The sequence below is a fragment of the Flavobacterium sp. 22659 genome (assembly GCF_052044235.1).
Classification (GTDB): Bacteria; Bacteroidota; Bacteroidia; order Flavobacteriales; family Flavobacteriaceae; genus Flavobacterium; species Flavobacterium johnsoniae.
On the sequence record NZ_JBQEMU010000016.1, the window covers coordinates 1 to 115,343 of the forward strand.

General features: G+C 33.0%; 103 protein-coding genes and 2 pseudogenes (1 of these 105 running past the window's edge). 42 read left to right on the forward strand and 63 right to left on the reverse strand.

Annotated elements, in window-relative coordinates; translation table 11 throughout:
• Positions 1-360: 360 nt before the first annotated feature.
• The 9 genes and pseudogenes from ACTJIW_RS15670 to gltB form a co-directional block, all read right to left on the reverse strand.
• The gene (locus ACTJIW_RS15670; RefSeq protein WP_073409869.1) at positions 361-810 is read right to left on the reverse strand and encodes a hypothetical protein; all 450 of its coding nucleotides are present in this window, start codon (positions 808-810) and stop codon (positions 361-363) included.
• 38 nt (positions 811-848) lie between these two features.
• Complete coding sequence (locus ACTJIW_RS15675) at positions 849-1,211, reverse strand: hypothetical protein (RefSeq protein ID WP_121361931.1); 363 nt, start codon at positions 1,209-1,211, stop codon at positions 849-851.
• Between the two features lie 94 nt (positions 1,212-1,305).
• Positions 1,306-1,698 carry a helix-turn-helix domain-containing protein gene (locus ACTJIW_RS15680; protein WP_149208165.1) on the reverse strand — a complete coding sequence of 131 codons (393 nt, stop codon included), beginning with the start codon at positions 1,696-1,698 and terminating at the stop codon, positions 1,306-1,308.
• Between the two features lie 167 nt (positions 1,699-1,865).
• Positions 1,866-2,180 (reverse strand): GIY-YIG nuclease family protein, encoded by a 315-nt coding sequence (locus tag ACTJIW_RS15685; protein WP_440714829.1) that lies wholly within the window; start codon positions 2,178-2,180, stop codon positions 1,866-1,868.
• 249 nt (positions 2,181-2,429) lie between these two features.
• Positions 2,430-2,966, reverse strand: a complete 537-nt coding sequence (locus ACTJIW_RS15690; RefSeq protein ID WP_440714830.1) for a hypothetical protein — start codon at positions 2,964-2,966, stop codon at positions 2,430-2,432.
• A gap of 279 nt (positions 2,967-3,245) precedes the next feature.
• The gene (locus tag ACTJIW_RS15695; RefSeq protein ID WP_440714831.1) at positions 3,246-3,821 is read right to left on the reverse strand and encodes a DUF7691 family protein; all 576 of its coding nucleotides are present in this window, start codon (positions 3,819-3,821) and stop codon (positions 3,246-3,248) included.
• 236 nt (positions 3,822-4,057) lie between these two features.
• Positions 4,058-5,284, reverse strand: a pseudogene (gene lysA / locus ACTJIW_RS15700) (diaminopimelate decarboxylase); the annotation flags it as partial.
• Positions 5,285-6,016: 732 nt separating this feature from the next.
• Positions 6,017-7,471 (reverse strand): glutamate synthase subunit beta, encoded by a 1,455-nt coding sequence (locus tag ACTJIW_RS15705; RefSeq protein ID WP_274255782.1) that lies wholly within the window; start codon positions 7,469-7,471, stop codon positions 6,017-6,019.
• 124 nt (positions 7,472-7,595) lie between these two features.
• A complete protein-coding gene (gene gltB / locus ACTJIW_RS15710; RefSeq protein WP_440714832.1) occupies positions 7,596-12,113 on the reverse strand; it encodes a glutamate synthase large subunit in 4,518 nt (1,505 codons plus the stop codon).
• 415 nt (positions 12,114-12,528) lie between these two features.
• On the opposite strand from gltB, the gene sucC reads away from it, so the two are divergent.
• Positions 12,529-13,722 (forward strand): ADP-forming succinate--CoA ligase subunit beta, encoded by a 1,194-nt coding sequence (sucC, locus tag ACTJIW_RS15715; RefSeq protein WP_012024229.1) that lies wholly within the window; start codon positions 12,529-12,531, stop codon positions 13,720-13,722.
• Positions 13,723-14,191: 469 nt separating this feature from the next.
• Here the strand turns inward: sucC and ACTJIW_RS15720 are convergent, their stop codons facing one another.
• The gene (locus ACTJIW_RS15720) at positions 14,192-14,989 is read right to left on the reverse strand and encodes a DUF5694 domain-containing protein (RefSeq protein WP_433815964.1); all 798 of its coding nucleotides are present in this window, start codon (positions 14,987-14,989) and stop codon (positions 14,192-14,194) included.
• A 221-nt stretch (positions 14,990-15,210) separates the two neighbouring features.
• On the opposite strand from ACTJIW_RS15720, the gene ACTJIW_RS15725 reads away from it, so the two are divergent.
• Positions 15,211-16,251, forward strand: coding sequence for a sensor histidine kinase (locus tag ACTJIW_RS15725; protein ID WP_012024231.1), 1,041 nt, complete (start codon positions 15,211-15,213; stop codon positions 16,249-16,251).
• A 3-nt stretch (positions 16,252-16,254) separates the two neighbouring features.
• A complete protein-coding gene (locus ACTJIW_RS15730; RefSeq protein WP_440714833.1) occupies positions 16,255-16,962 on the forward strand; it encodes a LytR/AlgR family response regulator transcription factor in 708 nt (235 codons plus the stop codon).
• Between the two features lie 146 nt (positions 16,963-17,108).
• Here the strand turns inward: ACTJIW_RS15730 and ACTJIW_RS15735 are convergent, their stop codons facing one another.
• From ACTJIW_RS15735 to rplS, 18 genes are all read right to left on the reverse strand, one after another.
• A complete protein-coding gene (locus ACTJIW_RS15735) occupies positions 17,109-17,573 on the reverse strand; it encodes a DUF1456 family protein (protein WP_012024233.1) in 465 nt (154 codons plus the stop codon).
• A gap of 97 nt (positions 17,574-17,670) precedes the next feature.
• Positions 17,671-18,705, reverse strand: coding sequence for an aminotransferase class I/II-fold pyridoxal phosphate-dependent enzyme (locus ACTJIW_RS15740; RefSeq protein ID WP_440714834.1), 1,035 nt, complete (start codon positions 18,703-18,705; stop codon positions 17,671-17,673).
• A gap of 1 nt (position 18,706) precedes the next feature.
• The gene (locus tag ACTJIW_RS15745; RefSeq protein WP_440714835.1) at positions 18,707-19,717 is read right to left on the reverse strand and encodes a dipeptide epimerase; all 1,011 of its coding nucleotides are present in this window, start codon (positions 19,715-19,717) and stop codon (positions 18,707-18,709) included.
• 40 nt (positions 19,718-19,757) lie between these two features.
• Entirely contained in the window at positions 19,758-20,987 is a 1,230-nt protein-coding gene (locus tag ACTJIW_RS15750; protein WP_149208158.1) for a hypothetical protein, read from the reverse strand.
• 102 nt (positions 20,988-21,089) lie between these two features.
• Positions 21,090-23,081: an excinuclease ABC subunit UvrB gene (uvrB, locus tag ACTJIW_RS15755; protein ID WP_012024237.1), complete on the reverse strand. Its 1,992-nt coding sequence runs from the start codon at positions 23,079-23,081 to the stop codon at positions 21,090-21,092.
• A gap of 47 nt (positions 23,082-23,128) precedes the next feature.
• Positions 23,129-24,067 (reverse strand): alpha/beta fold hydrolase, encoded by a 939-nt coding sequence (locus tag ACTJIW_RS15760; RefSeq protein WP_440714836.1) that lies wholly within the window; start codon positions 24,065-24,067, stop codon positions 23,129-23,131.
• Between the two features lie 86 nt (positions 24,068-24,153).
• Complete coding sequence (locus tag ACTJIW_RS15765) at positions 24,154-24,390, reverse strand: uroporphyrinogen decarboxylase (RefSeq protein ID WP_274252729.1); 237 nt, start codon at positions 24,388-24,390, stop codon at positions 24,154-24,156.
• Between the two features lie 107 nt (positions 24,391-24,497).
• Positions 24,498-24,800 carry a type II toxin-antitoxin system RelE/ParE family toxin gene (locus ACTJIW_RS15770; protein ID WP_012024240.1) on the reverse strand — a complete coding sequence of 101 codons (303 nt, stop codon included), beginning with the start codon at positions 24,798-24,800 and terminating at the stop codon, positions 24,498-24,500.
• A complete protein-coding gene (locus ACTJIW_RS15775) occupies positions 24,785-25,018 on the reverse strand; it encodes a hypothetical protein (protein WP_044047681.1) in 234 nt (77 codons plus the stop codon). The genes ACTJIW_RS15770 and ACTJIW_RS15775 overlap by 16 nt, the downstream gene beginning before the upstream one ends.
• Positions 25,019-25,076: 58 nt before the next feature.
• Positions 25,077-26,027, reverse strand: a complete 951-nt coding sequence (gene rlmF / locus ACTJIW_RS15780) for a 23S rRNA (adenine(1618)-N(6))-methyltransferase RlmF (RefSeq protein WP_440714837.1) — start codon at positions 26,025-26,027, stop codon at positions 25,077-25,079.
• 198 nt (positions 26,028-26,225) lie between these two features.
• Entirely contained in the window at positions 26,226-26,888 is a 663-nt protein-coding gene (locus ACTJIW_RS15785; RefSeq protein WP_149208154.1) for a thiamine diphosphokinase, read from the reverse strand.
• A gap of 66 nt (positions 26,889-26,954) precedes the next feature.
• Positions 26,955-27,410 carry a RidA family protein gene (locus tag ACTJIW_RS15790; RefSeq protein WP_440714838.1) on the reverse strand — a complete coding sequence of 152 codons (456 nt, stop codon included), beginning with the start codon at positions 27,408-27,410 and terminating at the stop codon, positions 26,955-26,957.
• A gap of 106 nt (positions 27,411-27,516) precedes the next feature.
• Positions 27,517-27,960 carry a DinB family protein gene (locus tag ACTJIW_RS15795; protein ID WP_433815991.1) on the reverse strand — a complete coding sequence of 148 codons (444 nt, stop codon included), beginning with the start codon at positions 27,958-27,960 and terminating at the stop codon, positions 27,517-27,519.
• Positions 27,961-28,005: 45 nt separating this feature from the next.
• Positions 28,006-28,488, reverse strand: coding sequence for a GyrI-like domain-containing protein (locus ACTJIW_RS15800; RefSeq protein ID WP_440714839.1), 483 nt, complete (start codon positions 28,486-28,488; stop codon positions 28,006-28,008).
• 4 nt (positions 28,489-28,492) lie between these two features.
• Positions 28,493-29,314 (reverse strand): DUF4249 domain-containing protein, encoded by an 822-nt coding sequence (locus ACTJIW_RS15805; RefSeq protein ID WP_440714840.1) that lies wholly within the window; start codon positions 29,312-29,314, stop codon positions 28,493-28,495.
• A gap of 33 nt (positions 29,315-29,347) precedes the next feature.
• The gene (locus ACTJIW_RS15810; RefSeq protein ID WP_440714841.1) at positions 29,348-31,729 is read right to left on the reverse strand and encodes a TonB-dependent receptor; all 2,382 of its coding nucleotides are present in this window, start codon (positions 31,727-31,729) and stop codon (positions 29,348-29,350) included.
• A 145-nt stretch (positions 31,730-31,874) separates the two neighbouring features.
• On the reverse strand, positions 31,875-34,097 hold the full coding sequence (locus ACTJIW_RS15815) for an NADP-dependent isocitrate dehydrogenase (protein ID WP_012024248.1): 2,223 nt from the start codon (positions 34,095-34,097) through the stop codon (positions 31,875-31,877).
• A 285-nt stretch (positions 34,098-34,382) separates the two neighbouring features.
• On the reverse strand, positions 34,383-34,733 hold the full coding sequence (gene rplS, locus ACTJIW_RS15820) for a 50S ribosomal protein L19 (protein ID WP_012024249.1): 351 nt from the start codon (positions 34,731-34,733) through the stop codon (positions 34,383-34,385).
• Positions 34,734-35,014: 281 nt separating this feature from the next.
• Between rplS and ACTJIW_RS15825 the strand changes: the two genes are divergently transcribed.
• On the forward strand, positions 35,015-35,752 hold the full coding sequence (locus tag ACTJIW_RS15825; RefSeq protein ID WP_440714842.1) for a hypothetical protein: 738 nt from the start codon (positions 35,015-35,017) through the stop codon (positions 35,750-35,752).
• Between the two features lie 64 nt (positions 35,753-35,816).
• On the opposite strand, the gene trmD is transcribed toward ACTJIW_RS15825, so the two are convergent.
• Positions 35,817-36,497 carry a tRNA (guanosine(37)-N1)-methyltransferase TrmD gene (trmD, locus tag ACTJIW_RS15830; RefSeq protein ID WP_012024251.1) on the reverse strand — a complete coding sequence of 227 codons (681 nt, stop codon included), beginning with the start codon at positions 36,495-36,497 and terminating at the stop codon, positions 35,817-35,819.
• A gap of 273 nt (positions 36,498-36,770) precedes the next feature.
• Between trmD and ACTJIW_RS15835 the strand changes: the two genes are divergently transcribed.
• From ACTJIW_RS15835 to ACTJIW_RS15870, 8 genes and pseudogenes are all read left to right on the forward strand, one after another.
• Complete coding sequence (locus tag ACTJIW_RS15835) at positions 36,771-37,136, forward strand: hypothetical protein (protein WP_149208148.1); 366 nt, start codon at positions 36,771-36,773, stop codon at positions 37,134-37,136.
• Between the two features lie 278 nt (positions 37,137-37,414).
• Positions 37,415-37,875 (forward strand): annotated as a pseudogene (gene tnpA, locus ACTJIW_RS15840) (IS200/IS605 family transposase).
• A gap of 8 nt (positions 37,876-37,883) precedes the next feature.
• Positions 37,884-38,423, forward strand: coding sequence for an NADPH-dependent FMN reductase (locus tag ACTJIW_RS15845; protein ID WP_440714843.1), 540 nt, complete (start codon positions 37,884-37,886; stop codon positions 38,421-38,423).
• A 26-nt stretch (positions 38,424-38,449) separates the two neighbouring features.
• A complete protein-coding gene (locus ACTJIW_RS15850) occupies positions 38,450-39,322 on the forward strand; it encodes a sugar phosphate isomerase/epimerase family protein (RefSeq protein WP_440714844.1) in 873 nt (290 codons plus the stop codon).
• Between the two features lie 50 nt (positions 39,323-39,372).
• The gene (locus tag ACTJIW_RS15855; RefSeq protein WP_073409842.1) at positions 39,373-39,723 is read left to right on the forward strand and encodes a cupin domain-containing protein; all 351 of its coding nucleotides are present in this window, start codon (positions 39,373-39,375) and stop codon (positions 39,721-39,723) included.
• A gap of 142 nt (positions 39,724-39,865) precedes the next feature.
• A complete protein-coding gene (locus ACTJIW_RS15860; protein WP_274252741.1) occupies positions 39,866-41,020 on the forward strand; it encodes an MFS transporter in 1,155 nt (384 codons plus the stop codon).
• A 43-nt stretch (positions 41,021-41,063) separates the two neighbouring features.
• Positions 41,064-41,996: a peptidylprolyl isomerase gene (locus ACTJIW_RS15865; RefSeq protein ID WP_440714845.1), complete on the forward strand. Its 933-nt coding sequence runs from the start codon at positions 41,064-41,066 to the stop codon at positions 41,994-41,996.
• 101 nt (positions 41,997-42,097) lie between these two features.
• Positions 42,098-42,406 (forward strand): cytochrome c, encoded by a 309-nt coding sequence (locus ACTJIW_RS15870; RefSeq protein WP_121361903.1) that lies wholly within the window; start codon positions 42,098-42,100, stop codon positions 42,404-42,406.
• A 107-nt stretch (positions 42,407-42,513) separates the two neighbouring features.
• Here ACTJIW_RS15870 and ACTJIW_RS15875 read toward each other — a convergent pair whose 3' ends face one another.
• From ACTJIW_RS15875 to ACTJIW_RS15885, 3 genes are all read right to left on the reverse strand, one after another.
• Positions 42,514-42,912, reverse strand: coding sequence for a GreA/GreB family elongation factor (locus ACTJIW_RS15875; RefSeq protein WP_121361902.1), 399 nt, complete (start codon positions 42,910-42,912; stop codon positions 42,514-42,516).
• Between the two features lie 391 nt (positions 42,913-43,303).
• Positions 43,304-43,858 (reverse strand): thioredoxin family protein, encoded by a 555-nt coding sequence (locus ACTJIW_RS15880; RefSeq protein ID WP_012024261.1) that lies wholly within the window; start codon positions 43,856-43,858, stop codon positions 43,304-43,306.
• 190 nt (positions 43,859-44,048) lie between these two features.
• Positions 44,049-44,942, reverse strand: a complete 894-nt coding sequence (locus ACTJIW_RS15885) for an alpha/beta fold hydrolase (RefSeq protein ID WP_012024262.1) — start codon at positions 44,940-44,942, stop codon at positions 44,049-44,051.
• Positions 44,943-45,067: 125 nt separating this feature from the next.
• Between ACTJIW_RS15885 and ACTJIW_RS15890 the strand changes: the two genes are divergently transcribed.
• Positions 45,068-45,403 (forward strand): tRNA-binding protein, encoded by a 336-nt coding sequence (locus ACTJIW_RS15890; RefSeq protein WP_012024263.1) that lies wholly within the window; start codon positions 45,068-45,070, stop codon positions 45,401-45,403.
• 72 nt (positions 45,404-45,475) lie between these two features.
• Here the strand turns inward: ACTJIW_RS15890 and ACTJIW_RS15895 are convergent, their stop codons facing one another.
• The 4 genes from ACTJIW_RS15895 to ACTJIW_RS15910 form a co-directional block, all read right to left on the reverse strand.
• Entirely contained in the window at positions 45,476-46,021 is a 546-nt protein-coding gene (locus ACTJIW_RS15895) for an RBBP9/YdeN family alpha/beta hydrolase (RefSeq protein ID WP_440714846.1), read from the reverse strand.
• A 19-nt stretch (positions 46,022-46,040) separates the two neighbouring features.
• Positions 46,041-46,871: an alpha/beta hydrolase gene (locus ACTJIW_RS15900; protein WP_012024265.1), complete on the reverse strand. Its 831-nt coding sequence runs from the start codon at positions 46,869-46,871 to the stop codon at positions 46,041-46,043.
• Positions 46,872-47,008: 137 nt separating this feature from the next.
• On the reverse strand, positions 47,009-47,377 hold the full coding sequence (locus ACTJIW_RS15905; RefSeq protein ID WP_044047683.1) for a PUR family DNA/RNA-binding protein: 369 nt from the start codon (positions 47,375-47,377) through the stop codon (positions 47,009-47,011).
• A gap of 68 nt (positions 47,378-47,445) precedes the next feature.
• Positions 47,446-49,224 carry an ABC transporter ATP-binding protein gene (locus ACTJIW_RS15910; protein ID WP_440714847.1) on the reverse strand — a complete coding sequence of 593 codons (1,779 nt, stop codon included), beginning with the start codon at positions 49,222-49,224 and terminating at the stop codon, positions 47,446-47,448.
• Positions 49,225-49,429: 205 nt separating this feature from the next.
• Here ACTJIW_RS15910 and ACTJIW_RS15915 point away from each other — a divergent pair, with 205 nt between their 5' ends.
• From ACTJIW_RS15915 to yajC, 3 genes are all read left to right on the forward strand, one after another.
• Entirely contained in the window at positions 49,430-50,536 is a 1,107-nt protein-coding gene (locus ACTJIW_RS15915; protein ID WP_274252750.1) for a Glu/Leu/Phe/Val family dehydrogenase, read from the forward strand.
• 291 nt (positions 50,537-50,827) lie between these two features.
• Entirely contained in the window at positions 50,828-51,739 is a 912-nt protein-coding gene (gene nusB, locus ACTJIW_RS15920) for a transcription antitermination factor NusB (protein WP_149208531.1), read from the forward strand.
• A 78-nt stretch (positions 51,740-51,817) separates the two neighbouring features.
• Entirely contained in the window at positions 51,818-52,093 is a 276-nt protein-coding gene (gene yajC, locus ACTJIW_RS15925) for a preprotein translocase subunit YajC (protein WP_012024270.1), read from the forward strand.
• Between the two features lie 250 nt (positions 52,094-52,343).
• Here the strand turns inward: yajC and ACTJIW_RS15930 are convergent, their stop codons facing one another.
• The 6 genes from ACTJIW_RS15930 to ACTJIW_RS15955 all read right to left on the reverse strand — a co-directional run bounded on the left by ACTJIW_RS15930 (position 52,344) and on the right by ACTJIW_RS15955 (position 58,452).
• Positions 52,344-52,931, reverse strand: a complete 588-nt coding sequence (locus ACTJIW_RS15930; RefSeq protein WP_440714848.1) for a YdeI/OmpD-associated family protein — start codon at positions 52,929-52,931, stop codon at positions 52,344-52,346.
• Position 52,932: 1 nt separating this feature from the next.
• Positions 52,933-54,210: a peptidase T gene (gene pepT / locus ACTJIW_RS15935; protein ID WP_440714849.1), complete on the reverse strand. Its 1,278-nt coding sequence runs from the start codon at positions 54,208-54,210 to the stop codon at positions 52,933-52,935.
• 120 nt (positions 54,211-54,330) lie between these two features.
• Complete coding sequence (locus ACTJIW_RS15940) at positions 54,331-55,473, reverse strand: formylglycine-generating enzyme family protein (protein ID WP_440714850.1); 1,143 nt, start codon at positions 55,471-55,473, stop codon at positions 54,331-54,333.
• 103 nt (positions 55,474-55,576) lie between these two features.
• Positions 55,577-56,542, reverse strand: a complete 966-nt coding sequence (locus tag ACTJIW_RS15945; protein ID WP_073409961.1) for a DUF6515 family protein — start codon at positions 56,540-56,542, stop codon at positions 55,577-55,579.
• Between the two features lie 68 nt (positions 56,543-56,610).
• Positions 56,611-57,831 carry an OprO/OprP family phosphate-selective porin gene (locus tag ACTJIW_RS15950; protein WP_440714851.1) on the reverse strand — a complete coding sequence of 407 codons (1,221 nt, stop codon included), beginning with the start codon at positions 57,829-57,831 and terminating at the stop codon, positions 56,611-56,613.
• A 24-nt stretch (positions 57,832-57,855) separates the two neighbouring features.
• Positions 57,856-58,452: a hypothetical protein gene (locus ACTJIW_RS15955; RefSeq protein WP_440714852.1), complete on the reverse strand. Its 597-nt coding sequence runs from the start codon at positions 58,450-58,452 to the stop codon at positions 57,856-57,858.
• Between the two features lie 212 nt (positions 58,453-58,664).
• Between ACTJIW_RS15955 and ACTJIW_RS15960 the strand changes: the two genes are divergently transcribed.
• Entirely contained in the window at positions 58,665-59,699 is a 1,035-nt protein-coding gene (locus ACTJIW_RS15960) for a quinone-dependent dihydroorotate dehydrogenase (RefSeq protein ID WP_440714853.1), read from the forward strand.
• On the opposite strand, the gene ACTJIW_RS15965 is transcribed toward ACTJIW_RS15960, so the two are convergent.
• Together ACTJIW_RS15965 and ACTJIW_RS15970 are read right to left on the reverse strand one after the other, a co-directional pair.
• The gene (locus tag ACTJIW_RS15965) at positions 59,685-60,401 is read right to left on the reverse strand and encodes a DUF3307 domain-containing protein (protein WP_440714854.1); all 717 of its coding nucleotides are present in this window, start codon (positions 60,399-60,401) and stop codon (positions 59,685-59,687) included. The genes ACTJIW_RS15960 and ACTJIW_RS15965 overlap by 15 nt on opposite strands.
• The gene (locus ACTJIW_RS15970; protein ID WP_440714855.1) at positions 60,398-61,012 is read right to left on the reverse strand and encodes a hypothetical protein; all 615 of its coding nucleotides are present in this window, start codon (positions 61,010-61,012) and stop codon (positions 60,398-60,400) included. Before ACTJIW_RS15970 ends, ACTJIW_RS15965 begins: the two co-directional genes overlap by 4 nt.
• A gap of 211 nt (positions 61,013-61,223) precedes the next feature.
• Between ACTJIW_RS15970 and ACTJIW_RS15975 the strand changes: the two genes are divergently transcribed.
• The 4 genes from ACTJIW_RS15975 (at position 61,224) to guaB (ending at position 65,922) form a co-directional block, all read left to right on the forward strand.
• Positions 61,224-62,090, forward strand: a complete 867-nt coding sequence (locus ACTJIW_RS15975; RefSeq protein ID WP_012024280.1) for a hydroxymethylglutaryl-CoA lyase — start codon at positions 61,224-61,226, stop codon at positions 62,088-62,090.
• A gap of 211 nt (positions 62,091-62,301) precedes the next feature.
• Complete coding sequence (locus ACTJIW_RS15980; protein WP_440714856.1) at positions 62,302-62,847, forward strand: hypothetical protein; 546 nt, start codon at positions 62,302-62,304, stop codon at positions 62,845-62,847.
• The gene (locus ACTJIW_RS15985) at positions 62,844-64,244 is read left to right on the forward strand and encodes a DUF5723 family protein (RefSeq protein WP_440714857.1); all 1,401 of its coding nucleotides are present in this window, start codon (positions 62,844-62,846) and stop codon (positions 64,242-64,244) included. Before ACTJIW_RS15980 ends, ACTJIW_RS15985 begins: the two co-directional genes overlap by 4 nt.
• 205 nt (positions 64,245-64,449) lie before the next feature.
• A complete protein-coding gene (gene guaB, locus ACTJIW_RS15990; protein WP_012024284.1) occupies positions 64,450-65,922 on the forward strand; it encodes an IMP dehydrogenase in 1,473 nt (490 codons plus the stop codon).
• 58 nt (positions 65,923-65,980) lie between these two features.
• Here the strand turns inward: guaB and ACTJIW_RS15995 are convergent, their stop codons facing one another.
• From ACTJIW_RS15995 to ACTJIW_RS16065, 15 genes are all read right to left on the reverse strand, one after another.
• Positions 65,981-66,484, reverse strand: coding sequence for a hypothetical protein (locus tag ACTJIW_RS15995; protein WP_012024285.1), 504 nt, complete (start codon positions 66,482-66,484; stop codon positions 65,981-65,983).
• Between the two features lie 82 nt (positions 66,485-66,566).
• Entirely contained in the window at positions 66,567-67,463 is an 897-nt protein-coding gene (locus ACTJIW_RS16000) for a L,D-transpeptidase (protein ID WP_012024286.1), read from the reverse strand.
• Between the two features lie 216 nt (positions 67,464-67,679).
• On the reverse strand, positions 67,680-68,264 hold the full coding sequence (locus ACTJIW_RS16005) for an NUDIX domain-containing protein (RefSeq protein ID WP_121361885.1): 585 nt from the start codon (positions 68,262-68,264) through the stop codon (positions 67,680-67,682).
• A 54-nt stretch (positions 68,265-68,318) separates the two neighbouring features.
• On the reverse strand, positions 68,319-69,590 hold the full coding sequence (locus ACTJIW_RS16010; RefSeq protein WP_440714858.1) for an adenylosuccinate synthase: 1,272 nt from the start codon (positions 69,588-69,590) through the stop codon (positions 68,319-68,321).
• 96 nt (positions 69,591-69,686) lie between these two features.
• Positions 69,687-70,145 (reverse strand): Fur family transcriptional regulator, encoded by a 459-nt coding sequence (locus ACTJIW_RS16015; RefSeq protein ID WP_012024289.1) that lies wholly within the window; start codon positions 70,143-70,145, stop codon positions 69,687-69,689.
• A gap of 88 nt (positions 70,146-70,233) precedes the next feature.
• Positions 70,234-72,456, reverse strand: a complete 2,223-nt coding sequence (locus tag ACTJIW_RS16020; RefSeq protein WP_012024290.1) for a RelA/SpoT family protein — start codon at positions 72,454-72,456, stop codon at positions 70,234-70,236.
• Positions 72,457-72,827: 371 nt separating this feature from the next.
• A complete protein-coding gene (locus ACTJIW_RS16025) occupies positions 72,828-73,616 on the reverse strand; it encodes a TrmH family RNA methyltransferase (RefSeq protein ID WP_012024291.1) in 789 nt (262 codons plus the stop codon).
• 173 nt (positions 73,617-73,789) lie between these two features.
• The gene (locus ACTJIW_RS16030) at positions 73,790-74,875 is read right to left on the reverse strand and encodes an alkaline phosphatase family protein (protein WP_440714859.1); all 1,086 of its coding nucleotides are present in this window, start codon (positions 74,873-74,875) and stop codon (positions 73,790-73,792) included.
• A 61-nt stretch (positions 74,876-74,936) separates the two neighbouring features.
• Entirely contained in the window at positions 74,937-76,007 is a 1,071-nt protein-coding gene (locus tag ACTJIW_RS16035; protein ID WP_440714860.1) for a hypothetical protein, read from the reverse strand.
• Positions 76,007-77,338, reverse strand: a complete 1,332-nt coding sequence (locus tag ACTJIW_RS16040) for a DUF58 domain-containing protein (protein ID WP_044047690.1) — start codon at positions 77,336-77,338, stop codon at positions 76,007-76,009. The genes ACTJIW_RS16035 and ACTJIW_RS16040 overlap by 1 nt, the downstream gene beginning before the upstream one ends.
• 22 nt (positions 77,339-77,360) lie before the next feature.
• The gene (locus tag ACTJIW_RS16045) at positions 77,361-77,972 is read right to left on the reverse strand and encodes a DUF3828 domain-containing protein (RefSeq protein ID WP_149208109.1); all 612 of its coding nucleotides are present in this window, start codon (positions 77,970-77,972) and stop codon (positions 77,361-77,363) included.
• A gap of 108 nt (positions 77,973-78,080) precedes the next feature.
• Positions 78,081-79,094 (reverse strand): AAA family ATPase, encoded by a 1,014-nt coding sequence (locus tag ACTJIW_RS16050; protein ID WP_012024296.1) that lies wholly within the window; start codon positions 79,092-79,094, stop codon positions 78,081-78,083.
• 35 nt (positions 79,095-79,129) lie between these two features.
• Positions 79,130-80,335 (reverse strand): DUF4350 domain-containing protein, encoded by a 1,206-nt coding sequence (locus ACTJIW_RS16055; RefSeq protein WP_440714861.1) that lies wholly within the window; start codon positions 80,333-80,335, stop codon positions 79,130-79,132.
• Positions 80,335-81,102: a DUF4129 domain-containing protein gene (locus tag ACTJIW_RS16060; RefSeq protein WP_121361878.1), complete on the reverse strand. Its 768-nt coding sequence runs from the start codon at positions 81,100-81,102 to the stop codon at positions 80,335-80,337. The genes ACTJIW_RS16055 and ACTJIW_RS16060 overlap by 1 nt, the downstream gene beginning before the upstream one ends.
• Before the next feature lie 18 nt (positions 81,103-81,120).
• Positions 81,121-82,095: a stage II sporulation protein M gene (locus ACTJIW_RS16065; protein WP_012024299.1), complete on the reverse strand. Its 975-nt coding sequence runs from the start codon at positions 82,093-82,095 to the stop codon at positions 81,121-81,123.
• A gap of 20 nt (positions 82,096-82,115) precedes the next feature.
• Between ACTJIW_RS16065 and ACTJIW_RS16070 the strand changes: the two genes are divergently transcribed.
• From ACTJIW_RS16070 to ACTJIW_RS16105, 8 genes are all read left to right on the forward strand, one after another.
• Complete coding sequence (locus ACTJIW_RS16070) at positions 82,116-82,859, forward strand: RDD family protein (RefSeq protein ID WP_440714862.1); 744 nt, start codon at positions 82,116-82,118, stop codon at positions 82,857-82,859.
• Between the two features lie 117 nt (positions 82,860-82,976).
• Positions 82,977-83,816: a hypothetical protein gene (locus tag ACTJIW_RS16075; protein ID WP_440714863.1), complete on the forward strand. Its 840-nt coding sequence runs from the start codon at positions 82,977-82,979 to the stop codon at positions 83,814-83,816.
• Between the two features lie 86 nt (positions 83,817-83,902).
• Entirely contained in the window at positions 83,903-84,505 is a 603-nt protein-coding gene (locus ACTJIW_RS16080) for a trimeric intracellular cation channel family protein (protein ID WP_012024302.1), read from the forward strand.
• 85 nt (positions 84,506-84,590) lie between these two features.
• Positions 84,591-85,568 carry a GNAT family N-acetyltransferase gene (locus tag ACTJIW_RS16085; RefSeq protein ID WP_440714864.1) on the forward strand — a complete coding sequence of 326 codons (978 nt, stop codon included), beginning with the start codon at positions 84,591-84,593 and terminating at the stop codon, positions 85,566-85,568.
• A 12-nt stretch (positions 85,569-85,580) separates the two neighbouring features.
• The gene (locus tag ACTJIW_RS16090; protein ID WP_440714865.1) at positions 85,581-86,681 is read left to right on the forward strand and encodes a DegT/DnrJ/EryC1/StrS family aminotransferase; all 1,101 of its coding nucleotides are present in this window, start codon (positions 85,581-85,583) and stop codon (positions 86,679-86,681) included.
• 16 nt (positions 86,682-86,697) lie between these two features.
• Positions 86,698-88,017, forward strand: a complete 1,320-nt coding sequence (locus ACTJIW_RS16095) for a CDP-glycerol glycerophosphotransferase family protein (protein WP_440714866.1) — start codon at positions 86,698-86,700, stop codon at positions 88,015-88,017.
• Positions 88,018-88,019: 2 nt separating this feature from the next.
• Positions 88,020-89,459 carry a lipopolysaccharide biosynthesis protein gene (locus ACTJIW_RS16100; RefSeq protein WP_440714867.1) on the forward strand — a complete coding sequence of 480 codons (1,440 nt, stop codon included), beginning with the start codon at positions 88,020-88,022 and terminating at the stop codon, positions 89,457-89,459.
• A 153-nt stretch (positions 89,460-89,612) separates the two neighbouring features.
• The gene (locus ACTJIW_RS16105) at positions 89,613-90,593 is read left to right on the forward strand and encodes a hypothetical protein (RefSeq protein ID WP_440714868.1); all 981 of its coding nucleotides are present in this window, start codon (positions 89,613-89,615) and stop codon (positions 90,591-90,593) included.
• A gap of 50 nt (positions 90,594-90,643) precedes the next feature.
• Here the strand turns inward: ACTJIW_RS16105 and ACTJIW_RS16110 are convergent, their stop codons facing one another.
• Positions 90,644-91,783, reverse strand: coding sequence for a glycosyltransferase family protein (locus tag ACTJIW_RS16110; RefSeq protein ID WP_440714869.1), 1,140 nt, complete (start codon positions 91,781-91,783; stop codon positions 90,644-90,646).
• 158 nt (positions 91,784-91,941) lie between these two features.
• On the opposite strand from ACTJIW_RS16110, the gene ACTJIW_RS16115 reads away from it, so the two are divergent.
• A complete protein-coding gene (locus ACTJIW_RS16115) occupies positions 91,942-92,727 on the forward strand; it encodes a glycosyltransferase family 2 protein (protein ID WP_440714870.1) in 786 nt (261 codons plus the stop codon).
• Positions 92,714-93,127 carry a sugar 3,4-ketoisomerase gene (locus ACTJIW_RS16120; protein ID WP_440718459.1) on the forward strand — a complete coding sequence of 138 codons (414 nt, stop codon included), beginning with the start codon at positions 92,714-92,716 and terminating at the stop codon, positions 93,125-93,127. The genes ACTJIW_RS16115 and ACTJIW_RS16120 overlap by 14 nt, the downstream gene beginning before the upstream one ends.
• Here ACTJIW_RS16120 and ACTJIW_RS16125 read toward each other — a convergent pair.
• The 3 genes from ACTJIW_RS16125 to ACTJIW_RS16135 are packed head-to-tail and all read right to left on the reverse strand — an operon-like array spanning position 93,114 to position 95,623.
• Positions 93,114-94,049 carry a glycosyltransferase family 2 protein gene (locus tag ACTJIW_RS16125; RefSeq protein ID WP_440714872.1) on the reverse strand — a complete coding sequence of 312 codons (936 nt, stop codon included), beginning with the start codon at positions 94,047-94,049 and terminating at the stop codon, positions 93,114-93,116. The genes ACTJIW_RS16120 and ACTJIW_RS16125 overlap by 14 nt on opposite strands.
• A 6-nt stretch (positions 94,050-94,055) precedes the next feature.
• Positions 94,056-94,940, reverse strand: a complete 885-nt coding sequence (locus tag ACTJIW_RS16130; RefSeq protein ID WP_440714873.1) for a glycosyltransferase — start codon at positions 94,938-94,940, stop codon at positions 94,056-94,058.
• The gene (locus tag ACTJIW_RS16135; RefSeq protein WP_044048293.1) at positions 94,940-95,623 is read right to left on the reverse strand and encodes a cell division ATP-binding protein FtsE; all 684 of its coding nucleotides are present in this window, start codon (positions 95,621-95,623) and stop codon (positions 94,940-94,942) included. Before ACTJIW_RS16135 ends, ACTJIW_RS16130 begins: the two co-directional genes overlap by 1 nt.
• 308 nt (positions 95,624-95,931) lie before the next feature.
• Between ACTJIW_RS16135 and ACTJIW_RS16140 the strand changes: the two genes are divergently transcribed.
• The 11 genes from ACTJIW_RS16140 to secDF form a co-directional block, all read left to right on the forward strand.
• Positions 95,932-98,946, forward strand: coding sequence for a tetratricopeptide repeat protein (locus ACTJIW_RS16140; protein WP_440714874.1), 3,015 nt, complete (start codon positions 95,932-95,934; stop codon positions 98,944-98,946).
• An 85-nt stretch (positions 98,947-99,031) separates the two neighbouring features.
• Entirely contained in the window at positions 99,032-99,895 is an 864-nt protein-coding gene (locus ACTJIW_RS16145; protein WP_440714875.1) for a PhzF family phenazine biosynthesis protein, read from the forward strand.
• 112 nt (positions 99,896-100,007) lie between these two features.
• A complete protein-coding gene (locus tag ACTJIW_RS16150) occupies positions 100,008-101,765 on the forward strand; it encodes a TonB-dependent receptor (RefSeq protein ID WP_440714876.1) in 1,758 nt (585 codons plus the stop codon).
• A gap of 130 nt (positions 101,766-101,895) precedes the next feature.
• Positions 101,896-102,426 carry a GNAT family N-acetyltransferase gene (locus ACTJIW_RS16155; protein WP_440714877.1) on the forward strand — a complete coding sequence of 177 codons (531 nt, stop codon included), beginning with the start codon at positions 101,896-101,898 and terminating at the stop codon, positions 102,424-102,426.
• A gap of 60 nt (positions 102,427-102,486) precedes the next feature.
• Complete coding sequence (locus tag ACTJIW_RS16160) at positions 102,487-102,936, forward strand: hypothetical protein (RefSeq protein WP_440714878.1); 450 nt, start codon at positions 102,487-102,489, stop codon at positions 102,934-102,936.
• A 404-nt stretch (positions 102,937-103,340) separates the two neighbouring features.
• The gene (asnB, locus tag ACTJIW_RS16165) at positions 103,341-105,017 is read left to right on the forward strand and encodes an asparagine synthase B (RefSeq protein WP_012024318.1); all 1,677 of its coding nucleotides are present in this window, start codon (positions 103,341-103,343) and stop codon (positions 105,015-105,017) included.
• Between the two features lie 314 nt (positions 105,018-105,331).
• Positions 105,332-106,945, forward strand: a complete 1,614-nt coding sequence (asnB, locus tag ACTJIW_RS16170) for an asparagine synthase B (protein WP_440714879.1) — start codon at positions 105,332-105,334, stop codon at positions 106,943-106,945.
• A gap of 201 nt (positions 106,946-107,146) precedes the next feature.
• Complete coding sequence (locus ACTJIW_RS16175) at positions 107,147-109,885, forward strand: M16 family metallopeptidase (protein WP_440714880.1); 2,739 nt, start codon at positions 107,147-107,149, stop codon at positions 109,883-109,885.
• 333 nt (positions 109,886-110,218) lie between these two features.
• Entirely contained in the window at positions 110,219-112,159 is a 1,941-nt protein-coding gene (gene gyrB, locus ACTJIW_RS16180; RefSeq protein ID WP_012024321.1) for a DNA topoisomerase (ATP-hydrolyzing) subunit B, read from the forward strand.
• A 108-nt stretch (positions 112,160-112,267) separates the two neighbouring features.
• Positions 112,268-113,203: a malate dehydrogenase gene (gene mdh / locus ACTJIW_RS16185; RefSeq protein ID WP_073409958.1), complete on the forward strand. Its 936-nt coding sequence runs from the start codon at positions 112,268-112,270 to the stop codon at positions 113,201-113,203.
• Positions 113,204-113,431: 228 nt separating this feature from the next.
• Positions 113,432-115,343, forward strand: partial view of a protein translocase subunit SecDF gene (gene secDF / locus ACTJIW_RS16190; RefSeq protein ID WP_440714881.1) — the 5' portion only. It continues 1,064 nt past the right edge of the window; the window shows 1,912 of its 2,976 coding nt (coding positions 1-1,912); the start codon lies at positions 113,432-113,434; its stop codon lies off the right edge, out of view.

The window sequence follows — 115,343 nt, forward strand, 5'->3', positions numbered from 1 at the left end:
ATATATTGTTTAAAAATGTGCCGCTCCTCTGGAGCTTTTTGTGTATTGACATGAATTGTGCTATAAATATTGCACTCCTCCGGAGCTTTCGCATTAAATAGAAAATGTATTGCTTATTGCAAAACAGCCTCAATTTTTGTTTCTGATTTATTCGTTGAAATTAACTGTCTAATAAAAAATGCTTCGGAGAAGCATAATATTTATAGCAATAATGTACACGCAGATTTCAAGCTCCAGCGGAGCGATATATATATTGTTTAAAAATGTGCCGCTCCTCTGGAGCTTTTTATGCATGGAAATAAATTGTGCTATAAATATTGTACTCCTCCGGAGCTCTCATGGTAAATAGAAATTTATTGCTTATTGCAAAATAGCTTCAATTTTTGTTTCTGATTTTTCTTTGACAGGGCTGTCTGGGCGGAAACTCCAAATAATTAGAAATTTTCCTTTTGCTAAATATTCTTCCGGACGTTCATCGGTTGGCTGGCCGGCTTTTCCCCATAATAATCCCTGCAGAAATCTGTCTCCTTTAAAAACGTGTTCAAATTCAAAATACATAATAGAACCGCTGTCGGCTCTGTTTTTAAAACTTTGAATCTGCTTGCTTTTTACGACTCCCACAATATTACTGTAGGTTTCGATATCTGTATAAAAATTGCAAGCCTGAGGCGTAACACAAATTTGACCGTCGTTTGCTGTATAGCCTTTTGGAATTTCTTTTGCTTTTAATTTTAAATCGGCTAGGGTCTGGCTGAAAACATTGGCAGTAAATAACAGGAATAATGCCGACAGGGAAATCGTAATTTTCATTGTTTTTGGTTTTAGATTTGGGGAGTTTTGATTTTAATTTATGATTTTCTAATTTTTATCTGATACACAATTTCCCAAAAAATAATTGAGAAAACAGCATTGGCAAATATGGCAGTTTTAACCTGATACGGATCGTAATCTATAAACAAATGCAGATTGGTAAATTTTAAAGCCAGAAATAGAGATAAAGCAGCAATACCAATAGCAGAGATTATATTTAGTAATACGTTCCACTTTAATCCAAAAAAGGCATAAATGAGATTGAAAACGGCAAATCCGCAGCCTAAAGTTATATAAGGATCGGTTTTTAATTTTTCGCCTACCGAAAGAAAAAAGGTTGTAGAAGTAAGGTATAAAAAGAATAGAATTGAGTAAACAAGGATTCGTATTTGTGGTTTCATTTTGTTGTATTTTATTTGTTTGTTTTCTGTTTACAAAAAAAGCACAAAATCATAAGAACTTTGTGCTTTTGCTGGATTTTTATTATCGAGGAAATTATTTTCCTTTTAGTAATTTTTCTAAATATTCGTTTTTGTCTTTTTCGGCCTGAACCAAACGTTCGTAAAGTTCTACAACTTTATCAAGCGGATTGAAATTACAAATATTATTATGACCAAAATTGCTGTTTGAAACGGAATCATTAAATGTATTAAAATAATTAAATACATTTTCTTCTGAAAAACTTTTGATAGCTTCAACTGTAACGCCAAGTGCTTCTGCAATTTTTGTAAGCTTTGTATCATCAATCGTTTCGCTTCCTTCAATACCAGAAATTGCCTGCTGATTTGTACCAATTGCCTGCGCAAGTGCTTCCTGCTTCATGCCTCGAAGTTCTCTGATTCGGCTTATGTTTCTGCCGATATGTTTTGGTTTTGATGTTGTGCTCATAATTTCAAAGGTATTTAAAATTTTTTAATTTTTTTGAAGAATACGTTTGCGATTTTTCTGAGGTAATCTATTGTTCTAAGTTTCAGTTTAGAATTCTGATTTTCCGCAATCTTGTCATTTCGACGAAGGAGAAATCTTCGCAAGTAATTCTACAAAGATTGAAAACATTATTCAAATAAATAATTAAGAAAATCCAAACTTGGGTTAATCGTTTTTATCAATTCAATTTTCTTTTCTCTGCGCCAATCTTTTACTTCTTTTTCTCTGGCAATGGCTTCCTGAATCCATGTGAATTTTTCGTAGTATAATAAATAAGTTGCATTGTATTTTGATGTAAAAGTTTTATTTCCAATGGTTTTATTTTCTTTATGCTGACTCAAACGAATTCTTAAATTATTTGTCACTCCCGTGTAGAAAACGGTTTTGTATTTATTTGTTAGTATGTATATGTAATAAGTATGATAACCTTGTTGCTTTAACATTTTTTGGTGCTAAAGATAAATAATTTTTAGGATTTTTCTTTCTTTTTTAGTTTGGTATGCTTTGTGGAGTTACTTGCGAGGATTTCTCCTTCGTCGAAATGACAAAACTAGGCGGTATTTTGCAAGGATTAGACTTAGCTCAGCCTGACAATGCATAAATCTAAAATCTATCCCGAGGTTTCGGTACAAAAATCTACTATAAAAAATCCCGTCTCAATAAAGAAACGGGATTAAATAATATTTTTAAAATCATTGAAACTTTCCATCATTCCAAAGCTTGTTAATTTTTTCTTGGCTCGTTAGATCGAAAAAATTATTGTCTTTATCTTTCTGTGTACAGAATATATTTTGATAATTGTATGTTTTTTTGAAATTTAACTTTAGAAAATCATGATAATAACCTTCTAAGTGAGGAGTAAACTGTGTTTTAAAACTTTGGTCAGTATCTTTCTTTTTCATCCATTCATCAAACCATTTTATACGTTTTGAAACAATTTCAGTAAGTTCTTCTTTCGTAATATTTTCAACTTTTATAGGGGCAGGTAATGCAATTCTAAAAGAAAGAACTTCTGCGCCTTCGCCTTCCCACCATTCCCAAAGATTAAATTGAGACATGTCTTTTCCCGTTAATTGATGAAGCTTATCTTCTAGTTTTTGGTATTCAATTTCTTCTTCATCTCCATTCTCATCAACAAAATCGGTATAATCTATAATAGATTTTAGTATTTCCGGATAGAGTTTTTCGGCAATTTCTAATTGTGGTTCGATTTCTTTTCTAAGTTCCATTTGTATATATTATTTTATAAAATTATAAAAATAAACTTACTTTTTTATGTTGTTCTAAATCTTAAAATTTTTAAAGGAGTGCTTATTTTGCGAGGGCTTCTACTTTGCTGATAAAATGTTTGTAAAAAATCTAAAATCAAAATCTACAATAAAAAATCCCGCCTCAATTAAGAAACGGGATTAAAGTAATATTCTCTTTTAGGTTGTTTACATAAAAAAGAATCAATTTTCGAAGTTTACTTATTGTTGCAAATTCAAGTTATTTGACTTAAAAATTAATCAATACAAAAAAAATACAAGATCTTTTTTCTGTTTAATTGCTTCATCAAAGATAAATTTGAAATCTTCTTTTTCAATTTTTAAACCTTCTTCATTAATACCATTTCTGTCTTTTAATGATAAAAACAAATCCTTTTCTGCTTCGAGATTGCTTATTTCAATACTGTAAATTTCTGGAAAATCACTTGAAAAAGGAATTGAAATAAAAGCTTTGTATGATGATTTGGGAATTTCCCAATAATATGCTGTAGAATACTCTTTATTTGGAGGAAATATTGTTTTTCCATAATATTTACAAAGTAGTTCATAAACATAGCCATACATGAATGCTAATTCAGGAAATCTAACTTCGCCATTTATTATGTCAGTTAGTATTTGTTGAGAATCTTTATTTTCAATATCATCAGAATCAAAATCTTCATTTTCATTAAGTTCATAATCAAAATCATCATTTAATGATTCTAATTCTTCAGAAAGGTCCTTTAAAAGAGTAGTTAACAATTTTTCATCCTTACTTCCATATAATTTTTTTATCTCCGAGCTGTTTGTCAAATAACTAGTTAGATAATATCCCATTTTATTTTAAGTTTCAAATTACGCTGCTAAAATATAAATAATTTCTTACTTTAATTATGTTTTTATTATAATAATTTTTTAAGCTAAACTGGTTGGAAAACACAGTTTAAAAACCTAAAATAAAAAATCCTAAACTTGAGGAATGTTCTATTAATCTAAAATCAAAAATCTACAATAAAAAAATCCCGCCTCAATTAAGAAACGGGATTAAAGTGATATTCTCTTTTTTTCTATTGTTAAACCGCAGCAGCAATTTCTTGTGGCAACGGAATTTGATTTTTAAGTAAATCTTCAAATGTTTCGGCTTGGCGAATCAAGATTCCCTGACCGTTCATCCATAAAACTTCGGCTGGTTTGTATCTTGAATTGTAGTTTGAAGACATTGAGAAACAATATGCTCCGGCATTTCTGAAAGATAAAATATCTCCTTCAGTAATTTCCTGAATTCTGCGGTTGTTTGCAAAAGTATCGGTTTCGCAAATGTATCCTACAACTGAGTAAAAACGCTCTTTTCCTTTTGGGTTTGAGATGTTTTCGATATGGTGTGAAGATCCGTATAACATTGGACGGATTAAGTGGTTGAAACCACTGTCTACTCCAGCAAAAACTGTTGATGTTGTTTGTTTTACAACGTTTACTTTTACTAAGAAATGACCTGCTTCGCTCACTAGGAATTTTCCTGGTTCGAATATCAGTGTTAAATCTCTTCCATACTCAGCACAGAAAGCGTTGAATCTTTTTGATAATTTTTTACCTAATTCTTCGATGTCTGTTTCGATATCGTCTTTTTTGTAAGGAACTTTGAATCCGCTTCCGAAATCTAAGAATTGTAAATCTTTGAAATGTTTAGCGGTATCAAATAAGATTTCAGCAGCATACAAGAATACTTCGATATCTAAAATATCAGATCCTGTGTGCATGTGAATTCCCACGATGCTCATTTTTGTGTTTTCGACAATTCGCAATATATGCGGAATCTGGTGAACAGAAATTCCGAATTTACTATCGATATGTCCCACAGAAATGTTAGCGTTTCCGCCTGCCATTACGTGTGGATTAATACGAATACATACCGGAATATGCGGGTGTTTTGTTCCGAATTGCTCCAGAATAGATAAGTTGTCAATATTAATTTGTACACCCATTGCGGCAACTTCTTCGATTTCTTCAAGAGAAACGCCGTTTGGTGTAAAGAAAATTCTTTCGGGTTCATAGCCAGCATGAAGTCCTAATAAAACTTCCTGAATTGATACAGTATCTAAACCAGACCCCATGTTCTTTAATAACTGAAGAATCGCAACATTTGACAATGCCTTCATGGCGTAATTAACTCTTAAGTTTTCTACCTTAGAGAAAGCTTTAGTTAACCTATTGTACTGAGATTGGATTTTTTCGGCATCGTAAACATACAACGGACTTCCAAATTGGTCTGCTAACTGCAGTAAATCTTTTGCTTGCATTTTTAAATCATTTTGGGCAAAGTTATTACACTTTTATCTATCAGCAAATAATTTGTAGAAAAATAACAAATTATAACAAATTGTTTTATTTTAAACAAAAAGTTGCTTGTTTTGGAATTTTGTAACCTTTTTTAAGGCACTGTCCCGATAGTTATCGGGACTAAGATGCTAAGGTACTAAGTTTTTTTGCCATGAATTCATGAATTAACTTATTCTTAAATGCTGTTGAAATTATTTTTTTTAGCCACTCCCGATAGCTATCGGGATACACAGATTAAATGGATTTTTTCTTGGCCACGACCCGAGCGATAGCGAACTGGCGAAGCAATTACGCGAATTTCCACAAATTTTTAATCTTAGATTTTTCGCAAAAAATGCTCAAAATATAGCCCGTGGTTTCAACCACGGGAAACGTTGCGGATTGAGCGTAATCATATATTGCGGTCCCGTGGTTGAAACCACGGGCTATATTTGAATATAGAAACCAGAGAGAAGAGAAAAATTAGTGAAAATTTGTGGAAATTCGCGTAATTGCTTCGCCAGTTCGCTATCGCTCGGGTCGTGGCCAAGAAAAAAATCCTTTTAATCATGATAATCTGTGGCAAACAAAAAAACAAAACCCCTGAATATTAAATTCAAGGGTTTTTTAGTAGTTATGTTGTTATCGGAAAAGATTAATAAAATGCAAGGAAAAAACTTAGAACCTTAGCATCTCAGAACCTTAGAGTCTTTAAATTAAAGACTCGGTAAATCTCCTTTTCCTTTAGTAGGCAAGTTTGTAGATCCCATAAGGAATAAATCTACTTCTCTTGCAGCTTCGCGACCTTCTGAAATAGCCCACACGATTAATGATTGTCCTCTTCTCATATCACCAGCAGTAAAAATGTGAGGTACGTTTGTCTGATAGTTATGCGCTTTATAGTTGCTTCTCATATCAGTTTCGATTCCTAATTGTTCGCTTAATGTTTTCTCCGGACCTGTAAATCCAAGAGCCAATAAAGCTAAATCGCAAGGCCAGATTTTTTCAGAACCTTCTTTTTCGATTAATTCTGGACGCTGACCTGGAGTCATTTTCCATTGTACTTCAACTGTTTTTAATCCAGTTAATTCGCCTTTATCGTTAGAAATGAATTCTTTTGTGTTGATCAACCAGTTTCTGTCGCAACCTTCTTCGTGAGAAGAAGATGTTTTAAGCTGCAACGGCCAGAAAGGCCAAGGAGTTGACTCGCTTCTTCCAACTGGCGGTTTTGGTAAAATCTCAAAGTTAGTTACCGATTTAGCTCCGTGTCTGTTAGAAGTTCCGATACAGTCAGAACCAGTATCTCCACCACCAATAACGATTACGTCTTTACCAGTTGCTTTAACTTGATCTGGAATTGATTCTCCGTATAAAACTTTAGTCTGTTGTGTAAGGAAATCCATTGCCTGAACAACGCCTTTGCTTTCGATTCCTTTAGTTGGAAGGCTTCTTCTTTCAGTTGCTCCTCCGCATAAAACGATAGAATCGAATGCATTTAATTCTTCAACGCTGAAGTTAACACCAACGTTTACATTTGTTTTGAAAGTGATTCCTTCTGCTTCTAGAATTGCTACACGACGGTCGATAATTCCTTTTTCTAATTTGAAATTTGGAATTCCGTAACGTAATAAACCTCCAATTGCGTTGTCTCTTTCAAAAACAGTAACCGTGTGACCCGCTCTGTTTAATTGTTGAGCAGCTGCAAGACCTGCAGGTCCAGAACCAATAACGGCAACCGTTTTTCCAGTTCTTGTTTTTGGCGCTTGTGGTTTAATCCATCCTTCAGCGAAACCTCTTTCTACGATGCTTTTCTCGATGTTTTCGATAGAAACCGGATCTTTGATGATTCCTAATACACATGATTTCTCACATGGAGCAGGGCATAAGCGTCCTGTAAATTCAGGAAAGTTATTAGTAGATTGTAAAATCTCTAATGCACTCTGCCATTCTTCCTGATGTACCATGTCGTTGAAGTCAGGAATTAAATTTCCTAACGGACAACCACTGTGGCAAAAAGGAATTCCACAGTCCATACATCTTGATCCTTGTTCTTTTAATTTATCTTTTGGTACCGGAATAGTAAATTCGTTGTAGTTCGAAACACGCTCTGCTACTGCTAAATTACTTTCATCGGCTCTGTTATATTCTTTAAATCCGCCTATTTTACCCATGACATTTTAATTAAATCTAAATGTTTAAAAATTCCAATTCTTAAATTCCAGTTTCATCCTTCGACTTCGCTCAGGAAGACATCGTAAATAAATCTAAAATCTAAAATCTGAATTCTAAAATCATTTATCCCGCTATTAATTCTTCTATTTTTTTCTCTTCTGCAATTCTTTGTAATGCTTTTTTGTAATCAGTTGGCATTACTTTTACGAAGTGCTGTTGTTGGTTTTCCCAGTCTGCTAAAATTCTTTTTGCTAATGGACTGCTTGTGTACAACGAATGATTTTTGATCAGTTTTCTTAGTTTCGTAAGATCTTCTTCTTCCATTGGGTCGAATGCAACCATTTCCATGTTACAAACTGTAGAATCGAATTTCTTATTTGGATCGTAAACATAAGCCACACCACCGCTCATACCAGCTGCGAAGTTTCTTCCTGTTTTTCCTAAAACTACTACTGTACCACCAGTCATGTACTCGCATCCGTGATCTCCAATTCCTTCAACAACTGCTGTTGCTCCAGAATTTCTTACACAGAAACGCTCTCCGGCCATTCCATTAATATAAGCCTCTCCGGTAATAGCTCCGTAAAGGGCAACGTTTCCGATAATGATATTGTCTTCAGGGTTGAAAGTCGCAGTAGGAGGTACTTTTACAATTAATTTTCCTCCAGAAAGACCTTTTCCTAAATAATCATTACAGTTTCCGTGAATTTTAAATGACAATCCGTTTGTTGCGAATGCACCAAAACTTTGTCCGGCAGAACCTTCAAAATCAACTAAAATAGTGTCATCAGGTAATCCTTGTGCGCCGTAGATTTTTGAGATTTCGTTACTCAAAATCGCACCTACAGAACGGTCTGTATTTTTAATTTTAAAAGTTACTCTTGTTTTCTCTTTTCTATAGATAGACGGAATAGCTTCTTTGATAATATCAAAATCCAATACGTTTTCAAGTTGGTGATCCTGAGTTGTTGTATTATGATTTGGCTGTGTTTTCGCTTTTTCCGGTTTGTATAGAATTGATGACAAGTCTAAACCATTTGCTTTATAATGTTTGATGGCTTTGTTCACATTTAATTTTTGTGACTGACCTACCATTTCTTTTAAAGTTCTGAAACCTAACTGTGCCATGATTTCTCTTAACTCTTCAGCGATGAAATACATGAAGTTGATTACATGCTCTGGAGTTCCTTTGAAATTTTTTCTCAATTCTGGATCCTGAGTTGCAATACCAACCGGGCAAGTATTTAAGTGACAAGCTCTCATCATGATACATCCTGAAGCTACAAGCGGAGCAGTTGCAAAACCGAATTCTTCAGCTCCTAATAAAGCTGCGATAGCAACGTCACGACCTGTTTTTAACTGTCCGTCGCACTCTAAAACTACACGGCTTCTTAAATCGTTTAAGATCAAAGTCTGCTGTGCTTCAGCTAAACCAAGTTCCCACGGAATACCTGTATGCTGTAAAGATGTTAATGGTGCAGCTCCCGTTCCTCCGTCGTAACCAGAAATTAAGATAACGTCAGCTTTTGCTTTGGCAACACCGGCAGCGATGGTTCCAACTCCAACTTCAGAAACTAATTTTACGTTGATACGAGCTTCACGGTTCGCGTTTTTCAAATCGTAAATCAACTGAGATAAATCCTCAATAGAGTAAATATCGTGGTGAGGAGGAGGCGAAATCAAACCTACATAAGGTGTAGAGTTTCTGGTTTCAGCAATCCAAGGCACTACTTTTTCTCCAGGTAACTGACCACCTTCTCCAGGTTTTGCTCCCTGAGCCATTTTGATTTGGATTTCTTTAGCGTTTGTCAAATAGTTGATCGAAACACCAAAACGTCCTGATGCAACTTGCTTAATTGCAGAGTTTCTAGAATCTCCGTTAATTTCTTTCTGGAAACGTTTTGGATCTTCTCCACCTTCTCCAGAGTTACTTTTTCCGCCAATTCTGTTCATGGCAATCGCTAAATTCTCGTGTGCTTCTCTAGAAATAGATCCGTAAGACATTGCACCCGTTTTGAATTTCTTTACAATTTCTGTCCAAGGCTCTACTTCATCAATAGAAATTGGGTCTAAATTGTTGAATTCAAATAAACCTCTAATAGTCATTAAGTTTGAGCTTTGCTCGTTAACGGCATTTGAGTATTCTTTATAACTTTCTGGGCTGTTTAAACGAACTGCCTGTTGTAATTTAGAAATAGTGGTTGGGTTAAACATGTGTTTTTCACCACCACGTCTCCATCTGTAAATACCTCCAATTTCAAGAGAAAGCAAGTTTGCAATTTTTGAATTTGGGAAAGCTTTTTGGAAGCGTTTTTTCACTTCTTTCTCTACTTCCATTAAACCAATTCCTTCAATTCTTGATGGAGTGTAAGGGAAGTATTTAGATGTAAATGTTTTATTTAATCCTAAAATCTCGAAAATTTGAGCAGCTCTGTACGAATGTAAAGTAGAGATACCAATTTTGTTCATGATTTTTACGATTCCTTTTGCAATCGCTTTGTTGTAGTTTACAACTGCATAATCAGCTTTTACTTTTGTAATGAAACCTTTTTCAACCTGATCGTGAATGATTTCGTTTACCATGTAAGGGTTGATTGCACTTGCACCATATCCAAACAATAAAGCAAAATGATGAGGTTCTCTTGGTTCAGCAGATTCGATGATGATTCCGAATTTAGAACGAACCTGTAAAATGTTCAAAGAGTGGTGAATGTAAGAACAAGCCAATAACATTGGAATTGGAGCTAATTCTTCGCTTACACCTCTATCTGATAAGATAATGATGTTACATCCTTCTTCAACTGCTTTAAAAGTAGCCTGAACACATTTTTCAAGAGCACGTTCTAAACCGTTAACTCCTTTTTCTATTTTATATAAAGTAGAAATAGTAGCCGATTTGAAATCTGGGTGATCAATATTTCTAATTTTATCCAAATCCTCGTTAGAAACAACTGGATTCTGGATTTTTAATTTTTTACATTGTTTAGATTCAATTTCGAAAATATTGAAATCGCCGCCAATCGCTAAACTGATATCAGTGATAATTTCTTCACGAATACCATCCAACGGCGGGTTAGTAACCTGAGCAAACAATTGTTTAAAGTAATTGTACAACAACTGTGGCTGATCTGAAAGAACCGCCAAAGGTGTGTCGTTACCCATAGAACTAATTGCTTCAGCTCCGTCGCTACCCATTGGGTTGATAATTGTTTTTAAATCTTCAATTGTGTAACCAAACAAACGTTGTCTTGTTAAGAAATCTAATTTTTCAACTGGAGTAGGGTTGTTTGTGTAAGGAACGCTAGCTAATGGCAATAAGTTTTCGTCAACCCATTGTTTGTATGGACGTTTTGTAACGATTGCTTTTTTAACTTCTTCGTCTTCGATGATACGTCCTTCATTCATATCAACTAAGAACATTTTTCCTGGCTCTAAACGGCCATGTTGAATTACATCTTCTGGATCGATGTCTAATACACCAATTTCAGATGACATAATTACGAATCCGCTTTTCGTTAATGTATAACGAGAAGGACGCAATCCGTTTCTGTCTAGTAAAGCTCCAATTACGTTTCCATCTGTAAACGGAATAGAAGCAGGACCATCCCAAGGCTCCATGATACAAGCGTTGTATTCATAGAAAGCTCTTTTTTCTGGAGACATTGTCTGGTGTTTTTCCCAAGCTTCAGGAACTACCATCATCATTGCCTCTGGAAGCGAACGGCCAGTCATTAATAAAAGTTCAACCACCATATCCATAGAGGCAGAATCTGATTTTCCTTCTAAGATAATTGGGAATAATTTTTTGATATCATCGCCAAAAACTTTACTCTGCATAAGCTCTTCACGAGCACGCATACGGCTTACGTTTCCACGAAGTGTGTTGATCTCACCATTATGACACATGTATCTAAACGGCTGAGCTAAGTCCCAAGATGGGAATGTATTTGTAGAGAAACGCTGGTGTACAAGTGCAAGACGAGTCACCAAGTCTGGATCTTTCAAATCTATATAATAACGGCTGATGTCTTCCGGCATCAATAGACCTTTATATATTATAGTAGTTGTCGATAAACTAGTAAAATAAAACATATGGCTTTCTGAGGTTTTTGATCCTCTTACGGCATGTTCAGCAATTTTTCTAGCAGCAAAAAGTTTTGCATTAAATTCTTGTTCAGTTAAATCCTGACCGTTTTTAGAAACGAAAACTTGTTTAACTGTTGGTTCTTTTTCTGCGGCGATTTCACCTAGATTTTCAACGTCAACGGGTACATCTCTCCAACCTAAAACTTTTAAGTTTTGGTCTTTGATTGTAGCTTCAAATGCATTAATACAAAAAGAAACCTGGTTTTTGCTTTTTGGTAAAAAAACCATTCCTACTGCATACTCACGCGCTTCTGGGATTTCAAAGTCACATACTTTCTTAAAAAAATCATGAGGAATGTCGAATAAAATTCCGGCCCCGTCACCAGTTCTTCCATCAGAACTTACGGCACCACGATGTTCCAATTTAATTAAGATGTCTAATGCTTTGTGAATAATATCATTTGACTTAATACCATTCAAATTACAAATAAATCCTGCACCACAATTGTCGTGTTCAAATTCAGGCAGATAAAGCCCTTGTTCTTTAACTCTCATTCTTGATATTTTTTTTACAAAAATAAAGATTTCGTTAAACATAATGTAGTGAAATTATCTATTCGCTTTCATTTTTGTAGTAATATTAGAAAAAGGGTTCTTAAATGATAATATTATTATATAAACCATTGCGAATTATCAAAATCATAATTGAGAATAAAATATATTAAGAAAAATCGTCGCAAGGCCAATAAATTCAGTGAATTTTTTGTTAAATATCAAACGTTTTCTGCGATTTGTGTTAACATTAACAAATTGTTCCGTTAACGATTTGTTTGCGTTGAGAAATATTCAACAGTTTATACCTGTATACAATATTATTTAATTGAAAAAGATTTTACTATTAAGTTGTATTTTGTTACTTTTGTCGCACTTTTATTCTGAAATAAATTCAGAACCAGACAAATTCTATATTATGAACATACACGAATATCAAGGAAAAGAAATTTTAGCGAGTTACGGAGTACGCGTACAACGCGGAATTGTGGCTAACAATGCGGTTGAAGCTGTAGCTGCTGCAAAACAATTAACTGCCGAAACTGGTACAGGATGGCATGTAATAAAAGCACAAATTCACGCAGGTGGTCGTGGAAAAGGTGGTGGAGTTAAGCTGGCAAAAAACTTACAACAAGTTGAAGAGTTAGCAGAACAAATCATCGGAATGCAGTTGATTACACCTCAGACTCCGCCTGAAGGTAAAAAAGTAAATAAGGTATTAGTTGCAGAAGATGTTTACTATCCAGGTGAAAGCGAAACTTCTGAATTTTATGTTTCTGTTTTATTGAATAGAGGTACAGGACGCAACATGATTATGTATTCTACTGAAGGTGGAATGGATATCGAAGAAGTTGCTGAGCATACTCCACACTTAATCTTTACTGAAGAAATTGATCCAACTGTTGGATTACAAGGTTTCCAGGCTAGAAGAATTGCTTTTAACTTAGGACTTTCTGGAAATGCTTTCAAAGAAATGGTTAAATTCATCGACGCACTTTACAATGCTTACATTGGTTCTGATGCTTCTATGTTTGAAATCAACCCAGTTTTAAAAACTTCTGATAACAAAATCTTAGCTGTTGATGCTAAAGTTAACATCGACGATAACGCTTTATACAGACAACCTAAATATGCTGAAATGAGAGATATCCGTGAGGAGAATCCAATCGAAGTTGAAGCTAAAGAAGTTGGTCTAAACTATGTTGACCTTGACGGTACTGTAGGATGTATGGTAAACGGAGCTGGTCTTGCAATGGCAACTATGGATTTAATTAAATATGCTGGTTTTGAGCCTGCTAACTTCCTTGACGTAGGAGGAACTGCTGATGCAAAACGTGTTGAAACAGCTTTCAGAATTATCTTGAAAGATCCAAACGTAAAAGCTATCTTAATTAACATCTTCGGAGGTATTGTTCGTTGTGACCGTGTTGCTCAAGGTGTTGTTGACGCTTACAAAAACATGGGAGACGCTATTAAAGTGCCAATTATCGTTCGTTTGCAAGGAACAAATGCTGAAATTGCAAAAGAATTAATTGACAACTCTGGTATGCCAATTTTATCTGCAGTTCAATTCCAAGAAGCTGCTGACCAAGTAAAAGCTGCTCTTTCTTAATTAAATAAGAAATCAATTTATATAGAAAATCCATTCCGAAAGGAGTGGATTTTTTTTGGAGTTAATTTAACCGCAAAGGGCGCAAGTTTTTTGTCAAGGATTATGAATACAAACGCAAAGTTCGCAAAACCAAATCGATAAAATTTTGTAGATTTTATTTCAACATAGCCCGTGGTTTCAACCACGGGGACGCTCCGTGACATACAGATTTGATAAACAAATTGTGATATGCATTGTGTCCCCGTGGTTGAAACCACGGGCTATGTTGTAAAATTAGGAACTTTATTAAAATCTATTGGTAACAAAAAATTCGCAAAGCTATATGTTTAAAATTTTAGCCACAGATTATACAGATTAACACAGATTTTTTTAAATCTTTCTAATTATAACAATCTGTGGCTAAAAAAAACTTTGCGAACTTTGCGTTCCCGATAGCTATTGGGATTGCGCTCTTTGCGGTTAAAATTTATTATTTCAATACCGTCGCCAAATCTACAAGTTCAAATGTAGGATCATGAGATATAAATTCTCTAATCAATGCAGCATGACCAGCGCCGACTAAAATCATTATTTTATTATCTGTACTTTCAGTCAATTTTTGAATTAAAGAATACATATATAAATTTCTTTTGTACCAATTTGCAACTAAAGATGCTCCAGTAAAATCATCTGGATTTCCGCCTCTATTTGCTACTTCCAAATACCATTGAATATTTTCATTTTCGGATTGTTTTGTATTGTAATACAGCATCATTTCTTGTAAAGAGCTTTTTCTAATTTTTTCGTTATGCTGCTTTTCGAAATTTTCCGTCACCACTTTATTTCTTTGTATTAAATCCTTTTGGTTTGCTTTTTCCATTGCCATCATTAAACTGTCATATCGAAAAGAAGTGTAAAGATTCATTCCGTATAATTTTTTATGATTCAGTTTTTTAGCTGTACGAAGTGCCAATTGTGTTATTTCACTTTTGTTGTTTTTAAAAAGACTGTCAGTATTTTTATTATAAAATTTATCCAAGTCAGTTTGTTTGCTAAATTCCCATTCTACAAATATTTTATCAGGTCCAAACTTTTTGATTTTGTCACTCATAATTTCGAGTTCCTTTTGGCTCTTTTCAGACATAATGCTGAAACTATTTAGCTGGGCAACATCAAGACCTGGATTTGCATAATGAAAAGTTCCAATTAATAAAATCTGTTTCTTTTTTATTTGCGATGATGAAAGATTAAATGTAAGAAGTGCTAGTAATAAAATGATTTTCTGCATGATTGTTTTGATTTAGATTCACAACAAATGTATAAGTGTGTTAGAAGCGTTTTCTTCCTTTTTGATGAATTACAGATTTTATTTGATCAAGAGCTCAAATTTTACTTTCAAAAAGTTGGTATATGATTTTTGATGTTATGTCACTAAGAAAAACTGGTTTTGTATAAACAACACTTTCGTTTCAGTGCATAATTGTATTTTTGGTTTCATAACTGCTTTCTATGAAACTTAAAATACCTTTTTACTACCATATTATTCTTTTTGCCGGGTTGTTTTTAACCTTTTGTCTTTGGGATTATGGAATAAATAACCGACTAGAGATGGTACAGCAAACCAAAATTTATTTCTGGCTTACATCGACTTTTATGCTTTCGGTTTTTGCGTCTTACCTTCTCAATTTTTATACTTTTTGCAGCTGGTTTTTAAACAAAAAGAAAATTCTTTTTTACTTTTTAAGTATTCCGGTTTCTTTAGTCATTTTTGCAGGTATAAGGTATTTTTTTCAGGAAATAATTATGTTTCATTTTACAGGAATGCATAATTATTTTGAAGAAAGCAGAGAAATAACGTTCTACATAAAAGACAATTTTTTATACGGACTTCCTGCTGTAATTTTAAGTGCTTTCAGTTATTTATTCTGGGAATTTCAAAATACACAGAAACAAAATCAGGAATTAATGCTGGAGAATAAAAAAGCCGAATTTCAAATGCTGAAAGCACAAGTGAGTCCGCATTTTTTATTTAATACTTTGAATTCATTTTACAGTCAGTTAATTTTAAAAGATGATAAAATGGCTTCAGATGTTTTGGTTCTTTCAGATCTGCTTCGGTATGTAATTACAGAAACAGACAAAGATGAGGCAATACTATCAAGGGAAATTCAGTTTATAAAAAACTATATTCATTTACAGAGAAAACGATTTGAAGATCAATTGTATTTGGATTTTTCTGTTGAAGGAGATTATTCTAATGAGAGAATATTGTCATCGGCATTAATTCATTTTGTTGAAAATGTTTTTAAACACGGAAAATTTAATAAAGAAAAAGAAACCGCAGTTATTTCCATTAAAATAAAAGATGAGTTTCTGGAAATCTCAACTTTTAATTATAATGCCGATGGTGAAAATTATTCCTCGACCGGAATTGGTTTTACGAACTTAATAAAAAGGTTGGAATATGCTTATAAAAACCAATTTGTACTTGAAAAAAGCGAAGAAAATAATACCTTTAAGACATACTTAAAAATACCGCTAAAAAAATAATTTATGGCTTTTAAATGTATTATTCTTGATGATGAACCGCCTGCAACACGGATACTCGAAAATTATATTGGAAAAGTAAGCTTTTTAGAAAAAACCGAAGTTTTTAACGATTCATTAAAAGCGTTAGAGTTTTTAAATACACAATCTGTTGATGTGATTTTCCTGGATATCCAAATGCCTCAATTAACAGGATTACAGATTTCCAGAATTATTTCAAAAGATATAAAAGTTATTTTTACAACTGCATATCCTGATTTTGCATTAGAAGGTTTTGAATTAAACGCTGTTGATTATTTATTAAAGCCTATATCTTTTGAACGGTTTTATCAAGCTGTTTCTAAGCTGAATACTCAGTCAAAAACAGTTGTTTCAAATCAAAATAATCTGCCTGATTTTTTATTTATTAAAACAGATGGAAAGAATAAATTCCAGAAGGTTTTTTTAAATGATATTTTGTATGTAGAAAGTCTTCAGAATTATGTTTGTATTCATACTTCTAAACAGCAGATTATTACGCATTCATCATTGAAAAATGTAATCGAATCTTTGCCTGAAAACAATTTTATTCAAATACAAAAATCCTATGTTGTTTCTTTAAAGCATTTAGAATCAACAGACAATTATTCGGTTTACATTAACGGAAAAGAACTTCCAATTGGAGCTGCTTATAAAGAAGCATTTTTTGATAAAATCGAGGAGAATAAGATTTAAAGTTAACCGCAAAGCACGCTAAGATATTTACTTTTCTTTGTAATGATAAACGCAAAGTTCGCAAAGCCAGATAGATAAAGCTTTGCGAACTTTGTGTTTTTGAGTGTACAGCTAATAAAAAAAACTCAGTACCCTTTGCGGTTAAGTTATTTCTTATTCTTACCGTTTTTAAAAACCACTTTTTCTACAACAGCTGGTTTTCCATTTCCTTTTGGGAATGCTTTCTTTTTTGGTTTTCCGGCTGATGAACCTGATTTTGAAGAACTTTGGTCACCTCTATATTTTTCTGAATCTTTTGGAGCAGCTTTAAATTCTGGTCTTTCTTTAGAAGTTTCTTTCTTCGGAATTTCTGATTTATGCTTAGCTAAAACATCGTTAGGGTTTTTAGGATTTTCTTTAGTTCCTCTTAAATGAATTACTAATCCGTTTAAGAAATTACGCAAAACCTGATCACCGCATTCCATGTAGTTTGGATGATCTTCGGCTCTAAAAAAAGCACCTAATTCTGATTTTGAAATTCTAAAATCTACTAATTCTAAAATTTCAACTATCTGGTCATCACGGAGCATCAAAGCCACGCGAAGTTTTTTAAGTATATCGTTATTCGTCATAATTTTTGTTTCAGGTTTTTTCTGTTTCAAGTTTCAAGTTTTCCAATCTGAAACTACAACTCCTCATTTATTTTTACAAAGGTAGTTTTTAAAATGATTAAAATCTAGAATTGAAATCATTTAAAGTTGTAACCAATTTATCTAAATCTTCTTTAAGATGATTAGCTGTAATGACAATTCTATTTAATGGTTCTGCTTCTTTGGTGTATCTGAAACTGGCGATAATGATTTTTTCCTGCTTTAGTTTTTCTACCAATTCATTTGATAAAAGATAAATTAAAGGGTAGTTTTTATCAAATTTGATGCTGCTGTTTTTAATTAAAATCGAATCAATATAACTTAAATTATCTAACAGTTTTTGATGCTGTATTTTATAAATTTCAGAAGCATCTGAAAGCGTTTGTACAAAAGCAGGATTCATTCCCGCCGCACCTGTAAAAGTTTCAATTTCTTTTATTTGTTGAATGAATTCAGAATCTGAAGCAATAACACCGCCTGTTAATCCAAAAGCTTTTCCGAGAGACGAAACCAAGATTTTTCTTTTAATGGGAAAATCAATTGAGGAATAAATTCCAGAACCATTTTCTCCCACAATTCCTAATGAATGTGATTCATCAATAACTAATGTAATTTCCTTTTCCTTTGAAATTTCTTTTATAAAAGTTAGATCGATTGGTTTTGTTTCAAAAGAAGGAACGCCATCAGTTAGAATCGTTATGTTCTCAGATTTTGAATCTAATAAACGGTCATTCAGTTTTTTATTTATAAAAACAGCCTCACTATTTTCAATTTGAATAGCGGAATGAATTTCATTTAAATGATAAAAAACAGTTGTTTCCTTTTTTAATTTTTCTAAAACCAATTTTCCGGCCAGCATTCCTGAAGAAACGGTAACGGTGCTTTCTGAGCCTATGTGAGAAGCTAAAAACGTTTCGCCTGCATCATAAGCTGTTAATTGAATATTTGCGGTTCTGGAGCTTCCGTAAGTTGTCCCCCATTTTAAGATATTCTGAATAACCAAATCCTGAAATGCTGTGTTTGTTGGAAGTCCCAAATAAGCAGTTCCGCCAAAATACAAATACTGTTCTTGGTCAATTTCAATAACTCGATCAGGAAATTTTTCGACTTTCATTTTATAGCAGTGTAACTCCCGTTCCGTTTAAATTAGAATAACTTACAACACCGTCTTTTATGGTTACGCCCGTTGCAATATCTTCTGCCAAAAGAAGTGCGCCGTCCATATCTACATAATCCAATTGAGGCAGTAAGTGAGCAATGGCAGAAATCCCGACAGTAGATTCGGTCATACAGCCCACCATTGTTCTTAATCCTAGTTTTTTTGCTTCTTCAATCATACGTTTTCCAGGTGTTAAACCGCCGCATTTTACGAGTTTTACATTCACACCATGAAAATGATTGAAACATTTTGCCACATCTTCTTCAATAATACAGCTTTCGTCTGCAATTACAGGAAGAACAGAATGTTTAAAAACTTCTTTATGATCTTCCCAATTGTCGGCTTTCATAGGCTGTTCTAGAAATTCAACACCTAGTTTTTTTAGTTCAACCGAATTATTGATTGTTTCTTCAACTCCCCAGCCGCAGTTGGCATCGATTCTAAAAACGGCATTGGTGTGTTTTCGAAGCTCTTTTACAATTTCTATATCTTCTTTAGTTCCCAGTTTGATTTTATATATCGGCCAGGGAAGTTCCTGCATTTTAGAAACCATTTTATCGATAGAAGCAATTCCGATGGTGTAATCTGTCATTGGATTTCTTTCGGTTGTATAGTTCCATAATTCGTAAAGTTTTTTACCCTTTTTGCGGGCATACAAATCATTGTAAGCAAGGTCTAATGCACACAAAGCAAACATATCATTTTTTAGATATGGATGAATTTTAGCCCAAAATACATCGGGTGTATCATTCTCAGTATTTTCAATAATGCTTCTTATTTTTTCTAAATCCTGCATCATCATCGGAACTGTGATGTTGTAATACGGGTTTGATGTGGCTTCTCCAAAACCCGAAAATCCTTCACTTTGAAGTTCAACAATCAGTGAAGGCTGAAAATCAATTGATTCTCTTGAAATAGTAAAAGTATGTTTTAGTTTGAGATTGTATTCTCTTAAAATAAGTTTCATGGTTTAATGCTTGTTTTTTATTTTTTTGAAAAATAGAATTCTAACTCTTTTTGATAGACATTTTTACGCCAATGCCTGTTTGTAAATCTGGTGCATTATCTAAATTTAAATCTTCCCGAAGATACACAAAATAAGAAAATCGCTTCGTAGAATAAGTACAAATTGCGCTCCATCCTTCTAAGTCTTCATATAAATGGGAAATTGTTTTCTGCCAATGCGTATTTATCCTTTCTCCGGTTAAAACAATATAATCTATGTCGCTTTTCTTATTATAAGAATTTTGAAAATTGTAATTGATTCCATAAGAAATGTGATTGCTGTTCCTAAGTTTTACTTTGTAATTAATCAAACCTTCAAAACTGCATAAAAAATCCTGATTGCTGAGATTTACGCCATTTCCGTATTCAAAAATATGCTGGCGTAAAACTCCGGCACTTAAACCAAAACTTAGAATATTTTTATCTTTAATAATCATTTTTTTTATAATAGAAGATGAAATTCCAAAATCGGCAGCAGGATTGTATCTCGAAGTATTAATGCCTAACTGCGCTCCAAAATTTAGATAAATATGATGTTTCTCATTCATTTCCAGTTTGGGATAATAAGTATAATTAATATCAACTCCCGGAATAGTGAAATTATTGTTATCCATTTTTAGAACCTTTCCGTTTTCATCTTTATATACTATTCCGGCTTTATTTATGCCATAATGATATCTTGAAAACGGGTCTTTTCCGCCGGCAATATTGCGATGAAACCACTCAATCGATTCATCAGAAGTAAAAACCGAAAAAGGATATTTACCTCGATCCAGTGAGTTGGCACGAAGACTGAAATTAAGTTCATGATTAATAGTAAGCGGTAATGTAAAATTGAATCGGTAGGATCGAATAACACCATCGGCCTCAAACTCTTTGATTTTAGAAGGAGATTTATTTAAGTCAAAAGCAAATTCACGAACGTGCCATGGAAGATTTTTGGAGTTTTCACGATCAACAGGATCTGTTAATTCGTATGATTTTACATAAGGCAATACGACATTTCCACTCGAAACTTCAAATGAAAAGGAATACTTTTCAGTATTCCGAACATTGAAATTATGATTTAATCTCGAAATGTAAATTCCAAAAGGATGTGTTGAAAGTGTATTGGGTTTTATGATATCAGATGAATTTTCCAATTCTTCATTCCAAAAATCAGCTTTGTTTGATTGTGCTGCAGAAAAACAATTGACAAGTAAAAAGAGAAAAAAGAGTAAATGATATTTCATTTCAGATTTTAAAAATTTTGATAAATCTAATAAATTTTAAAAAGATTAGATTGGTTAATTTTTAAAAAATGAAATGTTTTTAACTTTTTTAAAATAAGCTTTTTAAGGTAATTGTTCCTGTAGTTTTTTAATGTCGTCACGAAGCTTGGCAGCCTGCATAAAGTCTAATTCTTTTGCTGCTTTTTCCATAGATTTTCGTTTCTCGCGAATTAGTTTTTCCAGATCAGCTTTTGATAAATAAGCTGTTTCCGGTTCGGCTGCAGCAGGTAGTGTGTGACCTAATTCGTATTCTACCAAAGGATTTTTGGTAAATGCGCTGTCGATTTTTTTATTTAAAGCCTGAGGCGTTATATTATTTTCAACGTTAAAATTAATTTGTTTTGTTCTGCGATAATTGGTTTCGTCAATTGTTCTCTGCATACTGGCTGTAATTTTATCAGCATACATAATTGCTTTACCATTTAAGTTACGTGCAGCACGGCCAATAGTTTGGGTTAAAGAACGATGATTTCTTAAGAAACCTTCTTTATCAGCGTCTAAAATAGCAACAAGAGAAACCTCCGGCAAATCTAAACCTTCACGAAGTAAGTTAACACCAATTAAAACATCAAAAATACCTTTTCGTAAATCCTGCATGATTTCGATACGTTCTAAAGTATCTACTTCAGAATGGATGTAACGACAGCGAATGCTGACTTTTGTTAGATATTTAGCTAATTCTTCGGCCATTCTTTTGGTTAAAGTAGTTACTAAAACTCTTTCGTCTAATTCGCATCGAACCTGAATTTCCTCAATTAAATCATCAATTTGATTTAAACTCGGACGAACTTCGATAACTGGATCTAACAGTCCGGTTGGTCGAATAATCTGTTCGACATAAATACCATCCGATTTTTGTAGTTCATAATCGGCAGGAGTTGCAGAAACGTAAATTACCTGATTTTGCAATGCTTCAAACTCTTCAAATTTCAAAGGTCGGTTGTCCATTGCAGCTGGTAATCTAAAACCATATTCAACAAGATTTTCTTTACGGCTGCGATCGCCTCCATACATGGCATGAACTTGGGAAACGGTTACGTGGCTTTCATCAACAACCATTAAATAATCACTTGGAAAATAATCCAGAAGACAGAAAGGTCTGGTTCCGGCTTGTCTTCCGTCAAGATAGCGTGAGTAATTTTCAATTCCGGAACAATATCCTAATTCGCGAATCATTTCTAAATCGAAATTGGTTCTTTCTTCCAGACGTTTGGCTTCTAAATGTTTGCCTATTTCTTTAAAATAATCTACTTGTTTTACTAAATCCTGCTGAATTTCCCAGATTGCACCTTGTAAAACTTCTGGAGAAGTCACAAACATATTGGCGGGGTAAATAGTCAGCCTTTTAAATTTTTCAATAACCTGCGAAGTCTTGGCGTCAAAAGATTCTATTTCTTCGATTTCATCACCAAAAAAGTGAACTCTGTAAGCATCATCTGCATAACTTGGATAGATTTCAACTGTATCACCTTTAATTCTAAAAGTTCCCGGATTAAAATCAGCTTCAGTTCTGGCATATAAACTCTGCACCAGACTGTGAAGTAATTTGGTTCTTGAAATAACCTGATCTCGGGTAATTTCGATTACATTCTTTTTAAATTCGACAGGGTTTCCAATACCGTATAAACAAGAAACCGATGCAACAACCAAAACATCACGACGTCCTGAAAGAAGGGAAGAAGTAGTGCTTAAACGCATCTTTTCGAGCTCTTCATTGATAGATAAATCTTTTTCAATAAAAACTCCCGTTACGGGCATAAAAGCTTCTGGCTGATAATAGTCGTAGTAAGAAACGAAGTATTCAACGGCATTATTTGGAAAAAACTGTTTGAATTCTGAATACAGCTGCGCCGCCAAAGTTTTGTTGTGTGCCAAAACCAGTGTAGGGCGCTGTACTTCCTGAATAACATTTGCTACAGTAAAAGTTTTACCAGATCCTGTAACTCCTAATAAAGTTTGATATTTTTCTCCGTCGACTACACCCTGCGCCAGTTTTTGTATGGCTTGAGGCTGATCTCCTTTTGGACTATAATCTGAAGTTACTTGGAAACTCATTTGTTACTGATGAAAAATTAGTTTTGTAAAGATACAAAGTTTGAATGCTATTCTAAAAAATTAATGACAGCATCATTTGTAATTTTAGGCTGATCGATTGTTAAAAAATGTCCTGCATCTTTTATGATTTTTGTCTTGCTGTTTGCTAAATATTTTTGTGCACGTTCTAAACTTTCTTCTGAATTAATAACGTCTTTATCGCCAATTATAACCAAAACCGGATTTTGTATTAATAAAAGTTCTTTATCTGAAAAAGGATGCATTTTAAGCATACTAGAGTTTGATTTTGCATATTTATTGGCCAGATAAAATTGTCTTTTATAAACTGGACTTATTTTTTCGGGATGAGTTGAAAATGTAGAAAGTGTTTTTCCGAATTTTTTCTCACTCGGAAAAAGTTTCAGCATTAAAGCAGAAGTTGTTTTGCCGACTTTATCAATAAATTTGAATGTCTGCGCCGGACTCAATAGAACAATTTTATCAATTGAATTTGGTTTTTGAGTGGCTAATAAGGTTGCGATCCAGCCGCCTCTTGATGCGCCTATAATGTCAAATTTCTTGAGTTTGTAATAGCTGAAAATTTCGTTGTAATAAACCAGAATATCTTCTGACGAAAGTGGTTTTGCCGTTAAGTGTGATTTATTGGGTTCCATTATAAAATCGATGGCATATATGCGATGATTTTTGGCTAAAACCTTAATGTTTGGATACCACATTGTAGAGCTGGCATCCATTCCGTGAAGTAATACTAAATCTTTTCCGTTTTTTGGACCTGCAATGATTACATGAGCTGTTCCAAAACTGGTTTTGACATCTTCTTCAGTATATGGAATTTCCCAAAGTTTTAAGGACTTGTTGTAAGCGGTTTGGTATTTTTGTTCTTCGTTTTTAGTTTTAAAAACATAATCTTCAAATTTTGCTTTTTTGGAAGCGCAGCTTGTCACTAAAAATAATACAATAAATAGGCGGGAATATAGTTTTAGCATGGTGATAAAATTCTAGTTTTAACCTTAAAGTTACGATTATCGTAAACGAATAATGTATCAGAATTTTATTTTAAAGTATCATAATTTTAAGATTGTTCTCTTTTTGATGTCAAATAATACACTTGCACCAAAGCTAAAATAGCATTTGGAATAATTACAGGTAAAAGCCATTGTCTCATATCTCTATAATCATTTAAAAAAATACCATAGATAACAAAACAAATACACCCAAACATATTAATGAATCGAATGGTTCTGAGGTTTTTCAGCATAAAACCACCTACAATAAAAACAGATGCGAGATAACCTATATATTCTGCCATAATCTTGATTTTAAATAGTTAATACTAAATGTAGCAAAACCAAATTATAAAATCAATATTTTGTATTGAAAATCAAGTGTTTGGGTTTAGGGGTGTATAAAATATAATTATACTTTTTTAGGATTTCGACTCGTATGTCGAATTCTTAATATGTGAATCTCTTTAGGTGTAATTTTATAAGTTATTCTATAACTATAAACTTCATAAGCACGATAAGTTCCATCATTAGAAGTTTTCATTTCGTCCAGTTCATAAATTTCCCAGCTGGTACTTAAAATAGTTACAGAATTGTAAATGGTATCGATTACTTTGTTCGGAATATTTCTGCTTTTAGTTTCTTTAAATAAATAGAAGTAAATTTTTTCAAGTTGATTTTGAGCAGTTTTTGACCAAATTATTTCTTTTTCCATTGCTCAATTTTACTCTTAACTTCATTATGGGAATAATAGTTACCACTTTGAATGTCTTCTTCGGCAACTTTTAAATCTTCATTATACTGTTCTGAATAAATTTTAGGAGAAGAAGTTTTACGACTGTCCAAAATTGTTTTTAATGCTGATAAAAAAGTATCATCATCAATCTTTTCAATTTCAGAAATTAGAATATTTTTAAGCTCAAGAGTGTTCATAATTGAATAATTTCATCGAAGTTACAAAACAAAACCTAATATAAGCGTTTTGAAATTCTTAAAATTTCCAAGACTTTTGTTCCGTATTGTTTAAAAAGCTCCATGCCACAATGCGGCTGTTTTTCTGTCCTTGTGACATTTCAATTGTTTTAACTGAAACGGCGTTTACCTTTTTTAAAGTTTTATAGATAGAGGAAAGATTTTCTTTTTTAGAAACCAATGTTGTAAACCACAAAACTTGCGAAGCATATTTGACACTTTCATAAATCATTTGTGTAATGAAGCCAATTTCACCTCCATTGCACCACAATTCTGCATTTTGACCTCCAAAGTTTAGAACAGGATTTGTGTTTTTCTTTTCTTTTGGATTTAAATTCGAAACTTTTCTGGAAGTGCTTTTGTTTGCTTCTTCTGCCGATGCATGAAAAGGCGGATTACACATAGTGAATGTAAAACGATCTTCGGGAATTATAATGTTTTTGAAAATAAACCGAGGTTCTGTCTGCTGTTGTAAACTTATAGCATCAATTAATCTTGGGTTTGCTTCGATAATTTTGCTGGCATTTTCAATCGAGGTTTTGTAAATGTCTGTTGCAACAAAACTCCAATTATAAATAGAATTTCCTAATATCGGATAGATTAAATTGGCACCTGTTCCTATATCAAGTCCCATAACAGAATTGCCTTCTGGAATTTTATCATTATTTGTTTCTGCTAATAAATCTGCTAGATAGTGAATATAATCAGCGCGTCCCGGAATGGGCGGGCAGAGGTAATTTTTAGGAATATCCCAGTTTTGAATATCGTAATAAGTTTGCAGTAAAGCTTTATTTAAAGTTTTTACAGCAAGCGGATTACTGAAATCAACGGTTTCGATTCCGTATTTGTTTATTGAAATAAAAGCCTTTAATTCGGGACAATTAGAAATAAGAAGTTCAAAATCATATCGGGAACGATGAAGATTTCTAGGATGTAAATTGTCTTTTTGTGAATTGTTTTCTGCTTTCATTTAGATTTATTTCGGTGCAAAGATAGATATTCCTTTTTTCAAGAAAGCTCCGAAGGAGCGTAATATTTATAGGTATTTAATTTAGGGTTAAATAAAAGCTCCAGCGGAGCGACATATATATTGTGTATCACCCCGCTGGGCTTTAATTAATGCAAGATATTATTTCGTCCCGTTAGGACTTTTTATTTTTTAAGGCTTTTAATCAAAACATTCCATTAGCAGCAAATCGCCATTTGAATGAGAAATAGTAACAAGACCATCTTTTGCAACAGAATTACTGCTTCCGGTTCTATACCCCATTGTTAAGGTGTCATTTTGCAGAGGATATTCTAAGTTGGTTGAATAAATACCATTTACAACCCCAATTGGAATCAATGAAATAGGTGTTTTTGCTGTATACCATTTTTCGAATTTCGTTGGAAGAAGGAAAATTTTAGAATGATCGTCGAGAATTACAATTTTTATTAAATCACGGTAACGAACAATATTCGTAAGGTTTGTAATTGTATGATCGGCACGTTTTCCTGTTGCCCAGACTACATTTACGGCAGGGATTTTTCTTTTAACCAAATAATCAAAAGCTTTCTCTAAATCGGTTTTGTCCTGATCCGGTGTATGAACAATTTCGATAGGATATTGTGAAGTTTTATACACTTCTGGATCGAAACCGCGGTCAAAATCTCCCAGAAGCACATCGACTTTAATTCCTAATTCAATTACTCTTTCAATGGCAGAGTCTAACACTATAACGAGCGGAGACCATTCTAGCAGTTGGCCTAATAATTCGGGATTACAGGCAGCTCCATTGGCAATTATTAAAGCAGGTTCCTGATCGTCGCGTACAATATGGTGTGAAGACATTTAGAGTTGATTTTAAATATGCTGCAAATGTACGAAAGTTATGGGCTTTGACGGGCATCAGTTCACTTAATTGGCTTTAAAAGCTACTGCATCAACTTCTATCTGCATATTGTCGAGAGCTAATCTTGGAACAGGAATTAAGGTACTGGCAGGAAAAGGTTTGTTTTTCCAGGTTTTACTAATTTCTTCTTCCCATATTTTTAGTTTTTCTGAGGAATGATCGACTATTAGAACTGTAATTTTCATCACATTTTCTGGCTTTAGCTGGTAACTGTTTAAAATCGTTGTCAGGTTTTTTAAAGCCGTTTGAACTTGCTCTCTAAAGTCGGGGCTTAAAATATGTTCTTTGCCTAAACCACCGCTCTGACCTGAAATATAAACCAGCTCTCCAGGTGTTTTTACAGAAGATGCATGACTGAAACCATACGGAGTGGGATTAAATAAAGAATCAGGATTTTTAAAAGTTTGCGCTTTTGTCTGGAATGTGAAAATGCATAATAAAAGGGAAATTAAATGTTTCATGTTTTAAAAATTAAAATTAAGAATACAAAGGTTTCGTAATTCTAATTTTTAAAACATTTACATATGTTGAGGTTTTGCTGTTTTAGCCGTTTTTTTGTCTGCACGATTAATCAAGCAGTCTTCTGTGATAATTAATCTGACCTAAATGATAACCTAAATGTGTAGCAAGATGAACTAAGAAAAATCCGGTTGTCATTTCTTTTTCAAAAACAATCTGCGGATAAACTGCCGTTAAATCATCTTCGGTTAAAGAATCCAGTGCATTGTTTACAACTAAAATGGTGTCTTCAATTTTTTGGATTAATTCTGATCTCGGCACATCTTTTAGAGAAAATTCTAAAGGACGGTTTCTAATGTATCCTGTTTTTCCAATTTCGGCTCCAATGTAAGTATTGATGTTTCCAATTAAATGCAGGCAAAGATTACCGCCAGAATTAGAAATGTTTTTTTCAATGTCCCAAATGTGGTTTTCGTATTCATACGATTCAATTTCGAATTTCAATTTATTTAAATCTCTATTAAAAAGTATTTTTAGTGTTTCGATTAACATGTTTTTTTAGCTGAAAGTTAAGAAGAATAATTCACTGCCGGAAAATCAATCTCTGTTTTTTATAGGGATCCATATTTCCTCTTCAGAGTCTGGATCATCTTTTTTGTATTTATGGTCCATTACGGCAAAATGCGGTCTGTTATCAACAGTATATTTTGAATTTGGAAGCCATTCTGTAAAAATAGGATGATAGGTTTTGTGTGCTTCTGAGGCTGGTCCGTAATGAACAAAAACGGCATATAAGCCATCCGGAACAATTAAAGTTTCCAGGTTATCTGGAATAGTATCTAAATCTTGGACTTCAACGGCGGCCCATTTTTGAAATGTTTTAGAAGGATCAAAATTATCAAAATGATCTAAAGTATAAACCTCAAGTGAATATAAATTATCGTCAATAGTATTTTTGATCTTCTTACGGCTGGGCATAAAACTGCTCCATAATTCAAATGTTTTATTTTCTATAAAAGACATTTCAATATGTTTTCCGATGAGTTTTTTTTCATTCAAAGTCTCAATTCTAGCTTCCATATTTCTATTGTATTGTGAATTTTTTTGTTTGTTTTTCGCTTAATGAAAAATACCCTAACGGATAATTTGCTTTGTCTGTTGTATTGATAATATTTCCTTTTACAGTTGCAGGAGGAGATTGAAACGGTCCACCGGTATTACTCCCGGCAATGCTTACTAAAATGCTCATGTAATTGTAGTATTGTTTTGAAATGCCAATGTGAGTAATTTCAATTTCATCGCCAGGTTTTAGATCATCATCATCTGAAACGCTGAAAAATTCATTTCCCTGAAAAAACTTATCTTCATCTACATAATAATTCGAAGTTATTTTGTTAGAATATAGATATTTATACAAATAAAAATTGTCCTCATCTGGCGGATCATTATAATACGCTCTTACTTCAATATCTTTTCCGGTAAATCCTCCTTCATTATTTTGTTCAATTCGGGTAATTGGCGCTACAGATTTTAATATTTCTGCTGCAGTATAAGTATTTCCGCCATTGGTTACTGTTAAGGTATATGTTTCGTTAATTTTTGGAATAAAATCATTGCATATATAACGGCCGGTTTTTTGAATTTCAATAAAATTAAACTGCTTGCCGCTGCTGTTTTTTATATAAACTACTGCTCCGGAAACTGTTGGAATTGTATTTTCAAAATAACCAGTTGTTGTTGTTAATTTTATAACCTGTTGTTTTCCCGTTGTGCCTTTCTCCCAATTTATTGCTGCTTCGATCACTAGTTTTGGAGGTGCAGTGTCGAGATCAACATCGACAACATCTTCACAACTAATGAAGAAAGATGAGGAAAGTAAGACGATTAATAAAATTACTTTTTTCATATTGTATTAATTTTCACTTGTGAAAAATTGTGTTTAAAATTTAAAATTGTAGCTGACTGCAGGCACTATACCAAATATTGAAAATCGTACAGCTTCGTTTATTCCTGTATCAGAATTCTGTCTGAAATTAATAGAAGCAGCGTTGCTTCGGTTATATAAATTATAAATACTGAAAACCCATTCGCCTTTCCAGTTTCGGTCTTTATTTTTTCTTGGTGTTAAAGTTGCCGAAATATCTAAATGGTGATAAGCAGGAAGACGATTCTCATTTCGTAAACCGTAACTTGGAACTGTAATTCCTAAATATTCATACTGCCCGTTTGGATACGTAACCGGCTGTCCGGATTGTAAAACAAAGTTAGCGCCAAATGACCATTTTTCATTTAAATTATAAGCAGATGTTACAGCCAGATTATGCGTTTTGTCATAAGCAGAGCTGTACCATTGACCATCATTAATTCCAATTTCTTCAGGAGTTCTTCCTGGTGTCTGCTGTTCAGATTTTGATAAAGTATAAGAAATCCAGCCGTTGAATTTTCCAGTGTTTTTCTTTACCATAATTTCGAGACCGTAAGCACGCATTCTTCCGTTTAAAATTACCTGCTCGATAGCATTATTTGCAATTAAATCGGCACCGTCTATATAATCCAGCCTGTTTTGAATTTTTTTGTAAAAAGTTTCAACTTCAAGTGAATAATCTCCTCCTTTAATATTTCGGAAATACCCTAAAGCCACCTGATCTGCAATCTGTGGTTTGATGTAATTATCACTTGGCATCCAGACATCAAGCGGAGTAGGAGATGAGGTGTTTGAAATTAACTGAAGATATTGCGCCATTCGATTATAACTCGCTTTTATTGACTGATCTTCATTTAATTGATACGATATGGCAAGTCGCGGTTCTAGATTGTTATAATGCTGAATTACTTTGTTTTTGCCAAAATATTTTGTTGAAACAGGAGTTCCTTTTTCATAAATCTGCATATCAGAATTAAAAACAACAGGACTGTTATTGTCGTAATAATTAACAGTTGACGAACCCAGACGATAAAATAAACTGTATCGTAAACCGTAAGCAACCGTAATTTTTTTAGAAAGCTGATTTTCGGCATCTAAGTAAACCGAAGGTTCAAAAGCGTATTTTTTATCTAATTGATCCGGATTAATTCCTGAATCAGTACTGCTTGGTTTAATTGTTCCCGGATTAAATTCATAATAAATTCCATTTAAACCATAATTCAATTTGAATTTATCTGAAATATAATGTTTGAAATCGTATTTGATATTGTAGTTTTTGATTCCTGAATCCCATTTAAAACCTACAAAATCCAGATCAAGTCCATAATAATAGTCACTGTAAATTAAAGATAAATTCGAAAATAATTTATTTGAGTATAAATGATTCCAGCGAAGATTTAAAGTTGAATTTCCATAAATATTGGTAAAACTTTTATTCAGACTGAAAACATCGCGTCCAAAATATCCGGATAAATATAAGCTGTTATTATCGTTTAATTTGTAGCTGAATTTTGCATTTAAATCGTAAAAATAAGCGGAGTTGTCTTTGTTGTCTTCAGAAAGTTTTAAAAACAAATGGGCATAAGAACCACGTCCTCCAATTAAAAAAGAACCTTTGTCTTTTACAATTGGACCTTCAACAAGAAGACGGCTGGATATTAAACCAATTCCTCCGTTTATATGAAAATCTTTACTGCTTCCGTCTTTCTGGTAAATTTCCAGAACAGATGAAGCTCTTCCTCCAAAACGTGCCGGAATACCTCCTTTGTATAATTTTAAATCTTTAATGGCATCTGGATTAAAGACTGAGAAGAACCCGAAAACGTGTGATGAATTAAAAATTGTAGCTTCATCCAATAAAATTAAATTTTGGTCAGCACCACCGCCCCGAACATTAAATCCTGATGCGCCTTCGCCGGCATTTGTAACACCGGGAAGTAATAAAATCGATTTTAAAACATCGACTTCTCCTAAAACTACCGGCATTTTTTTTATGGTTGAAATAGAGAGTTTATTCACGCTCATTTCTGGCGATTTGATGTTTATTTTGCCTTTATTATCGGTTATAATAACTTCTTGCAGTTCTTCGCCGCTTTCGCTGATATAAAAATTATTCTTAGTATTTTGATTTAAATTGATAGTCTGCTGAATGGTTTGATAACCTATGTAACTAATTTCTATTTGATGTTCACCCCGCGGCACTGTTATAGAATAAAAACCGTATTCGTTTGTGGTTGTTCCTATTTTTAAAGCTGGAATATAAATATTGACACCAATTAAGGTTTCGTTGTTTTTAGAATCCTTTATAGTACCGCTTAGTGTAAATTTATCCTGAGAAAAAGAAGTAAAAGTCGTAAAGATAATAATTAGAAAAAGGCTGATTTTTTTTGTAATCATTGTGCTGGTTTTGATATACATAGATAGTAATTCTTACTAAATATTGCAGACGAACTTTTGTTAAACATAAGTTAAGAATAAAAAAAGGACAACTTTGTGAGTTGTCCTTTTCAATATTTGTTAAACGCACAGAAGCGCGTTTAAATTATTTGATTTTAGCAATAATAGCATTAAATGTTTCACTAGGACGCATTGCTTTGCTTACTAACTCAGGAGTTGGCTGGTAATAACCGCCAATGTTTTGAGCTTTACCTTGTGCAGCAATTAATTCAGCATCGATCTTAGCTTCGTTTGCTTCAAATTCAGCAGCAATTGGAGTAAAGATCGCTTTCAATTCAGCATCTTTGTCCTGAGCAGCTAAAGCCTGAGCCCAGTAGAATGCTAAATAAAAGTGAGATCCACGGTTATCAATCTGACCAACTTTACGAGCTGGAGATTTATCGTTTGCTAAGAATTTATCGTTTGCCTGATCTAAAGTTTCAGATAAAACAATTGCTTTAGAATTGTCTAAAGTTTGTCCTAAATGCTCTAATGAAGCACCAAGAGCTAAAAATTCTCCAAGAGAATCCCAACGTAAGTATCCTTCTTCTGTAAATTGCTCAACGTGTTTTGGAGCAGATCCTCCAGCACCAGTTTCAAACAATCCACCACCGTTCATTAAAGGAACGATAGATAACATTTTTGCAGAAGTTCCTAATTCTAAAATTGGGAATAAATCTGTTAAATAGTCACGTAAAACGTTTCCAGTTACAGAAATTGTATCTAAACCTTTGATGATTCTGTCTAAAGTAAATTCTGTAGCAGCAATTGGGTTTAAAATACGGATATCTAAGTTTGTAGTATCGTAATCTTTAAGGTATTTTTGAACTTTTACGATCAATTCTCTATCGTGTGCTCTGTTTTCGTCTAACCAGAAAACAGCAGGAGTATCAGATAAACGAGCTCTGTTTACAGCCAATTTAACCCAGTCCTGAATAGGAGCGTCTTTTGCCTGACACATTCTGAAAATATCGTTTGCTTCAACGTTTTGTTCCATTAGAACATTTCCGTTTTGGTCAACCACACGTACAACACCATCTCCTTTAATTTGGAAAGTTTTGTCGTGAGATCCGTATTCTTCTGCTTTTTGAGCCATTAATCCAACGTTTGGAACACTTCCCATTGTTTTTGGATCAAAAGCACCGTGTTTTTTACAGAAATCGATAGTTGCAGTATAAACACCAGCATAAGATCTGTCTGGAATAACAGCGAATGTATCTTGTGCTTTTCCTTCTTTGTTCCACATTTGTCCAGAAGTACGAATCATTGCCGGCATAGAAGCATCAACAATTACGTCAGATGGAACGTGTAAGTTTGTAATTCCTTTATCAGAATTAACCATTGCTAAAGCTGGTCCGTCAGCGATTGCCTGATCGATAGCAGCTTCAACTTCTGCCTGTTCTGGTCTTCCGGCAATTTTAGCGTAGATATCGCCTAAACCGTTTCTTGTATCAACGTTTAATTCAGCAAATAAAGAAGCGTATTTTTTGAAAACATCTGCAAAATATACTTCAACGATAGCGCCAAAGATAATTGGATCAGAAACTTTCATCATTGTAGCTTTTAAGTGTACAGAAAGTAAAACTCCTGCAGCTTTAGCCTCAGCGATTACATCCGCAGCAAAAGCTTTTAATTTATTTACACTTAAAACTGAGCTGTCAATAATTTCACCTGCTTTTAGCGGAGTACTTGCTTTTAAAACAGTTGTAGTTCCGTCTTTAGCAACGAATTCAATTTTTACATCATTAGCGTCATTTACAGTTAGTGATTTTTCGCTTCCATAGAAATCACCGTTTGACATAGAAGCTACCTTTGTTTTTGAGTCAGCAGACCATGCACCCATTGAGTGTGGATTTGCTTTTGCAAAGTTTTTAACGGCTCTTGGCGCTCTACGATCTGAGTTACCTTCGCGTAAAACAGGGTTTACTGCAGAACCTAATACTTTTGCATATTTTGCTTTAATTTCCTTTTCAGAATCGTTTTGTGGATCTTCCGGGTAATTAGGAACATTATAACCATGTGATTGTAATTCAGCAATAGCCGCTTTTAATTGCGGTACAGATGCTGAAATGTTTGGTAATTTAATAATGTTAGCTTCTGGCTGAGTTGCTAATTGGCCAAGTTCTGCAAGAGCATCTCCTGTTTTTTGAGCATCTGTTAAAGATTCAGGGAAATTAGATAAAATTCTTCCTGCCAAAGAGATGTCTCTAGTTTCAATAGCAATACCAGCTGTAGAAGTAAAAGCTTGGACAATAGGTAATAAAGAATAAGTCGCTAATAATGGCGCCTCATCAGTTAAGGTGTAAAAAATTTTTGAATTCTGTGTCATTTTTTTTTCTTTTTTTATAATCGTGTCGTCACAAGAATGGCGATGTAAAGGTAAAAGTCGGCTCAAAAACGAGCGGAGCAAATATAATAAAAACAGTCCGAAAACGGTGTAGTTTTAGTTAGAAAAGCATGTTTTATCAGATTGTTATTTCGTGCTCATTAAATTGTCAAATCGATGATTTTGCTATTAAAAAATTACGGTTTTGATATTAGGAAAGAAAAAGACATAAAAAAAACTCGTTTCAAATGATATGAAACGAGTTTTTTATAACAATTAGATAAATGATTATCTTCTTTTATCTTTAATCTTAGCTTTTTTACCAGTAAGTTCTCTGAAGTAGAAAATTCTAGCTCTACGAACTGCACCTTTTTTGTTGATTTCGATTTTTTGTAAAGCTGGTAAGTTTACTGGGAAGATACGCTCAACTCCAATAGCTCCAGACATTTTACGAATCGTGAAAGTTTCTGTAGTTCCAGAACCTCTTCTTTGAATAACAACTCCTTTAAAAAACTGAGTTCTTGTTTTTTCACCCTCTTTAATTTCGTAGAAAACAGTGATTGTGTCTCCAGCTCCGAAATCTGGGAAATCTTTTTTAGCAACGAATTCGTTTTGAACGAATTTTAATAAATCTGCCATGATAATTTTATTATTATAGTTTTATATAAAGCAACATTCACGTATTTCGCCAGAGGTTGGTCTAATTCGGGTGCAAATGTAGAAAATAATTATAAATTATGAATTATAAATTGAAAATTATTTTAACTATCTGATAAAATGATTGTTAGTCTAAGTTTTTAGTTTCACTTTCCAGGTTTTTTCTTTTTAAAAAATGTAAAACATACGTATTCATTTACTTTTGATAAATAGAAATCCTATATTCGTAATAATACAGACTGTAATTATAAGATAAAATTAGGATGGAGAAAAATTATCTGAAACAATATATTGAGTTTTCTAATGCATTTAGAGAATCAAACAGCTCAAAAGAAAGTGTGGAAAATATTTATGATCTGCTTTATGAATTGGAGGATGTGGATAGAACTAAAGAAGACAACTTAGTACTTTCAAATGTATATATTCTTTTAGGTTTTCATAAATCAGCTTATGACGTTTTTAAAGAAACGGTAGATTTGAGTAATAGTAAAGAGGTTTCTAAATTATATGTGATGGAACAAAAAGCCAAATCACATGGAAATAATTTTATCATAAAAGATATTAGAAAACTTAAGGAAAAGAAAGAATTGCCAAAACTTACTCTATCAGATTTTCAAATTTCTAAAGAAGATAAAGGCAAGTTTGAAATCCCTCAAAAGGAGATTGTAATATTTAATAAAAATGTAAAAGGAAAAATCTCGATATATACCCCTGATTTAGATATTGAAAAATATTCAGATATAATTTTTGAACAACTCAATTGGCTTGCAGATTGCAAAAATGAATTAATTGAATTTTATAATCAAAACAATGAATTTACAGAAGAACAGGCAAATGATGATTGGTATGATACTTTAGATATTTACAATATTCAATTAACGATTAATAATTCATCAGATATTGAAACTTTAATTTCTGCAGGAGACACTTTTTCGCAAGATCATATTTTAGATATAGAACTAACAAATAGAACGGTTATTTCAATGAATTACGACGGCTGAATTTTATTTAGTCCTAGCTTTCAGTCTCAATTACTGAAAACTGAAAACCGTGACTGAATACTTTTTAATGCTCTTCCAATAAATCTGGTCGTCTGTTTTTAGTATGTTCGTATGCGGCATCTTCACGCCATTTTTCGATTTTAGCAGCATGTCCGCTGGTTAAAACTTCGGGAACTTTCCATCCTTTATAATCGGCTGGTCTTGTATATATAGGTCCAGAAAGTAAATTATCCTGAAAACTATCCGTTAAGGCTGAAGTTTCATCACTTAAAACACCCGGAATTAAACGAATCAAAGCATCAGATAAAACCAAAGCACCTAATTCTCCGCCAGATAAAACATAATCACCAATAGAAATTTCTTTGGTAATAAAATGATCTCTTACGCGCTGATCTACACCTTTATAATGTCCGCATAAAATAATTATGTTTTCATACATTGACATTTTGTTGGCCATTTTTTGGTTTAAAGTTTCACCGTCTGGAGACATATAAATGATTTCGTCGTATTCACGCTCACTTTTTAAATGTGTAATACAATCGTCAATTGGCTGTATCATCATGACCATTCCGGCGCCTCCGCCAAACTGATAATCATCTACGCTTTTTTGTTTGTTGGTTGTATAGTCACGCAAATTATGAAAATGTACTTCAACCAAACCTTTGTCAATAGCACGTTTCATAATCGAAGCCTCAAACGGACTTCTTAATAATTCTGGCAAAACCGTTATAATGTCAATTCGCATTTTCTTCTCTAATTATTCTAGGATGCAAAGATACAAGTTAATAATTGGCATTCTAAAAAACAAAAAGTAAATAATTCCAAATCTTAAATAGTTGCCAGAAGATTTTATAATTGATTGTTTTTGAAATTAATATGTTGTTTATCAATATGTTAAATGATAATTATATAACATTAAAAAATAATTGTGTAAATAATTTTTTACTAATTTCAAGTATCATTACAATGCTTAATTCTTTGAATGACAGATTAAAACCAATATATAAAACTAACTTTTATGAAAAAGATACTACTAATGACCGTTATATTTACTCTCCACGTTTCTTGCTCAAGTACTAAAAATTCGATGGATGTTTCAGTAGGAGAAAACAAATCAAAATTAATCAAGACCTATGGATCTCCCGTAAGGACTTTAGCTGATAACGAAAACGGAGAAATTCTTGTATATGCAGATCAGGTTTTCCTTAATGAAGATAATTCGAATGGTCCCAGAATTGCCGGACAAAACTATTGGGATTACAATTATGTATATGTAAACAAGGATGGAAAAGTAACTTCAACTCGAAAAGAAAAACAAAACTATCCTCCTCAGGCTATTGATTCTCAAAAAATACAGGGAATGAATTTGCTGACAGCAAAATAGATGTAGTCCCTACGGGACAAAATATGTTACGATAATTCTTGGCTGCCGATATTTTGTTCCTAGCGGAACATATTTGCTGCGATTATATTAATAAAAAAAATCTACCAATATTTTGTTCCTAACGGAACAGATAAATGATAAGTTAATAAAAAAAAAAAGAAAGATAATTCTTTCTTTTTTTTGTTATGTTTGCGATGTAAAAATTATTCCGCTAGGAATAAAATATCGGTAGAAAAAAATAATTATATAGAATCAATGTCCCGTAGGGACTGTATAAAATGGCAAACACCTATACGCAAATACATATTCATTTTGTTTTTGCTGTGAAATACAGAAAAGCAATTATTCACAAAAACTGGAGAGATGAATTGTTCAAGTATATTTCTGGAATCATAAAGAATAATAATCATAAACTTTTGGCTACAAATGGCGTTTCAGATCATGTTCCTATTTTGATTGGTATAAGGCCTGTGCAGTCATATCAGAATTGATGAAAACTGTGAAACAAAATTCATCAAAGTGGATAAATGAAAATAAATTTATAAACAGTTATTTTGAATGGCAGGAAGGGTATGGAGCATTTTCATATAGTAAATCTCAATTAAATGCTGTTATAGATTATATTCAGAAGCAAGAACAACATCATAAAAAGAAAACATTTAGAGAAGAGTACATCAATTTTCTTGAAAAATTTGAAGTTGATTATGATGAAAAGTTTATTTTTAAAGAACTAATTTAAATTTAAACATGTCTCCACAAACAATAAAAATTATAGCCATAACCGGCAGTACAAGAAAAAACTCAAGTAATTATAAAATTCTAAAACATATTTCAGAGCAAATTAAAACAGGTTTTGAAGTCGAAATATTTGAAGATTTAGATACCATTCCTCATTTTAATCCAGATTTGGATACCGAAAACCCTCCGAAAGAAGTTGCATCATTAAGAAATAAAATAAAAGAGGCAGACGGAGTAATAATATGCACTCCAGAATACGTGTTCAGTTTACCTGGAAGTTTAAAGAATGCTTTAGAATGGTTTGTTTCGACTACTATTTTTTCAAATAAAAAGACGGGATTAATAACCGCTTCGGCGTCTGGAGAAATGGGACACGAACAACTCCTGCTGATTATGAAAACCCTTGAAGCTAAATTTGATAATAATACACAATTATTAATACAAGGCATTCGAGGTAAAGTAGATGCAGAGGGAAAAATTATAAATGAAGAAACCAAAGCAGCCCTTCAAAACTTCACAAATAACTTTGAAAATCAATTTTTATATTAAAATTACTTTCTGAAATTAGATCAAAAATGATTACAAGAAGAACTTTTATTATAAATACAAGTCTGACTGCAGCGACAGTTTTGGCTTTACCTTCATTAGCATTTTCTATGGATAAAAAAGAGATTGGTTTACAGTTGTACACATTAAGGGAGGAACTTCCAAAAAATGTAAAAGCGGTTTTAGAAAAAGTTGCAGCTTCTGGATATACAAATGTAGAAACGTATGGCTTTTCGATTAAAGATCAATTTTGGGGATTATCTCCGGTTGAATTAAAAAACATTTTAGATGAAAATAATCTAAAAGCAGTAAGCGGCCATTATAATTTAGGGAACTTTTTATATGATGGTAATACTGCTGAGCTTATAGCTTCAATTGAAGCAGCAAAGACTCTTAAAAGCGAATTTCTAACTGTTCCCTGGGTTGATGAACCTTTTAGAAAAAGTCTTGAAGATTATAAAAAGATTGCTTCACGATTAAATGAGGCAGCAAAAATGTGTGCCGATTCCGGACTAAAATTAGCTTATCATAATCACGATTTTGAATTTCAAAAACATGATGGTGTTACAGGTTATGAGATTTTATTAAATGAAACCGATAAAAACCTTGTTTGTTTTGAGTTAGATCTATACTGGGTTGTCCGTTCAGGAAATGATCCGCTGCAATTGTTTAAAGAAAATCCGGGACGTTTTAAAATGTGGCATGTAAAAGATATGGATAAACAAAATCAGGCGCTGAATACCGAAGTCGGATCTGGATTAATCGATTTTAAACCTTTTTTTGCAGCAGCAAAACAGGCCGGAATGGTTCATTTTTTTGTTGAACAGGAAAATAATTTTGCTGTAAATTCTTTTCAGTCCATTAAAACAAGCTGCGATTTTATTTCAAAAAAACTGTTATAAACTCAAATCATCAAAATGTCTTATTTTTGTAAAAATCAATTTTGAAAGCTATGCAGAATATCGGAACAAGTAAAGAATTTATAAAAGGAGACGAAATAGAGTGGGAAGTGGTTGGCGAAGGAATCAAACGCAAAATTCTGGCTTTTGATGACAGAGTTATGCTTGTAAATGTACATTTTGAAACTGGTGGAATTGGTGTTTTACACGAACATTATCATACTCAGGTTACGTATGTGGCAAGCGGAAAATTTGATGTAACCATAAATGGCGTAACAGAAACCTTAAAAGAAGGCGACAGTTTTTACATTCCGCCGCACGCAGTACATGGAGTTGTATGTTTAGAAAGCGGTATGCTGACTGATGTTTTTGGTCCAGCAAGAGAAGATTTTCTAAAATCATAAAAGTTTTAAAATCAAGAGAATTATCATTTGAAAACCTTGATCTGATCTTAAATTTAAAAATTTTATAACTTTTTTAAAGTTTTGATTAAGATTAGATCGGTATTTTTGCAAAATGAATTTATCAAAAACTAATGTACTGTTTATGGCAGTTTGCACTGGTCTTATAGTTGCAAATCTTTATTACTGCCAGCCTTTAATTGTTTTAATTGCAAACGAATTTAAAATTCCCGAAGCCAGCGCCGGAACTATAACATATTTAACTCAGGCCGGTTATGCCATTGGGTTGTTTTTTATGGTGCCGCTTGGTGATAAATTAGAACGCAAAAAGCAGATTTTAATTACAACTTTTGCCTCAGTAATTGCATTGCTTATTGCTGCAACAGCAAAAAGTTTTCTTATTTTGCAGATAGCTTCTTTATTAATTGGAATCACTTCAATTGTGCCACAGCTTATTTTACCTTTAGCTGCTTCATTAAGTACGCCGGAACAACGAGGAAAAGTTATCGGAACTATCATGAGTGGTTTATTGGTCGGAATTTTGCTTTCGAGAACTTTAAGCGGATTTATTGGCGAAGTTTTAGGCTGGAGATCGATGTTTTATATCGCGGCCGGAATTTGTCTTTTGATCTTTTTTGTCATTCAAAATAAATTCCCTGTAAATAAACCTCAGTTCAAAGGGACTTACGGGCAATTAATCCAATCTTTATTTACCCTTATAAAAACACAGCCGGTTTTACGTGAAGCTACAGCAATCAACGTATTTAGTTTTGCTCAGTTTGGTGCTTTCTGGACCACAATGGTTTTACTGCTTTCCGGAGAACCTTTCCACTTTAATAGTGCTACAATTGGTTTATTTGGAATTGTAGGAGCTTCCGGGGCTTTGGCAGCGCCTTTGGTTGGAAAAATAGGAGATAAAGGAAATTCGAGAATTGCAGTTGGTTACGGTTGTTTATTGATATTAATAAGCTTCTTGATTTTCTATTTTTCTATAGAAAGCGTAATTGGAATAGCGATTGGAATTGTGTTTATTGATATTGGAATTCAGGGTGTTCACATTTCAAATCAAACCAGAGTTTATTCTCTATTGCCAGAAGCCAGAAACAGATTAAATACGGTATTTATGTCGTTTAGCTTTTTAGGAACCGCTGCAGGATCTGCTTATGGATTATTGTTGTGGAAACTGGGCGGATGGCATGCGGTAACGATTGGCTGTATGGTTTTATCGTTATTATCATTAACAGTTTACGGACTGACTTATAAATCAAAATCTAAAAAGCAGAAAGCACAAATTGATTAAAAAATTAATTTGTAAATTTGCGTTCAATTAAAAAATAACAACAATGGAAAACGGAATATATGCTAAATTCAACACTGGCAAAGGTGCGATTTTAGTAAAACTTACACACGATTTAACACCTGGAACTGTAGGAAACTTTGTTGCTCTTGCAGAAGGGAATATGGAGAATAAAGTGAAACCTCAGGGACAAAAATTCTATGACGGATTAAACTTTCACAGAGTAATCGCTGATTTTATGATTCAGGGTGGATGTCCTAAAGGAACTGGAACTGGAGATCCGGGTTATAAATTTGATGATGAATTTGTACCAAGTTTAAAACATGACCGTCCAGGAGTTTTATCTATGGCAAATTCAGGTCCTGGAACTAATGGTTCTCAATTTTTCATTACACATGTCCCAACTCCTTGGTTAGACGGAAAACATACTGTTTTTGGACATGTAGTTGAAGGACAGGATATTGTTGATGCTGTTGCTCAAGGTGATGCATTAGAGTCTGTAGAAATTATCAGAGTTGGTGAAGAAGCTCAAAAATGGAATGCAATTGAATCTTTTATTTCTTTAAAAGGTGCCAGAATGAAAAGAGAAGCAGCTTTAAAAGCAGAATCTGAAGCAAAAATGGAACAATTAGCAGCTGGTTTTGATAGAACTGAAAGCGGATTGCGTTACAAAATGATTCAAAAAGGTGAAGGTAAAAAAGCTGAAGCTGGAAAAACAGTTTCTGTTCACTACGAAGGATCTTTAGAAAACGGAAAAGTTTTTGATTCATCTTACCCGCGTAAAAAACCAATCGAATTTAAATTAGGAATTGGGCAGGTTATCGAAGGATGGGACGAAGGTATTGCTTTATTACAAGTTGGAGACAAAGCTCGTTTTGTAATTCCATCTGATTTAGCTTATGGACCATCTGGTGCAGGTGGAGTTATTCCGCCACATGCAACTTTGATTTTCGACGTTGAATTAATGGACGTAAAATAAGAATATACAAGACAATTTATAATTGTTTTAAACTAGAATCCCATTCGATTATCGAATGGGATTTTTTTTAAATTTACTTGAAAACTAAATTTAAAAACAAGATGAAATTAAGAATATTAAGTGCAGTATTTGCAGCTGCGCTTTTAACAGCATGTGGTTCTTCAAAATCTGCTTCTGTAGCTTCTGCGACTCCGGCAGCTCCAGCAAATCCGACAGTAGAATTAACTCCTGAACTTGCAGAAGGAAAAAACTTGTATGAGAATAGTTGTGCCAGATGTCATAAATTATATGAGCCAACTAAATTTAGCAAAGAAGACTGGCAGCCAATTTTAGTTCGCATGCAGAAGAAAGCAAAACTTGATGATGTAAAAATGGCTTCAATAACAAATTATATTCACTCGCAATTATAATTTACATTCAAAATAATAAAAAACCTGTTCAGTATTTTTTGAACAGGTTTTTTATTTTTCAAATAGATATAAAAAAACACCTTCACATGATGAGGTGTTTTATAAAATTAAGAATGATGTACTACAGCCGAGTTATCTACAGCTACAATCTTTAAAGTTTTAATGCCGGCCGGTAATTCCCAATCGACTTCGTCATTTTCTTTAAAACCAATAATAGCTACGCTTAAAGGTGCCAGAATCGAAATTTTGCCTTGCTTGACATCTGCAGATGAAGGCAAAACAATTTGAATTTTCATTTGTTTATTTGCTTTTACATCTTCGATTGTAACAAGAGAATTAATTCGTATTACTGTATTGCCAAGATCGCTTTCTTTGCTTATTACAGCGCGGTCTAGTTCTTGTGAAAGCTGATTTGCTTCTTTTGTATTTGTTGAGTTTTTACTTTTTAAAATCAATTCTCTCAGGAACTGATAATCTGTTTTAGAGAATGTAGGTGTTGGTTTCATATCTATATTGAATTTATTGTTATTAATTTTTTTGAATGATTTTTCTTCTTTTGTATTCTTTAGAACGAACTTTCCTTATCCTATTAAAAATAGGTTGTTAAATGAAAATTGTGTAGTTTGAAAAAACAAAAAAATATCCGACCAAAATTGATTTTTGTCAAATACGTAAATGTTTAAGCTGATGTAAATCCTCCGCCTGAAAGAAGAAAAGTGAAATAGACGGAGGCCTAATTAATAAAGGCCTTACTATGCGAAATAAATACAGCAGAAAGCGGCCTTCTTGTAAGAGAAAGCAGCAAAGCAGAAACTGTAAATATTGTTATAGTGCTCACAATGAGTAATGTTTGTTCGTTAGCAAAGATAGTAAACTTTTTTTAAAGCGCACATATCTTTATTTCCATTTGATGTTACATCCAATACTAGGCTTTTGAATTTCGTTTAAAATTCGGTTATAAATCAAAGCGTCAATAGCATTTCTTAAATCAGTTCCGCTTAACGGAATTCCGTTTCCGGGTCTTGAATCATCTAATTGTCCTCTGTAAAATAACTTATTTTGATTGTCAAATAAATAAAAATCAGGAGTGCAGGCAGCCTCATAGGCTTTGGCAGTTTCCTGAGTTTCATCAAATAAATAAGGAAAATCTATTTTATGCTGTAAAGCAAAATCAGTCATTAATTCCGGAGAATCTTCGGGATATTTTATAATATCGTTGCTTGAAATGGCAATAATTCCAAGTCCCTGAACACGATAATCATTTGCAATCATGACAATTTCGTTGATAACATGAAGCACAAACGGACAGTGATTGCACATAAAAATAACAAGAGTTCCTTTTGATCCTTTTAAATCTTCAAACGAATAGACATTATTCGAATTAGTATCTTTTAAATAAAATTCGGGAGCAATTGTCCCAAGCGGAATCATATTTGAAGGAGTTCGTGCCATTTTATAGAATATTAATTCTCAAAAATAGCTTTAAAATTCTGTAAAAGAAAGTGTACAAGAAGAAATGTTGTTTCTGACCATGAGTAATTTTTTGCCACAGATTGCACAGATTAAAATGATTTTGAAATTTTATAACAGATTTAATCTGCAAAAAATCCTTTTAGTCTGTGTAATCTGCAGCTGACTTATTTTATGAATCCAAGAACTCAAGTAAATCTTTATTTAATTTGTCTTTTTCGGTATAGAATAAGCCGTGTGGTGCACCTTCGTAGACAATAAAGGTATTATCTTTTATGGCTTTTGCTGTTTTTTCTGAACTCACTTCAATAGGAACATTTTTATCGTCGGTTCCGTGTATAATTAAAGTTGGAACTTTAATAGTATGCAGTTCGTCTCTAAAATCGGTTGTGTTTAGAGATTCTGCACATTGCAATGTAGCTCTTGGTGAAGCTGCAGAACATAAATCTCTGTAATATTCTAACAAAGGCGTGCTTAAAGGTTTGTTGATAATGTTTACGCCAAAAAATATTTTTCCAAAATTATCCAAAAAGCCTATTCTGTCTTCATGTATTGAGGCAGCAGTTGCTTCGGTTTTTTCTTTTGGACGTCCTTCTGGATTATCTTCAGTTTTTAATAAAAATGGAATAATAGACGAAATAAGAGCAACTTTAGCAATGCCTTTTCCCTGATGTCTGCTAAAATAACGAATTACCTCACCGCCGCCCATCGAAAAGCCCACTAAAGTAACATTTTCTAATTCTAACTGTTCTATAATTTCGCTTAAGTCATCACTCAGAGTATCATAATCATAGCCATCCCAGGGCTGAGATGATTTACCAAAACCACGACGGTCATAAGCAATTACACGGTAATTATTTTTAACCAAAAAATCAATTTGATATTCCCACATTTCATTAGAAAGAGGCCATCCGTGAATTAAAATAACGGGTTTTCCTTTTCCATAATCCTTTACATAAAGTTTTACGTTTTTGGCCGTTTCTATATATTTATCTGTATTTAATTGATGAATATCAAAATTTAAATCTCTTAGAGTTGGATTTGAGTTTATTATACTATTTTCCATTGTTACATCTTTTTCTAGTTAGTTACTAAACCTGTATCGTAAAATTAATTCGAGAGTCAAAAAATGGGTTATAGAATTAGGTGTATTCGTTACAAAATTTATAGGTTTGTAAATAAAGAATAAAAATGGATTTAACCTGGAACGAGTTTGAAAGAACCGATATGCGCGTAGGAACAATCATTGAAGTTAATGATTTTCCCGAAGCCAGAAAACCTGCTTTTCAGCTTACAATAGATTTTGGTCCCGAAATTGGCATCCGAAAATCATCGGCACAAATTACAAAACGATATAACAAAGAAGATTTAGTAAACAGACAGATAGTGGCGGTTGTAAATTTTCCAAGAAAACAAATTGGAAAATTTATGAGCGAATGTCTTGTTCTTGGAGCTGTAGGCGAGGAGGGAGATGTTATTTTACTTGCCCCAGATTTTAAAATACCAAACGGACTGCGTATTGGTTAGTTTTCAGTTTTCAGTCTCAGTCTCAGTGTAAAACTGTAAACTGAGACTGAAGACTGAGACTGAGACTTCGAACTATTTAATTTTAGAAATTAACTGTTGCAAAATAACCTGTCCTTCTTCCCAATATTTTAAATCAGAATCGGAATTTATGTGTCCTTGCTGACCGACGTTTACAAAATCACTTCCCCATTTTTCTGCAAAATATTGTTTTCTTTCGAATAAGGCGTAAGGATCGTTTTCGCTGGCTACTACTATTGATGGAAAAGGTAGTTTGTAAAGCGGCATAGGTGAAAAATTTCTGATAATATCCGGTGTATGTTCCGGTGAATCAACATCGGCTGGAGCCACAAGCAAGGCACCAATTATATTTTTATTTGAATGTGTTTCTGCCCAGTGCAATACTAATGAAACTGCCAGACTGTGTGCTACAAAAATAGTTGGATTTTCAAGTTTTGAAACCGCTTCGTTTAAACGGAAAATCCAGTCTTCGCGTACAGGTTCATCCCAATTGTCCTGAACTAGACGAATTGAATTTTTAAATTTTTCGTGCCAAAAGGTCTGCCAGTGTTTTTCTCCGGAATTTCCTAATCCCGGTAAAATTAATAGTTGTGTTTCCATTGCCGTGGAATTATGATGTTTATTTTTTAGTTTGTTTTTCTTTTAAAATTCGGTTGACTTCATTTACCAATAAAGGAAAAGCAGGTTCAGTCATTCCGTGACCGTAACCGTCTAATTCGTATAGTTTTGTTTGTGTATGTCCAACTAGTTTCATCATTCTTGCCAAATAAGCGTTTTCTTCGTAACGGCCTAACATTTCCAATTCACGATCTCCTGTAATCAACAAAAGCGGCGGAGCATCAGCGCGAACGTGATACAAAGGTGCGAATGCATCAATTGTTGGCTGTTTTTCGGGAATTCCGTTTTCTCTTCTAATTTCAAAATGGGTAATACATTGTCCGCTAAACGGAATAAGTCCCGCAATTCTGTTGGCATCGATTCCTTCTTTTTGCAGCCATTTTTTATCTAAGCCAATCATCATTCCTAAATATCCTCCTGCCGAATGTCCTGAAACGAAAATTAAAGAAGGATCTCCTCCATAATTAGCAATATTGTTAAATGTCCAGCTTACTGCAGCAGCAGCGTCTTCAATTGCTTTAGCTGCTTTTGCTTTTGGAGATAATCTATAGTTTACGCCAATAATAGCAAAGCCTTTATTTTTTAAAGCTTCCGGAATTTCTTTGCTTCCTCCCGTTAATCCTCCGCCATGAAACCAGACAATAGTGGCAAAGCCTTTTGTATTTTTTGGATAATAAATATCGAGAACACATCTTTCGTTAATGTAACTGTCAGATTTATTTGTAGCTGTGTTATAATATTGAATGTTTGATTTGGTTTCATAATCGGTTTGTTGTGCCAATGCCGAAACGGTAATTAAAACGAATGTTACTAAAAATATTACTTTTTTCATTACAAGTTTATTATAAATTAAATCTAAAGTCTAAAATTGAGATTTGATTATCTACTAAAATTATAGAATTTTAAAGTATAAAAAAAGCCCAAAATGTGTTACATGTTGGACTTGTATTTTTTAAGGTTGTATTAAGACTAAATATCGTCAAAATCAATATCGGTAAAGCTTGATCTATGCGTTTCTGCTTTATCAGAGCTGTATTCTTTTTTAAAATCTTTTTGGTGTCTTTCAGAAATTACTTCTTCGCCTTTGTGGTTCAAAACGTATGAAGTCATTTCTTCTAATATTTCAGCAAAAGCACTAAAATCTTCTTTGTATAAATAAATTTTGTGTTTTTTAAAATGAAAAGAACCATCTTCTTCAGTAAACTTTTTGCTTTCGGTAATGGTAATATAATAATCGTCAGCTTTAGTAGCTCTCACATCAAAGAAATAAGTTCTTCTTCCTGCTCGTAATACTTTAGAAAAAATCTCTTCTTTTTCTAACATGTCATTTTCTCTCATAATACGTTCTATCATTTTTGGAATTAATAGTACTCAAAAATCATAAAAAATTATCTATTACGCAACAATTAAAGTAATTCTTTTTCCGAAAGTTGTTTTAAATATAACGACGCATAATAGCCTTCCTGATTTATTAATTGATTATGAGAGCCTTGTTGAATAATCTTACCATCTTCAAGAATAATAATTTTGTCGGCATTTTTAGCCGAAGAAACTCGATGACTGACAATTATTGTAGTTTTATCTTTACAAAATTCGAATAAATTGTTTAAAATTGTTTCTTCGGTTTCCGTATCGACCGCAGATAAACAATCGTCAAAAAGTAAAATAGCCGGATTTTTTATAATTGCCCTTGCAATAGATACACGCTGTTTTTGTCCGCCGGAAAGTGTTATTCCTCTTTCGCCCAAAATTGTATCATATTGTTTATTAAAAGCGATGATATTATCGTGAACTACAGCATTTTTGGCAGCAACAATAACTTCTTCATCAGTCGCATTTTGATTTCCGAATTTGATGTTATTTTTAATCGTGTCCGAAAATAAAAAGGCATCCTGAGGCACAATTCCTATGCTGTTTCTTAAATCATTTAGGTTTAAAGTGCTGATCTCATTTCCGTCAATTGTTATTTTTCCGCTGGTAACATCATACAAGCGGGAAATTAAAGACAATATTGTTGATTTTCCAGAACCTGTTTTTCCTAAAATGGCAAGGGTTTCTCCTTTTTTTACCGTAAATGAAACCTCTTTTAAAGCTTCAATATTAGTATCTTCATAAGTATAATTAACATTTTCAAAAGCAATCTCGCCCTGAATATCTGATGAATTTGGATTGTTGTTTTTGATTTCTGGTTCAATCTTCAAAAATTCATTTAATCGTTTCTGAGAAGCTTCTGCTTCCTGAACCATAGATGAAACCCATCCAAGTGATGCAACCGGCCAGGTTAGCATGTTAACATATAAGATGAATTCGGCAATGGTACCAATATTTGGAATAGTTCCGTTGATGTACATAACACCTCCAAAATAAATTACGACCAGATTACTGATTCCGATAAGAGCAATCATTAAAGGACCAAACAACGATTGTACTTTAGCAAGATCTAAACTTTTGCGTTTGCTTTCGTCTGAAAGTTCAATCATATTATTTTGGTGCTGATTTTCTAATGAATAGGCTTTGATGACTCTGATTCCTGAAAATATTTCCTGAGTAAAGCTTGAGACTTTTGAAAGATATTGCTGAAATGTTGTGCTTCGCTTATTGATTTCTGAACTTAGTTTGAAAATACAATACGATAAAATTGGCAGCGGCAGAATAGTATATAAGGTAAGCAGCGGCGAAACACTATACATATATAGTATAACAATAGCAAAACGAATAACTGTATTTATGGTATACATTACTGCAGGACCAACGTACATGCGGACTTTTGAAACGTCTTCGCTTATACGGTTCATTAAATCTCCGGTACGATTTTGCTTGTAGAAATTCTGTGAAAGATTTTCGTATTGCTTGAAAACTTCATTTTTTAAATCAAATTCTATATGGCGTGACATTACTATTAAAGTTTGTCTCATTAAAAAAGTAAGGAAACCTCCAACAATAGCACTTCCTACAATTAAGAGGATGTTATGAATTAGTTCCTGCTCGTAAAAGTTTGTTATTATAGAAGATTTTTTATCGGTTTCTGATAATTTGAGAAACTTCTCAATTACATCAAAAGACTGACTCACCAGTTTTGGGGTAAATAAAAAGAATATTTGTGCGATTATGGTGATTAAAATACCTAAGGAAAAACTGTATTTATATTTGATGAAATATTTGTTTAAATAGCTTAATTCTTTCATTTTTTTAAGAAATTCGATATTGAATTGATTGGGAATTATGAATTATTATTAAATAAAATTATAATAAAATGCAATTTAATCAAAACAATTATATTGTAAAATTGTTATTTTATAGATAAAAAATTAGCACATGTGTATTTTTTGTTTATGTTTGGATTGTCTTTTTGACGAATTCATAATTTTTAAACAAATTAAAACTAACACTATGAATGCAGCTTTCGCAACTGGAAAGGAACTTCAAAAAATGGACCCTGTTTTTGGTCAGTTATCTTTTGATGATCACGAACAAATTGTATTTTGTAATGACAAAGATACAGGTTTAAAAGCAATTATTGGTATTCATAATTCTGTTATGGGACCAGCCTTAGGAGGCACAAGAATGTGGAATTATAATACCGAGTGGGAAGCATTAAACGATGTTTTGCGTCTTTCCAGAGGTATGACTTATAAATCAGCTATTACCGGTCTGAATATTGGCGGTGGAAAAGCGGTTATTATTGGAGATGCAAAAACGCAAAAAACGCCTGAATTAATGCGTAAGTTTGGTGAATTTGTACACTCTTTGAGCGGAAGATATATTACAGCTGAAGATGTTGGAATGGAAACTAAAGACATGGATACTGTAAGAGATGTAACGCCTTATGTTACCGGAATCTCTGAAGAAAGAGGCGGTTCTGGAAATCCTTCTCCTGTAACAGCTTACGGAGTTTATTTAGGAATGAAAGCCGCTGCTAAAAGTCAGTTTGGTTCTGATGTTCTGGAAGGTAAAAAAGTTTTGGTTCAGGGAATTGGCCACGTAGGTGAAACTTTGGTTGATTATTTAACTAAAGAAGGAGCGATAGTTACAATTACTGATATCAACGAAGAAAAATTATATCAGGCAGCTTCAAAATACAATGCCGCTATTTATACAGGTGAAGATTTGTATACTGCCGATGTAGATATTTATGCACCATGTGCAATGGGAGCAACAATTAATGACAATACTGTAGATAAAATTAAAGCTAAAGTTATTGCCGGAGCTGCAAACAACCAGTTAGCAGATGAAAATGTTCACGGTGCAAGATTACAAGAAAGAGGAATTTTATACGCTCCGGATTTCTTAATTAATGCTGGTGGAATCATCAATGTTTATGCTGAATTAGAGCATTATGGCAAAGCTGAGATCATGTCTAAAACAGAAAATATCTATAATACAACTTTAGAAATTATAGATTACGCTGCTAAAAACGGAATCACAACTCATAAAGCGGCACTTACAATTGCTCAAAATCGTATTGATGCAAGAAAAATCGAAAACGCTAAGAAATAATTTTTAGAGTTTTTTAGTATTAGTTTACAGTCTCAGTCAGAGTTTTCAGATTTTGAAAATTGTGACTGGGACTTTTTTTATGCAATTCTTTACTGCTGTAAACAGATACTTTTTTTTATCTGATTCCTAATATAATACTATAAACGGTGACTGCGACTGCAAACTCTAATCTAAAAGCACGACTTTTTTACGAATTAATTTTAATATCAGGATTGAAATTCCTAATTTTGCAGACTAATTTTTAAATGTTCTTACGAGGTGGTAAATAGAAGACACATACGCATTAAAGTAATGCAGTCCATTTATGCAATGCATCAAAGCGGTTCTGATAATATGGAAAAAGAAGAAAAATTTCTTTTCTACAGTATTGATAATATTCAGGACTTATATCTGATAATGCTTTCTTCATTGATTGAAATATGCAAAAAAGAATCAGTTTTTTTACATCTATCAAGCAAAAAACATCTTGCAACTCCAGCAGAACGTAATCCGAACGAAAAGTTCATTAAAAACAAAATCTTTCAGCTTCTTGCCGAAAGTAATTCCCTTAGCATTGCTTTAGAAAACCGTAAAATCAATAACTGGTCATTAAATGATGATTATATTATTTTGCTTTTAAATGATATTAAAGCAAGTGATATTTACAAAAAGTATATGAGCAATAATGTCAATACTTTTGAAGAAGACAAACAGTTTATTGCTGATTTATTTGCTGAAGTTATTGTTCCAAATGATAAATTATATGAATATTTGGAGGATGATAAATTAACTTGGGTTGATGATATTCCGGTTGTAAATACGCACATTATTAAGCAGTTAAAAGCAATTAAAACTGATAATCCAGACGAATTTAGAGTTCCTAAATTGTATAAAGATGTTGAGGATAAAGATTTTGCAAAAGATTTATTTAGAAGAACTGTTTTAAACGAAGCTGTTTTAGCAAAAGAATACGACGATAAAACGCCAAATTGGGACAGTGAAAGGATTGCTGAAATCGATACAATTATCCTGAAAATGGCAATTTGCGAATTCTTAAAATTCCCTTCGATTCCTGTAAAAGTAACTCTTAACGAATATTTAGAAATTGCAAAAGAGTATTCTACGCCAAAAAGCAGTATTTTTATCAACGGAATTTTAGATAATCTTGTAAAAGAGCTTGAAGCCAGTAAAAAAATGGTGAAAGTGGGAAGAGGGTTAATGTAATTTTAGAAGAAATTCCAGTTTAAGAATAGAAAATTCCAAAAAGAAAATATTAATATAAATCAAAAACAGAATTTAATTATGGGACAATTAAGTCAATTTGCACCGTTCCTTTTAATGTTTGTGGTAATCTATTTCTTTATGATCAGACCACAGCAAAAAAGAGCTAAAAACGAAAAAGAATTTGAAAGCAGCCTGAAAGTAGGTGACAAAATAGTAACAAAAAGCGGATTTCACGGTAAAATTGCTGAATTAGCAGAAACTACTGTAGTAATCGAAACTATGTCAGGAAAATTAAAATTAGAGCGTTCAGCTATTTCTTTAGAATTGAGCGCAGCTTTGAATAAGAAAGCTTAATTTTAAATTACAATACTTTAAAAATCCCAAATTCCAAAAAGGAGTTTGGGATTTTTTGTTTAAGCAAAACGCATGTAATGTAATTGGAGGAACGAAGCAACCGCACTAACATAAGCATGTGTAATAAGCATCGTGAGATTGCTTCGTTCCTCGCAATGACATTACTTTACGTAAAAAAAAGACCTTTGTCAAAGTTTTAAACTTTGACAAAGGTCTCATATAGCTTGTAATTTTAAAAATTGGAATTTAACTATCTGTATTTGTCGTTTAATCCAATATTTCCTAAAATCATCGCAATAACTTTTTCGATTCTTGCGAGTTTTGTTTTTTCCTGTTTTGCACTTTCAATATATTCTAAAAACTCGTATTGTTTATAAGGAGTAAATTTTTCAAAAGCATCTTTTAAAGCCGGGTTTTGAATCATCTCTTTTTCAAGAAGTTCTGAAACAATGGTTTCTTTTTTTGAAGGTTTTATGACTTTTCCTTCTTTTTCATTTTCAATTGCTTCTAAAATATACTCAAGAACTTCTTTTTCGTTTACTTCTTCTTTTGAAGTAAAACGCCATTGACGCATTGATTTTGTTTTGTCTTCCTGAGCATTTATCAGTCTCTTTTTTTCATCTTTCAGAAATACACCATTTAGAAACCAAATTGCAAAATAATTTTTAAAACCTCCAATTCCGATAACATTTTTTTTGTTGTAAACATAAATTGGACCTCCCCATTTTATGGTTTCGACCAGTTCAGTTTTGTCAATGATTGATTTTAGAAAAAGAAGTTCTTCTTCCCATTGATTGACTTTGTCCCAAACGTGTTTTTTATCAGAATTCGTTTCCACTTTATTTTGTTCTTTTAGGTTTTTCTGTCGCATCAAAAGCTCCTGGAATCGCAGTCAATTCTGCAATTTTTACAATTACATCAGTTGCTTTTTGAATGCTTTCTGCAGGAACATATTCGTATTTTCCGTGGAAATTATGCCCGCCCGCAAAAATATTCGGACAAGGTAACCCCATAAAAGACAACTGAGAACCGTCTGTTCCGCCGCGAATTGGTTTTATGATAGGTTTTATGTTTAATTCGCGCATCGCTTTTTCAGCAATATCCACAATATGTTTTACCGGAAGTACTTTTTCCTTCATATTGTAATATTGATCTCTTATCTCGGTAATTACAATATCTTCGCCAAATTTCTTTGCAAATTTTTTATTGAATTTTTTCGCAATTTTCTCAATCAGCTCTTTACGTTTTTCGAATTTCTTTTTGTTGTGATCACGAATAATCAATTCTAAAACAGTTTCTTCAATACTTCCTGTTAAATGGTGAACGTGAAAAAATCCTTCGTAACCTTTAGTTTCCTGAGGTGTTTCTCCTTCTGGAAGTTCGTTGATAAACTCATTGGCCAAAAGCATAGAATTAATCATTTTACCTTTTGCATAACCCGGATGAACGCTTTTTCCTTTAAAAGTAATTTTCGCTCCGGCAGCATTAAAGTTTTCATATTCTAATTCGCCAATCTGGCTTCCGTCCATAGTATAAGCCCATTGAGCACCAAATTTTTCAACATCAAAATGATGTGCGCCGCGACCGATTTCTTCATCTGGTGTAAAACCAATCCTGATTTTCCCATGCTTTATTTCCGGATGCTGAATTAAATATTCCATTGCCGAAACAATTTCAGTAATTCCGGCTTTATCATCAGCACCTAACAAGGTAGTTCCGTCAGTTGTAATAATCGTCTGTCCTTTATATTGTAATAAATCTTTAAAGTAATCTGGAGATAAAATGATGTTTTTTTCAGCATTTAAAACAATATCTTTTCCGTCGTAATTCTCTACTATTTGAGGCTTTACATTGGCACCGCTGAAATCTGGTGAAGTATCAAAATGAGAAACAAAACCAATTGTAGGCACTTCGTGATCGACATTGCTTGGCAGTGTTGCCATGATGTAAGCTTTGTCGTCTATAGTAACATCTGTTAATCCAATTGCTTTTAGTTCTTCAACTAACTTATTGGCAAGATTCCATTGTTTTTCTGTACTTGGTGTTGTTTTCGAATTCGGATCTGATTCAGTATCAATTGTTACATAACTGATAAAACGATCTATGATATGTTGCATTTCTTTTTATTTTTAGCAAATATAAACATTTTTTTCAGGAGGTATATTTTGCTGTCTGCCTTCCAAAAAATAGAAAAAGGATTCTGTTTAGAATCCTTTTATCGTACTGTTTTTTATAATTTATATACTTTTTACACATCTAAAACCAACATGGTTAGCGGCAGATCTGATTTCTCCTTTTCCTCTTGTTCCAACCATATAGCGTGTACAGTACTGGTCAGTACATAAAAAAGAACCGCCGCGATGCACGCGCTTTATTTCAGTTGGGTCATTAGGATCATAGTAGGCATTTGGCCCCTGTGGATTTTTGACTGTTTTACCGCTTTCTGCTAATGATTTGTAATAATCTACACTGTACCAGTCATTCACCCATTCCCATACATTTCCGGCCATATCGTACAAGCCATACGCATTTGGTGCAAATTGCGCGGTTGGAGCTATTCCTTTAAAACCATCTTCGCCGGTATCACCATCTTTTATTGGAAAATGACCTTGATAAATATTGGCCTGAAATTTTCCCTTTGGTTTTAAATCATTTCCCCATGCATATAAGTTTCCTGTTTTTCCGCCGCGTGCGGCAAATTCCCATTCTGCTTCGGTTGGAAGTCTTTTTCCTGCCCATTTAGCATAAGCAGCAGCATCTTCGTATACAACATGTACGACTGGGTATTTTTCCTTTCCTTTAATATTGCTCTGCGGACCTTCCGGATGTTTCCAGTCTGCGCCCGGTTCGTAACGCCACCACTGCAGAAAATTATTTAAATTAACTGCTGAAGGAGTGGGAGTAAAAACCACTGAACCTGTAATTAAATCTTCTTCATTAGCTGTAGGAAACTCTTCTTTAGTTGGTTTCTGTTCAGCTACAGTAACATAACCAGTCGCTTTTATAAATTTTTCAAATTCTTCATTTGTAACTTCAGTTTTGTCCATATAATATCCGTCAACATAAACACGATGAATAGGAGCAGCGTCTTTTGTAACCCCTTTTATACTGCATAAACTTTCATCTTCAACATTACTTCCCATAGAGAATTCTCCTCCGGGAATCCAAACCATGCCTTCCGGAGCTTTGCCTGAAGGTTTATTTTTGTTTTCGATGGTAGGTTTAAATGCCGATGGTTCTGAAGTATTTGGTGTTTCGTGACATTCTAAAGCTGTTTCTTTTACTTTTTCTTTAGGTGAAATTAATTTAGTTACACCATAAGTAATGGAAATTATAAAGATGGTCAGAAATGCGAAAATCCAAAAGGTTTTATTTTTCATGGTTAATAGTTTTGGTCTGATGGTATGGTTGTCAAATAGATGGGTAAAATTATAAAAATAACTTTTAATAGTATAGTAATTTTATAGAATTAATAAAATTAATCTATTCTTTTTCAACTTGAACTACTTCATATTTATCTTTCCCGTCAATTTTTACGGGTTGATAATAGGTTTCTCCAAATTTTACATATTTAGCATCACCAATAGTAACTTCTTCACCTCCTTCTGGCAGGTTTTCAACTATAGTTCCGGCTGTTGGTGCTACTACTGTATATTTTTCTCCATCTTTTTCATAATACGTTCCTCCGTAGTAATAGTTATTAACGGTTCCTGTATTGACTGTTTCAGCACCGCTTGGAATATTATTTACTGTACCGCCAACAGGTGCGGGAACAGCTGTATAACCTCCGTTTGTCGAAGTGTACCAAACTCCCTGATCATAATGATACTGCGTGCTTTCTACACTAACCACAATTGCTGTGACTGCTAATGTGGCTGCAAAGAAGCCCCACGGATGCCAAACGGGACCCCAATAAAAAGGAACATAAGGACGTGGGAAATATGGATGATAACAATTGTATCTGTAACCTCCGTATACATAAGGTGGACGTGCATAAGGTCTAGGTCCTGGTCTCACAATTGTGTTACGGTTATTACGAACATGAACACTGTTATTAACGTTAATATTTACATTGTTTCTGTTTCTGTTAACTGTGTTGCCGCTTATGTTGGTATTTCGGTTGCCAGAGTTTCTAATGTTTCCGGAATTTCGGTTACCTGAATTGTTTCTGTTATTAATTTTTGTGTTTGATGCATTAGCTGGCCTTGTAACTTTTGTTCCAGATCCGTTAGATCCGGGTCTTGTCGCCGCAGGTCTTGTTGCCGGACGTGATTGATTGGCCGGCCTTGTTGCTGCAGGTCTTGTGTGAGCGCCGCCGCTAGGTCTGTGAACACCGCCTCCGCCGCCTCCAACACGACGTTGTGCAAGGCTGTCAATAGAAATCAAAAAAAACGATCCGGACAGACAAACAATTGCAGCTTTTTTTATTGTTTTGCTTATATTTTTCATTTTCAGTGTTTTATGTCGTATAAAGTTATTAAAAAAAAGAATTTGTATTTGAAAAAGAAGTAAGAATTTTATAATGAAATATCCCATTGTATTCTAAATCGCCAGCCTTGTTCTAAAGGAAGTGTCTTGTCCTGAAAACTAAAATAACTTACCTCAGAGGTGAGTTTGTTTTTGTGACCTTTAAAGAACCAGTTAAAGGCTAATGTAGATTCGTCTTGTCTATTTTGCCTTATGGAATAATCAGGTCTATATGCGGCGTGTCTCGCTGCCATTTCCAAATGTTTGGGCCACCATTCAAAAACATTATGAAAAAAATACCCTGCCTGAACGTAATAGCCTTTCATAACAGTCATATCATTATTATTGTATTTATCGATAATTTCTTTGGTATGCCATTCGCTCTGCCAGGAAAAACCACGATACATAAAAGCGGTTTCAAGATTCCATTGATTCACTCTGTACTGACCCGGTAAACCATTTTCAAATCCGTCTAGAGAACCACCGCCAGCTTGCGAAAAACGAGTATATGGACTTCGGTTAGTTATAGCAGAAAAGGCAATAATAGGAGTGGGTTTTTCGTGAAACTCTAAATCACAGCCTTCAAACTCCAGAAACCGACCTAAGAAATTCCATTGTGCTCTTCCAAAATACATAAGATGATTATCGTCGTTAGAAGTACTGCCTCGTCCTGTTCCGGTTAAGGCTGCAAACCAATAATTAAAATCGGCAATACCAGTTCCTTTTAAATGACCGTATACTTCAACTCCTAATTCTCTATCAACTGTAAAAGGACGGTTAATAAGAGACCGTTCTACCATTTGTTGTTCGCCGCTGCTTATAAAACGTTCGCGCGTAAATTCTGTTTTCCATTGTCCGACTTTAAAGCTCAGCCAATCCCATTTTTCAATCATTATTCTAAAATCAAGCAAATTGGACTGACTTAATTCGTATTCCCAATAATATTTAAGCCAGGGTTCAAACGCATGACCGCCAACTTTTAGTCTGGCTCGATTTATTTTAAAAGTAGTTTTGGCATCCTGACTGTAATCGTCATAAGTTAAAGGGTCTGTATCATAAGGAGTAGAAAAACGAAATTGTAATCGGCTTTGCAATTGAAAAAGAAATTTATTGTCTTTGGTCTGCAATTCGATTCCTTTACTGCCATATCGAACATTCATGAGTTTAGTTGTGTCTTTTTCCTGCTGAGACAATCCTCTAAAACCAATTAATAAAATAAAAACTAAAACCAGATTTTTCGAAATACGATTTGTTTTTTCTGCGTTGTACATAAGTTCAATAGGGTTGTATAAAATTTATTTTCCTCCAAAGTTTTTTGCAATTCCTAATCCAATTCCCCAGCTGTCATAAGCATTCCATTTTAGATCATAGCTGAATGTTCCAAAAATCTCCCATTTTTTAGGAAGTTCATAACCGTATTCTATACCCGCTCTCGTCAGGAAAAAATTGTCTTCTTTTGCAAATTCGCTTCCAAATCCTAAAAGAAAACTCCAATGTTCATTAGGTTTATAAATTCCCATTAAAGCAGGAGCGACAGGGTAACTTCGTTCTACAGTTTCTTTATCTTCATCATTTGCATAAACTTTCTCAACTTTAAATTTTTCGATTACAAAATCAGTATGAAGTCCAAGAGCCCATTTTTCATGAAACTGAAACGTGTAATCAATTCCCCATGCAGGCAGACTTAATACTTCACGATTTCCTTCGTCATCTCTGCCTTCAAAAACATGAACATGATTTATTGAAATGCCTATTTGATGATGCGGACTAAAGTTTTTTTCTACACTTTCCTGAGCTGAAATTTTGGTATAACCGGCTAAACAAAATATTATTACCAGAAAAGCTGTTTTTCTTAGATGAATTCGGGTGTCTGCTTTCCTTTCATTTTGCATAATTTCTAATTTTTGAATTAAAAAATTGTAGCAATATTTTTTGTAATTGCTTCAAAATTAAATAATAAAAAAACCAGAGAAGAAGAATGAGAGCCTTGAAGTTGTTTCATTTTATAACTTGCAACCTCTTATTTATTTGTTTTTTCTAAAAAAGCACCTTTTTAAACTATAATATTTAAATTTGCAGCCAAAATAACAACAACACAACTCTTATGTATAAATTGATAATTCGTCCGATACTTTTTTGGTTTGATCCTGAAGAAGTGCATTACTTTACTTTTTCATTTGTAAAATTCATTTCAAAAATCCCTGGAGTTTCGTCGATTATAAGATCAATTTATGAAGTAAAAGACAGCCGTTTAGAAAGAGAAGTTTTTGGTATTAAATTTAAAAATCCGGTTGGACTTGCAGCAGGATTTGATAAAGATGCTAAACTGTATAAAGAGCTTTCAGATTTTGGTTTCGGTTTTATAGAAATTGGAACCGTAACTCCGGTTGGTCAGGAAGGAAATCCTAAAAAACGTTTGTTTCGCTTAAAAGAAGATCAGGCAATTATTAACCGAATGGGGTTTAATAACGGCGGAGTTCTCGAAGCAGTAGAACGTTTGAAGAAAAATTCGGGAGTTTTAATTGGAGGAAATATCGGAAAGAACAAAGTAACCGACAACGAAGATGCTGTTAAAGATTACATCATTTGTTTTGACGCTTTATACAATCATGTTGATTATTTTGTTGTGAATGTAAGTTCGCCAAATACTCCAAATTTGAGAGCATTACAGGATAAAGAACCTCTAACTGCTTTATTGCAGACTTTGCAGAACAGAAATGTTGAAAAACAAAAAGCAAGTACTCAAAAAGTAAAACCAATTCTTCTAAAAATTGCTCCAGACCTTACTGACGAGCAATTGTTAGACATTATCGATATTGTAAAAACAACGCAGATTGCAGGTGTAATTGCAACCAATACTACAATTTCGAGAGAAGGTTTACAATCTTCAAATCAATCTGAAACGGGAGGTTTATCTGGAAAACCATTAACAAAATGTTCGACAGAAGTAATTCGTTTTCTTTCAGAAAAAAGCAACAAAGCATTCCCAATTATTGGGGTAGGAGGAATTCATTCTGCCGAGGATGCGATTGAAAAACTAAATGCAGGAGCAAGTTTAGTACAATTGTACACAGGATTTATTTACGAAGGACCAGCGTTGATAAAAGCAATTAACAAAAAAGTTTTAGGGCAGTTGTAAAAGAAGTGCCTGAACGATTAATCCGGCGAGAATTGCGGCTCCAAAACTGATTAAAGTACCAATTAAAACATATTCGGTTAGTTTTCGGTCTTTGGCTTCTTTTAAATCTCCAAACCTAAAAATAGATTTGGCTGCTAAAAGAAATCCAATGGCTTCAAAATGATTAGTTAGGATAAATCCGAAAACAAATAAACGTTCCAGAATACCAATATAATTTCCGGCCGCAATTAATGAATTGTCCTGATTGTCGATTTTACTTTCTGGAGCCCAGATCGAAATTATCGTTTTGATAAAAATGGATGCTGGTTTAGTAAGCAGTAAAATCCCGGTTAAAAAAATCCAGAATTCATTATTCGTCCAGAAATTAGGAACCGTTTTGTTTTCGTATAAAAACACAACACCAATTAAAATTAAAATATGCGCAATTTGGTCTGCAACAAACCAAGTGCGTTTATTTTTCTTTTTCTGAAAATTTAATTTGATTAAATCGATGATTCCGTGTGTAACAGCAATTAAAACTGCATAAGGAATAAAACTGATTTCTCCAGCCAAAATTGCGGCCAGGATTCCATGAAGAAAAATGTGAACATATAAGTAAATACTTTTATGTTTTTTACTCTCTTTGTCGGCTACCCAGGAATTGGGCTGCCAGATAAAATCGCCTAATAAATGGGCTAAAAACAGTTTTACGAATAAAATCATGAGGCTTTAAGTTGTTTTATTTGTGTTTTAAAATATCGATCTAAATTCATGACCAAATCAAACTGAGCTCGTTTTTGTCTTCTGCTTACTGCTGCTTGATTAATACCTAATATCTGCCCCAATTCTTCCTGCGAAAGTGTTGGATTTTCTATTGCTTTTGCAACAAATTCAGCCGACTGTACAAGCCAGCTGTCCATAAAAGTCAAAGCCAGCTGAATCATTAAATTCAGTTTTTCATCAAAAGCAGTATCACCCGTACGCATCGCTAAAGTTACTTTTTGTTTTTTTAAAGTTTCAAAAAGTTCTCCAGAATTGATAAAAGCGGTTCCGTTACTTTCGGAAATTTTAGCAGCAGAATGCGTTTTATTTCCAAAACCAATACTCATTCGCGCATCAGACTTAATGGATCTCAAATGTGCTTTAATTAAAACAGCAGTCAAAAAAGCATCTTCAGGATTTTCAATTTCAATTTGAAATTCGTCCCCTCTGTAAACTTCCCATTGAGCTGGTGTTTTGCCAATTGGAGACAAGATCTTTTTTAAATCTTCTACCCAATGTTGTGATTCGTTTTTTCTCGAATCAATTATATCGCCTGTAATTACACTAGTCATAACTTCAAATATAAGTAAAATAGTATACAATTTCTATTACAAATATAAGGAATGTTTTTAAATATTACATTTTTTGGTAATATTATTAATTATTACTTTTTTGTGTAATAAAATTAAAGATTACAATATTGTGTAATAATTTTGATAAGAAAAAATTATCTTTTTTATCTTTAAAAAAGGAACTAACTTAGCATGTACTAAAGAATAAGCTTTGAATAAAGAGATCAAGATTATAGAATGTCCAAGAGATGCCATGCAGGGCATCAAAACTTTTATTCCAACCAAAAATAAAGTAACTTACATACAAGCATTGCTTCGTGTAGGTTTTGACACGATCGATTTTGGGAGTTTTGTATCTCCAAAAGCAATTCCGCAGATGCAGGATACAGCTGAGGTTCTTGCAGAATTAGATTTATCTCAAACAAGCAGTAAGCTTCTTTCGATAATTGCCAATACACAAGGTGCAGCCCTGGCTTCTGGATATGATGCCATTCAATATTTAGGGTTTCCTTTTTCGATATCTGAAAATTTTCAGATGCGTAATACACATAAAACGATCGCCGAATCTTTAATTACTCTTGAAGAAATTCTGGAAATCGCCGATAAAAAAAATAAAGAAGTAGTAACCTATCTTTCAATGGGTTTCGGGAATCCGTATGGTGACCCGTGGAATGTTGAAATTGTGGCAGAATGGACTGAGAAACTGGCAGGAATGGGCGTGAAAATTTTATCGCTTTCAGATACAGTTGGAAGTTCAACTCCAGATGTTATTACGTATTTATTTTCGAATTTAATTCCGAAATATCCGGAAATCGAGTTTGGTGCGCATCTGCATACAACGCCTGACAGCTGGTTTGAAAAAATCGATGCTGCATCAAAAGCCGGATGTACCCGTTTTGACGGCGCAATTCAGGGTTTTGGAGGCTGTCCTATGGCGACAGACAAACTAACAGGAAACATGCCGACTGAAAAATTGGTTTCTTATTTTACTGCCAATAAAAAAATAACAGGACTTAACTCTTTAAGTTTTGAAAGCGCTTATAATGAAGCATCTAAATTATTTGGAAAGTTTCATTAAAAAGAATGCTGACAACTAAATGTTATGAAAGGTTTTAAATTATGGCTGGAATTTGAGGAAGTTAATCCTGATAATTGAAATGTCAATCAGTATAAAATAATGAACTTTTAAAGTTTCAAAATAAGTCTTAAAAGTTTCATTAAAAATATTTTATTAAAATAAGTAATATCTGACAATAAAACGCGTTTTTATGTATTCTAATAAAATTAAAATGAAACGAAATCTCATACAAAGAATCTCAGTAATATTATCTACTGCAGTTCTTTTTCTGTCTTGTTCCAGCGATTTAAATTTTGATCAGGTAAATGATTTTAAAATAGAGCCTGTATTTGTGGCCAATGTGGCGCATTTTAATGTTGCAGCAGATCAAATTGAAGATGATGGAACCGGACATGTCCTGCCTCCTGATGTTGAAGATTTTGATGTTTTTAAAAATAAGTTTTTAAATGATGATCTGATCAAGGCTGAACTCAATTTCGAAATTGAAAATACTTTTAACAGAGCGTTTAAGGTTGAAATAACGTTTATTGATGCAAACGATCAGCCAAAAGAAACTATTACCTTGAATGTGCCGCAGTACAACGGCACTGTAAATATTATAAAATATCCAACCGAAGTTTTTGAAGGCGACAGGCTGGCTATGTTGAAACAAACTGTAAAAATAGGTTTTGTTATAACAGTTGACCCCGGAACTGGTGACATATCAGGCAATTTAAAATTAAAATCAGGTGCAACCGCTTATATGAGAATCGAATGAGAAAAGCACTTTTAATTTTAGTACTAATAGTGCAGTTTTCTTGTTTTGCTCAAAATAAACAAATTCTGTACAACTTTACGTCAATTCCGCAGTCGTCACTTGTAAATCCGGGTGCCGATGTTTCTTATAAATATTATTTTGGTGTTCCGCTTTTGTCTGGAGTTTCTGTAAATACAGGTTCAAGCAGTTTTTCAGCTTATGATTTGTTTGCCAATAATGGTGTAGATTTTAATGATAAAGTCCGAAACATTATCAATAAATCAGCATCAAATGATAAAACGCAAGTCAACCAGCAGTTAGAAATTTTTTCGGGCGGATTTAGATTAGGAGGAAGAGAGAGTCAGTCTTATGTTTCATTTGGAGTCTATCAGGAATTTGATTTTTTAATGTATTTTCCAAAAGATCTCGCTATTTTGGCAGTAGACGGAAACCGTGATTATATTGGAAAAACATTCAATTTGGGCGATTTAAATGTTCGTGCAGAGGTGCTTTCCGTTTTTCATGTTGGATTTCATAAAAAACTTAATGAGAAACTTGTTTTAGGAGGACGTGCTAAAATTTATTCAAGCGGAGCCAATGCTACTTCAACCAAAAATTCAGGCTATATATATACAGGTGAAGGCACTGGAACCAACATGTATACGCAAATAATTGATTCTAACTTAGAACTTAAAACAGCCGGAATTGCAAAATTTAGAAAAGACGAATATGAAGGAAGTATTCCAAGTGATATAGCACACAATACTTTTTTTAACGGAAGTCTTGGTTTAGGGTTTGATGCCGGACTGACCTATTATTTTAAAGACAATCTGCAGTTTACAGCCAGTATATTAGATGTTGGATTTATAAGACAATCAAAAGATGTAGAAACCAGACGATATAAGGGAATGTATCAGTACGATGGAGTAAATCCAATTTTTAACGCTGTAAATGAACCGAAAGATGTTTTTGACGATTTTAAAGAAGCTATACCAGAAGAGAAACTGTACGATAAATACACCACATGGCGTCCGGTAAAGTTTAATTCTTCTATTCAGTATTCTTTTGGTGAATCAAGATATGACGGCGAGTGTAATTGCAAAGTTCCAGATCAAAGAAGGTATTTAAATGCAGCGGGGGCACAATTGTTTGTAATGACAATGCCTACAAATGATCCTTATCTGGCTTTGACCGCTTTTTACAAAAGAAGTATTTTAGAAAAACTAGATGTAAAAGCCACTTATACAATCGATCCGTATTCTAAAACAAATGTTGGTTTAGGAGTTTCAGGAACTATTGGGAAATTTAATATTTATGCTTTAGCAGATAATATTTTCGAATATACAGATGTTTCAAAAGCAAATAGTATTGCCTTTCAATTTGGTTTTAACTTTATTATCCAGGATTCTAAAAAATAAAATTCCAATTTTTACATTGGAAGCCTAGTTCTCAAATTCCAAAAAAAAGACGTCATTTTTTGTTTTTCTTTTGGAATTTGAAATTTAGTTTTTCAAATCTAAAATCATAAGTATTTTCCTGTAAAGTTAAATTTATGAATAAGTTAGTATTCAAGTTAGCAATTTATTCACTATATTTGCACGCAATTCAACTAGAAATTGCACCATGATAGCACACAACTCCAAGATTATCGGCGAAGGTTTAACTTACGACGATGTATTATTAGTACCTAACTACTCGAATGTGCTTCCCCGCGAAGTGAGTATCAAATCAAAATTCTCAAGAAACATAACATTAAACGTTCCGATTGTATCTGCTGCTATGGATACAGTGACCGAAAGTGCAATGGCAATTGCTATGGCACAAGAAGGCGGAATTGGAGTTTTACATAAAAACATGACGATCGAGCAGCAAGCTGCGAAAGTTAGAAAAGTGAAGCGTGCTGAGGCAGGAATGATTATCGATCCGGTAACATTACCAACGAATTCAACTATTGCAGATGCTAAAAACGCTATGAAAGAATTCGGAATTGGCGGTATTCCAATTGTTGACGAAAACAAAATCCTTAAAGGAATTGTTACCAATCGTGACTTACGTTTCGAAAAAAATGGAGCAAGACCAATCGCTGAGGTAATGACAAGTTCAAACTTAGTTACTGTTGCCGAAGGAACTTCATTAGAACAGGCTGAAGTAGTTTTACAAGGTCATAAAATCGAAAAATTACCAGTTGTAAATGCTCAAAACGAATTAGTTGGTTTAATTACGTTTAGAGATATTACAAAACTGACTCAAAAACCAATCGCTAACAAAGATTCATTTGGTCGTTTAAGAGTTGCTGCTGCTATTGGCGTTACAGGAGATGCAGTTCAAAGAGCTGAAGCTTTAGTTGCTGCCGGAGTAGATGCTATCATTATTGATACAGCTCACGGACATACTGAAGGTGTAGTTAATGTATTAAAAGAAGTAAAATCAAAATTCCCTCAAATAGATGTAATTGTTGGAAACATTGCAACTCCGGAAGCTGCTAAATATTTAGTAGAAAGCGGTGCTGATGGTGTAAAAGTTGGAATTGGACCTGGTTCAATCTGTACTACACGTATCGTTGCAGGTGTTGGTTTTCCTCAATTTTCAGCGGTTTTAGAAGTTGCTGCGGCAATTAAAGGAACTGGAGTTCCTGTTATTGCAGATGGTGGAATTCGTTATACAGGAGATATTCCTAAAGCAATCGCTGCTGGTGCTGACTGTGTAATGTTAGGTTCATTATTAGCAGGAACAAAAGAATCTCCTGGAGAAACTATTATTTTTGAAGGAAGAAAATTCAAATCATACCGTGGAATGGGATCTGTTGAGGCAATGCAGACAGGTTCAAAAGACCGTTATTTCCAAGATGTCGAAGACGACGTTAAAAAATTAGTTCCAGAAGGAATCGTTGGACGTGTTCCTTACAAAGGAGAATTAAACGAAAGCATGCTTCAGTTTATTGGAGGTCTTCGTGCAGGTATGGGATACTGCGGTTCAAAAGATATTCCTACTTTACAGGAAACAGGACGTTTTGTTAGAATCACATCAAGCGGAATCACTGAAAGTCACCCACATAACGTAACTATTACAAAAGAAGCTCCAAATTATTCTAGATAATTTTTAGTTTTTCAAATATCAAAAAAGGCATAAGATTTAGTTTCTTATGCCTTTTTTGTTAATTAATAATTGAAATTCCATTATTCAATTCATCAATAAGCTTTTGATTTCTTTCAATGGCTTCGGCTTGAGCGCCATACTGTAATTGTATAGAACCGCCTTTTCCACTGTAGATAAAACCTTGATATTTATATAAATAATCATTGTAATCTAACTCACACTCAAAGTAATTTACTTCAATACTATTTACTTTTTTCTTGTAAATTTTTAGGTTTTTGATTTCCCCAAATTCTTTGTATTGTTCTTCAATGGTGCTTTTTAGTTTTTTATCAGGTATAAAATGATCGTATTCAATAAAATAAGCACTTATTAAATTGTATTTATCTCGAAACTCAACATCCCAGGTTTCTGTTTGAGGACTTTTTGTCCAATGTTGGGGATTGTATTTTATTTCATAGATCTCTTTTCGGCTTGTATAAGTTTCTAATTTAGGGTTATTTTTAGTTTGCGCTGCGGCGAAATAACCTGATAGTAAAAACAATAGGAATATTTTTTTCGACATTTAATATTAAAGATTGACAGTTTATATTTGCAAACTAAAATAGTAAATAAAACTAAATTTGTTTCAAAAGAAACGTCTTATTTTAGAGCGCAGCAGTCTGTTGTTCTGTTTCTCTAAGTTTTTGATTTTCCAAAATCTTTTGAATAAATGGTTTTACTTCATTTTCGATTTCATTTTCAGAAATACTCAAAGCTTTTGGGTCAGATGCCAGCTGCAGCCACGGTTTTGGGCCGTCAAAATCATAACTTCCAAAAACAACAACTGGAGTTCCTTTTACCTTTACATTTTCCTTATCTTTTAGAACCCATTCATCGGCAAATTTGTATAGATATTTGGCATCTTTTTCGAGTAATCTTAAACAGGAATGCGAAGCTGGATAACCTGGCAGTTCATATTGATGAAAACCAACACCAAGTTTATTTTCGATATTAAAATTCCATTTTAATTCCCATTCGTCGTTAAATGTACTTGTTGTTTTTTCTGCCTTCCAATTCGTAAAAAATAATCCTGTTGGAGTTGGGTCTTTTTTTCTTCCCATATTTGTTGGACCTGTACGAACCAATTCACCATTTTCGTAAGCAGCAAAAGTCTGCGTAGGATAAGAGAAAATGATAATTTTAGATACGTCTTCTAAAGCAGTAACATGTAATGGAAATGAAAGATAGTAAACCAGATCTCCGCTAAAATCGGAAGGAATTACAATCGAATCCAGTTTTTTAAGATTTGCTTTATCGGTTCTGTTTACTGCGTAAACAATATCCATTTTTGTACTGTCGGCTTCATTGGTTTTCAGCCATTCTTTAGCATTTGTAAATTGATAAGAAACACTAGATTCTGGTTTCTTATGTTCAATTGTTTTCTTTGGTTTTGCTTTTTCTGTATTGTCAGTAAGGGTTATAGTATCGCTTTTTTTACATGAAACCATTAATCCTAACATTAGAATAAGTAGTACGTTTGCTGTATAATATAACTTTTTCATAAGGTCGTATTTTTATGAAAATAAAATTATAACTATACCGGTTAATTTGCCTTACACAATTCTTAGAATTGTTTGCTGGATTTTCATTTTACAGCTATAACATTCATTTGAAATATGAATCCGAAATAATAAAAAAAGCTTTGTCAAAGTTTTAAACTTTGACAAAGCTTTTTTGGGTATTTACACAATTTTAGAATCTAAAAATACTTAAAAAATCTAAATAAGTCCTTTTATTTTAGCATGCTGTAATAACAAAATAGTTTTAGCATCAGTAATCTCGCCAGATTCAATCATGGCATAAGCTTCATCAAAAGTATATTCCAAAACTTCGATATTTTCCTGTTCAGCGTCGAGTCCGCCTCCAGAACTTACTTTCATGCTTTCGTCATATTCTCCCACAAACAAATACAAAATCTCTGTTACAGATCCCGGAGACATGTAGGTTTCAATAACTTTTTGGACTTTTTTTAAGCGATAACCTGTTTCTTCTTCGGTTTCGCGAATAATAGCCTGTTCGGCATTGTCTTTGTCTAAAAGTCCAGCACAAACCTCGATCATCATTCCGGTTTTGTTTCCGTTAAGATACGTAGGCAATCGAAATTGCCTGGTTAATATAACTGTCTTTTTAGCTGTATTGTATAGTAATATTCCAGCGCCGTTTCCACGGTCATAAACTTCGCGAATATGCGATTCTGTTTTTTCATTTTCTTTTTTATAGTTAAAAGTAACTTTATTTAATACATACCAATTGTCTGATAATAATTGGGTGTCTGTTATTTCAATTTCTGGATTTTTTCTCATTTGGAAAATTGTTTCAAAAAAAAACGCCCTGATTTTCAGAGCGTTTAAAATGTATTATTTTGTTATTGTTTGTTTTCTGTCTGGTCCAACCGATACAATTTTGATTGGCACTTCGATTTCTTTTTCAATAAACTCAATATATTCTTTTAGCTCAACAGGCAGTTGATCGTAATTTGTTAAGCCTGTTAAATCTTGTTTCCATCCTTTAAATTCTTTGTAAACCGGAGTAACATTTTCTGGTTCGATGTTGTATGGAAAGTGAGAAATGTTTTGTCCTTTGTAGTTGTACTCTGTACAAACTTTTAAAGTTTCAAAACCAGAAAGAACGTCACCTTTCATCATCATTAACTGCGTAACTCCGTTAACCTGAACTGCATATTTTAAAGCAACAAGGTCTAACCATCCGCAGCGTCTTTGTCTTCCTGTTACAGAACCAAATTCGTTACCAACTCTTGCCATTGTAGCACCAACTTCATCAAAAAGTTCAGTTGGAAAAGGTCCGCTTCCTACACGAGTAACGTAAGCTTTGAAAATTCCGTAAACTTCTTTGATTTTGTTAGGAGCAATTCCTAAACCAGTACAAGCTCCTGCAGCAGTAGTGTTTGATGAAGTTACGAAAGGATAAGTTCCAAAATCAACATCTAACAATGATCCCTGAGCTCCTTCGCAAAGAATAGACTTTCCTGCTTTTTGAGCCTGGTGCATGTATTCTTCACTGTCAATAAAATCTAATTTTTTTAATTCTTCAATAGCTTCAAAAAACTCTTTTTCAAGTTCAGCTAAGTTGTATTGAATGTTTACATCATAAAAAGCAATCATAGCTTCGTGTTTGTCAGCCAATGATCTGTAACGCTCTTTAAAATCTTCTAATTCGATATCTCCAACACGTAAACCGTTTCTGCCTGTTTTGTCCATGTAAGTTGGTCCAATTCCTTTAAGAGTAGAACCAATTTTTGCTTTTCCTTTTGAAGCTTCAGAAGCTGCATCAAGCAAACGGTGAGTTGGTAAAATTAAATGCGCTTTTCTTGAAATAATTAATTTCTTTTTGATGTCAAGGTTGAATTTCTCTAAACCTTCGATTTCTTTTTGAAAAACTACTGGATCAATTACAACTCCATTTCCGATGATATTTACTGAATCTTTGTGAAAAATTCCAGAAGGAATAGTTCTTAATACGTGCTTAATTCCGTCAAATTCTAATGTATGTCCTGCATTTGGTCCACCTTGGAAACGTGCAATAATATCATAGTTTGAGGTAAGAACGTCAACAATTTTTCCTTTACCTTCATCTCCCCATTGTAATCCTAGTAATAAATCTACGGTCATTCTGTTTTAATTTGCGTTGGGACAATCTAAGTTGTCCTACTGATTATGTAGTTAATTTTCTTTTTTTAATTTTTTGAAAAAGTCTTTGTTTAAAGACTATGAGTTTTGTTTTTTATTTCCGTAGAAATAAAGCGAATGATTTGTGATTTCAATATCAAAAATTTCTTCGATAGTCTTTTTGATGGTTTGAATTCTTGGATCGCAAAATTCAATTACTTCACCCGAATCAGTCATAATGATGTGATCATGCTGTTTATCAAAATATGATTTTTCGTAGTAAGCCTGATTTTGTCCAAATTGATGTTTTCTAACCAAAGCGCAGTCTAACAATAACTCGATCGTGTTGTAAAGCGTAGCCCTGCTCACACGATAGTTTTTGTTTTTCATTTTGATGTATAGGTTTTCTATATCAAAATGCTCCTCGCTATCGTAAATTTCCTGAAGTATAGCATAACGCTCAGGAGTTTTGCGATGCCCTTTTTGTTCAAGATACAATGTAAAAACATTTTTTACAATTTCTTGATTCTTAGTGTTGTCAGTTGAAATAAGTGTCATATCCGGCAAAGATAATTTTTTATTTTTAATGAATAAAAGTTTCGGGTTTAAAGTTTCGTTACAAAATTCTTATAGTTTCCCTAAAAAGTTAGGTTCTGTACTCTCTTGTAACCTTATCAACGCCGTCAATTTTCTTAATGGCATTGATCATTTTTTTCAAAATGGTATTGTTTTGAACAATAACAGCAACCTGTCCGTGAAAAATTCCGGCATCAGTACTCAAAGAAATACTCTGAATATTAACGCTCATATTATTCGAAATTACACGGGTTAATTGATTGGTAAGTCCTAAAACATCCATTCCTGTAATATTGATAATGGCTTTAAATTCTTCCTGAGAAGAATCGATCCATTTAGCACTCATAATTCGGTAAGCATAGTTAGACTGCATTCCAATAGCATTTGGACAGTCTTTTTTATGTACTTTAATTCCTTCGTTGATCGTTACGAAACCAAACACATCATCACCCGGAATTGGATTACAGCATTGCGAAAGTTTATAATCGAGTTTGTCATGCTCTGTTCCAAAAACCAGCATGTCGTAATTACTGCTGATAACTGGTTTGTGAATATCCTCTGCAGCAGTTGTATCTTTATTTCTTTTGATTTTATTTTTGAAGAAATTGATAAACGTATTGCTTTTTTGTGCTGCGTAATCTTTTAACTGCTGATTTTCGATTGCGCCAATTCCAACTCGGTAAAATAAATCTAAACTTGTTTTTAATTTAAAAAAGTTAACTAACTCGTTTGTTACTTGTTCGTTAAGCGTAATTTTTAAATGCTTTAGTTTTCTGGTAAGTAATTCTTTTCCTTCCTCGCCAATTTTTTTGGTGTTCTCGTTAAGAACGTTTTTAATTTTATTTTTTGCTCTCGAAGTCGTTACATATTCCAGCCAGTTTACGGTTGGTTTTTGATTTGGAGAAGTAATTACTTCAACCTGATCACCGCTTTTTAATTCATGATTTAAAGGAACAAGACGCCCGTTTACGCGAGTTCCTCTTGTTTTAATTCCAATTTCAGAGTGAATGCTGAAAGCAAAATCCAGAGATGTTGCGCCTTTTGGCAGTGATTTGATTTCTCCTTTTGGCGTAAAAACGAAGATTTCTTTTGAATATAAATTCATTTTAAAATCTTCAACAAAGTCTACAGCATTAGTTTCAGGGTTTTCCAGCGCTTCACGAAGTAAATTCAGCCAGGTATCAAGACCGCTTTCTTCGGTTGCGCCATTTTTATATTTGTAATGCGCTGCGTAACCTTTTTCGGCAATTTCATCCATACGCTCGCTTCGAACCTGAACTTCAACCCAGCGTCCTTTTGGTCCCATAACTGTAATGTGAAGCGCTTCATATCCGGTTGATTTTGGAGATGAAATCCAGTCACGTAAACGGCTTGGGCTTGGTCTGTAATGATCAGTTACTATCGAATAAATTTTCCAAGCGATGAACTTTTCATCATGCGGATCTGCTTTGTATACAATTCTCAGGGCAAATTTGTCATAAACTTCATCAAAACTTACGTTTTGCGCACGCATTTTTCTACGGATCGAGTAGATTGATTTTGGACGCCCTTTTATAATATAATCAATGTTTTCTGCATCAAGAGATTTTTTGATTACTTCAGAAATGTCGTTTATATACGCATCCTGCTGCTCTTTAGTTTCTCTAATTTTGCTTACAATATCATTATAAACAGCCGGCTCTGTATATTTTAAACCTAAATCTTCAAGTTTGCTTTTAATGTTATAAAGTCCCAGACGGTGGGCAAGGGGAGCATAAATGTATAGTGTTTCCGATGCGATTTTTGTCTGCTTGTATTCTGCCATCGAATCCATTGTCTGCATATTATGAAGACGATCGGCTAGTTTAATTAAAATTACACGGACGTCATCATTCAGTGTCAGGATCATTTTACGGAAGTTTTCCGCCTGCATTGATGCATTTAAATCTTTTTGAACTAATGAGATTTTGGTTAAACCTTCAACCAGCTGCGCCACTTTAGGATTAAACATACGCTCGATATCTTCGACTGTAATAGGAGTATCTTCAACAACATCGTGCAGTAACGCTGCGGCAATAGAAGTCGCGCCCAGACCAATTTCTGAGGCTACAATTTTTGCAACTGCAATAGGATGAAAGATATACGCTTCACCAGATTTGCGTCTTTGTTCTTTGTGAGCATCAACAGCAACATCAAAAGCTTTTCGAATTAATTTTTTATCAGTTGTACTTAAAGTCTGGTAACTAATTCTTAGTAATTCCTTGTATTCCTGCGCAATAGCTTTGTTTTCTTTTTCTATATCAATTTCTGTCATAACGGCATAGTTCAAGTACTAAAAATAAGAATTAGTTAGAACATACACAAGGGAATGGAGTGTTGATTTTAGAAGGTAAATTTTAGATTTTTTCAGAAATAAATTTCCAATTTTTTAAATCCCAAATGTAAATTTGAATCTCAAAAATCAATCTCAATTTCAATCTCAATTGCAATTTCAATTTAAAATAATTTAAAAAACACCAAATAAGTAAAGAGAAGCAAATTTGAAAAAAGGAGCGGAGCGACTTTTAGAAAATCTAAAATCTAAAATCTAAAATCTAAAATCTAAAATCTAAAATCTAAAATCTAAAATCTAAAATCTAAAATCTAAAATCTAAAATCTAAAATCTAAAATCTAAAACCTAAAACCTAAAACCCTCTTTGTCTTTTAGCTTCAAAAATTAAAATAGCGGCTGCAACAGAAACATTCATGCTGTCGATTTCTCCCTGCATTGGAATAATGATATTCTGCGTTGCTTCGTCACGCCATTTTTGAGATAAACCAGTTGCTTCTGTACCCACAACTAAAGCTGTTGGAGCAGTGAAGTTTTGAGTATGATATGAAGTTGAATTTTGTAAGGTTGCTGAATAAAAACTGATGTTTTTTTCTTTTAAAAAAGCAATAATTTCTTCGGTTGTTCCGGTTGCAATTTGATTGGTAAACAAACAGCCAACGCTGGAACGCACAATATTTGGATTGTATAAATCACTTTTTGGGTCAGCAATTAAAACGGCATCCAGATTTGCAGCATCGGCAGTACGTAAAACGGCGCCCACATTTCCTGGTTTTTCGAGTGATTCGGCTACTAAAATTAATGGATTATCAGATAATTTTAAATCGGATAATTTTAATGATTTGGTTTTGGCTACAGCCAAAATACCTTCGGTAGTATCGCGGTAAGCCAGTTTTTGATAGACTTCTTTGTTGATTTCGATTAACTGAACCGATGAACCAACTAATTTGTTGATTTGATTTTCGGTAACTAAATCGGGTAAAAACAAAACCGTTTCAATTTCATAACCGCCTTTTATCGCTAACGAAATTTCGCGTTGTCCTTCAATTAAAAATGTTCCGGTTTGTTTTCTTGCTTTTGCTTTTTCCTGTAATAAAGCAAGCGATTTTATAAACGGATTTTGAACTGAAGTGATTTGTTTCATTTTTTTTTAAGGCTCAAAGTTGCAAAGGCTCAAAGGTACAGAGTTTTTTTCGTCCTGCAAGGTTTTGAATAGTTATAGTTTTTGCCACGAATTACACGAATTTTCACGAATTGTAATTGAACGCAATTAAAATAAATTAGTGGAGATTCGTGTAATTCGTGGTGAAAAAAAATCTATTTTTCAAAAACTTCTTTTACCTCAGTTTCTACAGGATGATTTGTTGTAAAATTACTGCCCATGATTTTTGCAATGGTCTGGGCGAATTGTTTTTGATAGAACTGAGAATCTGTTTTGATTTCGCCTTTTGGGGCAATTTCCGGCCCCATTGCAGCAAACCAAATTTGTGATGCGCCTTCAATATCAGCTCCGTGATCTCTCCATTGCGATTTTATTTTGTCTCCTCGTCCGTGGTCAACAGTTATAAATAAAGTTGTTTTGTTTTTGTACTGTGGATCATTTTGCACAAAATTCCAGATTTCCTGAATCCATTTATCGACTTGGTTCGCCGCATCCAGATACGATCTGTAATCGCCATGATGCGCCCATTCGTCGGTTTCCCCATAAGCGATGTATAACACTTTTGGTTTCTTGGTTTTCAATTCATCCATAGCCTGATAATGTGTAAAAACATCCAGACATTCATCTTCATGAAAAGGCTTAAACGAATTATTACGCATTTCGTTTAATAGCTTTTGAGTTTGTGTTGGTTTGTTTCCACCCACATTGTCAAAGGCAGAAATTACAGGAAACCCGCTTCTTTCCTCATTTAATATTCGGTCAAAAGCATCCCAAGCGCCAAAAGCGGCAGTTTTGCCTTTTAGTTTTGGCTGTTTATTTAAGAATTCTAAAACATTTACATTTGGATTAGCTTTGTAACCGTTTGAATTTACGTTTACATCAACATTTCCGGTCATGATTTCGCTGTATCCGGGATAGCTGAACCAATACGGATTGGCAACATCTACTTTGTTTCCTAAGTCACGATTGCCGTAAATCTGTCCTTTTGATGCAATTTCCGACCAGAAAAAAGGCATAATTTTTTGGCGAGATGCTTTAAAATCCTGACCTGAATATTTTTTGTAAATGTAAGTACTGTCTCCCTGATTGAATTTTTTATCGTTGGCAATTGCTGTGTCTAAACCTTTAAAAACTTCCTGCCATCTAAATCCGTCAGTAGTTATAATGATAATGTTTTCTGTTTTTTGTGCAGAAGATAAAAAGCTTAATAGGAGAGAGAAGATTAAAACCAGCTTTTTCATTATTTATTAGATTTATTTAAATAAATATTATTCTATTTTAAAGCTAATTTATAAAAAAGCTTTAAATCTTTATTTCATAGATTATGATCTTATCGTTATCAATATTAAATAATAAGTTATTATCATTACTATATCCATCAATCTTTAAGTTTTTGTCTTGAAAAGTGATTTTTCCTTCTAATGATATTATAACTAAACCAATTTCAGAAAAGGAGACGAAGGAAGTAATTTTTTTATTGAAGTACAATTTTGAGTTTACAATATTTTCGGTAATTTGAATCTTTTTGATTAATTCAACTTTTTCATTATCTAATTTATATAGGTGAATCTCAATTGAAGAATCAATTGTAGAATAATCATCACCTTCTATAAATGGATTATAAGCAACAGCAATTGTTTCATCATCGATCCAGCAAACAGCTCTATTCTCATGTTCCCAAAAGCCAATTTTTATGTCGGATATTCTATTATTATTTATGAATTTTTTGATATCATAAATATTATAAGAATCACTAGAACCCCACGTCCATCCAGAACTTAAAAATTTTGTATTGTTTGGAGATAGAAGTAATTCTCCGAAAAAATGATTATAATTATGTGGCCAAGGTAGCTTATTTATTTCTTCATTTTTTTTATAAAATTCAATATGTCTTTCTTCTGCATTTTCTTCAATTAAGGATTTAGAAGCGGTAAGGACTTGTCTGGTATCCAGATTCATTATTTGAAGATGATTCCAAGCTACACCAAAAATTATGTGAGGGATATTTTCTTTTTTAAATAGAGCAATTGGATATTTTGAAATATCTGCATGATAATCTTCTCTACACAAATGTAAAGCATTATATTTTTCAGCATAATGTATATAGCCATGCCTTTTAAAGTCATTTACAATTACTACGATACTATCAAGTGTGTATATTGTTGATTTTGCATTCACATCAAAGCCATTGTCAGGATATCCAATATTGCTTTTAACTAGAAATAGGGATTCATAAATTTGCTCTTTAATTTTATATTTTACAACTTCTCCAGAACTCATTAACATTATAATTTCGTTTGAGTTTGTTAACGTTGCAGTTATAATTGATTGCGCATTATCAATTAATACTTCATTTTTTAGTTTAAGTTTCATTACAAAATTCCTCTCGATTTAATTTCCAAATATTTATTAATGGCATCCAAAGTCAAGTTCTCAGGCTGCGTTAAAACAGAATGAATTCCGTATTTCTTTAATTCATTTGCAATTAATCGTTTTTCAAACATGAATTTTTCAGCAATTACTTTATCATAAACTTCCTGAATCGTATCAGTTTTTTTGTTGATAATAGCATTTAATTCTGTATTCTGGAAAAAGACCACAACCAATAAATGGCTTTTAGCAATTCCTTTTAAATAAGGTAATTGACGATTTAAACCGTCCATTGTTTCAAAATTGGTGTACAGGATAATTAAACTTCTTTGGTTGATGTTTTTCTTAATATCAACATACAATCGGCTGTAATCACTTTCAAAAAAGTCGGTTTTAACGTTGTATAAAGTCTCCAGAATTTTTTGCATCTGCGAACCTCTTCTTTCTGCAAAAACTCTGTTTTCTACTTTTTTAGAAAAAGAGAAAAGTCCGGCTTTATCTTGTTTTTTCAGAATTACATTTGACAAAACTAAAGTTGAGTTTATCGCATAATCTAATAAACTTAAACCGTTAAAAGGCATTTGCATAACGCGTCCTTTATCAATTGCCATATAGACTGACTGTGATTTTTCGTCTTGAAACTGATTGACCATTAAAGCATTTTTCTTTGCTGTGGCTTTCCAGTTTAAAGTTCGAAGATCGTCGCCCTGAACATATTCTTTAATCTGTTCAAATTCCATTGTATGTCCAATTCGGCGGATTTTTTTGATTCCGTATTGAAATAAATTATTCGAAAATGCCAGTAAATCGTATTTTCTTAACTGAATATAAGACGGATATGCTGGCACCATTTGATCTTTTGCAAAAGAAAATCTTCTCGAAATTAATCGTAACGGAGATGAAACATAAATATTTAAATAACCAAAATGATATTCACCGCGTTCTGTGGGACGAAGATCATAGCCAAATTCTTTTTGGTCTGAGGCTTGTATTTTTTTTACAATTTTAAAATCACGAACCTGAAACTGAAACGGAATTTCATCAATTATCTTAACCAAAATTGGAAAAGTATAATGGTTTTTGATTTGAACATTTATAGGATTTAAATCTCCATTTGAAAGTTTTTCGGGAGTAATTCGTTCTGCTTCAATTCCTGTTTTTGTGAAATATAAAATTAGAATATCAAGTCCCAGAAATGTCAATAAAACTAAGAGAATAAACCAAACGGCATTGTACAGATTTGGAAATATAAAAGCACAGATAAATAATCCTATAATGCCTAAAAGCAAATAGAAAAAGAAATTATTGAGATATAAACTTTTTATTAATTTCAAGTTTTCTTGGTTTTATGTTTTACTAATAAATTTTAGTGAATTCATCAAAATTAAAACCTTCAAGAGAAGCAATTTTCCAAACTCCGTTTTCTTTTACAACAGTGGTTTTGTATTTAAAATCACCTTTCCAGGACCAGGTCCAATAAAAAGAAGCTTTGTTGTTATCTACTTTAAGGTTATTGACTGCCATTGTTTTCCAATATTCATCCGGGTAATCCTGACAGCTGCACCACGGATTTGAATCATTTCCAAAAGGAGGCAGATCGCCTACAAGCCATTCTATTTTTTTATTTTTAAGATTGGCGTCAAGTTTTAGTGCAATTTTATTGTAATTGTCTAAAAACTGCTGTGAGAAGAAATTCGTTTTCTTCAGCGCTTCCATTCTTTTTTTATGTGCTGTTAAATCTAATCCGGTGTATTTGTCTCCTTTTTTGTTTGTAACTGGATCAAAATCAGTGTTATTGTTTTTTGTTTCAATCCATTGATAAGCTTTTCTAATTAAGCTTTCAATTTCTTGTTTGTCAGTTTTGAAATAAAAATTTTTATCATTTTTTAAATCAACAGAATCTGCAGGCTTAAAGCTTACCGCCAGAATCCAAAGTGAGAATAGGAGAAGTAGTTTATTAGTGTTCATTTTTTTTAGTTTTCAGTCTCGGTATACAGTTTTCAGTCGCAGTTTTTAGTCTCAGTGCTAAACTGTAAACTGAGATTGCGACTGAAAACTGCAGCTAAGAACTAATAATTATCTAGGTATTTCAACCGTTTCAATAATTTGTTTGATAATTTCCGAGCTTGTTATACCTTCCATTTCACGTTCTGGAGTAACGATAACACGGTGTTGCAAAACAGGAATTGCTGCTTCTTTAATATCTTCAGGCGTTACGAAATCACGTCCGCGAATGGCTGCGAAACCTTTTGATGCATTCAAAATTGCGATTGAAGCACGAGGTGAAGCTCCTAAATATAAAAAGGCATTTTCGCGTGTGTTGACTACAATTCGTGCAATATATTCTAATAAATTTTGCTCAACTCTAATTTGTTTGATTAAAGTTTGGTATTGATTTATTTCTGAAGCAGAGAGAATAGTTTTGATAGCTTCTAATTTGCCATGATCCTGCAATAAATGTTCTCTTTGGATAATCAGGATTTCTTCGTCTAGTTTTGGATAATCAATTGTAATTTTAAACAAGAAACGGTCTAATTGAGCTTCTGGTAAACGATAAGTTCCTTCCTGCTCAATTGGATTTTGGGTTGCAATTACCAAAAACGGAGTTTCTAATTTGTATCCAGATCCGTCAATTGTAATCTGGCGCTCTTCCATAACTTCAAAAAGAGCGGCCTGAGTTTTTGCCGGAGCACGGTTGATCTCATCAATTAAAATTAAATTAGAAAAGATTGGCCCTTTTTTAAACTCAAATTCTGAAGTTTTCAGATTGAAGATAGAAGTTCCTAAAATATCCGAAGGCATTAAATCCGGTGTAAACTGAATTCGGCTGAAGCCAATATTTAAAGTTTTAGAAAGCAGTTTTGCCGTAATGGTTTTAGCCACTCCCGGAACACCTTCTAATAAAACGTGTCCGTTTGATAAAATAGCAACCAAAAGCTGATCGACCATTTTATGCTGGCCAACAATTACGGTTTCGATTTCTTTTTTAATCGCATTAACGTGATCTAAAAGAGGTGCTAAATTTAATCGTGTTTCAAAATTCACATTTTCATTTGTGATTTCTGTTTGTGATGTATTGATATCGTCCATGTTTGGTATGTTTTTCTAATTGAGTATTCTGTTTTTTAATGTAAAATCTTTTCTATGGCATTATTAATTCGGATTAGATCCGCTTCGATATTTCCATGGTAACTATTTCGATATTCGTTGATTAAAAGTACAAGTTCCTGAATATCTTTTTCGTCTTTACCGGTTTTATGATGCAGTTTTTTTACAAACTCGTCATCTAATTTTGTAGTATCGATTAAATATTCGGTTCTGATTCTTTCTAAGAAATAAATGATTTTTTTATCAATTATATTCTTGTGATCGCCTTCCTGATAATACAGGTTTCCAATTGTTTTGGTAAAATCGATTGTTAAATTAGACAATGGCTGTAAAATAGGAACAATTCGCTGTTTTCTTTTGGCGTTGAACAAAATAAAAACTAACATTCCAATTAGGAATAAATACCAAGCCCATTTTAAAGCCGGCTGGCTGAAAATGTATCGAAGCGGCGAAGCTGATATATTTTCATCATTTGGCGATTTTGTGTACCAAAAAACATCTCCTTTAGGAATATAGGATAACACCTTTTCGGTATATTGATAACGGTCTTTTTTGAGCAGATTATAATTTGTAAAAGCAACCGGATTTGTATGTAAAAAGAAATATCCGTTTTTATAAGGCACTTTTATAAAGTTGATATTTTTTTTGTACTTCGGATTTCCTTCGTAGCCTAAAACGGTTGTGTTTAAGGTGTCGATTTTAGAAAAATAATCGGCTATGTCACTTGTTGATTTGTATATTTTTGAACTTAGTTTTTTGTTTGCCATCCATACCGAAGCATCTTTGGTCTGCAGTAAGTTAGACGAATATTCAAATTTTAAGCTGTCTAATAATGTTTTAGGAAAATTTGTCATGCTCAAAAAAGCATTATTTCCGTGAGACACAAAATACATGATTTCTTTTGCCGACTGATCGTCAAGATTATTTTGCTGCGAAATATTGATAAAAGTTCCTTTTACTGTATAAGTTTCAACAAGTGTGTCTTCATTATATTTTGAATCTAAAAACTCATACGGCGTGATATCTGGAATTCTTTCAATTTTTTGATTTTTAAGAATACCGCCAATTTCTTTGTCAAAAACATATAACCCATAAGGAATTTTGTCATTGACAGAGTAGGTTGGACGCCAGTCGATTGTTTTTTGTTTGTTGTAATCTCCAATTAGAATTAAGATTAATATAAAAACCAAAACAGCTATGTATATTTTAATGTTTTTACTCATCAGCTAAAGGTTTTTAATGCATTCTTAAATCTATTCTCGGTTTTATTGAATGTAGTATCATCAATTTCAAATTCGCCATACCAGATATAATTGTATAGATAAGACAGGTAGGTAAACTCTTCTTTGTGTTTAGGATTTTGAATTTCGTATAAATAATCTGAATTTGTTTTTTCGATATCCCATTCAATATAATTGTGCTGTGCCATTGTTTTTAAAAGCCATAAATAATAGTATCGCACAGCAGTACGTTTTTCTCCGGCTTCAAGACTTTCTTTGATTAATTTTTCAAAATCTAAAAGATGGATGTTTTTTTCAAGATCAGAGTAATAAACGTTTCTTTTATTAGCGTTTTTGCCAAAAATCCATTGTCCTTCTTTATTGATAATGGCTTTTACAATTAAATAAATTACGACGATAATAACTGCTACGCCAATTATGCGAAGCAGCATTACTGCAACATTTAAGGAAGTCTGCGGATCGTTAAAAGAAAAAAGTTTTCTTAACAGGCTGGCAATCCAGTCTTTAAAACGGTCCCAAAGATTTTTTTCCGGCGCTTTTTGTTCGTAAACAAAATCAGAATCAGTGTATTTTTTTTGGAAGTTTTTCGGGAAATATTTTGCTTCAACTGATTCAGAATCAATTTGAATATCTTTTTCGGTAAACTTAACTGAATCAATTTTTGGAGGTTCTTCCGTCAGCAAAGAATCCTGTGCGTTTGTAATACCGCAAAAGAAAAGAAAATATAAAATAAAGAAAATTCTATTCATTACTGGTTTGTATTAATTCTATTTGGCTGTTATTTTTTGGATTTTCTTATGAACAATAAACGGATAAACTAAGTAATAAAATGAAATTATTCCAAGTGTAACTAATATAATGCTGCTGCTTAACCAATTGGGCATATCGATTGAATACCTTGTAATAAAACCTTCGAGAAATCCTGCACTGATTGTAAAAGGAAAAGTGCTTAAGAATATTTTAAAACTGTTTTTAAAACCAATTTTAAACGAATTCATTCTCGAAAAAGTTTTAGGAAATAAGATTGAAGCTCCTAAAATAAATCCGGCAGCAGATTCGATTACAATAGCAAAAATTTCCATGGAACCGTGAATCCAAATACCTCGGACGCTTTGCCAGAAAACATTTTGTTCGTAAAAGAAATACTGAAAAGACCCAAGCATTAACGAGTTTTGAAGAAAAATATAAAACGTTCCAATACCGCCAAAAATGCCGTATAAATAACATCTTGCTCCTACATAAAGGTTATTCATGGTAATGCCGATAAAACTTCCCCAGTTTGATCCCGATCCGTAAACTGCCATTGGATTTCCTTTTTTGATATTTTCCAAAGACATATTAACGTATTCATCACCCAATATTAAACGAACAAAGTTTTGATCGTAACGCGCGGAGACCACGCCCATGGCAACGGTGAAAAAAAACAAGACAAAAGCATACAGCAGATATCTTTTGTAATCGTAAAGTAATAAAGGCACTTCGGTTTTAAAGAATTCAACAATTCTGTTTTTTTCGGTGCGTTTGGTTTTATAAATTTTTTGGTAAATCTGCGACGCAAGATGATTTAAGTAGACAACTGTCTTACTTTTAGGGTAATAGGTTTGTGCGTACGACAAATCATTCATTAATTGAATGTACAAATTAGCTAATTCGTCAGGATTTTTCTTAGCTTTACCAAAAATAGCTAGCTCAAATTCCAGCCATTTTTCTTTATTTTGTTTTATAAATGCAACTTCTCTCATTGAGGGCTAAAATATGAAATATGTCAGAATTATCTATTAATACGACACAAAATGTTAAAATAAATTTTATTGCTGCAACGCCGGGCGAACGTATGGGTGCTTATTTCATAGATTTGGGCATTAAAATTTCCTATGTAATCGTTGTTTTATTAATTGTTTTCAGCTGGCTGAACCTTGGTCAGGCGCTGGATAGTTTAGATACTTGGTCCAGAGCCGCTGTTTTTATTGTACTTTTTATTCCATGGATGATTTACTCATTAACTCTGGAAAGCATTTTTGAAGGTCAGTCATTTGGTAAAAAACTTGTGAAGATAAAAGTCGTAAAAATAGACGGATATCAGGCAGGTTTTGGCGATTATTTAATGCGATGGTTTTTCAGAATAATCGACTTTAGTTCTTTTTACGGTCTTGTTGCTTTAGTTACGATTATTTCAAGTAAAAAAGCGCAGCGTTTGGGCGATATGGTGGCAGGAACGGCAGTAATTACTCTGAAAAACAAAATCAATATTAGTCATACTATCTTAGAAGAAATTGGCGATGCTTATGTGCCGACTTATCCTTTGGTAATTAAATTATCAGATAATGATATGCGAATTATTAAAGAAACATTTCATAGAGCCCTGGCAAAAAACGATCATGAAATCATTTACAAACTGGTAGCTAAAATTGAAAGTGTTGCCGGAATTAAAAATCAATCCGGAAATAACTCTGATTTTATTCGTGTAGTTTTAAAAGATTACAATTTCTATACGCAGCATATGTAATTTTATGCAGTTAAAACGCTGTATGTGTTTTTCTTAACGTGATTATCATTTAAATTTTATAATTTTAACAAACTTGATTTTATAAAACCAACATAAGGAAACTAAAATTTAAATGCTATGATAATTAAAAAGCTTACTGCCGTATTATTGATGTTATTTATTTCTGTTTTTGCTTTCGCCCAAGGCGGAAAAAAGCTGGATAAAATTATAAAAAGAGATTATCAGATTATTGAAGGAACCATTTCTAAAATATCTGATAAAACTGTAGAATATTCTCTTCCTGGAGAAACCCTTACAATTTCTCTTGATGTTTCGCAGATAGCCAGAATTGATTTTGCCAGCGGACGCTCGCAGACTTTTAATGTAAGTCAGGGAAATAGTGATTCTTCGGCCGTTGTTGCAGCATCAGAAATAAAGCAGAATACAATTGCAGTGCTTCCCGTTCCTTATTTAAATGCAGACAATCAGGAAAGTTCAGAAGACATGGCAAAGTTTGCTCAAAATGATCTTTATAATAAGCTGATAGATAAATCGTCTAATATTTTACCGTTAACAGTTCAGGATTTAAGAACAACAAACAGTCTGCTTCATAAAGCCGGAATTGATCATACTAACATTGATGAAACGCCAATTGAAGATCTTGAAAAAATACTGGGCGTTGATAATATTGTCGCTGCAAAAGTTTCGTATACCATGAATTCAGGCACGACTTCGACTACTTACAATTCAGGAAATGCAAAAGTAAGCGACAATAATAAGAAAGTAAAAACCAACGATGTTTCGACTACAACCGCAAATACACAGGTTTATTATTATTACACTGTTTATTTTGATATGTATAAAAACACCACAAAAATTTATTCGCAAACCCGAAAACCTTTTCTGGCAGTAAAAGACAGCTGGATGGATTCTATTACCTATTTATTAAAAAGAAGCCCTATTTACGTTAAAAGATAAATAAATACTTGAAGTAGAATACCACTAAAAAAATAGGAGAAATACTAAAATCTCTGCACCTTTGCATCTTTGTAACTTAAGAAAAAATGTTTCATTTATTAGATATTATTGGTACAATGGCCTTTGCCATGTCTGGTGCATTAACAGCGATGCATAAAAGACTCGATCCGTTTGGGGTTTTTATAATTGCTTTTGTTACGGCTGTAGGAGGCGGAACACTCCGCGATGTTTTAATTGGCAGAACTCCGGTAGGCTGGATGATGAACCTTCAATATGTTTATGTGATTATTTTAGGTTTTTTTCTGGCTATTATTTTTAGAAAAAAGTTTGATAAACTCAGAACTTCATTGTTTTTGTTTGACACCATTGGTTTGGGAGTTTTTACTTTGATAGGTCTGGAAAGAGGTCTTTTAACAGGACTGCATCCCGTTATATGTATTGCGTTAGGAACCATGACGGCTTGTTTTGGAGGCGTGACACGAGATATTTTGTGCAATGAGATTCCAACTGTTTTTAGAAGAGAAATTTATGCTACGATATGCATTTTTGGAGGCATTGTATTTTTTGGACTTCGTAAACTAAATTTGGAAGACGATATATTGTATTTAGTAACTTCGATTGTAATAATTTCTATTCGTTTACTGGCAGTAAAATACAAATGGTATCTGCGTGCTTTTGAACATAAATAGAATTTAATTAGATATATTAGCCACAGATTAAACGGATTAAATAGGTTTTTTAAATCATTGAAACCGTAAAATCTGCGACAGAAAAATGAAAAATCTTACTGTAAAAAAATACGATCAAAACGATTACAAAATTTGGAATGACTTTGTTAGTCAGGCCAAAAATGCAACGTTTTTATTTCATCGTAATTTTATGGAATATCATAAAGATCGTTTTGATGATTTTTCACTTTTAATTTTTGAAGAAGAAAAACTGCGAGCCATTTTACCGGCAAACAAAAATGGAAACACGGTTTATTCTCATCAAGGACTTACGTATGGCGGATTGGTTTATAAAGAAGAAACTAGACAATCTTCTGTAATTGAAATTTTTCAGAATCTTCTTTTTTTTTTGAATGAAAATCGCTTTGAGAAATTATATTTTAAAACGATTCCATCAATTTATCATCTTAAACCAGCCGAAGAAATTTTATACACTTTATTTTTAGCTGAGGCAAAACTAATTCGTAGAGATTCGCTTTCGGTTATTGACTTATCAGAGGAAAAATCAATTTCAAAGATTAGAAAAAGAGGTATTAAAAAAGCGCTTTCAAATAAACTTACTATTAAGGAGGAGCTGAATTTAGAATTATTTTGGAATAAAATTTTGGTTCCTAATTTAGAAAAAAGACATAATGCAAAGGCAGTACATTCAGTTGAAGAAATAAATTATTTGAAATCTCTTTTCCCTCAAAACATTCATCAGTTTAATGTTTATTTTGAAGATCAAATTGTTGGAGGTACTACCGTTTTTGAGACGGAAACTACTGCACACTGTCAGTACATCTCAAAAGATCCTAATGCGGAAAACTTAGGAAGTTTGGATTATCTTTTTCATTTTTTAATTCACAAAAGATTTGCTGATAAGCGCTATTTTGATTTCGGAATTTCAAATGAAAATCAAGGGAAAAATCTAAACGAGGGATTGACATATTGGAAAGAAAGTTTTGGAGCAAGTACCATTGTTCATGATTTTTATGAAGTCGAAACTTCAAATTATACCAAGTTAAATGGTATTTTTGTCTAAAAATCAAAACTAATGATTTCATTTCTTGAGCTAAAAAAAATTAATCAACCCTATGAAACTGCTTTTCAGGAAAAATTGAAAACAGTTTTAGATAACGGCTGGTATATCTTAGGAAAGGAATTAGAAACATTTGAAAAGGCTTTCGCCGAATATTGCCAAACCCAATACTGCATAGGAGTAGGGAATGGTTTCGATGCTTTGGTTTTAATTTTTAAGGGCTATATCGAACTCGGGAAACTCAAAAAAGGAGACGAAGTTATAGTTCCGGCAAATACCTATATCGCCAGTATTCTGGCTATTTTGCAAGCCGATTTAATTCCGGTTTTGGTTGAACCAAAATTAGAAACCTACAACATAAATCCCGATTTAATTCTGGAGAAAATCACATCAAAAACAAAAGCCATTCTAGCTGTTCACTTATACGGACAATCCGCAGAAATTGACAAAATAAATGAAATTGGCAATAAAAATAATCTTTTAATAATTGAAGACGCCGCACAATCTCACGGCGTAGAAAAAAATCTAAAATCTAAAATCTACAATCTAAAATCAACATCTGCTTACAGTTTTTATCCAGGAAAAAATCTAGGTTGTCTTGGTGATGGCGGTGCTATTACTACAAACGATTCTGAGTTAGCAAAAGTGCTTTTTTCACTTCGCAATTATGGTTCAGAAAAAAAATATTATAACGATTATATTGGTTTAAATTCAAGATTAGACGAATTGCAAGCTGGATTTTTGAATTTGAAACTACCCAACTTAGATTCAGATAATGATAAACGCAGAGCAATTGCAAAACGATATTTAAATGAAATAAAAAACGATAAAATCGAATTGCCATTTTGGGATTTATCAAATAATCATGTTTTTCATTTGTTTGTTATCCGAACAGAAAAAAGAGAAAAGTTACAAGAATATTTAGCACAGCATAATATTCAAACCGTAATTCATTATCCAGTTCCGCCACATAAGCAAAAAGCTTTTCCGGATTGGAATACATTGTCTTTTCCCATAACAGAAAAAATCCATAACGAAGTTTTAAGTCTGCCAATGAGTCCGGTTTTAACGGAATCTGAAGTGGATTTTATTGTTGCCGTTTTAAATAGATATTAATTTTGATTTAATAAAAATGGCAAAATTAAAATTAGCTCTTAAAAAATACGTTCCCGAAACAATATGGATTTCGCTTATCAAGGTTTATAATTTTACAAAATTACGAGCACTGAATGATTGGTATCAAATTAAGAAAGCACCTGTAAGACATCAAAAAGCCCTTGAAATTGTTAAAAAAAAGGAAAAGATAAAAGTTGCCTTTTTTTTGATCCATGAATCTGTTTGGAAATACGATGTGTTATTTAATTTAATGTTAGAGCATTCTCGATTTGAACCTCAAATATTTGTTTGTCCAGCTGTAAATTTTGGTAAAGAAAATATGTTCTTTGAAATGAATAAATCATACGAGGCATTTAAAAAAAGAGGATATAATGTTATTAAAACCTACGATAACAGAACAGAAGAATACTTAGATATTAAAAAGACTTTTTCTCCGGATATTATTTTTTTTACCAATCCGTATGAAGGTTTACAGGACTATAGATATTATATAAAAGAGTTTTCACAAACGTTAACCTGTTATGTACCTTATGCTATTATGACAGTTAATTATGATTTTATCTATAATTTAAAATTTCACAATCTTGTTTGGAAAATTTTTTCTGAAACTCCCATCCATAATCAAATAGCTTTGCAAAAACAAAAAAATAAGGGAATAAATAATGTTTTAACAGGTTATCCTGGTTTTGATCAGTTATTAATTAATAAAAATCTAAATAATATTGTTTGGAAAAATTCAAATTCTAATTTAAAAAAAATAATTTGGGCACCGCATCATGCGGTAACAGATTGGAATAAGGTGGCAAATTTTTTAGAATATTATGATTTCTTTTTTGAATTGGCAGATAAGTATAGTGATAAAGTACAAATTGCATTTAAACCGCATCATTTATTAAGAATTAAGTTAGAGCAAGAGTATTGGGGTAAGGAAAGAACGGATATGTATTATAATAAATGGGAAAACCTTTTAAATGGTCAGTGTGAAAATGGCGAATACACAGATCTGTTTTTAACATCCGATGCACTAATTCATGATTGTGGTTCCTTTATGGCCGAATATCTTGTTACAGGAAAACCAGCACTTTTTATGGTTAGGGATGAATCGGTTATGGAGCATTGGAATGCTTTTGGAGAAAAAGCGATAATGGTGCATTATCAATCTCGAAGCAAAAAACAACTGATAGATTTTATTGAAAATGTTGTATTGAATGAAAATGACTGGATGAAAGAAGAACGAAATAGTTTTGTACAAAGTAGTCTAATTCCAGAAAATAAACGCACTGGATCTGAAAACATATTAGAATACTTGGAGAGTCAAATTAGAAATAAAATTTAGTAATGTACAATACCTCTATAAAATCAGTAGCAGCAAAAGGGATTTTTTGGTCAGCAGTTGATAAATTTGCCGTTCAAATAGGGCAATTTATAGTGGGTGTGATGCTTGCTCGAATTTTAATGCCGGAAGATTTTGGGTTAATAGGAATCATATATATATTTATAGCGATATCACAAACTTTTATTGAAAGCGGACTGGGTACAGGATTGATTCAACGTCAGTCTAGATCAGAGATCGACTTTTCAACTCTGTTTATATTCAATTTAATTGTAAGCAGCTTTTTTTATTTAATCTTATTTTTTTTAGCGCCGTTTATTTCCTCTTTTTTTAATCAGCCGCGTTTAACTGATATAACTAGGATTTTGAGTTTAATCTTGTTTTTAAATGCCTTTGCAATAGTTCAAAGAACCAAATTAACAATTGCAATTGACTTCAAATCTATAGCAAAGAGTAATGTAATTGGAATGGTTATAGGTGGATTATGCGGTGTCATAGCAGCTATAAACGAATTTGAAGTATGGGCGTTAGTAATTCAATTGTTGACAAGTTCTTTGGTTTCTTCAATTTACTTATGGATTGTAAGTAATTGGAGACCTTCTATAGCTTTTTCAAAAAAATCATTTAATTCTTTATTTGGTTATGGTTCAAAACTTTTAATAGCGGGTCTATATGCTCAATTATTAAATAATATTTATAATATTTGCTTAGGGAAATTTTATTCCAGCACTTCATTAGGATATTATACAAGAGCTAAAAGTTTTGCAGATATATCTGCGGGTACTATTGTTAATGTTTTACAGCAAAGCACATTTCCTATACTTGCTGCAGTTCAGCATAATAAAGAAAAATTAATTTCTATTTATAGTAGAATGATTCGGATGTCGGCTTTTCTTATTATTCCTATAATGACTCTTATCGCTTTACTGGCAAAACCCATTGTGATATTACTACTTACAGAAAAATGGAGTTCTTTAATTCCTCTTTTACAATGGATAGTTTTTTCACGTGTTTTTCTTCCAATGAGTTCACTTAATTTAAATTTATTAAATGCAGTAGGACGTTCAGATTTATTTCTAAAAGTAGATTTGTCTAAGCTGCCATTAACAATTCTGGCTATGGTAATTACAATTCCTCTTGGAGTAAAATCTATAGTAATTGGACATGTTGTTACCTCGGCTGTGTTTTTTGTGGTAAATGCATACTTACCAGGCAAGTTCTATGGCTACGGAGCTATAAAACAATTAAAAGAAATGATGCCATTTTGTTTTGCAACAATAGTAATGGCAGTTATAGTATTTGTGATGACTTGTTTTATAGATAATCTTGTACTGCAATTATTTTTTGGAGTTATACTTGGTTTTATAGTCTACTTACTTATTTCCTGGTTAATGAAGTTAGAGGAGTTAAATGAAGTTTTGAAAATATTAAAATTACGGTGTTAACATAAATAGTTGTTTTACTCAATTTTTTTCGGAGAACTTTGCTTCTTTGTTTAATTTTGTTTGTTATATTTTAAGAAATCTATAAGTTTTTGTGAAACATAGTTTTTATTTTTTATTTTAGTAGATATTTACTTAATAAAAATAAAACAATTTATGAGAAAAAATATCTTATCATTGATGTTGCTTCTGGCTGCAATATCTTCTTTTGGTCAAACAGGAACAGTCACTTCGGTTGGTGCATTAACTATTGGGACTTCGGGAACCAATGTCAATTCTACAGTAACAAACAGTACCACAACTCCTGTTATAACCTTGAATATTCCTTATGCCGGTGCATCTACAACGGGATTAGTTACAACAGGAACTCAGATATTAGCAGGGCAAAAGACATTTACAAACCCTATTTCTTCGAATCCAACAGCAATACCTACAGCTAATACCGAATTTTATCGTTTAGCAATAAATGGAAAAACAGTTAGTGCTGGTAAAAATTTTGAATTATTTAAAGCTTGGGGAACAGTCACGGGTTCAAGTTTAAGCGGTATAACAGATGTTGGATTGCGAATTTCAAATGATATTTCCGGAATGCCATATCCTTCATTAAATTTAGCGAGAGATAACAAACAAAACATCTGGCTATGCTCTATACCGGCGGCTTTAACTGATGGTGTTTCACAAATCAACAGTAGATTACAAATTGGTTATGATCAGTGGCTTCCTGATACGGCCAATTCTAATACTCTTGCTGTAAATGGTACAGGCTATTTTGCTTCAAATATAGGTATTGGAACTTCAAATTTTACAGATGGAAATGATTTGTATAGACTTTCGGTAAAAGGAAAAATCAGAGCAGAAGAAGTAAAGGTATATAATACTTGGGCCGATTATGTTTTTAGTCCTGATTATAAGTTGGAAAGCTTAAAAGAAGTAGAAAGTTATATAGCTCAAAATGGACATTTAAAAAATGTACCTTCAGCTAAAGAAGTTATCGAAAATGGTTTGAAATTAGGAGAGATTTCAAAAATTCAACAAGAAAAAATTGAAGAATTAACCTTGTACTTGATTCAGCAAAATAAAGAAATTGAGGAATTAAAAACTCAAGTAAAAGAATTATTGAAGCAAAAAAGTAATTAAATTTTAATATTAAAGTATCTAAAGTATCTAAAGTATCTAAAGGAGAGTTATTACTCTCCTTTTTTATTCCAAACGTCAAGATATTTTTGAGCAATTTTTAAATGATTATGCTCTTTCTCTACAAAAGCTCTTGCTCGTTTTCCTATTGCTAATATTTCATCCGGGTTTTCAATTAAAAAAGATAACTCCTGAACCAAATAATCAACATCAGGAAGAGCATTTATACAGACTCTTTCGGTAATTTTATAGTATTCAGTAAAATCATTTTCGGCACCAGTGAATACGACTTTTCCTTTTGCCATTGCTTCAAGTGCGTTGTAACCCTGATCTCTGCTAAAAGCTTGATCAAGAAGAATATGAGCTTTGTTGTATAAATCAATATAAATAGGATAAGGAACTGTATTTGTAATTATGATTTCTACTTTGTCTTGATATTTTTGTTCTATAAGTTTTAACGCCTTTTCAAAATAAATTATTCCTTTTTGATTATAGCTGTATTTGTTGATGCCTAAAAAAATAATTATTTTATCCTTAATGATTAATTCCTTAAAAGCGAGTTTGGCAACATCTATTGGATAAGGAATAAAACCAGAAAAAATGGTATAATTTTTCACAGCATCTGCATAATCAAAATCAGTTGCAATTAATCCATTAAAATTGTTCATCATATAGTTGTGAATTTTAATATGCCCTTTTTTGAAATAATCGTAAAACCAGTTGAATTCTTTAGAGGGGTTTTTTACAGAAGGCTGATAAATAGATTTGTAGTCTTTGTTTTCGGTGTAGAACTTAAGAGTCATATAATCTAATCCGCATGATAATAAAAAAATAGATTTATTATTTTTTATTATTTTTTTTATCAAATAAAGCTCAAATCGTTTAGTTGTTTTTATAGAAGATTCATTTACAAATTGTACAATATCAAAATCTTTTAATCTGGAAAGAAACAAATAAAAACGGATGCCATATTCTAAACTAGCTAAATCAAATTTGAATAGTTTGAATATAATTTTTCTGGGAATGGTAAAAATTTCTTTTTTAAAAAACACAGCCTCATAATCGTAATCTACAGGGTAACATCTGTAGCCATTACTATTTCCTGTCAAAATAACCTCATGCCCTAGTTCAGTCAATCCTTTCTTTAAAGAATTATGTAAAAGGCTGTATTCTCCAATTAGTAAAATGCGCATAAACCGTGATCGTTAAAAAGAAAAGTAAATGTAAAACAATTAAAAAACAAAACAGAATTACATTTTATTAAGGGCAAAAAAAAATTACATTTGTTTAAGCTGAAAAATATTTGAAAGAGATTTATAACATAACTGACATTGAAATTTTAATTTCGACAATGAACAAGGATTCCTTGGATTTTTTAATTCCAATGTTTCCATATTCTCATTTTTCTGCTTTTCAAATTTTAATTGTGAACCAAACCGAAGGTGAGAAAATTCTAACTTCAGGTTATTCTAATATAAGAGTTATAAACTCGTTTGAAAAAGGTTTATCAAAAAGCAGAAATTTAGCTCTTGAAAATGCTCTCGGAAAAATTTTGGTCATTGCTGACGATGATGTTGTGTATGAGGAAGGATTTATAACTAAAATAACAGATGCTTATAATAAATTCCCAGCAGCTGCTGTAATACAATTTTCGGCTGTAAATTCAATTGGGGACTTAATTAAAAAATATCCTTCTAATTCTAAAGTTAATTTAAACAGTTTCCATATTCTTAATGTGAGTTCAATAGAAATGACGTTGAATAAAACGGTTATTGACGCATCTCAAATTCGGTTTGATGAAAATTTTGGTTTAGGAGCAGTTTTTGAAATGGGAGAGGAAGCCGTTTTTTTATCTGACTTGAAAGCAAAAAACAAACAACTTGTATTTGATCCTCAAGTGATTGCGATGCATGAAAATCCTACTTCTTCAGAAAAAATAAATATAACGGATAAATATTATATACAAGGTGCCTTATTTTCGAGAATCTTTAAAAAGAAATATATTGTTTGGCTGTTTATTAAAATGTTTTTTGACTTAAAACAAAACAAAATAAATTTTAGAAATATCAAAACCGTTCTTAAAAGTGCAAAAAACGGACATGAAAAATTTGAAAGAACGCGACATGAAAATAAATAATAACAGAATACAAATTATATCAATTCCTAAAATTGAGGAACGAAGAGGGAACTTATCTGTAATAGAAAATGAGACTATTCCTTTTGATATAAAAAGGGTTTATTATTTATATGATGTTCCAACGGAATCAGAGCGTGGCGGACATGCTCATAAAGATTTGCAGCAGTTTTTGGTTGCTTTAAGCGGTAGTTTTGATGTTGTTTTAAATGATGGAAAAGAAGAGCAGATAATTACTTTAAACAAGCCGTATGAAGGTTTATTAATCAATTCAGGGATTTGGCGGGAACTCAGGAATTTTTCTTCGGGTTCAATTTGTCTGGTGGTAGCTTCTGAAGTTTATATAGAAGAAGATTATATTCGTGATTTTGATGAATTTCTGGAATATGCTAATCGTAAATAGAAAAATCAAACCCAAATTTTTTTAAAGTATTTTTTAATCTTAAAAAGAAACGCAAAAAAACAGAAGGCATTTTGAGTATTAATTTAATTTTTGGAGTAATGTTTTGCGGGTCTGCATCTTTTAAATAAAAATTGGCTTTTTCTTTATTTCCAAAAATATAATAGCGCAGACCGTATTCTATTCTGTATAAATCAAGAAAACTTTTAAGCGATGGATTTTCTTTTTCGGATTGTTTAAACTGTTCGAAATCCATTAATTTCTTTGACTCTATATGTTTTTTAGCAAGACTGTCTGGAATATTATAATTATAAACAGCCGTTATTTTATTTGTGATGGCAACAGGATATTTAATGCCAATTTTGGTCCATAATTCTAAATCCTGACCATTTGTTATTCCTGAAGTAAATCCTCCGGTTTTTTCTAATATTTCACTGGGAATTGCTAAAGATGAAGTCCAGGTAATTCTAAAAGGTCGGTTTGAGAAAAAATAATCAGGAACAATTCCTCTAAAAAAAATATCTATTGCGTTGTAAACAGGAATTTGAAAGTGATTTTTAGAAGTTCTGATTTTATGACGTGAACAATACATGCCGCAATTTGGAAAATCATGATATAAATTTGCTAATTCCTGTAGATGATCTGGAAACCAAAAATCATCTGCATCCATAAAGGCTGTAAGTTTTCCTTTTGATTTCTCAATGCCAAGATTTCTGGCTGCAGAAACGCCTTGGTTTTTTTGATTACAAATCTGGATTCTGTTGTCATTAATTCTGCGTACAACAGCTTCACTTTCATCAGTAGATCCATCATTTACTATGATAATTTCATAATCTGTAAAAGTTTGATTGAGAACACTTCTTATGGTGTTTTCAATATAAGCAGCTTTATTGAATAAAGGAATAACAACAGAAAAAAATGCCATAATAGTTTATTCTTTTAAATCACAATAATACCCCAATTTATAAAAATCTAAAAGATATAAATTAGGATTTTTTGAGGTTAAATTTTTAAGAATCTGCTTTTTACTTTTTTTGTAAATTAATTTAAAAATTCCCGCTAAATGAAGCTTTTTTAAAGTTACACAAACCCTGCTTAGTTTAATGTCTTTGGTATCTATTTTTTGAGAAGAAATTAAATTATGAAGGTTTTTAACAGCTCTTTCGGTCTTTTTAATAAAGTCAATATTGTCTTCATTATTATAATGAACCAGCAGGTTTTCAATATGGGTAACAGGAACAGAATTTAACTGCAGATTTTTTATAAAGACAAGATCTTCGTAACCGTATTCATTTATAAATTCTGGAAAAGGAAACTGCAAAAGAATTTTTCTCTTTAAAAGTAAATTCCAAGTAAATACAAAATCGTAATTGTTTTTTAGTCTTTGATTTAGGGGTTTTATTTCTCTATTTCTCCCATATTTCCAGCGTAGTATTTTTTCTTTTGAAGGAATATCAACAGGATATTTCACACCGCCAAAGATTACATCAGGAGATTCTGCTATTGAATCAATATAAGTTTTAAGATATGATTTGTTTTCTGGCAAAGCATCAGCTTCCATTATCAAAACATATTCATATTTTGATTTAGAACATAATAAATTAAGGTTTTTACCTCTTCCTAAGTTTTCTTGGTTGATAGAAAAACGGCAGTTTTCTAAAAGATTTATCTGATTGTTCTCTTCAATAAATCTCTTGCCGGCATCTTCCTGAACTAGTATTTCATATTCAATTCCTAAATTATCAGCCTGATGTTTAAGTTCTAAAACAAGCCCTAAAACACCATAATTAAAAACCGGAATTAAAATAGAAAGCATTACACGCTTCTTTGCACTACTTCAAAAATTCTTTCATCTTCACATTTTAATGTTTTCGATGGGAATTTCATCAACAAAGCATAATCGTGAGTCGCCATGATAATAGTTTTACCATTGGCATTGATCGTTTTTAAAACCTCTAAAACCTCAGAACTTGTCTGCGGATCAAGATTTCCTGTTGGTTCATCGGCAAGGATAAATTCAGGATCGTTAAGCAAAGCTCTCGCAATGGCAACACGCTGCTGTTCACCGCCGGAAAGCTGGTGTGGCATTTTGTTTAGGAAATCTTTCATTCCAACTTTATCCAAAACTTCATCAATTTTGTATTCCATTGCTTCTTTTTCAACCCATCCGGTTGCTTTAAGAACAAAAAGCATATTGTCTTTAATAGAACGGTCCGGAAGTAATTTGAAATCCTGGAAAACAATACCAATTTTACGTCTCAGGTACGGAATATCTTTTTCTTTTAAAGTTGCCAAATCAAAGTCAACAATATGAGCTTCACCTTCAGTTAAAGGCAGATCAGCGTACAAAGTTTTTAAGAAGCTGCTTTTTCCGGAACCTGTTTTCCCGATGATGTAGATAAATTCACCATGTTGAACATCCAAATTAATATGAGATAAAATTTTTCTTCCTTCTTGATATATAGTGACTTCTTTAAGAGATAGTACGGTTTGTGACATAATAAAATTGATTTGAATGGTAAAAGTAATAAGATAACGATTGGATTCAAAATAAATTTCAATCATTTCTTAAGAAAAATTCTAGAAAAAGGAATGAAAATTTAAATGATAAAGGCAATAGATATTCATTTTAACGGATATGTTAAAAGCTGCTCGCTTATAATAACTTATGTTTGTTATAAAGCTCAGATTTATTTTTTATAATGCGCCTAAATGTCTGTAATTGCATTTTTGTTCATAATAAATTCAAGAAACGTTTCGTTATAAACGGTATAAAATGATAAATTTGAATATTAAATATAACTAAAATGCATAGACTTTCCTGGTTCTTTTTATTCCAAATTATCCTTACTTCGACTATAGCTTCGGCACAAAAATCAGCTATTTATACTTACGAATTAAAGGATTTTGACAAAGCACTGGCTTTATATAATGACAAACAATACGCTTCGGCACAACATATTTTTGAGTATGTAAAAAATAACGCAGCAACTGAAGAAGTAAAATCAGACTGTGCTTATTATATCGCAAACTGTGCAATTAGAACCAATCAGGCAAATGCCGATGCTTTGATGGAAAAATTCGTAGAAGATTACCCAACAAGCACCAAACAAAATCAGGCATATATTGAAGTGGCACAGTATTTCTTTGAGCAAGGAAATTATCCAAAAGCTTTGCAGTGGTTTGACAAAGTAGATGAAAGCTACATGAGCAAAAAAGAATCGGATAAATTTAATTTCCAGAAAGGATACAGTTATTTTAATGCTAAAAAGAAAAAAGAAGCCACAACGTATTTTAATAAAGTCGTAAACTCTCCAGAATACGGTTCGCAGGCCAAATATTATTTAGGATTTATGGCTTATGAAGGCGATGATTACAAGGAAGCAACGAAGTATTTTGATGAGGTTTCGGGCGAAGAAAAATACAAAGAGAAACTTTCGTACTATCAGGCTGATATGAATTTTAAACTAGGAAATTTCCAAAAAGCAATTGATTTAGGCCAAAAAGCAATGGCGAAATCAAATGAAATGGAAAAATCGGAATTGAATAAAATTATTGGTGAAAGTTATTTCAATTTAAAACAATACGATAAAGCCATTCCGTATTTAGAGCAATACGCAGGGAAAAAAGGAAAATGGAATAATACCGATTTCTACCAGTTAGGTTATGCGTATTACGAACAGAAAAATTACGAAAAAGCGATTTCTCAATTCAATAAAATTATTGAAGGGAAAGATTTCGTAGCTCAAAATGCCTATTATCATTTAGGTTTAAGTTATTTAAATACAGGTAAAAAACAAGAAGCTTTAAATGCATTTAAGAATGCATCTGAAATGGATTTTAATGCACAAATTCAGGAAGATGCAGCTTTAAATTATGCTAAAGTGAGTTATGATATTGGAAACGCATATCAAACCGTTCCGGGAATTTTACTTGATTTCTTAAAAAAATATCCAAACAATTCAAACAGGGCAGAAGTAGAAAAACTTTTAGTCGATTCTTATATTTCGACTAAAAACTACAAAGAAGCTTTAGCATTATTAGAAAAAAACAGAACTGCCGAAAATAAAGCGGCGTATCAAAAAGTACTTTTTTACAGAGGAGTTGAATTGTATAATGAATCGAATTATACTGAAGCCGGAAAAATGTTTAAAAGCGCTGCAAGCGAACAAAAAACGCCTGAATTTACTGCACGCGCTACATTCTGGAAAGCAGAAACGGAATATCTTAATGACGATATGCAGAATGCATTGCTGACTTACAAACAATTTGCGGGACTTCCGGCTGCAAAATCTACAGACGAATACAAAAACATCAATTACAATATTGGTTATACGTATTTTAAATTGAAAGAATATGATCAGGCTGCCAGTTCATTTCAGGCACAGATTGACAATAATAAAGAAGATAAAGTACGTTTAAATGATTCGTACCTGCGTTTAGGAGATTCGCGTTTTGTGAATTCTAAATACACGCAGGCAATGGAAGCGTATGGAAAAGCAATGGACGGAAAAAGCGTCGATGCTGATTATGCTCAGTTTCAAAAAGCACTTTCATACGGTTTTATGTCTAAAAATGATCAGAAAATCAGTGAGCTGAACAATTTCCTGAAAATGTATAAAAAATCAGAATACCGCGATGATGTTTTATTTGAATTAGGAAATACGTATGTGGCTGATAAAAAGAATGATTTAGCGATTAAAACTTACGATCAGTTAATTTCAGAATACAAAAACGGTTCGTTTACCTCAAAATCAATCTTAAAACAAGGTTTAATTTATTACAATTCAGATCGTGACGAACAGGCATTGGCAAAATTCAAAAAAGTAGCTGCTGAGTTCCCAAAAACGCCGGAAGCTCTTGAAGCTGTTTCTACAGCCAGATTAATTTATGTTGATTCAGGAAGAGTAGATGAATATGCAACATGGGTTAAAACTTTAGATTTCGTTTCGGTTACAGATGCAGAACTGGATAATGATACTTACGATGCTGCGTTTAAACAATACAGCCAAAGCAACAGCAAAGCTACAATTACAGGTTTTGCAGGTTATATAAGCAAATTCCCTGCTGGTTTACACGCTTTAGAAGCTAATTTTTACTTAGCACAATTGTATTATGCAGAAGGTTCTGAAACTAAATCAGTTTCTAATTACCAATATGTAATCGAACAGCCAAGAAGCGAATTTACAGAGCAGGCGCTAAACAGACTGGCTCAGATTTATTTAAAAGCAAAAGATTGTGATAAAGCAATTCCGGTTTTAGTTCGTTTAGAAAGTGAAGCAGATTATCCTCAAAATAAAAACTTTGCTCAGGCTAACCTGATGAAATGTTATTATGATAAAAAAGACTATGATAATTCAGTAATTGCGGCTGAAAAAGTATTAGCAAATCCTAAATCTGATGCCAACGTAAAAGCCGATGCACAAATTATTGTAGCACGTGCGGCTATTCAAACAGGAGAAGAAGACAAAGCTAAAGCAGCTTATGCAAAATTGTCTACAACTTCAAAAGGAGAATTAGCAGCCGAAGCATTGTATTATGATGCTTACTTTAAAACAAAAGAAGGGAAATTTGAAGCATCAAATACTGCGGTTCAAAAACTAGCCAAAAGTTATTCTGCTTACAAATATTACGGAGCAAAAGGTTTGGTTTTAATGGCGAAAAACTTCTACGGTTTAAAAGACAGCTATCAGGCAACTTATATTCTAGATAACGTGATTAACAACTTTACAGATTATCCGGATGTGGTTGATGAAGCTAAAAAAGAGTTAAGCGCGATTAAATTAGAAGAGTCTAAAACGAATTCATCAATTAATAAATAAGATAATTTTAGAGAGAAGAAGCAAGATTTTATAAATGTCTTGTCTCTTTCCTCTTGATTCTCTAAGAAGAAAAAAAATAAGAACAATGAGTTTACCTTTTTATATAGTTGATGTTTTTGCCGATAAAAAATATGCCGGAAATCAGCTGGCGGTATTTTTAGAAGCCCAAAATTTGAGTTCGGAAGAAATGCAGCAGATTGCACGTGAGATTAATTTTGCCGAAAGCACATTTGTAACCAAACTTGACAGAGAAAATAATAAAGCTGAGATTAGAATATTTACACCAGCTCAGGAAATGCAGTTTGCGGGTCATCCAATAATTGGCACTTCATGGGTTTTGATGAACAAGATTTTTGATAATTCGCCTTCAGAAATTAAACTGGAAGTTCCGATTGGGCCAATTGCTATTCAAAAAACAGAAGATTTGATTTGGCTCAAAGCAGCACAGCCTAAGTTTTGGGATGTTTTCTCAAAAGTTGATTTTACATCTTTTAGTAATCTGCAGGTAAGTGATTTTGAAAATCAATTTCCAATTCAGGAAGTTACAACTGGAAGTGCGTTTGTAATGGTTGGATTAAGCAGTAAAAGAGCACTTGAAAATTTGGTTTTAGATAAAGATAAAACAGATCAATGGCTGAAAAATAATTGTAAAACAAATCACAGAGGCTTATATTTTTATTACCTGGAAGGGGAAAAATTGTTCAGCAGAATGCTGTGCGTTGAAAACAATCAATTGGTAGAAGATGCTGCAACAGGAAGCGCCAGTACGTGTCTGCAGGCTTTTTTGCTAAAATATCATAAACCTGAATTTGAATTAATTAATTATCAGGGAGATTATATTGGCCGTCCATCTGAAATTTATTTCAAAGGAAAATTAACCGATACCAATTATGATATAAATATTGGAGGAAAAGCACAGTTTGTTGCCAAAGGAGATTGGGAAGCTTGATTTATAGAGAATAGAAGCAAGAGTAAAGATTTTAGAAAATAGAATAAAAATATATAGAGAAAATTAGAAATAAAAGAGAAGTCTTTCTTCTTTTCTCTTAAAAAGAAAAAATATGAAATTAAACTGCCGAAATAAAATCACCGTTTTGCTCGTGTTATTTGCTGCCCAGCTTTCGTTTTCGCAAGTTAAGAAAAATGAAAGTATAGGAACTGAAACAGTAAACGTAGTAAAACCTTATTCGCCAACTATATCTGATGCTTTTAAAGTAAAAGAAACTCCATCGCTGGACGATGCAGGAAATCAGCCGAAAGAAACTATAAAATACAGTATTTTGTCTGTTCCTGTAGCTTCGACTTTTACGCCTTCAAAAGGAAATGCACAAGGAGTAGATAAATCAAAAAAAGAAAGATTGTTTAATAATTATGCAACGCTGGGAGTTGGAAATTATGGAACTTTAAACGCTGAATTATTCGTAACTCAGGATTTAGGAAACAATGATTATTTAGCCGGAATGCTGCGCCACCATTCTTCTCAGGGAGGAATTAAAGATGTTAATCTAAATGATGAATTTTACGATACAGGTTTAAATATTGGTTATGGACAAAATAACCGCGATATGTCCTGGGGAGTAGATTTGGGTTATCAAAACCAAGTATATAATTGGTACGGTTTACCTGCCGATTTTGGAATGACTTTAGCGCCGGGAACACAGGAAGATTTAATTAGAGGAATTAATCCAAATCATTCTTATAATACTATTTCTTTGGGCGGAAATGCCGAATTTAATGAAGGAATTTTTAGTAAAATTTCGACAAGATTTACGCATTTCTCAGATAGTTTTTCTTCTTCAGAAAACCGTTTTTACCTAAAACCGACTTTCAAAGTTGATATTATGGATCAGGCAATTAATACAAATATTATTGTAGATCACGTAAGCGGTTCTTTTGAACACAATTATGCCTGGGATAATACAGAACCTTTAAAATATAGTTTGACAAACTTTGGAATCGAACCAAGTTTTGTAGTTCATGAAAATGAGTGGACATTAGAATTAGGGGCAGGATTGTTCTATGCTTTAGATTCTGAAAACAGCGGAAACAAATTTTATATCTATCCAAAAGTAAATGCCTCATATAAATTGGTGGGCGATTTGATGATTTTCTATACAGGAGTAAACGGAGGTTTAAATCAAAACTCATATGCTGATTTTGTAACCGAAAATCCATTTTTGTCTCCAACATTAAACATGAGACCAAGCAGTACACAATACAATGTTTTTGCCGGATTAAAAGGAAAATTGGCTAATAATGTGAGCTATAACTTAACAGGTTCGTATTTAAATGAAAAAAACAAAGCATTGTTTAAAAGCAATGATTATACAGAAGATTTTTCGAACCAGAATTATGCTTTTGGAAACTCGTTTGGGGTAGTTTATGAAGATATCAGAACCTTCCGTTTTTATGGAGAATTAAAAGCTGATTTTTCTCAGAATGTTACTTTTGGAATCAACGGAACTTTTAACAGCTACAATACAGATAACGTGGTTGAAGCCTGGAATTTACCAACAATGAAGCTGAGCTCGACTTTAGATGTTAATATTACCAAACAATGGTATGCTGGTTTAAATGTGTTTTATGTTGGAGAACGTAAAGACATGCAGACTAATTTAGACTTTGGTACAGATCCGGTTATTACGACATTAAAAAGCTATTTTGATGCCAATGCTCATTTAGGATATAAATATAATGAGCGTTTGACTTTTTTCTTAAAACTAAACAATATTGGAAATCAGGCATATCAGAGATGGCTTAATTATCCTGTTCAGGGATTCCAGGTTTTAGTTGGAGGAAACTATAAATTCGATTTTTAAACAGCAAGACTTTATAGATAGTAAGGCACGAAGTTTTTAAAACAGGAAGTGTCTTTTTAGCCATGGGTTCATGAATTTTTGGAGTAGATTCGTGAATTTGTGGCTATTTTTATGATTTAATTTTAAGATAATGAAAGTTCTAATTAGACAAGAAAATAGAAACGATTATAAAAGTGTATTTGAATTAATAGAAAAAGCTTTTAAAAATCAGGAATACAGCGATCACAAAGAACAGTTTTTGGTAGAAAGATTAAGAAAGTCAGAAGTTTTTATTCCGCAGTTATCTATTGTTGCAGAGGTCGACGGGCAAATCGTGGGGCATATTTTATTTACAAAACTGCAGATTGTAAATGAACTCAGTGTTTTTGAATCTTTAGCATTGGCACCCGTTTCTGTTTTACCGGAATTTCAAGGAAAAGAAATTGGTTCAAAACTTATTTTATATGGACACGAACAAGCTGAAAGATTAGGATATAAATCCGTTATTTTGCTTGGGCATGAAGATTATTATCCAAGATTTGGATACCAGCGCTGTGAAAAATATAATATAAAAATGCCGTTTGATGTTCCTGCAGAAAATTGTATGGTTGTACCGCTTGTAAAAGACGGTTTAAAAGAAGTATACGGTAACATTGTTTACCCAGATGTTTTCTTCGAATAAATTTTTAGACAAACAAAAAAACTTTGCACCTTTGTATTTTACATCTTTGTACCTTAAAAAATGACTTTTAAAGAAAAAATATATTCACACTACATACAAATGGTTCAGGACAGGATTGATGTTTTTAGAGACATGATTTCTAATTTAACAGAAGATTCTAAAAACGACGCCAAAGGTTCTGCCGGAGACAAACACGAAACAGCTTTGTCGATGATGCATATCGAACAGGAAAAACTGACCCATAAATTAAAAGAATCCATTGCACAAATAGCTGTTTTAGACAAAATTGATCCAGCCAAAATAACAGAAAATATAGTTTTAGGAAGTTTGGTAAAAGCAAACGGAATTTATTTGTATGTGAGCGTGGCACTTCCAAAAATTACAATTGACGGCATTAATGTTATTGCGCTATCTCCTCAGTCACCTTTAGGAAATCATTTAATGGGCAATAAAGTTGGTTTTGAGTTTGAAATCAATAAAACGCATTATACTATTCAAAGCGTTGAATAATTTAAAATTGGATTATAGAGAACTTTGTCAAAGTTAATTATCTCAAAGTTTGTCATTTCGACAAAGGAGAAATCTTCGCAAGTAACTCCAGTATGTTTGTGTAAACTACAATTCCAGAACAATTTTCTATATCTTCTTTACGAATCTTTTATTTGTAATGGAAAAACTCAAAAATTAATTCAAAAAAATGACTTAAAGTTTCAATTTTAAACCAGTTTTATTCTCAAAATTGAAATTTTTAAGTTTGATGCTTTTTTTAATGCTTAAATTTTACATTTTGTATGTAAAAATAAATTTATGGTTATAAATTGTAATTGAAATTGGTGTTTGTGTTTTTCAATTGTAATCGATACCGCATCTTTGCCCTATCAAAATGAAATTTAAAGTTTTAAAAATATAAAATTATGTGTGGAATTGTATGTGCCTTTGATCTAAAGCAAAAAGCCGAGAGTCTAAGACCTCAAGTATTAGAAATGTCTAAAATCATTCGTCACCGCGGACCAGACTGGAGCGGAATTTACAGTAATGATAAAGCAATTCTTTCTCACGAGCGTCTGGCAATTGTAGATCCAGCTTCAGGAAAACAACCTTTATTTACAGAAGATAAAAAATTGGTTTTGGCTGCAAACGGTGAAATTTACAATCACAGAGATTTGCGTAAACAATTTGAAGGAAAATATAACTTTCAGACTGAAAGTGACTGCGAAGTTATTTTAGCATTATACAGAGAAAAAGGAGTAAACTTTGTTGATGAATTAAACGGAATCTTTGGTTTTGCAATTTATGATGTAGATAAAGATGAGTATTTCGTAGCTCGTGACCACATGGGAATTATTCCATTATATATTGGATGGGATCAGCACGGAACTTTCTATGTAGCTTCTGAGTTAAAAGCTTTAGAAGGATATTGCACAAAAATTGAATTATTCCCTCCAGGACATTATTTATCAAGCAAAGACGGAGAGTTTGTACAATGGTACAAAAGAGACTGGACAGAATATGATGCAGTAAAAGATAACGAAACAAGCATTCCAGAAATTAGAAAAGCATTAGAAGCAGCAGTTCACAGACAATTAATGAGTGACGTTCCTTACGGAGTTTTACTTTCTGGAGGTTTAGATTCTTCTATCACTTCGGCTGTAGCCAAAAAATTTGCACAAAAAAGAATTGAGTCAGATGATACTACAGATGCCTGGTATCCGCAATTGCATTCTTTCTCAGTTGGATTAGAAGGTTCTCCGGATTTAGCTGCAGCTAGAAAAGTAGCAGATCATATTGGAACTATTCACCACGAAATTAAATTCACAATCCAAGAAGGTTTAGATGCCGTTCGTGATGTAATTTACAACCTTGAAACGTATGATGTAACTACAGTAAGAGCTTCAACTCCAATGTGGTTAATGGCTAGAGTTATCAAATCTATGGGAATCAAAATGGTTCTTTCCGGAGAAGGAGCAGATGAGTTATTTGGAGGATATTTATATTTCCACAAAGCACCAAACGCTAAAGAATTCCACGAAGAAAACGTTCGTAAATTAGGAAAACTTCATATGTACGATTGTTTACGTGCCAACAAAAGTTTGGCAGCGTGGGGAATCGAAGGCCGTGTACCATTCTTAGATAAAGAATTTATGGATGTTGCAATGCGCATCAACCCGCAAGATAAAATGATTAACAAAGAACATCCAATGGAAAAATGGGTTGTTCGTAAAGCTTTTGAAGATATGCTTCCTGAAAGTGTGGCATGGAGACAAAAAGAGCAGTTTTCTGATGGAGTAGGATACAGCTGGATCGATACTTTAAAAGAAGTTGTGGCAAGAGAAGTTTCAGACGAGCAATTAGCAAACGCAAGATTCAAATTCCCATTACAGACTCCAACTTCAAAAGAAGAATATTACTATCGTTCTATCTTCTCAGAACATTTCCCAAGCGATGCTGCAGCATTATGCGTTCCGCAGGAAGCAAGTGTTGCCTGCAGTACAAAAATTGCTTTAGAGTGGGATGAAGCGTTTAAAAACTTAAACGATCCTTCAGGAAGAGCAGTAGCAAATGTGCATGATGATGCTTATGTAAAAGCATAAATGAGTTAATTATTAGAATTAGTATATATATTGCTGGAAAAACGTTCTCTACCGAGGGCGTTTTTCTTGTCTTAAATTGTTAAATTCTATATTTTCAGTTCTTTATAAAATGGAATCAATAATTAATTGACTTACTTTTTTTATATTTGGCATTCGCCGGAATAAAGTTAAAGCCGCTTGATTTTAGTATTGAAAAGGGCAGGAAAGAAAAAAATAATATTTAGATTTGCCTGCAATAGAAAATTTTAATGATTTTTTAATGTTCAGCTTATTTTAAGTTGACACAGAAGAATAAAAATATAAAATAGATTAGTATGTCTGGATTATTGGCCGTTATTGGTAAAGGAAAAGACCCGCAGCTTGTTAAAGAACTTTCTAACAGAATGTCACACCGTGGCCCGGATGAAAGCGATTTGCATATTATGGAAAATGGAAGTATACTTTGTCATGAAAGTCTGTCTATTATCGATCTGCATTCGGGAAAACAGCCTATTCAGGGAACGAACAAAGCGTGGATGGTTCACGATGGTGAAATTTATAATTATCAGGAATTAAAAAACACAATTTTAAAAGATCATACTTTTAGAACCAATTCAGATTCAGAAGTTATCGTGCATTTATATGAAGAGTTTGGATATGATTTTTGCAACAAACTTGACGGTGATTTTGCTTTCGTAATTATCGACGGTGATAATTATATTGCAGGAAGAGATCCAATTGGAGTAAAACCTCTATATTATGGATTAGATGAAAGAGGAAGAATTTATTTTTCTTCAGAAATGAAATCAATTGCCGATCAGTGTAAATCATTTTCAACTTTTCCTCCAGGGCATTATTATACAGTAAAAAGCGGTTTTGTAAAATATTATCATCCGGAATACGAAGATCATTTAAAGGCTGATCAGCCGCTTGATTTTGGATTAATCCGCAAGAGTTTAATCGAAGCCACACGCAAACGTTTAATAGGCGAAGTTCCTGTTGGAGTTGTATTATCCGGTGGTTTAGATACTTCTTTAATTTCTTCTGTAGCTTCAAGACTGCTAAAAGAAAACGGCAAAAAACTGCCGTCTTTTTCTATCGGTTTAGATGCTGATGCGCCAGATAATATTTCGGCTAGAAAAGCAGCAGAATTTTTAGGTACAGATCATCATGAAATACATTTTACTGTAAAAGAAGGAGTAGAAGCTTTAGAGCAGGTTATTGCATCTATAGAAACCTATGATATTATTTCTGTTCGTTCAGGAGTTCCAATGTATTTATTGTCTAAAGCAATCAGCGAAAAAGGCGTAAAAGTAATTTTGTCAGGAGAAGGCGCCGATGAAATTTTTGGAGGGCATTTGTATTTTAGAAATGCGCCTTCGACAGAAGAATTTCAGGACGAAACTATCGAAAGAGTTCAAAAACTATTTACAGCAGATTTACTTCGTGCGGATAAAACAACAATGGCTAACGGAATCGAAGCCAGAGTTCCGTTTCTTGATAAAGATTTTTTAGATGTTACCATTCGAATTAAAACCGAAGAAAAACAGCCAAAAACTTACGATGGAGTTGAAAAATATATTTTAAGAAAAGCATTTGATACTCCCGAAGATCCTTATTTGCCTGCAGAAGTTTTGTGGAGACAAAAAGAGCAGTTTTCTGATGGAGTAGGATACAACTGGGTTGATGAGTTGATAGAGTATTGTGATTCGCAGGTTACAGATGAACAATTGGCTGGTGCAAGTGCAGAATTTCCATACAATACACCAACAACAAAAGAGGCGTATTATTACAGATCGATTTTTCATAAATATTATCCACAGGTCAGTGCGGCGCAAACCGTTCGTAAATGGATACCAAAATGGCAGGAAAATCAAGATCCAAGCGGAAGAGCTAACGCAGCACACTTAAAAGGAAATTTTGAGAATGTAAAATCAGTAGCTGTTTAAAAAGTATTTTAAAAAATAAATTCCAAGTGGAATTTCAAAACATAAAACCGAAACAGATATAGGATCTCGTTTCGGTTTTTTTATGCGTGTAATTAAGATTTTTTTGTAATTCCTAAATCTTAGTTAATGTAGGTTTTTACTTTAGGAAAAATATTATATTTGGTTATCATTAACAAATTAATAACCAATCCATCACAACCTATGAAAAACGTATTACTAGGTGGAATTTTATGCTGTGCATTAATTTCATTGAGTCCTGTTTGTGCCCAAAAAAAGGTCGAAGTGCCTAAATACATTACCAATATTGAAGGTGTTAAAGAATATTCTTTAAACAACGGATTAAAAATTCTTTTAATTCCAGATGCTTCTCAGAGCAATATGGTCGTTAATATCGTTTATAATGTAGGTTCCAGAAATGAAGGCTATGGTGAAAAAGGAATGGCGCATTTGCTGGAACACATGCTTTTTAAGAGTACTAAGAATTTAGGCGATATTAAAAAGATGTTGTCAGACAAAGGAGGAAATGCAAACGGAACCACCTGGTTAGACAGAACAAACTATTACGAAGTTTTTCCATCAAGTGATGAAAACTTAAAATGGAGCATCGAAATGGAAGCCGACAGAATGATTCATGCTACCATTTTACAGTCTGATCTTGACAAAGAATTCTCAGTAGTTAGAAATGAGTTTGAAATAGGAGAAAATAATCCTGATGGAGTTTTGCAGGAAAGAATTCTTTCTACAGCTTATTTGTGGCATAATTACGGAAACAGCACCATAGGAAGTAAAGAAGATATTGAAAGAGTAAAAGCAAATACGCTGCGAGTTTTTTATGAAAAATACTATCAGCCGGATAACGCAACTCTTATAATTGCAGGAAAATTTGATGAAAAGAAAGCACTGCAGTATGCAGGCCAGTATTTTGGAGCAATCCCTAGACCAAAAAGAGTTTTAGATAAAACTTATACAATTGAACCGGCTCAGGATGGAGAAAAATATGTTGAACTTAAAAGAGCCGGAGACAGCAAAAATGTTGGAGCTTTGTACCACACGGCATCGTATGCAGATAAAGATTACGCAGCAATAGATGCGTTAGGCGAAATTTTAACAGCAGATCCATCAGGTTATTTGTATAAATCTTTAGTCGAAACACAAAAAATATCCAGTATTTATTTTTGGCAGCCTACAGTAAGAGATGCCGGATTTATTTATTTTGGAGCCGCATTGCCGAATGATAAAGATGTAAAAGAAACGAAAGAACTTATTAGAACTGAGCTGGATAAAATTGCATCAACAAAATATACAGATCAGGATATAAGCAGAGCAAAAGCTAAAATTATTAAGCAGATTGAGGCGGTAAAAAACAATACAATTTCGTATGCTGTAAACATGACAGAAATTGTTGGAGCCGGCGATTACAGACTCGGTTTTTTATATAGAGATGCAATTGAAAACCTTACAAAAGAAGATGTTCAAAGAGTAGCCGAGAAATATTTTAAAGCTAATAACAGAACAGTTGGTATTTTTATTCCGTCAAAAGATGAAGTAAGAGTAAAACCAAACGAATATACTGATGAACAGTTATCAGCATTAATTAAAGATTACAAAGGAAAAGCACTTGAAAAAGAAGCTGCGCCGTTTGAAGCCTCTATTAAAAATTTAAAACAAAATTTTGCTGAAGGCAAATTAAACAACGGTATTAAATACGGATTAATTAAAAAAGAAATCAAAGGCGGAAAAGTTCAGGCAAGTTTTAGATTCCCGGTGAGCAACGAAAAAGATTTAACAGATAAAAGCGATATTGCCGGTATTCTTGCCCAGTTATTAAAAACAGGAACAAAAACACAATCTAAAGAGCAGATCCAGGATCGATTAGATCAATTGAAATCTTCAATTAATTTTAATTTTTCGAGACAAACTTTAACTGTCAATATCAATACTTATAAAGAAAATTTTAAGGAAGTAATGGGAATTTTAGCAGACCTGCTGACTAATTCAACTTTTCCTGAAAATGAACTTACCAAAACAATCAGTGAGTATAATACTTATTTAGAGTCTAGTTTAAACGATCCGCAGGCTGTGGCATTTACTGAAATTACAAGGTCAACAACAAAATATCCAAAAGGAAATATGTTTTATACACCAACGATTCAGGAACAGATAGATGCTTTCAAAAAAATAAAACAATCAGAAATTGTTGATTTTTATAAAAATGTTTTAGGCGGAAATAATGGTGTAGGAAGTGTAGTAGGGGATTTAGATGCCAAAACTACAGGAGAAATTTTAGAAAGCACATTTGGAAAATGGAATTCTAAGGCGAAATATGAACTTGCTTTGCCAACTTATTTTGAAACACAAAAATTAGACAAAGACATTATTACTCCAGACAAAGAAAATGCGGTTGCTTTAGGAAGAATCAGTTTTAAAATGGATAGAAACAGTGCTGATTATCCTGCATTTGTTATGGCAAATGAGATGTTAGGAAGCGGAGGTTTTTTAAGTGCCAGAATTCCGATGAGATTAAGAGAAAAAGAAGGAATCAGTTATGGAGCAGGCTCTTTTGCAGATATTCCAATTACAAACAATGTGGCTTCATGGAGTTATTATGCTTTTTTAAATCCAACGAAAAAAGGCGCTGTTGAAACTGCAGCAAAAGAAGAAATTGCAAAAGCAATAAAAGATGGATTTACAGCAGAAGAACTAAAGTCTAATCTAACCAGCTGGCAAAACGAAAGAAAAACAAGATTAGGAGTTGACGGTACATTAATGGAACTGTCAAATAATTATTTACAATACGGAGTGCCTTTAGAAGATTATGATACTTTGGAAACAAAAATCAAAGCTTTAAAAGTTGAAGAAGTAAATAGTGTGTTGAAGAAATATCTTTCATTAGATAAAATGACTTCAGTTTATGCTGGAGATTTTAATAAGAAAAACTAAAGAAGGAAAATTTCAATATAAAAAAATCCAAATTCCAGTTTAGGAATTGTGAGATTAATACCGAAATGCATTTCACAATGTCATTTCGGTTTTTTATGCTGTTATTAGGATTTGAATTTGGGATTTCAAAATTGATTTTTGTGTTATTCCTATTTTTAGAATTTGGAATTTATGAATTTTGAATTTAAAATTCACTTTTGGAATTATTTTTTGGTTTTTCAGACAATTGTGTTAATAACTTAAGCGCTTTAAGTCGGAATTTTATGGGTATATACCCCGCGTTTTTATATATTTGCGTGTTAGACAGTAAATACATTTTTTAGAATAAATTATATGAGCGAAGAAATCAAGAAGAACAATTATTCAGCAGATAGTATTCAGGCATTAGAAGGAATGGAGCACGTAAGAATGCGTCCATCGATGTATATTGGAGATGTAGGAGTTCGAGGGCTTCACCATTTGGTTTACGAGGTTGTTGATAACTCTATTGATGAGGCGATGGGAGGACATTGTGATACTATTGGTGTTACAATAAACGAAGACGGTTCGGTTACAGTTGAAGATAACGGTCGTGGTATTCCAGTTGATTTACATAAAAAAGAAGGAGTTTCAGCACTTGAGGTTGTAATGACTAAAATTGGTGCCGGAGGTAAATTCGATAAAGATTCGTATAAAGTTTCCGGAGGACTTCACGGAGTTGGGGTTTCTGTAGTAAATGCACTTTCGGTTCACATGAAATCGACTGTATTTAGAGAAGGAAAAATCTATGAGCAGGAATACGAAAGAGGAAAATCATTATATCCGGTAAAACAAATTGGAGAAACAGATAAAAGAGGTACACGTCAGACCTTTTTTCCAGATGATACTATTTTCCAGCAGACTACAGAGTTCTCTTATGATACTTTATCAGCTCGTATGCGTGAGCTTTCTTTCTTAAATAAAGGAATTACGATCACGTTTACAGATAAAAGAGAAGTAGATGACAAAGGCGAATTTAAAAGCGAAGTTTTTCATTCAGATGAAGGTCTTAAAGAATATATCCGCTATTTAGATGGAAACCGTGAGCCAATTATTTCTCACGTAATCAGCATGGATCACGAAAAAGGTGAAATCCCGGTTGAGGTTGCCTTAATTTATAATACAAGTTATTCTGAGAATATTTTCTCTTACGTAAATAACATTAATACACACGAAGGAGGTACACACCTGCAAGGTTTTAGAAGTGGTTTAACAAGAACACTTAAAAAATACGCTGATGCTTCTGGATTGTTAGATAAATTGAAATTTGAAATTTCGGGAGATGACTTCCGTGAAGGTTTAACAGCTATTATTTCGGTAAAAGTTTCTGAGCCTCAGTTCGAAGGACAAACAAAAACGAAACTTGGAAACAGAGAGGTTGTATCTCCGGTTTCTCAGGCAGTTGGAGAAATGCTTGAAAATTATTTGGAAGAAAATCCAAATGATGCTAAAATAATTATTCAAAAAGTAATCTTAGCAGCTCAGGCTCGTCACGCGGCGAAAAAAGCACGTGAAATGGTACAGCGTAAAACTGTTATGGGCGGCGGCGGATTACCAGGGAAATTATCAGATTGTTCTGAGCAGGATCCGGCAAGATGTGAGGTTTACTTAGTCGAGGGAGATTCGGCTGGTGGAACAGCAAAACAAGGACGTGACCGTAACTTTCAGGCGATTTTACCATTACGTGGTAAGATTTTGAACGTTGAAAAAGCGATGCACCATAAAGTGTTCGAAAACGAAGAGATTCGTAATATCTTTACTGCTTTAGGAGTTACCGTTGGTACAGCAGAAGACAGTAAAGCTTTGAATATTGAAAAACTTCGTTACCACAAAGTAATCATTATGTGTGATGCCGATGTCGATGGAAGCCACATTTCTACCTTAATATTAACGTTCTTCTTCCGTTTCATGAAAGAGCTTATAGAAGAAGGTCACGTTTATATCGCAGCACCGCCTTTATACTTGGTTAAAAAAGGAAACAAAAAAGAATACGCATGGAATGACGTTCAACGCGATCAGGCCAATGAAAGAATGGGAGGAAGCGCAAACATTCAGCGTTATAAAGGTCTTGGAGAGATGAACGCAGAACAATTGTGGGAAACAACCATGGATCCTCAATTTAGAACTTTGCGTCAGGTAACAATCGATAGTCTTGCAGAAGCAGATAGAGTTTTCTCTATGTTAATGGGAGATGAGGTACCGCCTCGTAGAGAATTTATCGAGAAAAATGCAGTTTACGCAAATATCGATGCCTAATAAAAAATAACTTTCAATTCGTTTAATTGTTTAAATTTACTTAAACGATTAAACGAATTGTTAATTTATAAAACAAACAAATTATTAATAACCGATAAAGTAAAAAATATGAAAGTTACCATTGTAGGAGCAGGAAATGTTGGAGCTACTTGCGCAGATGTTATTTCTTATAGAGGAATTGCAAGCGAGGTTGTATTGTTGGATATTAAAGAAGGTTTTGCCGAAGGAAAAGCGTTGGATATTACACAATGTGCGACAAATACTGGTTTTAATACAAAAGTGTCTGGCGTTACCAACGACTATTCTAAAACCGCTGGAAGTGATGTAGTGGTTATTACATCAGGAATTCCAAGAAAACCAGGAATGACTAGAGAAGAATTAATTGGTATTAATGCAGGGATTGTGAAAACAGTTGCTGAAAATGTACTGAAATATTCTCCAAACACTATAATTGTTGTAGTTTCTAACCCAATGGATACTATGACATATTTAGCTTTAAAAGCTACAGGACTGCCAAAAAACAGAATTATAGGTATGGGCGGGGCATTAGACAGCTCTCGTTTTAGAACTTATTTATCTTTGGCTTTAGATAAACCTGCAAATGATATTTCTGCGATGGTAATTGGAGGTCATGGCGATACAACCATGATTCCGTTAACACGTTTGGCTTCTTATAATGGAATTCCGGTTTCGCAGTTCCTTTCAGAAGATGTACTGCAAAAAGTAGCAGCAGATACTATGGTTGGCGGTGCTACGCTTACAGGTCTTTTAGGAACTTCAGCGTGGTATGCTCCGGGAGCTTCTGTTGCTTATTTAGTAGACAGTATCCTAAACGATCAAAAGAAAATGATTGCCTGCTCAGTTTTCGTAGAAGGCGAGTACGGACAAAATGATATATGTATAGGTGTACCGTGTATAATTGGTAAAAACGGTGTAGAAGAAATTGTAGATATCAATTTAAATGACCAGGAAAAGGCTTTATTTGCTAAAAGCGCAGATGCGGTTCGTGGTATGAATGATGCTCTAAAATCGATTTTAGTGTAATAAAAACAGGAAAAAAAGGAAAAGGCTGCACTTTTGCAGTCTTTTTTTTGAGATTAATTAATAAATAAATTGGTTAATCTTTCCGTTAATTATATATTTGCTCGATTTAAAAAAAATGCAGTAATTCGTGATCTCGATTTTTTAGTTTTAAAAACTCATGTCAGGGCTTATTTTTAGGGAATTTAAAACCAAAAACAAACAATAAAACATAATTAATTTTTAGTAATAATGCAGAATAAAGGACTTATTAAATTTTTCGCAATTCTATTTGCATTGGTAAGTATTTACCAACTATCATTCACTTTTGTGGCAAATAATGTCAAAGGTGAAGCTAAAGCTTTTGCAGGAGATAATCCTGATAAAGAGCTGAAATATTTAGATTCTATCGGTAAAGAAAAAGTATTCAGTCTTGGTTTTACAGACTTCACTTATAATGAAGTAAAAAACAAACAGCTAAATAAAGGTCTTGACTTAGAAGGAGGAATCAACGTTATTCTTCAAATCTCTGTTAAAGATGTATTAAAAGGTTTAGCGAATAATTCTAAAAATCCGGTATTTAATAAATCATTAGCTGATGCAACTGCGAACTTAGAAGGAAATAAGACCTATTTAAATAAATTCTTCGAAGCTTTTGAGGCTAACTCAAAAGGAACTGTAAAATTGGCTTCGCCAGATATTTTTGCAAACAGAAGTTTACAAGGAGACGGTGGTATCGATTTTCAAATGACTGATGCACAAGCTCAAAAAGTTATCAAAAGAAAAGTTGATGAGTCTATCGAAAGTGCTTACAAAGTATTAAGAGAGCGTATCGACAAATTTGGTGTAACACAGCCAAACATCCAAAAATTAGGAGAAACAGGAAGAATCTTAGTAGAGCTTCCAGGTGCTAAGGATGTAGACAGAATTAAAAAATTATTAGGAGGAAAAGCTCAATTAGAGTTCTGGGAAACTTTTAAAATTGAAGAAGTTGGTAACTTTTTAGTTGCTGCTAACGAAGCTTTAAAAAAGACAGAAGTTAAGAAAACAGAAACTAAAGCTGTGGCTAAAGATTCATTGAATGCTTTATTAACAGATAGCTCTAAAGATTCTCTTGACGCTAAAAAAGGAAATAATCCTTTATTTGACAAAATGATTGTTCAGGGTGGTGGTCCGGTTTTAGGATACTTCGCTACTAAAGATACTGCAGCAATCAACGGTTATTTCAAAAGACCAGATATTAGAATTTTATTGGGTGCTGACCAACACAATGCAAAATTTGTTTGGAGCAAACCAACTACTATAAAAGATGCTAAAGCAAAAGAAGTTGAAGCTGTAGAATTATACGCTTTAAAAGGAAACAGAGATAACGTACCAGCTATGAGCGGTGGTGTTGTAACTGATGCAAAAGATACTTTTGACCAAATGGGTAAACCAGCTGTTTCTATGCAAATGAACAGCCAGGGAGCGAAAGTTTGGGAAGAATTAACAGGAAGAGCTTTCTCTCAAAAAGGTTATATCGCTATTGTTTTAGATAACATCGTTTATTCTGCGCCAGGTGTTACAAGCGGTCCAATCGCTGGAGGAAGATCTGAAATTACAGGTTCTTTTGATGTTGCTGAAACAAAAGATTTAGCTAACGTATTAAATGCAGGTAAATTACCAGCATCTGCAGACATTATTCAATCTACAGTTGTAGGACCATCTTTAGGTCAGGCTGCAATTGATGCAGGAACAATTTCATCTGTATTAGGTTTCTTATTAGTTTGTGTTTGGATGGTATTCTATTATGGTAAAGCTGGATGGTATGCAAACCTTGCTTTATTATTAAACTTACTATTCTTATTCGGAATTATGGCAAGTTTTGGTTTCGTACTTACATTGCCGGGTATTGCAGGTATCGTATTAACATTAGGTACTGCGGTAGATGCGAACATCATTATATATGAAAGAGCAAAAGAGGAATTACGTGAAGGTAAATCATTATCAGAAGCTGTAGCAGCATCTTACGGATGGCACGGAGCAATGCGTTCTATTATTGATGCTAACGTAACTCACGTTTTAACTGGAGCGATCTTATTTATTTTTGGAACAGGACCAATCAAAGGTTTCGCGTTAACATTATTAATTGGTATCGTAACTTCATTGTTTACTTCTATCTTTA

What these genes read in the sequence shown, in the direction of transcription:
- ACTJIW_RS15670 (WP_073409869.1), bottom strand. Translation starts at nt 810, where the DNA reads ATGAAAATTACGATTTCCCTGTCGGCATTATTCCTGTTATTTACTGCC.
- ACTJIW_RS15675 (WP_121361931.1), bottom strand. Translation starts at nt 1,211, where the DNA reads ATGAAACCACAAATACGAATCCTTGTTTACTCAATTCTATTCTTTTTA.
- ACTJIW_RS15680 (WP_149208165.1), bottom strand. Translation starts at nt 1,698, where the DNA reads ATGAGCACAACATCAAAACCAAAACATATCGGCAGAAACATAAGCCGA.
- ACTJIW_RS15685 (WP_440714829.1), bottom strand. Translation starts at nt 2,180, where the DNA reads ATGTTAAAGCAACAAGGTTATCATACTTATTACATATACATACTAACA.
- ACTJIW_RS15690 (WP_440714830.1), bottom strand. Translation starts at nt 2,966, where the DNA reads ATGGAACTTAGAAAAGAAATCGAACCACAATTAGAAATTGCCGAAAAA.
- ACTJIW_RS15695 (WP_440714831.1), bottom strand. Translation starts at nt 3,821, where the DNA reads ATGGGATATTATCTAACTAGTTATTTGACAAACAGCTCGGAGATAAAA.
- ACTJIW_RS15705 (WP_274255782.1), bottom strand. Translation starts at nt 7,471, where the DNA reads ATGGGTAAAATAGGCGGATTTAAAGAATATAACAGAGCCGATGAAAGT.
- gltB (WP_440714832.1), bottom strand. Translation starts at nt 12,113, where the DNA reads ATGAGAGTTAAAGAACAAGGGCTTTATCTGCCTGAATTTGAACACGAC.
- sucC (WP_012024229.1), top strand. Translation starts at nt 12,529, where the DNA reads ATGAACATACACGAATATCAAGGAAAAGAAATTTTAGCGAGTTACGGA.
- ACTJIW_RS15720 (WP_433815964.1), bottom strand. Translation starts at nt 14,989, where the DNA reads ATGCAGAAAATCATTTTATTACTAGCACTTCTTACATTTAATCTTTCA.
- ACTJIW_RS15725 (WP_012024231.1), top strand. Translation starts at nt 15,211, where the DNA reads ATGAAACTTAAAATACCTTTTTACTACCATATTATTCTTTTTGCCGGG.
- ACTJIW_RS15730 (WP_440714833.1), top strand. Translation starts at nt 16,255, where the DNA reads ATGGCTTTTAAATGTATTATTCTTGATGATGAACCGCCTGCAACACGG.
- ACTJIW_RS15735 (WP_012024233.1), bottom strand. Translation starts at nt 17,573, where the DNA reads ATGACGAATAACGATATACTTAAAAAACTTCGCGTGGCTTTGATGCTC.
- ACTJIW_RS15740 (WP_440714834.1), bottom strand. Translation starts at nt 18,705, where the DNA reads ATGAAAGTCGAAAAATTTCCTGATCGAGTTATTGAAATTGACCAAGAA.
- ACTJIW_RS15745 (WP_440714835.1), bottom strand. Translation starts at nt 19,717, where the DNA reads ATGAAACTTATTTTAAGAGAATACAATCTCAAACTAAAACATACTTTT.
- ACTJIW_RS15750 (WP_149208158.1), bottom strand. Translation starts at nt 20,987, where the DNA reads ATGAAATATCATTTACTCTTTTTTCTCTTTTTACTTGTCAATTGTTTT.
- uvrB (WP_012024237.1), bottom strand. Translation starts at nt 23,081, where the DNA reads ATGAGTTTCCAAGTAACTTCAGATTATAGTCCAAAAGGAGATCAGCCT.
- ACTJIW_RS15760 (WP_440714836.1), bottom strand. Translation starts at nt 24,067, where the DNA reads ATGCTAAAACTATATTCCCGCCTATTTATTGTATTATTTTTAGTGACA.
- ACTJIW_RS15765 (WP_274252729.1), bottom strand. Translation starts at nt 24,390, where the DNA reads ATGGCAGAATATATAGGTTATCTCGCATCTGTTTTTATTGTAGGTGGT.
- ACTJIW_RS15770 (WP_012024240.1), bottom strand. Translation starts at nt 24,800, where the DNA reads ATGGAAAAAGAAATAATTTGGTCAAAAACTGCTCAAAATCAACTTGAA.
- ACTJIW_RS15775 (WP_044047681.1), bottom strand. Translation starts at nt 25,018, where the DNA reads ATGAACACTCTTGAGCTTAAAAATATTCTAATTTCTGAAATTGAAAAG.
- rlmF (WP_440714837.1), bottom strand. Translation starts at nt 26,027, where the DNA reads ATGAAAGCAGAAAACAATTCACAAAAAGACAATTTACATCCTAGAAAT.
- ACTJIW_RS15785 (WP_149208154.1), bottom strand. Translation starts at nt 26,888, where the DNA reads ATGTCTTCACACCATATTGTACGCGACGATCAGGAACCTGCTTTAATA.
- ACTJIW_RS15790 (WP_440714838.1), bottom strand. Translation starts at nt 27,410, where the DNA reads ATGAAACATTTAATTTCCCTTTTATTATGCATTTTCACATTCCAGACA.
- ACTJIW_RS15795 (WP_433815991.1), bottom strand. Translation starts at nt 27,960, where the DNA reads ATGTTAATCGAAACACTAAAAATACTTTTTAATAGAGATTTAAATAAA.
- ACTJIW_RS15800 (WP_440714839.1), bottom strand. Translation starts at nt 28,488, where the DNA reads ATGGAAGCTAGAATTGAGACTTTGAATGAAAAAAAACTCATCGGAAAA.
- ACTJIW_RS15805 (WP_440714840.1), bottom strand. Translation starts at nt 29,314, where the DNA reads ATGAAAAAAGTAATTTTATTAATCGTCTTACTTTCCTCATCTTTCTTC.
- ACTJIW_RS15810 (WP_440714841.1), bottom strand. Translation starts at nt 31,729, where the DNA reads ATGATTACAAAAAAAATCAGCCTTTTTCTAATTATTATCTTTACGACT.
- ACTJIW_RS15815 (WP_012024248.1), bottom strand. Translation starts at nt 34,097, where the DNA reads ATGACACAGAATTCAAAAATTTTTTACACCTTAACTGATGAGGCGCCA.
- rplS (WP_012024249.1), bottom strand. Translation starts at nt 34,733, where the DNA reads ATGGCAGATTTATTAAAATTCGTTCAAAACGAATTCGTTGCTAAAAAA.
- ACTJIW_RS15825 (WP_440714842.1), top strand. Translation starts at nt 35,015, where the DNA reads ATGGAGAAAAATTATCTGAAACAATATATTGAGTTTTCTAATGCATTT.
- trmD (WP_012024251.1), bottom strand. Translation starts at nt 36,497, where the DNA reads ATGCGAATTGACATTATAACGGTTTTGCCAGAATTATTAAGAAGTCCG.
- ACTJIW_RS15835 (WP_149208148.1), top strand. Translation starts at nt 36,771, where the DNA reads ATGAAAAAGATACTACTAATGACCGTTATATTTACTCTCCACGTTTCT.
- ACTJIW_RS15845 (WP_440714843.1), top strand. Translation starts at nt 37,884, where the DNA reads ATGTCTCCACAAACAATAAAAATTATAGCCATAACCGGCAGTACAAGA.
- ACTJIW_RS15850 (WP_440714844.1), top strand. Translation starts at nt 38,450, where the DNA reads ATGATTACAAGAAGAACTTTTATTATAAATACAAGTCTGACTGCAGCG.
- ACTJIW_RS15855 (WP_073409842.1), top strand. Translation starts at nt 39,373, where the DNA reads ATGCAGAATATCGGAACAAGTAAAGAATTTATAAAAGGAGACGAAATA.
- ACTJIW_RS15860 (WP_274252741.1), top strand. Translation starts at nt 39,866, where the DNA reads ATGGCAGTTTGCACTGGTCTTATAGTTGCAAATCTTTATTACTGCCAG.
- ACTJIW_RS15865 (WP_440714845.1), top strand. Translation starts at nt 41,064, where the DNA reads ATGGAAAACGGAATATATGCTAAATTCAACACTGGCAAAGGTGCGATT.
- ACTJIW_RS15870 (WP_121361903.1), top strand. Translation starts at nt 42,098, where the DNA reads ATGAAATTAAGAATATTAAGTGCAGTATTTGCAGCTGCGCTTTTAACA.
- ACTJIW_RS15875 (WP_121361902.1), bottom strand. Translation starts at nt 42,912, where the DNA reads ATGAAACCAACACCTACATTCTCTAAAACAGATTATCAGTTCCTGAGA.
- ACTJIW_RS15880 (WP_012024261.1), bottom strand. Translation starts at nt 43,858, where the DNA reads ATGGCACGAACTCCTTCAAATATGATTCCGCTTGGGACAATTGCTCCC.
- ACTJIW_RS15885 (WP_012024262.1), bottom strand. Translation starts at nt 44,942, where the DNA reads ATGGAAAATAGTATAATAAACTCAAATCCAACTCTAAGAGATTTAAAT.
- ACTJIW_RS15890 (WP_012024263.1), top strand. Translation starts at nt 45,068, where the DNA reads ATGGATTTAACCTGGAACGAGTTTGAAAGAACCGATATGCGCGTAGGA.
- ACTJIW_RS15895 (WP_440714846.1), bottom strand. Translation starts at nt 46,021, where the DNA reads ATGGAAACACAACTATTAATTTTACCGGGATTAGGAAATTCCGGAGAA.
- ACTJIW_RS15900 (WP_012024265.1), bottom strand. Translation starts at nt 46,871, where the DNA reads ATGAAAAAAGTAATATTTTTAGTAACATTCGTTTTAATTACCGTTTCG.
- ACTJIW_RS15905 (WP_044047683.1), bottom strand. Translation starts at nt 47,377, where the DNA reads ATGAGAGAAAATGACATGTTAGAAAAAGAAGAGATTTTTTCTAAAGTA.
- ACTJIW_RS15910 (WP_440714847.1), bottom strand. Translation starts at nt 49,224, where the DNA reads ATGAAAGAATTAAGCTATTTAAACAAATATTTCATCAAATATAAATAC.
- ACTJIW_RS15915 (WP_274252750.1), top strand. Translation starts at nt 49,430, where the DNA reads ATGAATGCAGCTTTCGCAACTGGAAAGGAACTTCAAAAAATGGACCCT.
- nusB (WP_149208531.1), top strand. Translation starts at nt 50,828, where the DNA reads ATGCAGTCCATTTATGCAATGCATCAAAGCGGTTCTGATAATATGGAA.
- yajC (WP_012024270.1), top strand. Translation starts at nt 51,818, where the DNA reads ATGGGACAATTAAGTCAATTTGCACCGTTCCTTTTAATGTTTGTGGTA.
- pepT (WP_440714849.1), bottom strand. Translation starts at nt 54,210, where the DNA reads ATGCAACATATCATAGATCGTTTTATCAGTTATGTAACAATTGATACT.
- ACTJIW_RS15940 (WP_440714850.1), bottom strand. Translation starts at nt 55,473, where the DNA reads ATGAAAAATAAAACCTTTTGGATTTTCGCATTTCTGACCATCTTTATA.
- ACTJIW_RS15945 (WP_073409961.1), bottom strand. Translation starts at nt 56,542, where the DNA reads ATGAAAAATATAAGCAAAACAATAAAAAAAGCTGCAATTGTTTGTCTG.
- ACTJIW_RS15950 (WP_440714851.1), bottom strand. Translation starts at nt 57,831, where the DNA reads ATGTACAACGCAGAAAAAACAAATCGTATTTCGAAAAATCTGGTTTTA.
- ACTJIW_RS15955 (WP_440714852.1), bottom strand. Translation starts at nt 58,452, where the DNA reads ATGCAAAATGAAAGGAAAGCAGACACCCGAATTCATCTAAGAAAAACA.
- ACTJIW_RS15960 (WP_440714853.1), top strand. Translation starts at nt 58,665, where the DNA reads ATGTATAAATTGATAATTCGTCCGATACTTTTTTGGTTTGATCCTGAA.
- ACTJIW_RS15965 (WP_440714854.1), bottom strand. Translation starts at nt 60,401, where the DNA reads ATGATTTTATTCGTAAAACTGTTTTTAGCCCATTTATTAGGCGATTTT.
- ACTJIW_RS15970 (WP_440714855.1), bottom strand. Translation starts at nt 61,012, where the DNA reads ATGACTAGTGTAATTACAGGCGATATAATTGATTCGAGAAAAAACGAA.
- ACTJIW_RS15980 (WP_440714856.1), top strand. Translation starts at nt 62,302, where the DNA reads ATGAAACGAAATCTCATACAAAGAATCTCAGTAATATTATCTACTGCA.
- ACTJIW_RS15985 (WP_440714857.1), top strand. Translation starts at nt 62,844, where the DNA reads ATGAGAAAAGCACTTTTAATTTTAGTACTAATAGTGCAGTTTTCTTGT.
- guaB (WP_012024284.1), top strand. Translation starts at nt 64,450, where the DNA reads ATGATAGCACACAACTCCAAGATTATCGGCGAAGGTTTAACTTACGAC.
- ACTJIW_RS15995 (WP_012024285.1), bottom strand. Translation starts at nt 66,484, where the DNA reads ATGTCGAAAAAAATATTCCTATTGTTTTTACTATCAGGTTATTTCGCC.
- ACTJIW_RS16000 (WP_012024286.1), bottom strand. Translation starts at nt 67,463, where the DNA reads ATGAAAAAGTTATATTATACAGCAAACGTACTACTTATTCTAATGTTA.
- ACTJIW_RS16005 (WP_121361885.1), bottom strand. Translation starts at nt 68,264, where the DNA reads ATGAGAAAAAATCCAGAAATTGAAATAACAGACACCCAATTATTATCA.
- ACTJIW_RS16010 (WP_440714858.1), bottom strand. Translation starts at nt 69,590, where the DNA reads ATGACCGTAGATTTATTACTAGGATTACAATGGGGAGATGAAGGTAAA.
- ACTJIW_RS16015 (WP_012024289.1), bottom strand. Translation starts at nt 70,145, where the DNA reads ATGACACTTATTTCAACTGACAACACTAAGAATCAAGAAATTGTAAAA.
- ACTJIW_RS16020 (WP_012024290.1), bottom strand. Translation starts at nt 72,456, where the DNA reads ATGACAGAAATTGATATAGAAAAAGAAAACAAAGCTATTGCGCAGGAA.
- ACTJIW_RS16025 (WP_012024291.1), bottom strand. Translation starts at nt 73,616, where the DNA reads ATGAAACAAATCACTTCAGTTCAAAATCCGTTTATAAAATCGCTTGCT.
- ACTJIW_RS16030 (WP_440714859.1), bottom strand. Translation starts at nt 74,875, where the DNA reads ATGAAAAAGCTGGTTTTAATCTTCTCTCTCCTATTAAGCTTTTTATCT.
- ACTJIW_RS16035 (WP_440714860.1), bottom strand. Translation starts at nt 76,007, where the DNA reads ATGAAACTTAAACTAAAAAATGAAGTATTAATTGATAATGCGCAATCA.
- ACTJIW_RS16045 (WP_149208109.1), bottom strand. Translation starts at nt 77,972, where the DNA reads ATGAACACTAATAAACTACTTCTCCTATTCTCACTTTGGATTCTGGCG.
- ACTJIW_RS16050 (WP_012024296.1), bottom strand. Translation starts at nt 79,094, where the DNA reads ATGGACGATATCAATACATCACAAACAGAAATCACAAATGAAAATGTG.
- ACTJIW_RS16055 (WP_440714861.1), bottom strand. Translation starts at nt 80,335, where the DNA reads ATGAGTAAAAACATTAAAATATACATAGCTGTTTTGGTTTTTATATTA.
- ACTJIW_RS16060 (WP_121361878.1), bottom strand. Translation starts at nt 81,102, where the DNA reads ATGAATAGAATTTTCTTTATTTTATATTTTCTTTTCTTTTGCGGTATT.
- ACTJIW_RS16065 (WP_012024299.1), bottom strand. Translation starts at nt 82,095, where the DNA reads ATGAGAGAAGTTGCATTTATAAAACAAAATAAAGAAAAATGGCTGGAA.
- ACTJIW_RS16070 (WP_440714862.1), top strand. Translation starts at nt 82,116, where the DNA reads ATGTCAGAATTATCTATTAATACGACACAAAATGTTAAAATAAATTTT.
- ACTJIW_RS16075 (WP_440714863.1), top strand. Translation starts at nt 82,977, where the DNA reads ATGATAATTAAAAAGCTTACTGCCGTATTATTGATGTTATTTATTTCT.
- ACTJIW_RS16080 (WP_012024302.1), top strand. Translation starts at nt 83,903, where the DNA reads ATGTTTCATTTATTAGATATTATTGGTACAATGGCCTTTGCCATGTCT.
- ACTJIW_RS16085 (WP_440714864.1), top strand. Translation starts at nt 84,591, where the DNA reads ATGAAAAATCTTACTGTAAAAAAATACGATCAAAACGATTACAAAATT.
- ACTJIW_RS16090 (WP_440714865.1), top strand. Translation starts at nt 85,581, where the DNA reads ATGATTTCATTTCTTGAGCTAAAAAAAATTAATCAACCCTATGAAACT.
- ACTJIW_RS16095 (WP_440714866.1), top strand. Translation starts at nt 86,698, where the DNA reads ATGGCAAAATTAAAATTAGCTCTTAAAAAATACGTTCCCGAAACAATA.
- ACTJIW_RS16100 (WP_440714867.1), top strand. Translation starts at nt 88,020, where the DNA reads ATGTACAATACCTCTATAAAATCAGTAGCAGCAAAAGGGATTTTTTGG.
- ACTJIW_RS16105 (WP_440714868.1), top strand. Translation starts at nt 89,613, where the DNA reads ATGAGAAAAAATATCTTATCATTGATGTTGCTTCTGGCTGCAATATCT.
- ACTJIW_RS16110 (WP_440714869.1), bottom strand. Translation starts at nt 91,783, where the DNA reads ATGCGCATTTTACTAATTGGAGAATACAGCCTTTTACATAATTCTTTA.
- ACTJIW_RS16115 (WP_440714870.1), top strand. Translation starts at nt 91,942, where the DNA reads ATGAACAAGGATTCCTTGGATTTTTTAATTCCAATGTTTCCATATTCT.
- ACTJIW_RS16120 (WP_440718459.1), top strand. Translation starts at nt 92,714, where the DNA reads ATGAAAATAAATAATAACAGAATACAAATTATATCAATTCCTAAAATT.
- ACTJIW_RS16125 (WP_440714872.1), bottom strand. Translation starts at nt 94,049, where the DNA reads ATGGCATTTTTTTCTGTTGTTATTCCTTTATTCAATAAAGCTGCTTAT.
- ACTJIW_RS16130 (WP_440714873.1), bottom strand. Translation starts at nt 94,940, where the DNA reads ATGCTTTCTATTTTAATTCCGGTTTTTAATTATGGTGTTTTAGGGCTT.
- ACTJIW_RS16135 (WP_044048293.1), bottom strand. Translation starts at nt 95,623, where the DNA reads ATGTCACAAACCGTACTATCTCTTAAAGAAGTCACTATATATCAAGAA.
- ACTJIW_RS16140 (WP_440714874.1), top strand. Translation starts at nt 95,932, where the DNA reads ATGCATAGACTTTCCTGGTTCTTTTTATTCCAAATTATCCTTACTTCG.
- ACTJIW_RS16145 (WP_440714875.1), top strand. Translation starts at nt 99,032, where the DNA reads ATGAGTTTACCTTTTTATATAGTTGATGTTTTTGCCGATAAAAAATAT.
- ACTJIW_RS16150 (WP_440714876.1), top strand. Translation starts at nt 100,008, where the DNA reads ATGAAATTAAACTGCCGAAATAAAATCACCGTTTTGCTCGTGTTATTT.
- ACTJIW_RS16155 (WP_440714877.1), top strand. Translation starts at nt 101,896, where the DNA reads ATGAAAGTTCTAATTAGACAAGAAAATAGAAACGATTATAAAAGTGTA.
- ACTJIW_RS16160 (WP_440714878.1), top strand. Translation starts at nt 102,487, where the DNA reads ATGACTTTTAAAGAAAAAATATATTCACACTACATACAAATGGTTCAG.
- asnB (WP_012024318.1), top strand. Translation starts at nt 103,341, where the DNA reads ATGTGTGGAATTGTATGTGCCTTTGATCTAAAGCAAAAAGCCGAGAGT.
- asnB (WP_440714879.1), top strand. Translation starts at nt 105,332, where the DNA reads ATGTCTGGATTATTGGCCGTTATTGGTAAAGGAAAAGACCCGCAGCTT.
- ACTJIW_RS16175 (WP_440714880.1), top strand. Translation starts at nt 107,147, where the DNA reads ATGAAAAACGTATTACTAGGTGGAATTTTATGCTGTGCATTAATTTCA.
- gyrB (WP_012024321.1), top strand. Translation starts at nt 110,219, where the DNA reads ATGAGCGAAGAAATCAAGAAGAACAATTATTCAGCAGATAGTATTCAG.
- mdh (WP_073409958.1), top strand. Translation starts at nt 112,268, where the DNA reads ATGAAAGTTACCATTGTAGGAGCAGGAAATGTTGGAGCTACTTGCGCA.